Below are 115,343 nucleotides of genomic sequence, written 5' to 3'. Positions count from 1 at the left end.
CGAAGGTGAGGTTGCCCTTCTCGTCCGCGGTTGTTGCGCGGATGATCGCGACATCGGGACGGATCGCCGGGAAATGCAGCCAGTCCTCGCCCTCGAAGGCAACACGCTTGACGAGCGGCGCCGCGCGCGCGCTGGCATTCATCGCGCAGCCGTCCTGATCGGGATCGACGAAGGTTTCCATGCCGACCTTGGTCAGCACGCCGGGGCGCTTGGCCGCGCCTTCGCGCAGCATGTCGAAGACGATGCCGGAGGGCACGTTCCAGGCTGCGAGTTCCTCCTTGAGGATCATCTGCCAGATGAGCGGCGGCTCGGCATTGCTCGGTCCAGATGGGTAGGAGCCGCCGATGATCTTCACCAGCATGCCCGGCTTGGCGATGTGGTCGACACCCCGCGTGCCGAAAAAGTCGCCGGCGGCGATCGGGTGGATGGAGGTCAGGCCACGCGGATGGCCCTCGTTGTCGAAGCGCTCGCCGAGGGCTTTCAGCACCGCATCGGGGCAGCAAAGGCCGGAGGAAGAGTTGACGGCAACGACGGCTCCGTCCCTGACGAGCTGGGCAGCCTCCTGTGCAGTCTTCACCTTCTTCATCGCCGAAATCTCCGTTCCCGATTGCATTAAGTAACTAACTAGTTATACATTAATCACAGCCAGGACAATCCGGCAAGTGAGATTTTCGCGTTGAATGGCAATCGCGATGCCGGCACATCAGCCCGCAAAGGAGGAGGCATGAACATCTATTTCCAGAAGAGTTTTCAGCGGGGTTTCGGCACCTATCCGCTCAAAGCGGACGACCTCAGAAATGCCATCGATGCCGCAATCGACGCCGGATACCGGGCGTTCGACACGGCGCAAATGTATGGCAACGAGGCCGATACGGGTGCGGCACTCGCTGCCTGCGGCGTCGCACGCAAAGACCTCTGCATCACCACGAAAGTCCACCCCGACAACTATTCGGAGGAGAAGTTCCTGCCCTCGGTCGAGGCCAGCCTGAAGGCGCTGCAGGTCGATCGCGTCGATGCACTTCTGCTACACTGGCCGCCCGTCGGTGGCGACGTGGCACCGTCCCTGCGCCTATTGCAGACGGCCAAGGACCGCGGCCTTGCAGACACTATCGGGGTCTCGAACTATACGGCCCGCATGATGCATGTGGCACACACTGTGGTCGATGGGCCACTCGTCACCAACCAGGTGGAGTTTCATCCGCTGGTCGATCAGCAAAAACTTCTCGCCGCCGCATCGGAGACGGGCATTCCGCTTTCGTCCTATGCGTCGATCGCCCGCGGTGAAGTGTTCAAACATGGCCTCTTTGCCGAGACCGGCAAAACCTACGGCAAGTCGCCCGCGCAGGTCGTGTTGCGCTGGATTCTGCAGAAGGGCGTACCGCTGAACACGATGTCCACGAAGCCGGAAAACATCCGGGCAAATTTCGACATCATGGATTTCACGCTGTCGTCGATCGACATGGACAGGATCGGCGCCCTGAACGCTACTGGCTACCGCATCATCAAGCCGGGGCAGTTGCCGTGGGTTCCCGAATGGGATTGACGCAAAAGGGCGGCCGCAAGGCCGCCCTTCTCACTTTCCGGCTGCCGATCGATCAGGCGTTGCCGCGGATCATGTCCGATGCCTTTTCCCCGATCATGATCGTCGCCGCATTGGTGTTGGAGCCGACGAGACTCGGCATCGTGGAGCTGTCGCAGATGCGGATGCCATCGAGGCCATGCACCCGCAGTTGCGGATCGACCACCGACATCTCGTCGCGGCCCATCTTGCAGGTGCAGGTCGGGTGGTAGGAGGTGCGGCCGTACTGGCGCGCATAGGCCACATAGTCCGCTTCCGTCCGCACATTGCGATCGGGGAAATGCAGCGCCTTGATGTATTTTTGCAGCGAGGCTTGCGCAAAAATCTCCTGGCTGATCTTCACACCCTCGACCGAGATTTTTACGTCGTCGGGATCGGCAAGGAAGTTCGGATCGATGACCGGCAGGGCGCGCGGATCGGCCGAGCGCAGGCTCACGGTCCCGCGCGACTTCGGCCGCAGCGTGTAGGAATTCAGCGTGATGCCGGACGAGCCCTTCGGCACGCCGGGAACGCCGGCTTCCGCGCCTGCGCCTGCAAGGAAATGGAATTGCAGGTCCGGCGTCGGCCTTGCCTTGTCGCCGTACCAGAATGCACCACCCTCCACGACGTTTGACGTGATGGGACCGGAGTTGAACAGCGTGTACTGAATACCCGCCCAGATCGACCAGTGCAGCTTGTTGTACTTGTCGAGACTGTCGTGGTTCTTCAACTCCGCGACGATGTCGACGCCAAAGTGGTCCTGCAGGTTCTGCCCGACACCGGCCATATCCTGCACGACATCGATCCCATGGCTTTTCAACGCATCCGCCGGCCCGACGCCCGAAAGCATCATCAGCTTCGGCGTGCCGATGGCGCCGGACGTGAGAAGAACTTCGCTTTCCGCCCGTGCGACCGTGCGATTGCCGCCGACTTGATATTCCACGCCGACAGCCCGGCGTCCTTCAAAGACGACGCGCAGGACAAGCGCACCCGTGACGACGGTCAGGTTCGGACGATTCAGGGCCGGCCGCAGATAGCCGACGGCCGCCGAGCAGCGCCGATTATTGCGTGTCGTCGTCTGGTAGACGCCAGCGCCCTCCTGCACCGGACCGTTGAAGTCCGGATTGTAGGGAATGCCGAACTCCTGGCAGCTCTGCACGAAGGCGCGTGTCATGCGCTGCGGCTCGGGAATGTTCGAAACGCCGAGTGGGCCGTCCGTGCCATGCCAGGCGCCGGAGAGAATCGAATTGCCCTCCGAACGCAGGAAATACTTCTGGATGTCCTTGAAGCCCCAGCCCTCAGCACCCTCTTCCACCCAGCGGTCATAATCGCCAGGTACGCCGCGGGTGAAAACCTCGGCATTGATCGACGAGCCGCCACCAAGCACCTTGGCCTGCGCGTAGAGGATCTCGCGGTTGTTAGCGTGTTTCTGTGGCGCGGTTTTCAGGCCCCAGGTCAACGGCCCCGTCGTCATCTTGGCGAAGCCGACAGGCATGTGGATGAGCGGATTGGTGTCGCGTCCGCCCGCCTCGACGAGGCAGACCCGGGCGGACGGATTTTCCGAAAGCCGCGCCGCCAGCACGCAGCCGGAGGTGCCGCCGCCGACGATCACATAGTCATAGCCGGCGGACATCATGCGATCCAATGGTTGCGCTTGCCGATCTCGACATGAACGGACTTCACCTGCGTATACTCCTCCACCCCATACACGCCGGCCTCGCGGCCCCATCCGGACTGCTTGAACCCGCCGAGCGGCATTTCAGGGCCACCCGCCATGATCGTGTTGACCCAGAAGCGCCCGGCGCGCACCCGGCGGCTCACGGTCAGCGCCTTGTCGATATTCTTCGTCCAGACGCTCGCCGCAAGTCCATAGACGGTATCATTGGCAAGCTGGATGGCTTCTTCCACCGTATCGAAATGCATGGAGCATAGGACGGGGCCAAAAATCTCGTCTCGGGCAATCGCCATGTCGCGGGAAACGCCGGAGAACAGCGTTGGCGCAATGTACTGGCCGCGGCCGAGATCGATCGCTTCGCCACCGGTGAGCAGCTTTGCGCCCGCGGCCTTGCCTTGGGCGATATAGTCAAGGATCGTGGCGTTCTGCGCTTCGGTGGTGATGGCGCCGACCTGTGTGCGCTCATCGAGCGGATCGCCAACGCGGATCTTCTTCATCTTTTCGACGAGCAGCTTTTCGAACTTCTCGGCAACGGAACGCTCGACGATGAGGCGCGAAGAGGAAACACAGCACTGCCCGGTGTTGAAGTTGATGCCGAAGGCCGCGCCATCGGCGGCGTCTTCGAGATCGGAATCGGCGAAGACGATGATCGGGTTCTTGCCGCCAAGCTCCAGACCGAGCTTCTTGAAATTGCTGTCGGCTGCCGCGTGGACGCAGGAGCGGCCGACGGCCGTCGAGCCGGTGAAGGACAGCATGTCAACGTCCGGGTGCTCGGACAGCGCCTGGCCGATCGTACGGCCGGAGCCGGTGACAACGTTATAGACACCCGCCGGCAGGCCCGCTTCGGCCAAAACTTCGGCGAGCAACAGCGTCGTCGCGGCGGTGACTTCGGAGGGTTTCACGACCATCGTGCAACCCGAGGCGAGGATGAAGGGCACGCGCTCGCAGAGGATCAGGAACGGGAAGTTCCAGGGCGTGATGAGGCCGACGACGCCAATCGGCTCGCGCAGCACCATGCCGAAGAGATCGTCGCCAAGCGAATTGAAGCTGTCGCCATGCAGCATGCGGGCCGCACCGGCGCCGACTTCAAAGCAGGCGATGCAGTGATCGATCTCGCCGCGAGCCTGCGAAATCGGCTTGCCGTTTTCCAAGGCTTCCCAATACGCGATCTCGTCACGGCGGCGACGCAGGATTTCGGCGACGCGCAGCAGGACGCTTCCGCGTGCGGCACCAGAAAGGCCGGCCCAGCGGCGATCCTCGAAGGCGCGACGGGCTGCAGCAACGGCGGAATTCAGGTCATCGACCGTGCAGCGAACCGTGCGCGTGACCGGCGTACCATGACCCGGTGAGCTACGCTCGAAGTGCTCCGCGCCGTCCTTCCACTCTCCGTCGACAAAAAAGCCGAAGGTGCGCGCTGCGGTCGGGGCAGAAAGGAACTGGTTCTTCTCGTCCATGGGATACCTCCACTTCATTAGGTCTTACGCCGCAATGGCGATCTGTGTCTTCAGGTCCTGCGGCCGGTCGCCGAGAGTTTCGAAAGCCTCCTGGATATTCCCCAGTGAATAGCTTGCCCTGGTGAAATCATCCGTGCGGAAACGGCCATGCGACAGCAATGTCAGCGCGTCGTGCATATCCTCCCCCATGCCGGCAACGGACCCCTTGAGGCTGCCCTCCTCCAGCACCGTGCGGAGGATATCGACGGGAACCGTTTCGCCCGGCGGGGTGATGCCGAAGAAAGCGACATGTCCGCCGCGACGCGCCAGGTCAAAGGCCTGCTCGTAGAGTTTTCGATTGCCGACGCTTTCGATGATGAAATCCGCACCGCGGCCGCCGGTCATCCGAAGCACGGTTGCCTTCAGCTCCGCCGGATCGGACACCGCAGCATCCGCCCCCGCTTCGAGCGCAATGCGGCAGCGATCGGCCGAAAGATCGGCGACGATGATGGGCGCCGCACCGACGAGCCGCATCATCTGAACATGCAGATTGCCGATCGGCCCGGCGCCGAAGATGACGACGGACTGGCCGAACGCCACCTTCGCCTTGCGCGCAGCGCGAACGACGCAGGCGACCGGCTCGGTGAGGGCCAGGATATCGTCAGGGATATCGGCCTCGACGGGGATAGCAAGGCGCGCGGGCACGGCGACGAACTCGGCAAAGCCGCCATCCCTGCCAATGCCGACCTGGGTGACTTCGGCGCAGTTCAGCACTTCGTTGCGACGGCACCAGAAGCAGGTGCCGCAGCCGATATTGATGTCGACAACGACGCGCGCGCCGACGGCCAGATGCCGGACATTGACGCCGCGCTCTGCGATCGTTCCGCAGAACTCATGACCGGGGATCAGCGGCAGTTTGTCGGCGGCGTAGTGACCGTTGAAGATGTGAATATCCGTGCCGCAGATGCCGGTGCGCGTTACCCGCACCAGGACATCCTCCGGCCCGATGGCCGGAACTGGAACGTCACGGAGTTCGAAGCGCTTTGGCGCGATCAGAACGGCAGCGCGCATGGTGCTCATCGCCATCCCTCACTTCACGGTGCGCAGCTTGGCGCGGTCGATGGTGAGCGCGATGGCGACGATCAGCACGATGCCGAAGACGATCTGCTGGCGTGTCGCGTCGATCTCGAAATAGAGCATCGATGCGCGGATGACGGCGACGATAAGCGTGCCGATCACCGTATTGACCACGCCACCGACCCCACCCGTCAGCGGCGTACCGCCGACAAGAACGGCAACGATGGCCGGTAGCAGGAAGCCATTGGCAATCGTCGGCGCACCACCCGAAAGCTTTACCGCGAAGAGCAGGCCAGCAATGGCGGCGAGCGCACCGGAAATCGCAAAGGCGAGGATCTTGTAGCGCGCGACGTTGAGGCCGGAGGCGGCGGCGGCAAGCTCGCCGGCGCCGACAGCCTTCAAGGCACGGCCGAGCGTCGTCCGTCGTTCGATGAACAGGCAAATCGCGACGAGCACGGCGGCGATCAGCAGCTCATGCGGCACGCCCCAGGTGCGACCGATCATCCAGCCAAAAGTCTCGTTGCGCTGCGTCGCATCCATGTTGAGCGCCCGCTGGCCGGAAAGCCATTGCGCGATCGAGAAGGCGACGCCGCCGACGGCGAGCGTCGAGATGAAGGACGGCACGAAAAGGCGCGTTGTGACATAGCCGGAGAGCATGCCAAGCAGGAAGCCTGCGAGTACGCAGAGCACGGCGACCCACGCCCCCATCGACGCAAGATAGACCGAGGCGACGACCGTCACCATGTTCGCCATGGACTGGGCCGAAAGGTCGATGCCGCCGATATAGATGGCGAAGGTGAGCCCGAGCGCCATGATGAACAGCGGCACGATATCGCCAGCGATGCCGAGCAAGTTCGAAGGGCGCAGGAAGCCCGGATCGTTGATGCCGACGATCGCGACGAGCACGGCGAGCGTGATCCAGGGCAGGTGCGGTTTAAGGCGCTGAATATCCATCTTGTCCCTCAGATCATGTAGTGCAGCAGGTCGAAGGGCGTGGGCTTGGCGCCCGGTTCGCAGGCAAATTCTTTCTGCATGCGCCCGTCCTTGACGACGATGATGGTGTGCGAGAGGCCGATCGCCTCTTCCAGCGTATCGGCGACGAGCACGATGCCGACGCCCGCCGCGCTCATCGCGCGGATCATGTCGTAGACGTCTTCCTTCGCGCCTATGTCGAGGCCGCGTGTCGGGTGGTCGAGAAGCATGATATCGGAGCCGCCAGAACGCCATTTGGCGAGCACGACCTTTTGCTGGTTGCCGCCCGAGAGATTGCCGCAATCGGCAAATTCCGAATGCGCCTTGATCGAGAGTTTCTTGATCCAGTCGCGCGCTAGCGCCCGCTCTTCGGCGACGCGCAGGACACCATTGCTGGAATGGTTCTTCATCTGCGAGAGCGTCATGTTCTCGTAGACATTCATGCCGGCGACGATGCCTTCGATCTTGCGCTCGCGCGGCACATAGCCGACGCCGCTGGCGACCGACTGGCGCGGCGAATAGCCGTTCGCATCCACGCCCTTGATCTTGAGGTGGCCGGTCACCGGCGTCAGCATGCCGTAGATCGTGCGCAGGATCGCCTCGCGGCCGGATCCTTCCGTGCCGACGAGACACAGAACTTCGCCAGCGTGCACCTTGAACGAAATGTCCTCGATGCGGCCTGGCAGGCCGACGCCCGCCATCTCGACCAGCACTTTCGAACGATCGAATGGCGTCTGCAGGTGCTCGCGATAATATTGCTTGTCGACGTTGCGGCCGACCATCTTGTGCTGGATCGCTTCCGCCGTCGCGCTACCGCGCTCGACCACGTCGACCACCTCGCCGTCCTTCATGACGTAGATGCGGTCAGACAGCTCCATCACCTCGTCCATGCGGTGCGAGACGAAGATGAAGGACGCGCGGGTCGTCAGTTCGCGGACGAGCTTGAAGAGCAGTTGCACCTCGTCCTTGGACAGAACGGAGGTCGGCTCGTCGAGCAGGATGACGAGATCGCCCTTCACTCGCTCCTCCAACGTCAGAACCTTGGCGAGTTCGACAAGCTGGCGCTGAACGAAGGACAGTTTCGACGTTACGGTTGCCGGGTCGATATCGAGTTTCACCTTGGCGAGCTGCGCCTTGGCGGCATTGGCCATAGCCTTCCAGTCGACGACGCCGAAGCGCACGAACTGGCGCTCGTAGCCAAGGAAGATGTTTTCCATGACGGTGAGGTTGGGGATCAGGGACTGCTCCTGAAACACCATCCCGATACCCTTTTCCATCGCCTGGCGCGGATTGGAAAAGCGAACGGCTGAGCCGTTGATGAGAACCTGACCGCCATCCGGCTGGTAGGCGCCGTAGATGACCTTCATCAGGGTGGATTTGCCGGCGCCGTTCTCCCCCACAAGCCCGACGATCTCGCCGCGCTTGATGTGGAAATTGATGGATTTCAGCGCGTGGACGCCGGGGAATTTCTTGTCGACGGATTTCAGCTCGTACATGGTGCGCCTCACTTCACGAAGGAAACCATCTTGCGGTCGGTGGACAGCACCACCGCAAGAATGACGAGGAGCCCGAGCACACCATCCTGGAGGAAATCGGGCAGGCCGATAACGACCATGCCGTTGTCGATGACATTGACGATCAGTACGCCGACAAGCGCGTTCCACACACCACCGATGCCGCCCCAGAGTGCCACGCCACCAACGACCACGGACGTGATGGAGACGAACATGAAGTTCGCGCCCGTCACGGACTCCGCCTGCCCGATGCGGGCGACGACGAGGATCGCAGCGATGGCGTAGAAGACGCCGGCAAGTGCAAAGCCGGTGACGCGCACACGGGTGACGTTTAGGCCCGACGCATGGGCTAGATCCTCACCGCCGCCGACAGCGTAGAAATTGCGGCCGAGCGTCGTGTGGGTCTGAATGAACCAGCCGATGAAGAGAAAGAAGGCGGCGATGTAGATCATCAGTGGGAAGCCGAGCCAGCGCACGGTGAGCAGGCCACGGAAGATGGGGTCGCTGACCTTCACGATGTCGCCGCCAGTGAGCAGGATCGCCGCACCCGTGCCGACGAAGCCCATGGCGAGGCTCGCCATGAAGGACGGGATCTTCAGTTTCACATGCACCAGCCCGTTCAAAAGCCCGATCAGGCCACCGAGGACGAGAACCAGCGGGATGGCGACCCAGCCAAAACCTGCGAGCGATCCGCCCAGTTGGGCGAAAATGAAGGCGAACGAGACCGCCGTGAGCGAAACCGTTCCTTCCATGGAAAGGTCGATCGATCCCATGACGATGATGAAGGTGACGCCGACGGCGACCATGAGCGCGGGGGCTGCCGCCATCGCGATACGGGCAAAGTTCCGCAACGAAAAGAAGGTCGGGTTGAGCGCAGTGAAAAAGATCACCAGCGCAATCAGCACCAGAAGAGGCGCCCATTTGATCAAGGTTTCGCGCGATAGGCGACGTGTCACGTCAGACACCCCTCTAATGAGATTTCGCAGGAGATGTGGCGGCAGCGCATGCGGCTGCCGCCGTGCCTATGGTCAGGACCTGTACTGGATCTGGCCGTTCGACGGCCCCCAGAAATCCTTCCAGTCGTAGGTCGGCACGGTATCAAGGTACTTCGCCTTGAATTCCGCCGCGTCCTTGGCGGTGACGAGGACCGTCGGACCGTAGAATTCGCGGTGCTCTTTCGGCTCCTCGGAAGGTTTGAAAGTACCGATGGCAGCATGGTAGGCAAGCGCCGCACTGATACCGCCGCCCCAATGCGGATTGGTGAAGACGGTGGCGAGAAGCTGGCCGTCCATGACCATCTGCACGGCTTCCGGATTGCCGTCATAGGCAACGATCGGCATGTCCTCGATGCCCTCGGCGCGCAGCGCCTCGATCACGCCATAGGCGATGTTGTCGTTGGCGCAATGCACGCCCTTGATCTTGTCGCCATAGCGCGTGAGGAAGGACGACATCAGGGCCGCGCCCTTCTGGGTGTCCCAGTCCGCCGGCTGTGCATCGAGCAGTTCGATCTTCGGGAAATCCTTCAGCGCGTTCTTCAGGCCGGCAAGGCGCTCGACGGCCGGGTTGTTGGCCGCGATACCACCGAGATGGACCACACCGCCTTCGCCACCCATGGCTTCGAAGAGGATGCGGGCAGTCCGTTCCGCCGGCTTCTCGTCCGACCAGGTCATGTGCGAGACGTAGTTGTCGCCGAAATCCCACGGATGCAGGTCGTCGGTCTTGTTCCAGATCGTCGAAATATAGGCGCCGGCGGCCTGAACGGCCTCGACGACCGGACGGGCATTCGGGCTGTCATTGGGATCGCAGGCGATGGCGCAATTGCCGTTGTTCTTGGCAAGGAAGGCCTTGATGTCGGCCAGCGACTTTTCGGTCGAGCCTTCGTTGATGAGGCTGACCAGTGCGCTCTTCGGCTTGCCGAGCGATTCCACGAAGGCCTCGCCTCCCGAAACAACCGAGTTCCAGTAGGCCGATGCACGATCGCGATAGCTCCAGGCAATCGCCGGATCCGTCAATGCTGCTGCAGCAGTGCCACGGCCAAGCAGGCCGGGTGCCGCGACGGCGCCGAGGCCGGCGGCGGTCGCAAACAAAAAGTTGCGACGGCTGAGCGTCTCCCGCTCGATGAAATCCTTGATAAAGGTCGACATTGGTTCCTCCCAAATCCCCGATTGAAACGCTTCCCGCGTTACCGCTGGCCCGGCCGCCGACAAGGGAACCCTGCCTTCGGGTGAGACGCTCCAGCGTGCCTCTCACGCCATTTAACGCACTAACTAGTTACTTCTTTCAATCTACCCAAGTCAAGCGTTTTTCAGTAGGATCACAACAGGCAATCGCACCGCCTGGCTTTGACGGACGGCGATGCGTGCGTGTATGAGTTGCAGGCAAGACATCCCGACCGCGGCAGAGGACAGGTTCAAGACATGACCGGCGAACAGACAGAAAAACCGGGACGCAAGCCCCGCATCCGCGACGCCGAAGCCACCAAGGCGCGCATCCTCGACGCTGCTAAAAAAGAATTTGCGAAGAATGGTTTAGGCGGCGCGCGGGTGGATGATATTGCCGAGAAGGCCAAGGCCAACAAGCGCATGATCTACCACTATTTCGAGAGCAAGGAAGGGCTGTTCCAGACCGTTCTGGAAGACGCCTATCTCGACATCCGCAGCGCCGAGCAGAAGCTGCATCTGGAAGATCTCGACCCGACGGCAGCGCTCGAAAAACTGGTGCGATTCACCTGGGAATATTATCTGAAGAACCCGGAATTCCTGACACTCGTCAACAGCGAGAACCTGCATCGCGCCAAACATCTCAAGAAATCGGAGATCATCAAGGTCTCCAGCCGCAAGCTCGTCAACATGGTTTCGAGCATCCTCGAGCGCGGCGTGAAGGCCGGTGTGTTCCGCAAGGACGTCGATCCAGTGCAGCTCAACATCACGATTGCCGCCGTCGGCTACTACTACCTGACGAACCGTTTTACCGGTACGATCATTTACGAGCGCGACCTGATGGCCAAGGACGCACTGGAGCAGCGCATCCAGTTCAACATCGAAACGATCACGCGGCTCGTCACCGTTTGACATGACCTGCCGACAAAACACGCCATGAAGCGAAAGGGAATCAAGGAAGTCGCCGCGGCTGCCGGTGTATCGGTCGCAACGGCCTCGCATGTGTTGTCGGGAACCGGACGGCCATCCGCGGAGACGCGCAAGCGCGTGCTTGGGATCGCCGACGAACTTGGCTTCATCCGCGACGCTTCGGCGGCGCGCCTGCGTACCGGCAAGTCCAATCTCGTCGGCGTCATACTCAACAACATCGTCAATCCGTTCTTCAGCGAGCTCGTCGCTTCGCTGGAAGCGACGGTCTACGAGGCCGGCGGCCTGACGCTTTTGGCGACCGCCCAGAACGACCTCGTGCGGCAGGAGCAACTTCTGGCGTCCATGGTCGCACAGGGCGTCGGCAGTGTTATTCTCTCCCCCGTTCATGGCAGTACGGCAGACGATCTTGCGCCCGTTCTCGCGCATGGCCTTCCACTTGTCGTCTGCGTCCGCGATGTTGTCGGCAGCCGGGTCGCATTCGTCGGCGTTGACGATGAAAAGTCCGGCTACCTCGCAGCCGAGTGTCTGCTGGCAGCGGGGCACCGCTCGATGGTCTTCATCGGCGGCTACCCGCATACCACCACCTGGGACGGCCGCTGCGCCGGCATCCGCCGGGCGCTCGCAGAAGGTGGCCTGCCGGAGGCGGCGTGCCGGATGATGCCGGGCCTTATGCATCCCGACTTTGCCGAGGAGAAGATGCTCTCCCTGGCATCACAAGGCACGCTGCCGAATGCGGTGATCTGCTTCAATGACGATCAGGCCTCGGGCGCCTATCGGGCGTCCCGCAAGCTCGGCATGACGGTCGGACGCGACATTTCCATCGTCGCCTTCGACAATATTCCGCAGGGTCGGATCCTCTACCCAGAGCTGACCACGGTAGATATCCAGCCGGCCCTCATCGGCCGGACCTCGGCGGAATTCGCCCTCCGCAAGGCTTCGCCGAATGACGGCCCGGCTCCACGCCGCACGCTTGAGCCGGCGCTCGTACGCCGCGCATCGGTCATCTCCACCTGAATTTTATATTCGCCTGCGCTTTCCCCTTGACTACGGGCGGCGTTTGGTTAATCGTTTCAAGTAACGGACTAGTTACATACTAAAGGCGCACGATGGAGACCGATTACATTATCGTCGGTGGCGGTTCGGCCGGTTGCGTGATTGCCGCACGGCTGACGGAAGATGCCGGTGCGTCGGTCCTCCTGCTGGAGGCCGGCGGGCGCGATCGGTCCGTGCTATTCCATTGGCCGGCCGGCTTCGCCAAGATGACCAAGGGCATCGCCAGTTGGGGCTGGTCCACCGTGCCGCAAAGGCACCTGCAAGATCGCGTGCTCTGGTTTACCCAGGCAAAGGTGATCGGCGGCGGATCGAGCATCAACGCGCAGATCTATACCCGCGGCAACCGCCGAGACTATGATGCCTGGGCCGATGAGTGTGATTGCCCCGGCTGGGCCTATCGCGACGTCCTGCCCTACTTCAGGCGCGCCGAAGGAAACGAGCGGTTTTCCGAGCCCTTCCACGGCACGGAGGGACCGCTCGGCGTCTCGATGCCGCGCGCAACGCTGCCGATCTGCGAGGCCTTCGTCCGCGCCGGACAGCAATGGGGCATGCCCTACAATCCCGATTTCAACGGGCGCCAACAGGCCGGCGTTGGCTTCTACCAGCTGACGCAACGGGATGTCCGCCGCTCCTCCGTGGCCGGAACCTATCTTCGTGAAGCCGAGCCACGCGAGAACCTGACGGTCGAGACCGGAGCACAGGTGCGGCGCATTCTCGTTGCCGGAGGCCGGGCAACCGGCGTGGAGATGATGGACGGAACCGTCCGTCATGCCCGCCGCGAGGTCATCCTGACGTCCGGCGCCATCGGCACTCCCCGCCTTCTGATGCTGTCTGGCATCGGGCCTGCCGACCATCTTCGCGCCGTCGGCGTCGAGGTCCTGCATGACCTGCCGGGCGTTGGCGAGAATCTGCAGGACCATATCGATATCTGCGTGCTGGCCGAATGTACCGGTCCGCATTCCTATGACGGTGTGCTACGGCCAGACCGGATGATCGCCGCCGGCCTGCAATATCTCGCCTTGAAATCCGGCCCTGTGGCCTCTTCCCTCTTCGAGACGGGTGGCTTCTGGTATGCCGACCCCGATGCCGCCTGGCCGGATATGCAGTTCCATCTCGGGCAGGGTTCCGGCATCGAAAAAGGCATCGCCACGATCAATGGCTGGGGTATTACCCTCAACTCCGCCCTCATGCGCCCCCGATCGCGCGGCACCGTGCGCCTTGCCTCTTCCGACCCTGTCGCAGCCCCCTTGATCGATCCGAACTACTGGTCCGATCCCTATGATCGTGAGATGTCGCTGCGCGGCGTGGAGATGGCGCGCGAGATTTTGCGCCAGCCGGCACTGCGCCCCTATCTGCGCCACGAAGTGTTGCCGGGCAACAGCGTGACGGACCGCGAAACGCTGTTCGACTATGCCTGCCGCATGGCCAAGACCGATCATCACCCCGTCGGCACCTGCCGCATGGGTACGGACGAATTGGCGGTGGTCGACCCCGAACTGCATGTGCGGGGCATTGCTGGTCTCAGGATCTGCGACGCCTCGATCATGCCGCGCATCAACTCGTCGAACACCAATGCCCCGACGATCATGATCGGGGAAAAGGCGAGCGATCTCATTCGCGGCCTGCCACCCCTGCCCGCAACGGACCTTTCGGAGGAGCGCGACCGCGAGCGGGAACTGGCCTGATTTTTCTGAACAATGGGAGGACTTCATGAAAGTCTATGGAATGCAGCATGTGGGCTTCACGGTGCCCGATCTCGACGAAGCCGTCGCGTTTTTCACGAAGCTGTTCGGCGCGGTCGAATGCCTGTCCACCGGCCTCGTCGATGTCGATGATGCGTATATGCGCCGCCGCCTCGGCGTGCCGGGCAACACGCGCATCGAGGACATCAGGGTGCTTCGCATCGGCAACGGCAGCAATCTCGAAATCTTCAAATATTCCGGTGACGCCGATCCGAACGCACCCCTCAAGCGCAACAGCCAGTCTGGCGGCTATCACCTCGCCTTTCAGGTGGATGACTGCAATGCGGCCGCTGACCGGCTTCGCGCGGAAGGCGTCGCGGTGCTCGACGGACCGACCTATGTCGATGGCGGCCCCATGGAAGGTCTGACCTGGTGCTACCTGAAAGCGCCTTGGGGCCAGTTCCTCGAGATCGTCAGCATGGATGGACCCTTGGCTGCAGAACGGGCGGGCGGTCCCGCACAGTGGTCGCCCCACAATTAATCGATATCGCAGCATGCGGCCCCGTACCGCATGGCGTTTCATCAGATGCTGAAACGTTTCAATCGCGGGATCTCAGAGGAGGAGAAAATGGGAAAAATGCGAATTTTGGCATATGCGACGGCTCTTTGCATGGCGACCGCAGGTTCGGCCATGGCGGAAAAACCGTTCGAAGGTGTCGAGCTGAAAATGCTTGGCATCGGCGACACGTCGGTCACGCGCCTTGCCCCGATCGTGGGGGAATTCGAGGCGCTCACCGGCGCGAAGGTGCAGATCGACATGCTCCCCTATCCAGGGCTCGTCGACAAGATCATCATCGAGGCGAGCTCCGGCTCACCCTCCTATCAGTTGCTCTGGGTCGATAGCCCTTGGGTCGGCATGCTCGGCGAAGCCGGCGCCCTCGTCGATCTTACGGATCTTGCCAAGCGCGACGCAGCGGAAATCAAGCTCGACGATATCATCCCCATCCAGTTGCAGGAAAACACCTGGCAGGGCCAGCTTCTTGCCTTCCCGGCCTCCGGCATGACCTGGCTCAACCAGTATCGTGCCGACCTGTTCGAAAACGCCGAGGAGCAGGCGGCGTTCAAGGCGAAATACGGCTATGATCTCGCGGCCCCGACGACCTGGGACCAATATCACGACATCGCAGAATTCTTCACCCGCAAGAAAGGCACGAACGCGGGCGGCAAGCCGCTCGAAAACGACCTCTACGGCGCCAGCCAGTCCTATAGCCGCGTGCAGGGCGCCATCACACACGACTACTTCCCGTTCATGCGCTCGTTCGGCGGCGACTATTGGGATCCGGCGACCGGCCTTTGCGCCATGACGGGCGAGCCGCATATCAAGGCGGCCGAATACATGAAATCGCTGATCCCCTTCAACCCGCCGGACTATCTCGGCCTGATGTGGGATATCCAGTCCGGCTACATGGAGCGGGGTGAGGCCGCGCAGGCCGCCTACTGGTCGGTGCGGTCGGTGCGCCTCACCAACCCCGCCGAAGCCAAGCTTGCGGAAATCGGCAAGGCCGGCTTTGCTGCAAACCCGACGGACGGCGGCAAGCCGGAACCGACCTATACCGGCGCGCTCTCCTTCGCAATCAACGCCAAGGTCTCGGACAAGGAAAAGGAAGCCGCCTGGGCCTTCATCAAGTGGTCGACGAGTGAAGACCTGATGCGGCGCTTCGCCACTGAAGGCAACGGTGTCAGCCAGTTCCGCAAGGCGATCCTCGCCGATCCGGAACTGCAGCAGAAGTACCCCTATTACAAGGTCCTGCTCGACAGCCAGGTGAACGCCAAGCGCCGCATTTTCCATCCGTTCTACCAGGATGTCGAAGAGACCTTCGGTGTCGAGCTGAACAAGTTCATGGCCGGGGACACTGCGACCGCTGAAGAAGCCCTGACCACGGCCTGCAACGCAGTCAATTCACGCCTGAAGATGTTCCCGCTGGATATGCGCCTGCGCTGGATCGACGACGTGCCTGCAAAGGTCCTTGCGGACTGACGCACACGTTCGCCGCGCCGCCCCTGCCTCCCAGGGGCGGCGCTCCCCAACGCCGGAGCTCCTTCATGGCCTATCAAGCAACGCGCAACACGCGCATCTTCCTTGTTTTCCTGCTGCCCGTCATCGCCGTCCTGTTTCTCACGACGATCTACCCGATGCTCTATGCCGGCTGGTTGTCGTTTCGAAACTACGACCTCGCAAAACCCTTCATCCCGCGTATCTTCGTCGGCTGGGCAAACTATGCCGAGATCCTGTCATCTGGCACCTTCCTGCATGCCTTGATCACGACACTGAAGCTGATGGTGATGACGCTCTCCATACAGCTCGTGCTCGGTGTCGGCATCGCGCTTCTCGTCACGCAGCGCCTGCCCGGCATGGGCGTCGCGCGCACGCTTCTCTTGATACCGATGATGATCTCGCCGGTCATCGTGGGCCTGGTCTGGCTGTTCCTCTATTTTCCGGAACTCGGCTACCTCAACTATTTCCTCAGCCTTGTCGGCATTCCGGCGGTCGGCTGGATCACCACGACCAAATGGGCGCTGTGGGCGATCGCCATCGCCGACATCTGGCAATGGACGCCCTTCATCATGATGGGCACGGCCGCCGCGCTGCATTCGCTATCGCCCGAGCCCTATGAGGCGGCCATGATCGACGGCAACTCACGGTGGGACATATTCTGGCGCGTGACGCTGCCGCAGCTGAAGCCTGTCCTGATCAGCCTGATGTTCCTTCGCGCGATCGATGCCTTCAAGATCTACGACATCATCTTCGTGCTGACGAAGGGAGGCCCTGGCGATTCCACGGAGGTGCTCTCCATGTTCATCTACCGGGAATCCTTCACCTTCTGGCGCATGGGCATGGGGGCAGCCGCCTCCTTCGTCTCGCTCGCCATCATCACGGTTCTCGTCACCTTCTTCTTCAAGTCGCTGAACCGCGACCGCGCAGCGGTGGAGTAGTCCCATGAACAAGCTTTCGACCCGTCAGGCGATCTTCATCTATCTGCTGCTCGCGGTGGTTCTGATCGTCTTCCTGACGCCGATCTATCTCGTTGCGTCCTCCTCGGTGAAACCGGCACCGATCATGTTCCAGAAGCCGCCGGCCTTCCTTTTCACGCCGACATGGGAGCACTATCACGTGCTCTTCACGGAGCGCCCGTTCCTGAAGTTCATCGGCAACAGCCTGATCGTCGCCCTCGGCTCCACGGCGATCAGCCTCGTGTTCGGCTCGCTTGCCGCCTATGCGATCAGCCGCATCCGGCACAGGCGCATGAACGACGTCGCCTTCTGGATCCTGTCGCTGCGCATGTTTCCGCCGATCACGGTGGTCGTGCCCTACTACATCATCTTCAAGACCGCCGGCCTGCTCGATACGCCGCTCGCGCTGATCATCGTCTATTCCACCGCCAACATCCCGTTGGTCGTCTGGCTGATGAAGGGCTTCTTCGATGAAGTGCCCACCGCCCTCGAAGAGGCGGCGATGGTCGATGGCTATGGCATCCTCGAAATCTTCTGGCGGGTGACGTTGCCGCTCGCAGCACCCGGCCTCGCGGTCTCGGCAGTGTTCTGCTTCATCTTCTCGTGGAACGAATTCCTCTTCGCCCTTATGCTGACGGGTTCCAAGGCGCAAACCGCCACCGTCGCCGTCATGTCCTTCTGGTCGTCGGATGCCGTCCAGTGGGGCCGCATCATGGCGGGTTCCTTCATCATCCTCATTCCCGGCGTCGTCTTCGTGCTGACCTGCCAGCGTTGGCTGGTCCGTGGCCTGACGATGGGCTCAGTCAAGTAAGGAGAGACGCATGTCGTCCATTGCACTGGAAAAAGTGGTCAAGCGCTACGGCGCATTCGAAGTGGTCCACGGCATCGACCTCACTATCGAGAAGGGCGAATTCGTCGTGCTCCTCGGCCCGTCGGGCTGCGGCAAGACCACGACGCTCCGCATGGTTGCCGGGCTGGAGGACGTCTCCGGCGGGAAGCTTTCGATCGGCGGGCGGGTGGTCAACGATGTCGCGCCCAAGGATCGCGGCATCGCGATGGTGTTCCAGAACTACGCGCTCTATCCGCACATGACCGTGCGGCAGAACATGGAGTTCGCTCTGCGCCCATTGAAGCTCGCTCCCAGCGAAGTCGATCGCCGCGTCCGCGAGAGCGCCGCCATTCTCGGCCTCGACGCTCTTTTGGCGCGCAAACCATCCGCTTTGTCGGGTGGCCAGCGCCAGCGCGTGGCGATGGGCCGGGCGATGGTGCGCACGCCGGATGTCTTCCTGTTCGACGAGCCTCTGTCGAACCTCGACGCCAAATTGCGCACGCAGGTGCGCTGGGAGATCGGCAAGCTGCACAAGCGGCTCGGCACCACCGTCCTCTATGTCACCCACGACCAGGTGGAGGCCATGACGCTGGCCGACAAGATCGTCATCATGCGCGACGGTCATGTCGAGCAGGTGGGCAGCCCCGAGGATGTCTATACCCGGCCCGCCAACACCTTCGTCGCGACCTTCATCGGCAGCCCCGCTATGAACCTCGTTCCCGCGCGCCTGATGGGCGGAAAGCTGCAAGCCGAGGCCTTCACGCTTCCCTTGCCCGACCGCTTCGCTGGCCGGGCGAGTGAGGGACAGGCCCTGCTGATCGGCATACGGCCGTCGGACGTCACGCTGACGAAGGCGGATGTACCGGGCACGCTGCGTGCGACGGTCGAAGTGACCGAATATCTCGGCGACGACGCGCTCCTCGACCTCCGCGTCGGCCCGCATGAACTGATCGCTCAGGTTCCTGCGGCAAACCGGCCGGCGAATGACGCGTCGGTCCATGTCACCTTCAATACGGCCGCGCTGCATCTCTTCGATGCGGCGAGCGGCGACACGCTCCTCTCCTGAAAGACCCGCTCATGCCTATGGAAATCATCATTCCCGCACGCCAGAGCTTCCAGCTTCAGGCCTACGAAGACCAGCCGCTGCAACGTGGCGAGATCCGCGGCCGAACGCTCTGTACGCTGATCAGCCAGGGCACCGAAATCGGCTGGGCCAACGGCGATACCTTTCCGATACGACCGGGCTATGCCGCCGTTTTCGAGGTCGAAGAGATCGGCGAAGACGTCAAAGACGTGAAGCGTGGCGAACGGCGCTTTGCGATGGGCTACCATCGATCGAGCCAGACGCACGCGGCCGAAAACACCTTGCCGCTACCCGCAGGCATGGCGCCCGAAACAGCCGTCATCGCGCGCCTGATGGGCGTGTCGATGACCACGTTGATGACGACCAAGGCACGCCCGGGCGATCACGTCGTCATATCCGGCGCCGGCCCCGTCGGTTTCCTCGCGGCCCATCTGTTCCGGATCGGTGGTTACCGTGTCACGGTGGTCGACCCCGACGCCCTCAGACGGGACCAGCTCGCTCAAAGCGGCATCACGGATACGCGCGCGGCCATGCCGCTCGATGATCCTGATCTCCAAGGCAAGGTCGCACTGGTGGTCGATTGCTCCGGCCATGAGGGTGCAGTGCTGGATGGCTGCCGCATCGTCCGCCGCATGGGTGAAGTCGTTCTCGTCGGCGTTCCCTGGCGGAGATATACCGATCTGACGGCCCATGACGTGCTCAACACCGTATTTTTCAACCACGTCACGCTCCGCTCGGGCTGGGAATGGGAGCTTCCCATGCACGACCGCAGTTTCCTGTGGGACGAACTGCTGGAAGGCTACAACAACGCGCCGCACTCGATTTTCGGCGGCTTCAACCGCGCCCTCACCTGGCTCGCGGAAGGCCTGATTCCACTCGATGGACTGATGCATCAGGCAACACCAAAAGAACCAGCAGCACTCTACGCAGATATCCTCGCCCGCAGAATCACCGAGCCGTTTATTGTCTTGAAATGGATGTGAAAGCCGGGTGGGCCGTTCTGAAGGGATTTGCACCTACGACCCTGTCGTTACAAAAGCCCGATGTCTGAAAATTCTCGTAGAGGATATCGCGATTAGCTTTGATGCAATTGCATATTTGGGGCCGACAGCAGACCGTCTGCTGCAAGAACACGCAACGCGAAAAGCGGGCATCTTGGTGTTCGGCGCCAAGGTCACGCTTCGGTCCCAATGCGGCCAATTCTCGAATGCCGTGTGCTGCACCACATCCGAGGCCTCTATCAGCAATGTCCTCTCCGAGAAGAACGATGCTGGCTACGCCCGCTTCCCGCGATGTCAAAAATGGACGGTGAAAATCGCTGTCTGGCGCGCTAAGAAATGCATGAATTTCTTAGCGCGCGCTGCGTGAGAAGCGGAATGCCGAGGCCGATCTCGCGTCAGGCGCGCGCGACACGGGCTAACCTATTGTGTTTACCCACATCACGAATGGTCATCTGACCATTCCGGATTTCGTTGCGGGTTACCCTGAGGGCTGGGATGAGCACGACCTTTACCAGACAAGACTTCGACGTGGGCACTCCCACGGTCAATCTTGTTGTGGCCGACCTTAACGGCGATGGCTATCTTGACCTGGTCACGACAAACTTTCTGTCGTCGGCGCCGCTTTCGGTGCTGCTGGGCGACGGCGCGGGGGGCTTTTCGACAGCGATAGACCTGCAGGTCCCGATCGGCGCTTCCACGCTCGGATATCTTGCTTCGGCGGATATGAACGGCGACGGCAAACTCGATGTGGTCTACACCTTTTTCGCCGACCTCAACGTCAGGGTTCTCTTGGGCGATGGGGCGGGCGGATTCCAAATCGAACCACCGGCGGGCATCGGTTGGACTGCTTCGTCGATCGCCGTCGGCGACGTAAACGGTGATGGCCGCGCCGATGTCGTGACCGGCAGCTCGGCTGGCAGGATAACCGTGCAGATCGGGAACGGTCTCGGCGGTTTTTCCGCCACGACCGTCATCACGTCATTCTCGCCCAACAGTCCGGATTATCTCAATCTCGCCGACATGAACGGCGATGGCAGGCTCGACATCGTGTCGGCCAGTTACTCCGACGGCACGGTTTCGGTGCGGCTGGGAAACGGCGACGGGAGCTTCTCGAGCGCGAATGCTTACTCCGCGGGTGGGACAGTTGCGGCCTTGGCCATCGCGGATGTCAACGGAGACGGCCAGCTTGACGTGGTAACGGCCGGTGGCGGCTGGAACGGTATGGTTTCGGTGCTCCTCGGCGACGGCACTAGCTTCACCCAGGGGGCGACCGTCAGTGTCGGCGGCCTTCCTCAGTCCATTGCCCTGGCGGACCTGAACGGCGACGGCAAGCTCGATCTGGCAACCACAAGCGGCGCTAGCAGTACCGTTTCGGTTCGATGGGGAGACGGTAGCGGCAATTTCTCCACCGGCATGGATATCGCCGTCGGCACTGCGCCCAGGGGCCTCAAGGTGGCCGACGTCAACAAGGACGGCAGGATGGACATCATCGTCACCAGTTCCGGCGGCGGTGGCGTCACGGTACTCTATGGTGGCGAAAGGACTGTCGTCACGGAGATCACATCCACAGGCAGTGGCACGCTGAAGATCGGCGACACGATCACCTTCACGCTCTCGACCGACCTGCCGGTTACCGTCACGGGCATGCCGAACCTGGTGCTCAGCAACGGCGGCCATGCCGTTTTTGCCGGGCTCGACGGCAATGGCCAGCCGACATTTATCTATACGGTCGCGCAGGGCGATGGCGACACAGTCGGCCTTTCCGTCACCGGCCTCGACAGCACGGACGGCTCCATCGATGGGCGAGAGGCAGAGTTCAGTTTTGCTGAACTGGGAGAGATCAACTACGCCGCTGGTGTTGATCTGAAACTCGTGGACATGAACGGTGACGGCAAGCTGGATATTGTCTCGGCTTCAATCAGCAATGACAGCGTCCGTGTCTCTTTGGGCAATGGCGACGGTACCTTCTCCAATGGAGGAGTAACCGGTGTCGGCAGAGTCCCGGTTGGCGTGGCCGTTGGAGACCTGAACGGCGACGGCAAGCTTGACGTGGTGACGGGAAACGCCACGGACCGCAATGTCTCCGTGCGGCTGGGCGATGGGGCCGGTGGTTTCTCCACGTCCACGGATATAAGCCTGGGGGCGGAAACACCAAGGTCCGTCACCCTCGCCGACGTGAACGCTGATGGCAAACTCGACCTCCTGGTGGGATTTGGCAACGCTGTCTCCGTGCGATTGGGCGATGGCGCGGGTGGCTTTCTAAGCCCGACCTCGGTCAGTTTGAGTACCGGACCTTATTCCATCACCTTTGCCGACGTAAACGGCGACGGCAAGCTTGACCTGTTGGCAGCAACGTCCGGAAGCGGGAATACACATAGCGTTTCCGTGCGGCTTGGCGATGGCGCCGGAAACTTCTCCGGTTCGACCCAGATCGGCATGAGTTCTGCTTCGTCTTTCACGAAGCTTGCCGACGTGAACGGCGACGGCAAGCTGGATCTTCTGGCCGCGCATTCCGCGAACAACAGCGTCTCGGTGCGACTGGGCGATGGTGCTGGGAATTTCTCCGGTTCGACGGAGGTTGCCGTTGGGAGCGGCCCGCGTTTCATTGCCACCGCAGACATGAACGGTGACGGCAAACTTGACCTGTTGACGGCCAATCGATCCGGCAACGACGGCGGCGTTTCCGTGCGGCTGGGCGATGGCGCGGGCAACTTCTCCGGCTCCACCGAGATCGCGTTGTTTAATGTGCAGTCTGTCGCCGCAGCCGACGTCAACGGCGACGGCAAGCTGGATATCATCGCCGGCAACCATTCCGGGCTGTGGATCGCGCTGAACACGTCCCACACTGCAGCCCCCTTCGACGGCTATACGATTTCCACGGCGGACGGACGGCACACCGGGCGCGGCGTGGATGCGACGCGGCCGGATGCGCCGGACCTGGCGCTCACCCATGACAACGGCAGTTCCTCGACAGATTTCCTCACCAATGACGGCTCCCTAACGATCGGCAAGGAAACCGGTGCAACGCTGAGCTATGTCGTTGACGGCGGCGAAGCATCGGCTGACTACGATCCGACCGCGCTGGAAGACGGAGAACATACCGTCCAGGTCAGGCAGACGGATATCGCCGGCAATGTCTCCGATGTCGGCACCATCACGTTCACGCTCGATCGCACGGCTCCGGATGCGCCGACGGTCACGCTGACCAACGACACTGGTACATCCTCGACCGACTCCCTGACCAATGACAGTTCCCTGACGATCACCGGCGTGGAAGACGGGGCAACACTGAGCTACATCGTCAATGACGGCGAAGCCTCGGCCACATATGATCCGAGCACCTTCGAAGATGGCCATTACACCGTGAAGGTCATCCAGACGGATGCCGCCGGCAATGTTTCTGAAATCGGCAGCGTTTCATACACGTTCGACCTCACGATCGGGCCCCCGGAGCCCTACCTTGCCAACGACACCGGCATCGCCTCGAACGATTTTGTGACCAATGACGGCTCTCTGGCGATCGCGGGCGTGGAGGATGGTGCAACCCTGAGCTATGTCATGGATGGCGGGGAAGCCTCGGCGACTTACGACCCGACCACGCTCAGCGACGGTGAACATACGGTCAAGATCAAACAGACGGATGCGGCCGGCAACACTTCCTACTTTTACGGAAGCATTACGTTCACGCTGGACCGAGCCAGCCCCATCGCCCCGACGGTGACACTGACCTCCGACACCGGCAAATCCGCCACTGACAAGATCACCAGCAACGGCGCTCTCACGATTACAGGCAAGGAAAGCGGCTCCACTCTCAGCTATATCGTCGACGGCGGCAATGCCTCGGCCACCTACAACCCGAACACCCTTTCCAATGGCGCGCATACGGTGAAGGTAATCCAGACGGATGCCGCCGGTAACGTATCCTTGGCCGGCAGTCTCACTTTCACGCTCGACCGGGCCAAACCCGCCACGCCAACGCTCGCGCTGACGTCCGATACCGGCAAATCCACCACGGACAAGATCACCAGCAACGGCGCGCTGACAATTACAGGCCAGGAAAGCGGTTCCACTCTCAGCTATATCGTCGACGGCGGCAATGCCTCGGCCACCTACAACCCGAGCACCCTTGCCAATGGCGCGCATACGGTGAAGGTCCTCCAGACGGATGCCGCCGGCAACGTATCCTTGGCCGGCAGTCTCACTTTCACGCTGGACCGGGCCAAACCCGCCACGCCAACGCTCATACTGACGGCCGACACCGGCAAGTCCACCACAGACAAGATCACCAGCAACGGCGCGCTGACAACTACAGGCCAGGAAAGTGGTACCACACTGTCCTACATTATCGATGGTGGTGCAGCGTCCAGCACCTACAATCCAAGCGCCCTTGCCAATGGCACCCATACGGTGAAGGTCATCCAAACGGATGTAGCCGGCAACACATCTTCAGCCGGCAGCCTGACTTTCACCCTCGACAAGATCGCCCCGAAGGTGACCGCGGTCACCACCTCCGGCCCCGGTATCAGTTCCGGTACGGGCACGCTGACCACCGGCCAGACGGGCAAGTTCAGCCTGGCGCTCAGCGAGGCGGTGGCGATCACCGGCGCGACGAAGATGACGCTGAGCCTGAGCAACGGCAAGACGGCCATCTTTGATGCAGCGGCGTCGACCAGCACGTCGCTCGTCTTCACCTACAAGGTCGGGCTGGAGGACAGGTCGGGCGATCTCTCGGTGACCAGGTTCAACCTCAATGGTGCCACCATCAAGGATACGGCAGGCAACGTCGCCGATCTCTCCGGCGCGGTCGTCAATCCGACCGGCAAACTGGTGATCGACGGCTATACCGGCACGTCGGGCGCCGATGCCTTCAAGGGCACGGCAGGGGTTGATACCTTCAAAGGCCTCGGCGGCAACGACACCTATGTCGTCAACCACGCTAGCGACAAGACAATCGAGGCCGCCAAGCAGGGCACCGACACGGTCTTCGCCTCCGTTTCCCACACGCTTTCCGCCAATGTCGAGAACCTGACACTGACTGGCACCAAGGTGCTTTCCGGCACCGGCAACGGCCTCGCCAATGTCATCACCGGCAACGGGGCGGCCAACATCCTGAAGGGGGCTGACGGCAACGACACGCTGAAGGGCGGCGCCGGCAATGACACGCTCTATGGCGGGCTCGGCAAGGACCTGCTGGTCGGAGGGTCGGGCAACGATACGTTCGTGTTCGACACCAAACTCGGTGCGACAAACATCAACACGATCGACGATTTCTCCGTTCGGGACGACACGATCTTCCTCGACAACGACATCTTCACCAAGGCCGGCAAGGTCGGGGATCTCTCGGCAAAGGCCTTCTACATCGGCACCCAGGCGCATGCGGAGACAGACCGGATCATCTACGATTCGAAGACAGGCAAGCTCTGGTACGACGCGGACGGCTCCGGAAAGGGGATAGCCTTCCAGTTCGCCACCCTCGATGCTGGCTTGAAGATGACCGCGGCGGACTTCGATATCATCGGGTGAATTAGATCAACTTGATCTCGGCCGAACTTGAGCGATCCAGCTGCAGATTAAACTAGGAGACTAGACAGCATTTACGGGCAGGCACTGGAATTCACCCAACTTCACTCATTATGGAGAAATAGTTATGAAGTATACCATCTTTGCCGCCACGATTTTGTTCGCCAGCGCCACGCAGGCTGCCGAATTCAAGTTTCCGGCCGAGGCACCCGTTGCCGTCATCACCATTCCCGATGGTTGGAAAACCACACAGACTGAAACTGGCATCGAGGTTCAGTCTGACGATGACGCCGTCTATTTCTCCATCGACGCGCAGGACGGCAAGGAGACCAGCGAGACGGTTACAGAGGCTGTCGAATATCTCGCGAGCCAAAATGTCTCGGTCGACGATTCGACCAAAAAAGAAGAGGAAGGCAAGCTCAATGGCATGCAGGCCTACAACGTCTATTGGTCCGGCAAGGACAGCGACGGCCCTGTGACGATTGGCCTGACGGCACTGGTGGCCGATGCCGACAAGACTTTGGTTGTCACCTATTGGGGAGGTACCGAAGAGCAGAAGGCACATGGCGAAGCGATCGGTGCGATCTTCAACTCCCTGAAGCCAATCGCCCAGTAACACCGCCCCGCGGCCAGCCTGAAGGTCGAGCGCGGCCTGCATTTCACGGCGAAGCAGACGCTATCTGCCTGCATTGCGTATGGTTTCTCGGCTCGTGTCGGATCGTTGCCTACCAGACAAGGGCGTCATCTCCGGTGACGCCCTCCTCTTCAAGGCCTCCGGCAACTGCCTGAACTCGCAATCCAAAACGGCGGGTGAGTTGTGCGCCGACAAGAAGTCGTCCGGCACCTACGTCCATGGCGATACCAATGGTGACGGGAAGACAGCACCAACGCATCGACGATCGACCTAAATAGCACGGTGTGGTTTTAGGGCTCCTTTCCCTCCATGACCGTAGACCACTCTCCGGTGAACCGTTTGTGCTGCGCCTGGTCCTGGGCGGCGAGCAAGGCCGGCCCGATGCGGATCGGCCGCCCGATGCCGGTATCGACCAACGAAGCCGGACCATCGACGCCATCAGGAAGCGGGCCGTTCGCGCTGAAATAGAAGGAAGCGTCCCGCGCCTTTTTCTGTCCGCGCTCGGAAAGAAGATAGTCGACGAAGGCACCGGCCAGCGCCTTCTGGCCTGATGTCGAGGGGATGAGAGCGCCCCGGGAGAGGATGAGCGTGTAGTCGCGGGGCAGCACGATCCGCAGATGCGGGTCGCGCAGATAAGCGGCATAGGCATAGGAACCCAGCACGTTATAGGCGATGGAGATATTGCCCCGGCGCAATTCGCCGAGCACCTCATTGTTGCAACAGCGCGTCACGGTCTCGGCGCGGCCGAAGCTTTCGAGCAGGCGGCCGTAGGATGTGGGCGCGACGCGGGAATCGTTGAAGGCGAGCAGATAACCTATGCCGGATGCGCGGATATCGTAGGTTCCAACCCGGCCGCGATAGGTCTCGTGTTTCTGGCGCAGCAACTCGGCAAGCTCGTGATGGCTGCGCGGTACGTCTTCCGGCGCGACCTTGCGATCATCATAGACCATCACGGCGGGCTCGAAGCTGAAACCATAGACTTCCTCCCGCCAGTTCGCCCAATCCGGCACCTTTTCCGCCGTGGCATGGGCGACCGCGCAGCCGTCGTTGGCAAGCCGCACCAACTGGTCGACGGAGGAGGAAAGCAGAAGGTCCGCCGCATGCTCCCCGGTGGCACAGGCCGCCGTCGCCTCGCGGAAAAGCGCGTTGGTGAGATAGTCGACATATTCCAGCGTCACGTCCGGCCTGAGGCTGCGGAAATCTTCCAGAAGGGGTCGCATGGCCTCTATATCGGTCGCGCCATGGATGACGAGGCGCGCCTTCTCCGCCTCGGCCTGAAAGACTTGCCGATCGCCCTCCACGGCACCTGCGGCGATGGGCAGGAGAAGCGGGAGCGCCAGCCATGCGAAGTGCAGGAATTTGCCGTTCATGGCCTCGTTTCCTCATAAAGAGGCAGGTCGATCACGATGGTGAAGCCGCGGTCCTCCGCCGGTTCGCGGAATGTCAGCGAGCCGCCGAGAAGGATCGCAACTTCGGAGGCAATGGCGAAGCCGAGACCGGAAACATCACGCTCCGTTCGGGAGGAGGCGAAGCGCCGTGTGATCTCCTGCCATCGCGTAGGTGGGATACCCGGACCATCGTCCTCCACCTCGAAACGAGCCGTTTCCGCACCCGCGATGACGCGCACATCCAGCTTGGCCACCGCACCATGGCGGAGCGCATTGTCGATGACATTGACCATCGCCTCGCGCAGGCTCAACGCATCTCCAAGGACGATCACCGTTTGCTCCGGCGCCTCGAAGGCGACGACGATATCGGGATCGCGGCTCAGCGGCACGGCACGCCTGAAAGCCTTGCGCGCCACGTCCCGCATATCGACAGGCACCAGCTTTTCCGAATCGAAGCGATGGATGACCATGGCATGACCGAGCAGTTGGTTCGTCAGATGCGACAGTTCCTCGACACGCGCCCGCACGCGCCTGAGGTGGTGGCGCCCCTCCTCCGACAGGCCCTTGTCGTCGATCAGGCTGAGCTGGGAAAGCAAGGCCGTCAGCGGCGTGCGGATCTGGTGAGCGCTATCGCCGATGAAGCGTTGTAGAAGGCGCATGCGCTCGTCCAGACGGCGCATGAAGTAGTTGATCGAGGCGACGAAGGGGGAGAGTTCGCGCGGTACCTCCACGGCAAGCGACGTCAAATCCTGTGGCTCACGGTCATGCAGCACCCGCGACAGATCGACGATCGGCCGGAGCGAAAGGCGAAGGGCGAGCGCCGTCGCGAACAATGTCGCGCAGGCCATCAGGGCGACGAGAAGCACGGCCTGGCTCGTCAATTCGGAGGCAAGCGCCGTCCGAGCCTCCGTCGTCTGCGCGAGGATGATGTAGACCCAGCCGCTCAGCATGGGATCGGAGACCGCCCGGGCGCCGATCGCCATGCGCACGTCGGAATTTCCGTAGCGTGTCGAGAGGAAGACCGGCGCCCGCCGGCTTTCTGCGAGATCTATCGATGGTTGCAAATCCTCATAACCTGTCAGGGTCTTTCCGTCCGTCCCGATCACCCGGTAGAAAATCCGGTCGCGGGTCGCAAGGCCGAGCAGCTCGAAGGCGGAAGACGGCATGTTGATCATAAGTTCGCCCTCCTCCACCGACATGTTTTCCGCGATCTGGAAGGCGGCGCCCTGCAACAGGCGGTCGAAAGCCTCATCCGCCGCGGCCTTCGCGTAGAACCAGGCCGCCGTGGCGATGCCTGCGGCGCCGAGGAGCAGCACCAGCGCGACGCGCAGCAGGAGGCGCGAAAAGAGCGAGGTTTCGGTCTTCATGGGGTCGCCACCAGCTTGTAGCCAAAGCCCCGCACGGTGACGATGCTGCTCTCGGCGCCGTCGAGTTTCTTGCGCAGCCTTGCAACGTAGAGTTCTATCGCATTCTGGTCCGGCGCCTCGTCGAAACCGAAGAGATGATCGAGCAGTTCCTGCTTGCTGAAGATGCGCCCGGGACGCGATGCAAGGATTTCGAGAAGGCTCATCTCGCGGCGCTTGAGCTGGATTTCCCGGTTTCCGATGCGCGCGTTCCGGTTGGTGCGATCGAGCAGCACATCGCCGCAGGTGATGATGTTCGTCGGTTCGCCGCCGGAGCGCCGGCGCAGGAGAACCCGTGCGCGCGCCTCCAGTTCCCGGAAATCAAAAGGCTTGACGAGATAGTCGTCTGCCCCGAGGTCGAGCGCGCTCACCCGGTCGTCGATTTCCGAGCGCGCCGTCAGCACCAGCACCGGCACGGAGTTCTTCTGCAGGCGCAACCGGCGCAGGATCTCGAAGCCGTCGAGCCCGGGCAACATCACGTCGAGGATGACAAGGTCGTAGGACGTGAAATCGAGAATCTCGGATGCCGCCAGCCCGTCGACCTGCCAGTCGACGCTGTGCCCGATTGTTTCGAAGCGCCGGGTGATCGCTTCGCCGACATCGTCGGTGTCTTCCACGAGGAGGATACGCATACGCGTGAGCGTGACACACCGCCGGGGCCACGATCAAGCCGGGTGCGTGACAGCGTTGTGACAGGATGGCGATTTAGAAAGGATTGCCAGCCGACGGGAGAGAGTGTGTCGGCTGCCCGGAGGAGTTTTGGCATCGATCGACGACGCGCCGCGAAAGCCGCGAGCGCGAACCCGTTCGCTTGGCCTATCGCCTCCCCGGACAACAAAACGGGAGATACAGACCATGATCCGAAGTGTTTCAAAATTCTTTGCCGGCGCGGCCTTTACCGGCCTTCTTGCCGCAACTGCTCCGGCACTGGCCGAACCGGCAAAGCCGGAATGCCTCGCCGGTGCCAAACCCGGCGGCGGCTTCGACCTCACCTGCCGTCTTGCGGCTAACGCCCTCCTGGAAAGCAAGCAAATCTCCAAGCCGATGACCGTGACCTACATGGAGGGCGGCGTCGGAGCGGTCGCCTACAACCATGTCGTCGGCAAGCGCGGTTCTGACGGCAATCTCATCTCCGCGACCTCGACCGGATCGGCGCTCTTGATCGCCCAGGGCAAGTTCGGCCAGCCGGACGAAACCGCCGTGCGCTGGCTCGGCGCGCTGGGTGCGGATTACGGGGTGATCGTCGTTGCAGCCGATTCCCCCTACACGTCGCTGAAGGAACTGGTTGACGCCTACAAGATCGACCCGACCGGCTTCGCCGTCGCCGGCGGCGGCGCCGTCGGATCGCAGGACTGGATGAAGGGCTCGCTGATCGCCAAGGCGGCCTCGCAGGATCCGAAGACCATGCGCTATGTCGCGCTTGAAGGCGGCGGCGCGGTTCTGACCGCGCTCGAAGGCGGCCACGTGAAGGTTGGTTCGGGTGATGCGGCCGAGATGGTCAAGCACCACGTGGCGGGCAAGGTGCGCATTCTCGCCGTCATGGCGCCGGAGCGCCTTCCGGGTGATCTCGCGGAGGTCCCGACGGCCCGCGAGCAGGGTTTTGATATCGATTGGCCGGTCTGGCGCGGCTACTATGTCGGCAAGGACGTTTCCGACGCCGACTACGACTGGTGGGTGAAAGCTTTCGAGGCGATGGCCAAGACACCGGAGTTCATCAAGGAGCGCGATGCCCGCGGCCTCTTCGAGTTCACCCTGATCGGCCCCGCCTTCGAGGCGCGCGTCAAGGAAGACGTCGAGCGCTTCAAGGTACTCGCCAAGGAAGCCGGCATGTGATGCGGCGCGGCCGCCTCCGTTCGCGGCTTGCGACGGGGGCGGCCTGCCCGATCCGGCACATCCATCGAAACTCGGAGAACGTCATGTCCAATCTGGTCGAAAACCGGCGGGTGAGCCGCGCCGCGGCCCTCGTGCTTCTCGTCATCGCCGTCGCTTACGGCATCGGCGGAGCAACGATCGAATACGCCTTCTCGTCCGACCCTCTCGGGCCGCGCGCGGTTCCCCTCATGCTCGCCATGGTGCTCGGCGGCCTCAGTCTGCTCTATCTCGTCCAGCCCGGCAGCGTGGAGCCCATTCCGACGGGGGCGGCGCTCCTGCGCGTGCTCGCCATTCCGGCCGTCCTTCTCGCCTCGGTGGCGCTGTTCGAACCGCTCGGCTTTGCAGGCTCGATCTTCGTTCTCACCCTCGGAACCGCGCTGGTCTTCGGCGCAACGGTCAAGCGCGCGCTTGTCGGCGCTTTTCTACAGACGCTGTTGTGGTGGGGTGTCTTTGCCTGGCTGCTCCAGGTCTACCTGCCGGCAGGCATTTTCTTCGGCTGATCGACCAGCCATGACGCGAAAGGTCATTCCATGAACCTCGACTATCTCTGGCAGGGCTTCGGCGTCGCGCTGACGTACCAGAATCTGCTGATCGGCTTCATCGGCTGTTTCATCGGCACGCTGGTCGGCGCGCTCCCGGCAATCGGTCCGATCAACGGCATCGCGCTCCTCATGCCCATCGCCTACACGATGGGCCTGCCGGCCGAGAGCACCATGATCCTGCTCGCCGCAGTCTATTCCGGGGCGGAGTATGGCGGGCGCATTTCCTCCATCCTTCTCAACGTACCGGGTGATGCTGGGGCCGTCATGACGGCCATGGACGGCTATCCCATGGCCAAGCAGGGCCGGGCCGGCGAGGCGCTCGCCCTTTCCGGTATCGCCTCCTTCATCGGTGGCGTCATCGGCGTCATAGGCCTTGCCTTCTTTGCGCCGCTGCTGTCCGGCCTCGCCATCGGCTTCGGCCCAGCGGAATACTTCGTGCTGATGATCTTCGCTTTCGCCACCCTCGGCTCGATGGTCGGCAGCCAACCGGTGAAAACACTGATCGGCTGCACGCTCGGCCTGATGCTGGCGACCGTCGGTCTCGACGCCACGTCAGGCGCCTATCGCTTTACCTTCAACGAGCCGGAGCTTGGCGACGGTATCGAATTCGTCGTGCTGGTCATTGGCCTCTTTTCCGTCTCCGAGGCGATGATCATCCTCGAGCAGCAGGGGCAAGGCATCACGATGGTGCGGGACCTCGGCCGCATGACCGCCCGCATGAGCGATGTCGTGAAGAGCATGGGGGCAACGCTGCGCGGATCGATCATCGGTTTCATTGTCGGCGTGCTACCGGGTACCGGTGCGTCTGTCTCCAGCGCCGTCTCCTACACCACGGAAAAGCGCATCTCCGATCGTGAAGGCACCTTCGGCAAGGGTGATGTGCGGGGTCTGGCCTCGCCGGAAGCAGCCAACAACGCGACCGCAGCCGGCGCCTTCGTACCCATGCTGACGCTCGGCGTGCCGGGTTCGGGAACCACCGCCGTCATGCTGGGCGCGCTGATGCTCTACAATATCCAGCCGGGACCGATGCTGCTCGTCGAACGGCCGGAAGTGGTGGGGGGGCTCGTCGCCTCGCTCTTCGTCGGCAACTTCATCCTGCTTGCCCTCAACCTGCCGCTCGTCAACATCTTCGCCCGGGTGCTGACCGTACCGAACTGGCTGTTGGTGCCCGGCATCCTCGTGCTCTCGGTTATCGGCGTCTACTCCACCCATGCCTCGGCCTTCTCGATCTACCTGATGCTTGCCATCGGCTTTGCCGGCTGGCTGCTGCGCAAGGCGGGCTTCGACATGGCGCCGATCATCCTCGGCTTCGTGCTGGGCAACGTGATGGAAGTGAATCTCAGGAACGCGCTGGCGATCAGCGGCGGCGATCCATCGATCCTGTTCGAGAGCACCATTTCCATCACGCTGTGGATCATGGCGCTGGCCGTCGCCCTCCTTCCTTTGCTCCTTTCCCGCCACCAGAAGGCGTTGCTCCTCAAGCCGGCCAAAGGCACCGGCGAAGGCTGAAGCCGGTTGGGGCGCGGGATCCCCTCGCCCCAACCGAAACCATGCGGCCGCCCGTCTATCGGGCGCGAAGCGCACCCGGCCGAAAAAGGGCAAGCGCTGAAGGGCTTGGCTCCTTGAGGAAGAAGACAGTCCGCGCGTCGTTTGCTCCCAACAGCCAGCGCTGGGCGCTCCTGGCGAAACCCGGAATAGGTGCCGAGATGACGCGGCCCGGCAAACACGTTGATGTTCAGCATGCCCGCACTTGGGCTTCAGGTATCCCAGCGGCGAGCGAAAAATGCGCTAACACCATCAGGCGGACGGCATTTGCCTATAGATAAGGTCTGGTGCTACGATCCATTCGTCCTGTCGCAACGACAACACGTTCAGCCGGCCGCTTCGATCCCGGCCGGCAAGTCCGACAAAGCGGTAGCGACGGCCGTGGCCATCGATCACCGCGGCATAGATCGACCGGTCGCGGACATAGCCCGCAATCGGTCCGGCAGTGCGCGTCCCGGCAAGCACGAAATACTCGTAAGGAAGGCTGCGGCTGACGCTCATTTGCGAACCTCATTTACGACGGGCCGGCGCGGCAACGTGGCATCGGGCCGAGCCTTGACGGCAGAGGCACCCTCCCCAACCGTTGCCGGCCTTCTACGGCGGCGGCCTTTCTTGAATTCGACAACAAATGGTTTTGTCTGCGGGCGCATCTCGATTTCCTTGGATATGGTCAGTGAAAGCTGCATTCGACGCCGCCGAGTGGGCCGAAATCCGCGACCATCGTCTGTCCGGGCAGAACCTGAAGGATGGTGGTGCAGGATCCGGTTGCGACGATGTCACCGATCTCGAGCTTGTGTCCTCGCGCCGAAAGTTTCCGCGCCAGCCATGCGACGGCATTGAGGGGATGGTCCATGACGCAATCTGAACGCCCGGTCAGCACCTGCCGTCCGTCGAGCGACACGCCGACCTCGATTGCGGCGAGGCCGGCCGGATCGAGGGTCGTCACGACCCCGCCGCAGATCGTGGCGGCATGGAGGGCGAAGTCAGCGATCGCCGCCTCGGTTCCGATGGCGGCGCTACGGGTTCTGCGACCAAGAATGCCGATGGCCGGCATGCAGCCGAACACGGCATCGGCCGCACTTTCGAGCGTGACCGCCTCGCCCGCGTCCGGAAACGGCCGCAGCATGGAGAAGACAAGTTCGCATTGGGCGCCGATGACGCCCGCCGGAAGTTTGAATCCCCTCTGGCCTCGCAGTAGAGCCAAGGCCGGAATTTCGGAAAAGATCGGGGTTGCAAGGCCAAGCGTCCTGCGGGCGGCTTCGCCCGAACCGACGACGGCATAGCCGTCGCGCTCAAAACTATAGGCGTCTTCTGCGGCCGCAAGGATGTCGTAGGCTTCAGCCTGCGATGCGATCCGGTCGAGTGGAAGGTCGCACAGCACGTTCAGCCGCCGGCTCTCTGCCAGCACTGTCGCGGTATCCCCCCTGAACTCCAAGGACATCTTCGTGCTCCAGTCCTTCGCTCCGACGATCACCGCCGTTTCGATAGACTGATGCTTTCCGCATATAGATTCCATTCAGGCGAAGGGGGAAAGAAATCAAGATTCCATAGCGGCCAACGGATGCATCGAGTGGCAGTCCCACACAGTTGCGGGGGCGGTGGTGAGACATCGAGGCTAGCCCCTTGCCCATCGCTCAGGACGGATATGCGTCTGCCTCAAGTATCATCCAAACTTTCGGGGAATCGCCTTCATGACGCTCGTTACCTCCTACGTCTATCCTGATGGCAAGCGACGCGTCATCACGTCGGTGTTCGAGGCGAGCAACCTGCTCGAACAGCAGCGCCAGGGCACGATCACTCGTCAGCTTGCGGCCTGGCGGTCACCCTCGCGGTCCTGACGGCGATCACCGGCATTTGCGGCATGAGCTTCGAGCACATGCCGGAACTTGCCCCCCCAAAGGCTACTTCGTCGTGCTTGGCGTCATCGCCACCCTCTGTGCCGCTCTGATCGAGGGCATTCACATTGAATGGCGATGCTGCACTGCACATATGTAGGGCGGCCCAGCGGCCCGAAGGACAGGATGGCATGAACCAAAAGACAGCGCTGCTACTCGTCAACCCCAACGCACGGCGCGGCAGGGAAAACCTGCCGCAGGTTCGCCAACTGCTTGCCGGCGCGAGAATTGCGTTCACCGAATTGCCTGACGGAAAGGATGCCACGGCGCTCGGTTTCCTGCACGAGCATGTCACGCGCATCGACCGCGTGATCGTGGGCGGCGGAGATGGAAGCCTGAACGGCGCGGCTCAAGCCCTTCTAGAGACGGGGCTGCCGCTCGGCGTCCTGCCGCTCGGCACGGCGAACGACTTTGCCCGCACGGTCGGCATCCCCCTCGACCTGCCCTCCGCCATCGGCGTGATCGCCAGGGGCAACACCGTGGCGGTCGACCTCGGCCAGGCGAACGGCCACCCGTTCTTCAACGTCGCCAGCATCGGCTTCAGCGCCGATCTCGCCATGTCCTTGACGGAAGAGGCCAAGAAACGCTGGGGCAAGCTCGGATACGCCCTGGTGGCGGCGCGACTTCTTGCCGGCTCGCGCCTGTTCACCGCAACGCTCGACCATGACGGCCGGAGCGAGGAGTTGCGTACCCTTCAGGTCTCCGTCGGCAACGGGCGTTTCTACGGCGGCGGGATGACTGTGCACGCCGATGCCACCGCAACGGACGGCATGCTCGACTTCTACAGCCTGGAGGTCGACCATTGGTGGCGGCTTCTGCGGCTGCTTCCCAGTCTGCGCAGGGGCACACAAGGCGAATGGGACGACGTCAGGGCCTTCTCGACCAAGTCGTTGACCATCCGCACCAGCCGCCCCCGCCCGGTCAATCTCGACGGCGAACTCAAGACCACGACACCGGTGGATTTCAGGATTCTGGAGAAAGCAATATCCGTTTTTGTGCCATGAGGTGGGACCGCCAACCTTTTGCTATGCGGGCATTGTAGTCCGGAGGGCTTCGAAAGCCTTACAGATAAAGGGCCTCCACCTCGCCGAACCGGGCGTGGATAAAGGCCGCATTACCTGCGCGATGAATTCATCCGGATCGATCGTGCGGGTGCGCTCGAGCCAAGAATGCAGTTCAGCATAGGTGATCTCCACTGTCAGCGAGCGGCTCTATCCCTTTGCTCTCCTTCGATAACGAATACTGCTATCGCCAATGCGTGCTAGGCATCGGGCAAAACGGCGGCTTGAAGCTTGCAAGAGGAGCCATGTGAGCAGCGAATGTGATTCCGTTTGCGGTTCTCCGCAAGGCTTTGAAGGGATATGAGCCAACGACCGGCGGTGACGTATCATACCGCCATCCGCCCAAACCGTTAGTGCTTGAGAACCCTTGCGAGGAAGGAGCGAGCCCGCTCGTTCTGCGGATTGTCGAAGAACTCTTCCGGCTTTCCGACTTCCAGGATCGTGCCCTGATCGATGTAGACGATCCGGTCGGCCACTTCCCGGGCGAAGCCCATTTCGTGGGTCACGATCATCATCGTCATGCCGTCAGCGGCCAACTCGCGCATAACATCCAGAACTTCGCCGATCATTTCCGGGTCGAGGGCTGACGTCGGCTCGTCGAACAGCATCAGGTGTGGCTCCATCGCCAGCGAACGGGCAATCGCCACACGCTGCTGCTGGCCGCCTGAAAGCTGACCGGGATATTTATGAGCATGCGCGTTGAGGCCGACGCGGTCGAGCAGCTTGAGCGCGGTCGCCTCGGCCTCCGCCGCTGATTTCCTGTGCACGCGCATGGGCGCGATGGTGATGTTCTCCACCACCGTCTTGTGCGGGAAGAGGTTGAACTGTTGGAACACCATGCCGACGCCCTTTCGGATGGCGGCAAGTTCGCGTTCGCCGCCAAGGCGGCGGTCCTCTTCGACGGGAACCTGGTAGCCGTCCACGACGAGGCTGCCATCCTGGTACATCTCCAGCCCGTTGACGCAGCGAATGAGCGTGGATTTCCCCGAACCGCTGGCGCCGATGACCACCACCACCTCGCCGCGCGCGACTGAGAGGTCAATACCCCTGAGAACGTGGTGACTTCCATAGAACTTGTTGAGGTTCTTCATTTCGACGATGGTGCTCATGGAGCTGCCTCCGGCATTGTTCATTTCGGTCATCGGGCACCTCGCGCAAGGTGCTTTTCGAGCTTCCGAGCGACGAAAGTGATCAAGGACCCGACGAGGAAATAGGTCAGGAACAGGAACGAATAGACTTCATAGGTGCGGTCGCCATATTGCGGATTGGCGAGGATCATCTGGCCGGCGCGCAGGAAATCGGTGAGGCCGATGATGAAGACGAGCGGCGCCGTGTTGAAGATGTCGAGCACGTTGCCGACGAGCGGCGGCACCACCACGCGAAGGGCCTGCGGCAGGACGATCGAACGGTTGATGTCGAACTCGCTCATGCCGAGCGATCGGGCGGCTTCCGTTTGCCCGCGCGGCACGGCCTGCAGGCCGCTGCGCACGTATTCGGCGACATAGGCGGAGTAGAACAGCGTGAAGCCGATCATGCCGCGCACCACATCGGCAAGATTAAGCTGCGGCGTCAGGACGGGCATAAGGATCCAGATCCAGTAGACCACCATGATGAGCGGTACGGAGCGCATCACTTCGATATACGCGGTGCAGATCCACCGCACGCTCGGGAAGCGACTGCGGCGGCCGAAAGCGAGCAGAATCCCGATCGGCAGGGTCACGACCGCAGTGACGAGCGTCAAGAGGATGCTGAGCAGCAGGCCGCCCCAAAGGCCGGCGCCAGGCGGCGCCATCACGGCGAAGATCGCAATGAAGCCGGTGAAGCTTGCGGGCAAAAGGGCGTGTCTTGCCAGCGGGACGTGGGAAAGCAGCATCCAGAAGACGGCAAAGACGCCGACCGTGGCCGCAATCAAGGCCAAACTGGCCGGGTCACCCGCTCCGACGAGGGCGATGAAAGCCACGACAAGAAAAACAAGAGCAGCAGCGTGATATTTCCTGAATGCGAACACGCATCCGAGCCCCGCACCAACCATGGCAGTGACAATCATGATCGCGACCCAAGCGCGCCATGCCTGATCGGCTGGGAAGATACCGATCATGAGGACGCGCTGGCTTTGCGGGATGATATCCCATTGCGCCACCGTCAATGCCCAGCGAGCGATCTGCCAGATGAGCCAGAGAACGCCGGGGATGACCGTAAGAGACAGAAGGGCGTCGAACGGTTTGCCGAACAGGTTATACCGTGACCATTTCAGGGATTTTGCGATCATCGCGAGGCTCCACGTTGGGTCATGCGGCGGTCGGCCCAGCCGACGACGGCGCTTATGGCCCAGCTGAGGATCAGGTAGGACATCATCACGATCACGATGCCTTCGAGGCTGTGGCCGGTCTGGTTGGCAATGGTGCCGTAGATGTTGAAGAGTTCGGGGTAGCCGATGGCGATGCCCAGCGCCGTGTTCTTCGCCAGGCTGATATACTGGTTGCCGAAGGATGGCAGCACGACGCGGAAAACCTGCGGCAGGATGATATCGTTGACCGTGTCCCGGCGTGTCAGGCTGAGCGAGGCCGCGGCCTCCCATTGCCCCTTCGGCAACGCGTCGATCGCGCCGCGCACGATTTCGGCGATGTAGGAGGCGCTGTTGACGACGATGGCAAGGAGCAGCGCCGCCATTTCAGGGCTCATGCTCGTGCCACCGCGCGCCTGGAATTTCGAGGCGACGGGAACATCGAGGCCCACGACGCCGGTCGCGAACATCACGGCGGCGAGCACCACAACCGCGCCAGCGCAGATCCAGCGAACAGTCTTATGGCGGTCGAAAATCAGGCCAAGGAGCGCAACCCAGAATGCGGTCGCGGTCCCGATGGCGAGCGTCGAGTCCCCTCCCTGCCAGGTGGGTACCGGGAAATAGAGGCCCTGCTGGCTGATCACGACACCATAGAACTTGGCGGCGGCGGCGATCGGCGGGAAATGCAGGACGACTGCGAAGTACCAGAAAACGAGCTGGATCAGGAGCGGCGTGTTGCGCACGAACTCAACACACCAGAAGGAGATATTGCGCACCACCCAGTTCGTCGAGAGCCGGCCGACGCCGAGCATCGTGCCGAGCACAGTGCTCAGGACGATGGCGAGGATGGCGACCTTGATCGTGTTGAAGATGCCTGCAACGAAGGCCTGTGCGATCAGGCGATCCGACGTGAAGTCCGTGAAGACCGGCCAGAAGCCACCATCGAAGGCGAAGGTCTTACCCTCGCTGATGTCGAAGCCGGCAGCGTCCCAAAGGAACGAAAAGCTGAACTTGATCCCGTGACGGGAAAGCCCTTCTTTCACCGCATACGCAAAGAGAACCACCAGGACGACAGCGGCCGCGATGACGGCGAACTGGGTGGCATCATACCGTATCCGGTTGCGACGGCGGCGAGCCAGAAGGTCGCCGTCAGCCGCATTTCTGGGCGCGTTCACTTGGTGCACAGTCATGTCGAGATACCAGAACCGAGGGAGGGACCGGGGCGGCATGCCACCCCGATCCGGTCATGAGGAGGATCAGTTCCAGAGCGGGGAGTAGATCGAGCCACCCTGCGACCACTGGGCATTCGGCGTGCCCTTGCGGTCGAGGAACATCTTGGTGTTCGGACCGAGATTGCGGTCGTAGATCTCACCGTAGTTGCCGACAGCCTTGATCGCCTGGGCGACGAAGTCACCCGAAAGGCCGAAGTCCTTGCCATAGCCGCCGCCGACGCCGAGGAACTTCTGGACGAAGGGATCTTCGCTCTTCAGCTTCTCTTCGAGATTGGCTTGGGTGATTTCGGATTCTTCAGCCTGGAAGAGGCCGTACGTGATCCAGCGCAGAGCGTTGCGCCACTTGGAGTCGTTCGCCGCGACGAAACCGCCAAAGGGCGACTTGTCGAGCGTGTCCGGGAGGATCAGGTAGTCGGCGGGCTTCGGCGAGTTGCCGGCCCAGGCGGCGAGCGCGGACTTGTCGGTGCTCATCGCGTTGCAGCGGCCGGAGTTGAGTGCGGCAAAGAGCTTTTCGAGGTTTTCGTAGGTGAGAACCTTGGAACCTTCCCAGCCCCGCGCCTTGAAGGCACTGGTGAGAACCGTTTCGGTGACGGAACCCTGTGTCGTACAGAAGGTCGCGCCGTCGAGATCGGCGAACGCCTTCACGCCGGAATCCGTCTTCACCATGATGCCCGTGCCGTCGTAGAAATTGATCGGCAGGAAGTCGATGGCGATCGAGGATTCGCGCGCTGGTTTGATGGTGGTGTGCGCGAAGACGACGTCGACCTGGTTGGTGAGAACCGCATCGAAGCGGCTCTTGTCCGTCACGGTGACGAACTTGACCTTCGAGGCGTCGCCGAGAACGGCCGCTGCGATGGCGCGGCAGAAGTCGACGTCGAGACCTTCCATCTGGCCCGTCGTCGTATTGAGGTAACCGAAGCCGGGCGCGGTGTTGTCCGTGCCACAATTCAGCGTGCCGCGCTGCTTCACTGTGTCGAGGACGGAGGCAGATGCATGACCTGCGGTAAGGGCGAGCCCGGCCAATACGCCGGTCGTGAGAAGCTTGATCAGTTTCATTGCATTCCCCTGTGAATATCGCGAGCGCCCCGCATGCTGATGCAGGGCCTGGTTCTCATGCCGAGAGCTGATTTGGGCGATAGGGCAACAGCGGCTCTTGCCGTTCTGTAGCGATTGTTCCCGCCATTGGCCTAAGTTCGCCGTTTGGTAGCCAAGCTGCGAACCCATATCAATCGACAGGGGGACGATACGAACAGGATTTGTGCAGGTCTACTTAATTTTGCTTTACGTACTCTTTAGCAAAAGTGTTTGATTTTAGCCGTCCACGCAGCCAATCACGGCGGCACTAGGGTTCGATCGGGCGCTCGCTCTTGCCCGTCGGCAACCGGCGGTGAGAGCCGATCCGCGCATTCACCTCCGCGATGAAGGCCTGGACGGCCGGGCTCCGCTTCTCCCCCTTCCGGAAGGCCAGGGAAATCCTGCGACGGATCTCGGGCTCGACCTTGCAGACCCAGACGTCCTCAAGGTCGTAGCTGGCGCGAAGACCCGGCAGAATCGAGATTCCGTAGCCTTCCCGAATGAGCGCTATCGTCACCTCGAAGCCCTTGCAGCGGGCGACGATGTTGGGCGTGAAGCCGGCCTCCTGGCAGGCGTCGGTGATCATGCGGTTATAAGCCGAGGAGGCCGTATCGAGTGCCCAGCGCTCATTGCGCAACTGGTGCAGCATGACAGTCGGGTGTTCGGCCAGCGGATGGGTCTGGGAAACCATCACGTTGAAGACGTCCTCCATCAGCGGGATCGTCTCGATGTTCGGGTCGATGGCGCCGGACGGCACATTGAGGTCGTCGATGATTGCGATGTCCGTCTGCCAGCTACGAAGGGCAGCAAGGCTCTCGGCCGGCTCCATCTCGTCGAACTGCACCGTCAGGTGTGGATGAAGACAGTGCAGTCCCTGGATCGCGCTTGCCACCACCGCCGCCGCGACAGACGGAAAGGCCGCCACGCGCAGTTCGCCGGCAATGACCTTCTTCAATTCCGCAATATCGGCACGCGCCGATTCCAGTTCGATGAGGATTCGCTCTGCACGCTCGACGAGTTGCTTTCCGGCAGGCGTCAGCTCGACGCCGCGCCCGCGCCGCTCGATGAGATCGATACCCACTTCCTGTTCAAGCAGCGCGATCTGCTGCGAGACGGCGGACGGCGACACGTAAAGCGCCTCGGCAACTGCCGCCATGGTCTTGCGGATCGATAGTTCGCGCAGGGCGCGCAAGCGGGCAAGGTCCATTCTTTCCTCCTGGTGTTGGATATGAATGATTAGCAAATCAGAACGCATGTGCAAATATTATTAACTTTTTCTGGATCGAAGCCCTCGCTAGCCTTTCTCCAAGCACCATTCCGCGGAGACAGGCCATGACCGAACAAACAAATGCCCACTTCAACACGTCCGTGCACGAGCGCGATCCGATCGTCGCCCAGGCGCTCGACAATGAACGCGCCCGCCAACAGAACCAGATCGAGCTGATCGCTTCGGAAAACATCGTCAGCCGCGCGGTTCTCGACGCGCTCGGCCACGAGATGACCAACAAGACGCTTGAGGGGTATCCGGGCAACCGCTTCCACGGCGGCGGCCAGTTCGTCGACGTCGTCGAGCAGGCGGCGATCGACCGCGCCAAGGAACTCTTCGGCTGCGCCTATGCCAATGTCCAGCCGCATTCGGGCACCCAGGCGAACCTCGCCGTCTTCTTCCTCTTGATGAAGCCGGGCGAAAAGGTACTGTCGCTCGATCTCGCCGCCGGCGGCCACCTCTCGCACGGCATGAAGGGCAACCTTTCCGGCCGCTGGTTCGAGGCGCACAACTACAATGTAAATTCGCAGAACGAAGTCATCGACTACGACGAGATGGAGCGCATCGCGGAAGAGGTCCGTCCGAAGCTCCTGATCACCGGCGGTTCGGCCTATCCGCGCGAGCTCGACTTCGAACGCATGGCGAAGATCGCGAAGAAAGTCGGCGCCTATTTCATGGTCGACATGGCGCATATTGCCGGGCTCGTCGCCGGCGGGGCCCACCCCTCGCCCTTCCCGCACGCGGATATCGTCACCTGCACGACCACGAAGACGCTTCGCGGCCCTCGCGGCGGCCTCATCCTCACCAACAACGAGGAATGGTTCAAGAAGCTGCAGGCGGCCGTCTTCCCCGGCGTACAGGGCTCGCTGCACAGCAACGTACTTGCAGCCAAGGCGATCTGCCTGGGTGAAGCGCTGCACGACGATTTCAAGACCTATGCGCATCAGGTGAAGGCGAACGCGAGGGTGCTTGCCGAAACGCTGGCAGATCGCGGCGTCCGCATCGTTTCCGGCGGCACCGACACGCATATCGTGCTGCTCGACCTCTCCAGCAAGGGTCTGAACGGCAAGCAGGTCGAAGACGTCCTCGCACGTGCCAACATCACCTCGAACAAGAACCCGATCCCGGGCGACAGCCCGCGTCCCCCAGAATGGGTCGGCATGCGTCTCGGCACCTCGGCTGCGACGACGCGCGGACTGAAGGAAGAGGAATTCAAGGCGCTGGGCAACGCCATCGCCGACCTCATCGAGGCGGAAGCTGCCGGCAAGGCGAATGACGTCGTCGAGGGTGCGAAGGCGACGGTGGCGAGGCTCACGGCAGCCTTCCCGGTCTATGTCCACTAGGTAAGTCCTCTCACGAAGCGAAGGTGCGCCGCCTCCTGCTCGGCGCGCCTTCCGGCCCCTGGCGGGCATCGAATGACGCGAAAGGGGATACCATGGGAATGGACAGGATCACGGATAGCGCGATCATCGACGGCAAGACGTTCGCCGCCAGCTTGCTTGAAAATGTTGCCGAGAAAGTTGCCCGTCTGAAAGACACGAACGACGCCGTGCCTGGCCTGGCCGTGGTCCTCGTCGGCAGCGACCCCGCCAGTGCGGTCTATGTGGGCTCGAAACACCGCCAGACGATTGCGGCCGGCATGAATTCCTTCAAATACGAGCTCGCGGCCGACACGCCGCAGAACGAGCTGATGGCACTGATCGACCGACTGAACGTCGATCCTGCCGTGCACGGCATCCTCGTGCAACTGCCGCTGCCCGCCCATCTCGATGCCAATGCTATCATTCAAGGCATCAACCCCGACAAGGACGTCGACGGTTTCCACATTTCCAATGCCGGCCGCCTTTCCACCGGCCAACCAGCGCTGGTGCCCTGCACGCCGCTTGGCTGCCTCATGCTGCTGAAGGACCGGCTCGGCGGCAACCTTGCCGGCCTCCACGCGGTGGTGATCGGTAAGTCCAACATCGTCGGCAAGCCGATGGCGCAGCTTCTGCTTTCCGAAAATTGCACCGTGACCATCGCCCATTCGCGCACGCGGAACACGCCGGAACTTTGTCGCGCCGCCGATATCCTCGTCGTCGCGGTCGGCCGTCCGGGCCTCGTGCGTGGCGACTGGATCAAGCCGGGGGCCGTGGTCATCGATGTCGGCATCAACCGCGTGGAGATCGACGGCAAGTCGCGCATCGTCGGCGACGTCGCCTTCGACGAAGCCCGCCATGCCGGCGCGATCACACCCGTCCCGGGTGGTGTCGGCCCCATGACGATCGCGTGCCTGCTTTCCAATACGCTGACAGCCTTTTGCCGCCAGCATTCCGTCATTATCGACTGATCGACCCGAAAGGATCGCCTATGTCCGCTTTTTCCAAGCGCTATGCCCTGCGCGTCGCCTGCCCCTCCATCCGGGGCGTGACCGCTGCTATCGCGACCTACCTTTCGGCCAACGGCTGCAACATCTCCGACAGCGCCCAGTTCGACGACAAGAGCACCGGCCGCTACTTCATGCGTATCAGTTTCCAATCCGAGGAAGGCCATACGCTGGACGAATTGCGCGACGGCTTTGCCGAGATCGCCGCGACCTATGCAGCAGAGGCCGAGTTCTTCGACGAAACGGCAAAGCGCAGGGTCGTCCTCATGGTCTCGCGCTTCGGCCACTGCCTCAACGACCTCCTCTATCGCTGGCGCATCGGCGCGCTTCCGATCGATATCGTCGGCGTTATCTCCAATCATTTCGACTATCAGAAGGTCGTCGTGAATCACGATATCCCCTTCCATCACATCAAGGTGACGAAGGAGAACAAGTCGGAAGCCGAAACCGAGCAGATGCGCATTGTCGAGGAGACCGGCGCCGAGCTCATCGTGCTCGCCCGCTACATGCAGGTCCTCTCCGACGAGATGTGTAAGAAGATGTCCGGCCGGATCATCAACATCCACCACTCCTTCCTGCCGTCCTTCAAGGGCGCCAATCCCTACAAGCAGGCGTTCGAGCGCGGCGTGAAGCTGATCGGCGCGACCTCGCATTACGTGACCACCGACCTCGACGAAGGCCCGATCATCGAACAGGATATCGTGCGTGTGACCCACGCACAGTCAGCAGATGATTACGTCAGCCTCGGCCGCGACGTCGAAAGCCAGGTGCTCGCCCGTGCCATCCACGCCCATATTCATGGCCGCGTGTTCATCAATGGCAACAAGACCATCGTCTTCCCGCCATCGCCGGGATCATTCGTATCGGAACGCATGGGCTAAGCCCGTTTTTAGATAAACTCCCGCTACACGTTCGAGTGCTCCATGAAAGTCATTGTTCTCGGCGCCGGCATTGTCGGTGTCACGTCGGCCTACCAGCTTGCCAAGGCGGGGCACGAGGTCACGGTCATCGACCGCCAGCCCGGCCCGGCTCTGGAAACCAGCTTCGCCAATGCCGGCGAGGTCTCCTTCGGCTATTGCTCGCCCTGGGCGGCGCCCGGCATTCCCATGAAGGCGATGAAGTGGCTGTTCATGCAGCATGCGCCGCTGATCCTGCGCCCCAGGGTCGACATGGCCATGCTCTCGTGGATGACGCAGATGCTGCGCAACTGCACTTCCGCCCGCTATGCGCTCAACAAGAGCCGCATGCTGCGCCTTGCCGACTACAGCCGCACCTCGCTTGCGGCGCTACGCGAGGAGACCGGTGTTTCCTACGACGAGCGCATGCAGGGCACGCTGCAGCTCTTTCGCACCGAAGCCCAACTCGACGCCTCCGCCAAGGACGTAAAGGCGCTCGCCGCCGATGGCATTCCCTATGAGGTGCTGGATCCCAAAGGCTGCATCCGCGTCGAGCCGGCACTGAAGCATGTGCGCGAAAAGATCGTCGGCGGCCTGCTGACGCCGAAGGACGAGACCGGCGACTGTTTCAAGTTCTCCAATGCGCTGGCGGCCAAGGCGGAGGCGCTGGGCGTGCGCTTCAACTATGGCAGCATCATCCGCGGCCTTGACGTCGAAGGCGGCCGTGTGACCGGCGTCATCACCGCGCATGGCAAGCTGGAGGCCGATGCCGTGGTTGTGGCACTCGGCAGCTTCTCGCCGCTGCTCGTGCGGCCGCACGGCATTCGTCTGCCAGTCTATCCGGTCAAGGGCTACTCGCTAACAATTCCGATCACCGACGCCTCCCGCGCGCCCGAATCGACCGTGATGGACGAGACCTACAAGATCGCAATCACGCGGCTCGGCGACCGCATCCGCGTCGGAGGCATGGCGGAGATCTCCGGCTACACCAACGACCTCGGTGAGCCGCGCCGTCTCACCCTCCAGCACTCCGTCACCGACCTCTTCCCTGGCGGAGATGTGTCGAAGGCGAGCTTCTGGTCCGGCCTTCGCCCGATGACACCGGATGGCACGCCCGTCATCGGCCCGACCAAGGTCGCCGGCCTCTATCTCAATACCGGCCACGGTACACTCGGCTGGACGATGAGTTCCGGCTCCGCCCGCGTCATCGCCGATCTTGTGTCCGACAAAAAGCCCGAGATCGACGCCACCGACCTCGCCGTCGCACGATACGCCTGAGCGGCCCAACAGGAGACATGTACATGCTCGAAAACATCGACACGACCAACGCCCCCGGCGCCGTAGGCCCGTTCTCCCAAGCGATCAAAGTCGGTAACCTGCTGTTCGTCTCGGGCCAGTTGCCGATCGATCCGGCAACGGGCGAGTTCAACTCGGACGACGCGATCGCGCAGGCCGACCAGTGCCTCAAGAACATCGCCGCCATCGCAGCCGCCGCGGGCACTGGCCTTGCCAACACCGTCAAGACGACCGTTCTCCTGACCGACCTCGGCAAGTTCACCGAGATCAACAAGGTCTATGCCGGCTTCTTCGCCCAGCCGTTTCCTGCCCGAGCCTGCTACGAGGTAAGAGCCCTGCCGAAAGGGGCCAAGGTCGAGATCGAGGCTGTCATCGCCATTCCCTAGAGATTTGCAAACCGTCGCAAATGGTGCATGCCACGCCTCCTCCCAAGACAGGAACACAACATGGTCATCCAACTTCCCGACAGTCCAGCCCGTGCCGATTTGCTCGCGGCTCGCCCGACGCTCTGGACCAATCCCAACTATAAGGACAATGCGATCGGGAACACCTCTCTTCCCGTGCGGCCATCGGATGTTGACGAGGCCCATGCAAACTGGCGGAGACTGGCCCCCCTGCTCGAGACCTGTTTTCCTGAATTGAAGGCCACCAAAGGCGAGATCCGCTCCGATCTCGTGTTGTTGGACAAAATGCGCTCCGCACTCGGCTACGCCAGCGCCGATTTCGGCACCATCTTTGTCAAGGCAGACAACGCCCTTCCGGTCGCCGGTTCGATCAAAGCGCGTGGTGGCGTCTACGAAGTCTTTCTCTTCGCCGAGCAACTGGCGATACGGGAGGGCCTTCTGAAGGAAGGAGAGGATATTTGCCGCCTTGCCGCACCTGACGCGAGAGCCTTCTTTTCCGGCTACACCATCGCCGTCGGCAGCACCGGAAATCTCGGGCTCAGTGTCGGCATTGCATCCCGCGCGCTCGGGTTCAACGCGACGGTTCACATGTCTTCGGACGCCAAGCCTTGGAAGGTCGAGAGGCTGACCAAGCTCGGTGTCCTGGTCGTCAAGCACTCCGCGGACTATACGACCGCGGTAGAAAATGCCCGCATCGCGGCTGAAAGCGACCCGATGGTGTATTTCGTCGACGATGAGCAATCGAGGCACCTTTTCCTGGGCTACAGCGTCGCGGCGCGTGAACTCGCAGACCAGCTTGTGGCACACGGTATCGTCGTGGACACCGAACATCCCCTGTTCCTTTACCTTCCATGTGGTATCGGCGGCGCACCGGGCGGCGTGGCCTATGGCGCAAAAAAGGTCTTCGGGGACAATGTCCACTGCTTCTTCGTGGAGCCGGTTCAATCACCCTGTGCACTCGTTCATCTCATGAGCGGTTCCGAAGACCTTGTCTCCGTATATGACGTCGGCCTCACGAACCGGACGGAGGCAGACGGTATGGCGGTAGCCCGGATGTCCGCTTTTGTTGCCACGGTCATGCGTGAGATGTTGGCGGGCGTGTTTACCGTCGATGACGCCTCACTGTTCGGGTGGCTTCTGAAAGCGCACGAGAGCCAGAACCTGCGCCTCGAACCTTCGGCCGCCGCGGGCTTTGCCGGTCCGGACTTCATTGTACGACATCCTCAGGGTGAAGAATTCTGCGAGCGCCAGCAGATCAGCGATCACCTTGCCCAAGCAACGCACATCGTTTGGACGACCGGCGGATCCTTTGTGCCGGAGGATCAGTTTCGGGCATTTCTTCACACCGCGAAAGACCTGGAAAACGCGGTCGGTTAGCGGGATATGAGTGCTGGGGGGAACCGAGCGAGGCCGGCCCGACATCCACCCCGCGACACTTTGGAGGTCGGTCGAGCGCTGCCGCCAGTTTCGGCGTAACCTTGATTCATACCCCGACGCTTGATGGGGATCGAACCAATGATCCCACAACTTGTTGCGATGTTCGCCGTTGTCGCTCCAATCTGAGCCGGCATGCGGCCTTGTTCGGACGGAGCGGCGGTTTTAGCCGCGCCCAGACTGGAGGCATTGACCGCAGAGACGATGACAGTTCGGCGCCGATGGAGCAACATCGCCGGCCCTAGACCTCCACTCTGTCGCCCGTCGCGCGGTCGAAGAGGTGCAGCTTGTCGGTCGCGAGATAAACGCTGACAGTCTCCCCGACGAGATGATCGGCGTTGTCCGACGTGCGGGCGACGATCCGTCCCTCCGCGGTCGCGAGGAACCAGAGCTTTTCGTGCCCGAGATTTTCGACGCCCTCAACAGTGCCGGCGATGGACGGCCCGTCGCCCGCACCGAGGCGGACATGCTCCGGGCGGATGCCGACGGTCAGCGCTGTTGGAAGATGACGAGCGCCCGGCAGGCTCAATCCGCCGATACGGATGCTGTCGCCCTCTGCCCGGCCATCGAAAAAATTCATCGGCGGCGAGCCGATAAACTTGGCGACGAAGAGATTGGCCGGGCGGTGATAGACCTCTTCCGGCGTGCCGAACTGCATGAGGTTCGAACGGCCCGCCTGCTTCAGGGGGGCCAGCACCGCGATACGGTCGCCCATCGTCATCGCCTCGACCTGGTCGTGCGTGACATAGATCATGGTTGAGCCGAGTTCGCGGTGCAGCTTGCTCAGCTCGTAGCGCATGGCGGCGCGGAATTCAGCGTCGAGATTGGAGAGCGGCTCGTCAAACAGGAAGACGGCGGGCTTTCGCACGATGGCGCGGGCGAGCGCCACACGCTGGCGCTGGCCGCCGGAAAGCGCGCCCGGCCGCTTGTGCAGATGGTCCTGCAGGCCGACCATACGTGCCACATCCGCAACGCTCGCCGCGATCGTCACCTTCGCCTCGCCGCGCAGCCGCATGCCGAAGGAGATGTTGTCGGCGACCGACATATGCGGAAACAGCGCGTAGTTCTGGAACACCATGGCGACGTCGCGCCTGGCCGGATCGACCTCGTTGACGATACGGTCGCCGATGGAGACGCGGCCGGAGCGGCCCTCCTCCAGCCCAGCGATCAGGCGCAGGGTCGTCGACTTGCCGCAGCCGGACGGCCCGACGAAGACGACAAACTCGCCGGACTTGATATCGAGATCGAGATTGCGGACGACATCGACCGAGCCGTAGGAGATATCGATGCCCTGGAGGGAGACAGCGGACATGGTTTTCGTTTCCTTGATTGACCGGTGGGTGTTGCGGCTTACTTGACCGCGCCGAGGCTGAGCCCCTGGACGATGCGGCGCTGGGCGAGGATGGCGAACAGCGCCATCGGCAGGATGATGATGATGGACGCGGCCGACATCGCGCCCCAGTCGATGGAGGCGTAGCCACGGAAACCGGCAACGGCGAGCGTCACGGTCTGCGCCTTCTCGAAGGTGAGCGCGAGCGCAATGGTCAGTTCGTTCCACATCTTGATGCTGTTGAGGATGACCGTGGCGGCGATGCCGGGTGCAGCGATCGGCACGTAGATCGTCCAGATGATGCGCCACGTCCCCGCCCCTTCGAGGCGGGCGGCTTCGGCCAGCGCTTCCGGAATATCCGCAAAGAAGGCGCGCAGCAGCCAGATCGTGAAGGGCAGCGTGAAGACCTGGTAGATCAGCGCCAGCCCGATCACCGTGTCGTAGAGACCGATACTCTGGAAGAGCACGTACATCGGCACGATGAACAGGAACTCCGGCAACATGTAGGAAATCAAAAGCCAGATCAGGATCGTCTTTCGCCCCGGCACATGCCGCTTGTTGAGATAGTAGGCTGCAGGAATGCCCGCGGCGAGCGCCAGCACATTGCCGATGGCACAGACGATCAGGCTGTTGAAGAACGCGCCGGAAAAACCTGTTGCGGACCAAGCGCGGCCGAAATTCTCCCAGACCGGCGAGAAAAACCAGACCGGCGGCATGGCGAAGGCATCGACGCGCGTCTTGAGTGCGATCGTCAGAATCCAGAAGATAGGGAAGACCGATACGGCAACGGCCGCAACGGCAACCGCATAGGGCCAGAACCCGCGGCGCAAAGACCTCGAAGCACTCATGCCTTTTCTCCGTCGTCGGTATCGATCACCAGATAGATGATGCAAAGGGTGAGGATGATGAGCGAGAAGACCACCGCGATCGCCGCCGACTCCCCGAACTTGTAGGATTTGAAGGCCGTCTGGTAGGCGAGCGTCTGCACGCTTTCCGTCGCCCGGAGCGGGCCGCCGCCGGTCGTGCCGAAGATGATGTCGAAGACCTTCAGCGTATCGATGGTGCGGAAGATGATGACGGTGATCAGCACCGGCTTCAGCATCGGCAGCGTAACGTGGCGAAAGGTCTGAAAGGGTGTCGCGCCCTCGAGCCGGGCCGCCTCGAACGGTTCGGCAGGCAGGCTTTTCAGCGCCGAGGACAGGATGATGAAGGTGAAGGCCGTCTGCCACCAAGTATCGATCATGATGATCGAGGGCATGGCGGTCGGCACCGTGCCAAGCCAGGCCGGACCAGTAATGCCGACGAGCGACAGCAGGTAATTGACGATACCGAGCGTCGGATCGAGCATGACCTTCCAGATCAGCGAGACCGCAATGCCCGACACCATCAGCGGCAGGATCATCAGCGTGCGGATGAGGCCGGCGCCGATGCGCACTCGGTTGATGGCGAGCGCCAGGCCGAGGCCGAGCAGCGTTTCGATCACCACGGCGAAGATCGCGAAATAGAAGGTGTTGAACAGCGCCTTCGGGAAGCCGCTGCCGGACAGGATACGCTGGAAATTCCTGAGCCCGACGAACTTCGCCTCGGAACCCCAGTTCCACTGCTGTAGCGAGAGATAGCCGGAATAGACGATCGGATAGAGCGTTCCCGCGGCAAGCAGCAGCAAGGCCGGCGCAATCAGCCAACGGATATGTTTGTCTCGGCGCATGGTCGATACGATCCTGCTTTTGGAAGAGATGGGGCCGGACATGCCGGCCCCGCGGGAAACGGCCTATTCGAGCGTGTCCTGAACATTCGTCTGGAGTTCCGCCACCGCATCCTCAGGCGCAGTGCCCTGGTAGATCTGGTGGATGGCGTCGACGATCAGCAGAACGACGTCGTTCCAGCCCTGGCGAAAGACGGATGTGGGACGCGTGTGCTGCATCTGGGCCTTCACCGCCGCGACATAGCCGGCATCGAGCGCCTTGACGTAGTCGGCATCAGCCCAGGACGAGTCACGCGGCGCGCCACCGGTCGCGACACCGAGGGCCGCGGTCATCTTCTTGTTCGTCGCCCACTGCACGAAGAGCCAGGCCGCATCCTTCTTGCCGGAATTCTTGGCAATCGAGATGCCCCAGGACCAATGGCCGCTATAGCCGATGTCCCCGGTGGAGGCGGGCAGCGGCGCATAACCGACCTTGCCGGCGATCGCCGAGTTCTTCGCATCCTCGAAACCCGGGCCGAAGACCGAAGCATCGACGAAGAAGGCGGCGTTGCCCTGCGAGAAGAAGCGGCTTGCATCTTCCCAGCCATAGGAAAGCGCACTTGGCGGGCCTGCCTTCAGGAGGCCGGCATAGTAGGAAAGCCCCTTGGCGATGCGCGGATCATTGAAGCGCGGCTTCGACCAGTCGCCGTCGAACCAGATGTTGTAGGGAAGGTTCGCCGGTTCGTTGCCCCATGCGTCGAGCACGATACCGGTCATGGTATCGACCAGCTCGGCCGAACGCTTGCCACGCATCGAAGCGCCGAAGACTTTGCCTTCGCCCTTGGCACTGATTTCGCCCGCGGCCGTGATCAGCTCGTCCATCGTCGCCGGCACCTTGCCGCCGAGGTACTTTTCGACCAGTTCCTTGTTGTAGAACAGCGTATAGGCCTCGAAGGAGATCGGGATCGCATAGAGCTGTGGATTGGCTTCACCGACCGGGAAGGATGCACCGGCGCGGAACCCTTCCGGATAATCGCCAAGGTTATAGTCCGCATCCGTCTTGGCGGCGTCCTCGAGATAGGGTGTCAGCGGCTCCACCACGCCGGCTTCCCATTGCGTATAGAGTGCCGAGTCCATCTGGATCATATAGACGTCAGCGACCGATTCCGCCGAGCGAACGGCGAGGTTCATGCGATCCGAATAGAGATCTTCGGCAAAGGCATCGATCTTGGCCTTGATACCGGTCTCCGCCTCGAACTCTCCGACATGCTTGCGCAGCTCGGCCGTCCACGGATGCTCGCTCAGAAGCACCGTGATTTCCTGGCCGGACTGCTGCTTCCAGTCCACCGCGAATGCGCTGGTGGACAGGGCGAAAGCCGTGAACGCGGCTGACAGCGTGATGAATCCCCTTCGTTTCATAAGTCTGCTCCCAGTTGGTTTTGGTGACACGCAGTAAGTTGTTCACTTGACAACTTGTTACTACATGTTAAAGACCAGCTAACACAGGCTTGAGACGCTGTCTAGTGCCCGGACGAAAGCGACGAACGGCAGGAAAGCCGGAACCGGATAGTTTCGCCGGATCGAAGGACAGGCCAGACTATCGGCGCAGAACCGCCACGAAGAGGACGAGATGAGCAAGATCACGCGGGAATTCGACTATGTCATCGTCGGCGCCGGTTCGGCGGGCTGCGTGCTGGCCAGCCGCCTGACGGAAGATCCGGCCGTTTCGGTCTGCCTGCTCGAAGCAGGCCCGAGCGACCGCAGCATTTTCATCCAGATGCCGGCGGCGTTGACCTTCCCCATCGAAAGCGACCGCTACAACTGGAAATTCGAGAGCGAGCCGGAAACGGAACTGCATGGCCGCAGCATCGGCCAAGCGCGCGGCCGCGGGCTCGGCGGTAGCTCCTCCATCAACGGCATGGTCTATGTCCGGGGCGCGCGGCAGGACTACGACGGCTGGCGTGACCTCGGCGTCGAAGGCTGGGATTTCGACGATTGCCTGCCCTTTTTCAAGAAGATGGAGAGCTTCGAGGGCGGACTTGACCCCATGCGCGGCGGCTCCGGCCCGATCAGCGTGGTGCGCAGCAAGGCCGATCACCCGCTCTACCGTGCCTTTCTTTCAGCCGGTCAGGAATTCGGCCTGCGCGATGCAGGTGACTACAACAGCGGCAACCAGGACGGTGTCCACATCACCCAGGCAACCATTCGCGATGGCGTGCGCTGCAGCACCAGCCTCGCTTATCTTGCCCCGGCGCGCCACCGCCCGAACCTGATCGTGATGACCGGCTGCCTGGTGGAAAAGATCCTCCTCGACGGCCGAACCGCCAGCGGCGTCACGATCTCCCGCCGCGGCGAAAAGACCACGATCCGCGCCGCACGCGAAACCATCTTGTCCGCCGGCACGGTCGGCTCGCCCCATCTCCTGATGCTCTCCGGCATCGGTGACCGCGCGGCGCTGAAGGAACACGGCATCGCCAGCACCGCCGATCTGCCGGGCGTGGGCGCGGACCTGCAGGACCACGTCGTGGCACCCCTGCGCTTCACGTCGCCCGGCGGCGTCTCGATCCGCCGGCAGCTGAATATGGTCGGCCGCCTCAAGCTCGGCGTCGAGTGGCTGCTGTTCAAGCGCGGCCTCGGCGCGACCAATTTCTTCGAGGTCGGCGCTTTCTTCAAGAGCAGCGAAACGGTCCCCTATTTCAACATGCAGCACGAATTCCTGCCGTTCCTCGCCGATTTCCAGTCCGGCAAGGTGACGATTTCGGACGGCTTCCAGTATTTCGTCAGCCAGATGCGGCCCTACAGCCGCGGCCGGATCGCGCTCAAGTCCGCCGATCCTGCCGCGAAGCCGTCCATCCGCTTCAACTATCTCACCGATCGGCGCGATACGGTTGAGATGGTCGATGGCATCCGCAAGACGCTGGACATGGCAAACCAGTCCGCTTGGTCACGCTATAAAGGCAACGCCGTCGATACGCCGGAGCGCACCGCCTCCGATGCCGAAATCGAGGCCTGGCTGCGCACCGTCGCCAACACCGAGCACCACCCGACCAGCACCTGCCGCATGGGCGTGGACGACCTTGCCGTCACCGATTCCGCCGGCCGGGTACATGGGCTGGAGAAACTGCGTATCGTCGACGGCTCCATCCTGCCGCGCGTTCCCTCGGCCAACATCAATGCTCCGATCATCATGGCTGCGGAAAAGATCGCCGCGACCATGACGCGCGGCTGACCCAGAAAGGCGGGCTCCACAGGCGGCATCCTTGCTCACTTGTCTCGACATGTTAGAGACTATGCGTTCGATGCCCTTGAAGAGGAGAAAAAACCGATGACCGAAACCTGGTTGAAGAAGAAACCGATCCGCAAGAGCGGCGCCGTGCCCATGTATGTGCAGGTCGCCGAAATCCTCGATACCGAGGTGAAATCGCGCAACGGCGCGCATTTCGCGCTGCCCTCGGAAGGCGAGCTGTCACGCGAGTTCGGCGTTTCCCGCGTCACCATCCGCCAGGCCCTGAAGCAACTGGAAACGCGCGGCGTCATCTACAGCGAACATGGCCGTGGTTATTTCAGCACCTCATCCCGCATGCGAGGCGTCTCGGGCTTCCACAGCTTCACGACGGAAGTACGCAAGTTCGGCGGCGAGCCGGGATCGGCGATCGTCGCTTATGAGGAGAAGCAGCCGCTGTCACCCGCCTTCCGCAAGCACCTTCAGACGGAAGGCGAGAGCAAGCCGGACTTCATCTTCCTGCGTCGTGTACGCTCGATCGATGGTGATCCAGTTGCCCTGGAAGATGCCTACCTGCCGATGGCGCTCTATCCCTCGGCAACCCGGGCGATGTTCGAAGGCGCCTCCCTCTATGCAGAAATGACGGCGACCTGGGGCATCGTTCCCACCTGGACCGATGCGCTGTTCGAACCGGCAGCCGCAACAGCCGAGGAAGCTGCCCATCTTCGTATCGAACTCGGCGCACCCATCCTGATCGTCTGGCGCGTGACCGTCACCGACACCGACCAGGCCGTCGAATATGTGAAGTCTGTCTATAAGGGCGATGGCTTCATGCTCAACGTCAACCGCTATCGCCTCTAGGAGCAGGTCCGTGTCGCAACAGGATTTCGCAATCGGCGTGGATATCGGCGGCGGTAGCACCAAGATCGGTCTTGTCTCGGCTGCGGGCGGGATCATCGAGCGCCGCCGCGTCGTCATCGACGATGCCGACAGCGCTGATGCCATCGTCGAGCACTATGCGAAAACGATCCGCGACATCCTGGCCGCACGTCCGCAGGTTAAGCCGCTGGGCATCGGCATCGGCTTTCCGGGGCGCATCCATCCGGACAATCTGTCCGGCGATCTCGGCAACATCCCCGCCCTCGACGATTTTCCATTAGCCGAGCGTATCGGCGAACTGTTCTCCCTCCCCGCCCGGATGGAAAACGACGGGACCGCGGCCGGCCTGGCAGAAGCGATGTTCGGCAAGGACAAGCACGCCCGACGCCTCCTGTTGATCGCGGCCGGCACCGGCATCGGCGTGGCACTCACCATCGATGGAAGGCCCTTCATCACCTCGGGCGGAGGCCTCGGCAACGCCGGGCAGCTCATCATCCATGGCAGCGAAGGCCGGCCCTGCCGGCAAGGCTGCGTCGGCTGCCTGGAATCGCTAGCCTCTGGTGATGCCTTGAACGGTATCGCACGGCTCTACTGCGCCGAGGCCCCGGACAGCCCCCTCGCCAAAAGGGCGCGCGATCTCGGCCGGGAGGCCGATGCGTCGGATGTCGTGGTTCTGGCGCTCGAAGGCGATACGGCTGCGAAAGCGATGCTCGCCGATGTCGGACGCTGGCTCGGCCGTGGCGCGGCGACCTGGGCGCAGATTTTCGCACCGGATGTCATCCTGCTTGGCGGCGGACTGAGTGCTGCCGGCGATCTGCTGCTGGCGCCGCTCGAACAGGAAGCCCGGCTCTGCGGTCTCGACATGTATCTCGCACCAGTGCGCTTCTCCCTCGCTTCGCTCGGCAACGATGCCGGCATTGTCGGCGCGGCCGCGCAAATCTTTCTCACCCCCCAGCCATGATGGAGTTTCCGTGTCCCAGTCCTATCTCGACGAAATCGCCGAACAGCCGGCAGCCATCCGCAAGCTCGGCCAGCTCATCACGCCGGGCCTGATTGCCGAGGTCCAGGCGATCCGCACCGCGATCGACAAGGGAGACGTGCGGCATGTCATTCTCACCGGCATGGGTGGCTCCCTGTTCAGCGCCTACGGCACCTGGCTGAGGCTCAGCCAGTCGCTACCGGTCCCGGTCTCGCTTTGGGATACGTCGGAGCTGATCCAACAAGCACCGGCGCTCTTGCGTTCGGGCACCGCAATCGTTGCCATCTCGCAATCGGGCGAAAGCGTCGAACTGTGCCGTATGACGGAACTGGATACAGGCGCCGATATCCGGGTCGCGATCACCAACACCCGCGACAACACCCTGGCACGTTGGGCCTCGCTGGCGCTGGCGACGGAGGTCGGCCCCGAGCAGACCGTTTCGACCAAGACCTATACCGCCGGGCTTGCCGCCCTCTACATCCTTGAGCGGCTGCTGACCGGTGATGGCGATACGCTCGGCGAAGAAATCGCCGCGCTCGCCGACGCCGTCGATACGCTTCTTACCACCCTGCCCGCGAAACTGGACGACATGCTGGCCTTCCTCGGCCACGATATGCCCCTGACCTTCATCGGCCGCGGTGGAAGCTATGCCAGTGCCATGATGGCTGCGCTGGTGACGGCGGAGGCAGCGAAAGCACCGACGCAGGCCCTTTCCGGCGGTCAATTTCGTCACGGTCCGCTGGAGCTGGTGCGCGAAGGCTTCCGCAGCATGCTCTTCCTCGGCGGTCCCGGCGCAACGCTCGACCTCAACCTGAAGACCGCCTCCGACATCGCCCGCTTCGGCGGCCGCTGCCTTGTCGTCGCCCCCGAGAGCACGGCGACGGTCTATGCCGGGAGCGGACCGGCCCTGTCTCTGCCCACGGTGGCCGAGGGGCTCCTGCCCGTGCTGGAAATCCTGCCAATCCAGCTTTTGATGGTCCCGATGGCCCTTGCGCGCGGCTTCGAGCCCGCAAAATTCCTCAACGGCTCGAAGATTACCGTCATCGAATAATGGTGGCCCACGTCGGCCCAGCTGAGTTGGGTCGACGGCTCCTGTGTTGCAGGCCTTGGCAGGAATCGAGCGCCGTTCAACTCATTCGCTCGGGGGCTGTCGGCGACCCTTCGGTTCGTGGACGGCTGCTTTCGTGTGCGCCAGCTCATCGACGGTGACGATTTCGTCGGGAATGTCCGTTTCGGCAAGCAGACCCGTGATCGAAACTTCCGATTCGGCAATTTTCAGCACCCAAAATCCCGTAACCGGGAAATTTTTGGCAATACAAGCCCTATCTGGCTGAACTATTCTTGACATAATTCCGTTTCGGAAATTTACTGGCCCTAATGAAGCCGATAGGGAACCGGTAATGACGCAGCGCTACCTGCTTGACGAACTGGATCGCGAGATCATCGGTTATCTTACCGAAGACGGGCGCCTTTCGGCCGCCGAAATCGCTGGCCGGATCGGCAGCGTATCGGAACGCACGATCCGCAACCGCATTGCCGGGCTTTTGCAGGCCAAGATGATTGTCATCGGCGCCATTCCTGATCCGGTGGCGCTCGGCCGCGATGTTCAGGTCGAACTGCTGATCGAGGTCGAGCAGGGCAAGCTGGAGGAAGTGGCCATCCTGCTCGCCGAATATGACGAGATCGGTTATCTCGCCGCAACCAGCGGCACGGCGAATCTCAGCGCCTCGCTCTTCGTGTCCGATCATGCAGCACTTCTCGACTTCATCGACCAGGAACTGGGCAAGCTGCCCGGCGTCAAGCGCGTGACGAGCTCGGTCGTCCTGCGGCTCTACAAGGTATTCGGCACGAGGACGACGGCGATCAGCCGCGGTACGGACCTCGGCGGTAAGAAGAAAGGGTAACCCATGCTGCGCATTGGGGTGGATGTAGGCGGAACCAATACGGATGCGGCGCTGCTGCGCGGCACCGAGGTTCTGGCAACGGTGAAATCCTCGACCACGGCGGACGTGACCTCGGGCGTCAGTGCGGCAATCCGCACGGTGCTTTCGCAGGCGGACGTCGCCGCGACCTCCGTCAACGGGGTGATGATCGGCACGACGCATTTCCTCAACGCCGTCGTGGAAGGTCGGCATTTGGAAAAGGTCGGCATCCTTCGGCTCTGTGGGGCCGCGACACGCTCGCTTCCGCCGATGATCGATTGGCCCGACACCCTGCGCCCGATCGTCGATGGCGGCGCGGCCATGGTGGGCGGCGGCGTGAACTATGACGGTTCCGAAATCGCGCCGCTCGATATCGACGCCGTTCGTGCAGCCTGCCGCGACTGGCGCGCCCGTGGCATCTCGGCGATTGCGATCTGCTCCGTCTTCGCGCTGGTCGATCCGCGCATGGAAAACGAAGCGGCGGAAATCGTCGCCGAAGAAATCCCAGGCGCGGCGATCAGCCTGTCGCACCGCGTGGGCCGCACCGGTCTCCTGCCGCGTGAGAGTGCGACGATCCTCAATGCGAGCCTCCACACGCTCGGCCGGGAAACCGTCGGCGCCTTCCGTTCGGCCTTCGCCGCGCTCGGCCTCGCCTGCCCGCTCTACCTGACGCAGAACGACGGAACGCTGATGGCGGCGGACTTTGCCGAGCGTTATCCCGTCTTCACCATTGCCTCCGGCCCGACCAACTCGATGCGCGGCGCCGCGTTCCTAACCGGTCTCAGCGATGCCGCCGTCATCGATATCGGCGGCACCACCACCGATATCGGCATGCTCGTCGCCGGCTTCCCGCGCACCCGCAGCGAAGGTGCGATGATCGGCGGCGTGCCGACCAATTTCCGCGTGCCGGATGTCTACTCCTTCGGCCTAGGCGGCGGCAGCATCGTGCGCCCCGGCGCAGACGCGACCATCGGACCGGATTCGGTCGGCTTCCGCCTGCCGGAAAAGGCTCTCTGCTTCGGCGGCGATACGCTGACGGCGACCGACATCGCGGTTGCCGCGGGCCTCGTCGACCTTGGAGATCGCAGCCGTCTCAGGCACATCACGCCGGAATTCGCCCGGCAGATGCTGGCGCAGATGAAGGCCAGCATCGAGACGGTGCTGGACCGGATGAAGCCGAGCGCCGACCCGATCCCCGCCATCCTCGTCGGCGGCGGGTCCGTGCTGGTCGAGGGGCTGCTGAACGGCACGTCCGTCTCGCTGAAGCCCGATCATTTCGGTTCGGCCAATGCGATCGGCGCGGCCATCGCGCAGGTCTCTGGCGAGGTGGACAGCGTGGTTTCGCTGGAAGGCACCACGCGCGAGATCGCGCTTGAATCCATCATCGCCGAAGCGCGCGCCCGTGCCGTCGAGGCCGGCGCCGATGCCGAAACGACGACGCTTGCCGAAATCGAGGAAACGCCGCTGGCCTATCTGCCCGGCAATGCCGTTCGCGTCGCTGCGAAAGTGATTGGAGACCTCAGGGCATGAAGTACTGGACGCTCACCGAAGCGGATATCGACCGCATCGCCATCGGCTGCGGCATTCTGGGCACTGGCGGCGGCGGCAGCACGTATCATGCGTCGCTGCGCGCCAAGGCGCTGTTGCGTGAGGGCAAGCGCATCCGCATGGTGCGCCCGGCCGACATGGATCCCGATGCGCAGATCATCGGCATCGGCGGCATCGGCGCGCCGACCGTCGGGATCGAGAAGATTGCCGAGGGTGCCGAAGGCGTGCGGCTTCTCCACGCGCTCGAGCACCATATGGGCCGCAAGGTCGATGCGTTGCTCGGCGACGAAGTAGGCGGCGGCAACGGGCTTTCGCCCATGCTGACGGCCGCAATGGTCGACCTGCCGGTGGTGGATGCCGACGGCATGGGCCGCGCCTTCCCGGAAGTGCAGATGACAACCTTCTTCATCCACGGCCAGCCGGTGCAACCGGCAGCGCTGGCCGACGCGGACGGCAATGTTCTGATCGTCACCGAGGCCACCACGCCGAAGATGCTTGAAAAGCTGCTGCGCGCCAGCACCATCGCCATGGGATGTACAGCGCTGATGACGACCGCGCCGATGTCGGGCGAATTCGTGCGCCGCTTCGGCGTGCCGCACACCACCAGCCAAGCGTGGAACCTCGGTGATGCGGTGCTGAATGCCCGTGCCGCCAAGGCGGATCCGGTGGACGCGATCCTGAAGCAATCGGGCGGCGTGCGCCTGATGCGCGGCAAGGTCACCGATATCAGCCGGCGCATCGCCGCCGGCTTCAATCGCGGAACGCTCACCGTTGCCGGGCTCGACCAAGACAATGGGCGTACGATCGCCATCGAGATCCAGAACGAATACCTGATCGCCCGCGAAGGCGAGAACATCATCACCATGGTACCGGACCTGATCTGCATCGTGGATTCGGAGACCGGCCGCGCCATCGGCACCGAGGAGCTACGCTACGGCCTGCGCATCGACGTGCTCTCCATGCCCGCGCCGGTTCTGCTGCGCAGCGAGATCGCGCTCGCCTCCGTCGGCCCGCGCGCCTTCGGCTATGATTTCGACTTTGTCCCGATGGGCGTATCCGCCGATGCGCCTGCCGTGCCGCACTATGAAGAAGAAGACGCCTGATCGTCCGCCCTCACGACCAATCCACTGGGAGCCCGACATGAACCGCCGTAATTTTCTGAAAACCGCCGCGCTTGCGGCCCTTGCCACCGCCGCCACCTCGCGCTGGAATTTTGCGATGGCACAAGGCACCGGCAGCATCTTCACGCTCGCCTACCCGACGAGCTTCCCCGACCTCGACCCCGCGACCTCGTTCTCGAACGATGGCGCGGTGCTCGCCAATGTCTATGAAGGCCTGACACGCTACATCCCGGCGACCGACGCCGGCGAGGCGAAGATCGAACCGCTGCTCGCCACCGCCTGGGAGGTCAGCGCCGATGGCAAGACCTGGACCTTCATCCTGCGCGACGGCGTGAAATTCCACGACGGCACGCCGCTCACCGCGCAGGCCGTGAAGGGCTCCATCGAACGCACGAAGAAGATCGGCGGCGGCGCCTCCTTCATCTGGGGACCCGTCACGTCCATCGAAACGCCCGAGCCGCTGAAGGTGGTCTTCGTGCTCTCCGAGCCGCAACCGCTCGACCTCATCGCCTCGGCCGGCTTCGCCGCCTGGATCTATGCGCCTGCCTCGCACGACAAGGACGCCGCCTGGTTCAACGCCGGCAACGATGCCGGAACCGGCGCGTTCAAGATTTCGCGCTACGAGCCCGGCCAGCGCGCCGTTCTCGACCGCGCGGAAGGCTATTGGGGCAAGGTGCCGGACGGCGCCTTCCAGACAGTCTCCTTCGAAATCACCGAGGACACGACACTTGCCCAGAACATGATCGAAAGCGGCCAGGCCGACTGGACCTACAGCCTTCCCTATGAAAACCTCGAAGCGCTGAAGTCCAATCCCGACCTCAACGTGGTGGTCAACCCGTCCTTCGAAACACTGTTCGGCCTCTACAACGTCAAGCGCGCACCGCTCGACAAGATCAAGGTGCGCCAGGCCCTGTCGCTCGCCTTCCCCTATGACGATGTAATTTCCGCCGGCACGAGCGGTTTCGCCACGCGCGCCAAGGGCGTGGTGCCCGCCGGTATCTGGGGCCATGACGCCAACGCGCCGATCCCGAAGACCGATCTCGAAGCGGCCAAGGCGCTTCTCGCCGAGGAAGGCATCGAACCGGGTCTCGAACTGGTGATGACCTATTCGACGTCCCAGGCGATCGAGGCCGTCGCCGGCGAACTCTGGAAGGCCAATCTGGAAACGCTCGGCATCAATCTGACGCTTCAGCCAATGGCCTGGGAAGCCCAGTGGCAGCTCGGCAAGTCGAACCCGGAAGCCGCCCAGGATATTTTCGTCATGTTCTGGTGGCCGACCTTCGTCACCCCCTACGACTATCTTTTCAACCTGTTCCACACCGAAGAGAAGCCGAACTTCAACCTCGGCTACTACTCCAACCCGGACGTGGACGCCAAGATCGACGAAGCGGCGAAGCTTTCGGGCACCGACCGCCCGCGCGCCGAAGCCCTGTTCATCGAGGCGCAGCGCAAGGTGATCGAGGATGCGGCGGCCGTCTTCATGCTGGACCAGCCCAACGTTCACATCATCCGCTCCGACATCAAGGGCTACGCCGACAATCCCGCCTACGGACACGTCGCCCTCATCAACGAACTGAGCCGGTAAGAGGCGCGTGGCGGTCTGATGGAACTCCTCCGCTACATCCTGCGCCGCGTGACGCTCTCCGCCTTCGTGGTGGTGGGTGTGACCTTTCTGGTCTTCGTGGTGGCGCAGGTCGTTCCGTCGGACCCCGCGGCACTCTATGCCGGCCCGCGGCCCACCGCCGAGCAGATCGAAAAGGCGCGTCAGGAGCTCAATCTCGACGCGCCGCTGCCCGCCCGCTTCGCCACATTCGCGACGGCCATGGCGACGGGCGATTTCGGCATTTCCTACAAATCGCGCCGGCTGATCGCCGAGGACCTTCGGGCCTATCTTCCCGCCACGCTGGAGCTCGCGGTCTTCTCCACGGGCCTGGCGCTGATCATTGGGATACCGCTCGGCGTGCTCGCCGCCGCGCGGCAGGGCCGATGGCCGGATAAAGTCGGCAGTTTCGGCTCCATTGCGGCCGTTGCCATGCCGACCTTCTTCCTCGCCATGATCCTGCAACTCGTCTTTTCGCAATGGTTAGGCATCCTGCCGCTCTCCGGGCGTCTGTCGCGTGAAATCTCCATCTCCGCGCCGCTGCCGATGGTGACCGGGTTCAACATGATCGATGCGCTTCTCGCAGGCCGCCTCGATGCCTTCGGCAATGCGCTGACCCATCTGATCCTGCCGGCGCTGACGCTCGCCTCCTATCCGGCCGGCGTCGCCATGCGGCTGACGCGCTCGGCGATGATCGAAATCCTGGAACGCCGTCATGTCGTCGCCGCACGCGCCCTTGGCCTTTCCGAACCGCGCATCCTGTTCGGCCACGCATTGCCCAATGCCATGGGGCCGGCCTTGACGGTGATCGGGCTTTCCTTCGCCTATGCGCTGACCGGCGCGGTTCTGGTCGAGATCATCTTCGCCTGGCCCGGTCTCGGCCGCTATGTCTCGGAAGCCATCCTCGCCAAGGATTTCCCGGTCATCGCCGCCGTCACCATGGTCGTGACGATCTGTTACGTGGTGATGAACCTCCTGATCGACATCGCCCAGGCGCTGGTCGACCCGCGGGTGGCGCTGTCATGAAGAAGCTCGTTCACCGTCTCGGCTGGCCCGGCACCATCGCCCTTGCGATCATCCTTCTCTTCGTGCTCGTCGCGGTCTTTGCACCTTGGAGCGCGCCCTATCCGGCGCAGGGCGCCGGTGCGCCGAACGTGGTGGCCAAGCTCTCCCCGCCCTCGGCCGATTACTGGCTCGGCACCGATCATCTCGGCCGCGATATCCTGAGCCGCATCATCTACGGCGCGCGCGTGTCGCTGACGAACGGAATGCTGATCGTCGCCTTCTCTCTGCTCATCGGCCTTCCGGTCGGCCTTGCTGCTGGCTATTTCGGCGGCTGGGTGGACGAGGCGCTGATGCGCATCACCGACGTCTTCCTCGCCTTTCCCGCCCTGCTGCTCGCCGTGCTGATGGCCGCCGCACTCGGGCCAGGCTTCCTCAACAGCATTATCGCCGTCGCCGTGACCTGGTGGCCTTGGTATGCACGGCTTGCCCGCGCCGAAGTGCTGGTGCTGCGCGGCCAGCCCTATGTCGAGGCCGCGCGTCTTGCCGGCGTATCGCATCCGCGCATCATCATCCGCCATATCCTGCCGGCGACCGCTCGCCCTTTGACGGTGCAGGCCGCGCTCGACGTCGGCCCGGCGCTGCTCACCGCCGCCGCCCTCTCCTTCCTCGGCCTCGGCGTGTTGCCGCCGACCGCCGACTGGGGCCAGATGGTCGATGCGGGCCGAAAATTCTTCCCCGCGCGCTGGTGGTACTCCGCCATGCCCGGCATGACGATCTTCATCATCGCGCTCGCCTTCAGCGTGCTCGGCGATGCACTGCGCGAGCGCAAGGGAGGGCCGGCCCGTGACCCTGCTTGACGTCAGCAACCTCGCCGTCAGCATTCCGACACCGGAAGGCGACGTGCATGCCGTGCGCTCGGTCGACCTTCAAATCGCACGCGGCGAAATTCATGGCGTGATCGGCGAATCCGGCTGCGGCAAGACCATGACAGGCATGGCGATGCTGGACCTGGTACCGCAGGGCGCCCGCATCACCGCTGACCGCTTCCATTTCGATGGTGAAGACCTGCGCGAGAACGCGGCACGGCTGCGCGGCCGGCGGATCGGCCTGATCTCGCAGGACCCCGCCGCCGCGCTCAACCCCGTTCTCAGCATCGCCCGCCAGATGGACGACGTGTTGCGCGCGCACCGCGACCTGCCGCGGCAGGCCCGCCACGCGGAAGCCGCAGCCCTGCTCGCCGCGACCGGCCTTCCCGATCCGCAGAAGGTGCTGAAAAGCTACCCGCACCTGCTCTCCGGCGGCATGCAGCAGCGCGTGGTCATCGCCCAGGCGCTCGCGACCGGCGCCGACTTCCTCATCGCTGACGAGCCGACCACCGCGCTCGACGTCTCCGTCGGCGCACAGGTTCTGGCCTTGCTGCGACGGCTGGTGACCGAGCGCGGGCTGACCGTGCTGATGATCACCCACGACATGGACGTAATCGCCGAGGCCTGCGACCGCGCCACGGTGCTGTATGCTGGCCGTTCCGTTGAGACCGGCCCGGTCGGGGACGTGCTGCAGCGCCCCGGCCATCCCTATACGCGCGCGTTGCTCGCTGCCCTGCCGGATGCCGGGCCACACGGCGCACGCCTTGCCGCCATCGACGGTTCCATCCCGCCGCCGCGCTCCCGCATTGCCGGCTGTGCCTTCGCCCCACGCTGTCCGCAGGCCATGCCCGTCTGCGCGACCACATCACCGCCCGAGCGCAGCCGTACCACCCATCGCTGGCTTTGCCACCTGCCGGAGGATGCGGCATGACGGCTGCCCCGATGCTCGATATCGACAATCTCGTCATCCGCTACCGCGCCGGCCTGTTCGCCCCGCGCCCGAAACCCGCCGTCAATGGTGCAAGTTTTCGGCTCACCAGGGGGGAAACGCTCGGCATTGTCGGCGAGAGCGGCTCAGGCAAGACGAGCCTGCTGCGCGCCATCCTCCGGCTGCTACCGGTGGAAAGCGGCGCCGTGCGCCTCGACGGGCAGGACTGGCTCGCACTCAAAGGCGACGCGCTTCGCCAGGCCCGCCAGAAGATCGGCGTCGTCTCGCAAAACCCCTTCCTGTCGCTGAGCCCACGGCTGACCATCGCCGAGATCCTTGCCGAACCCATGCTGGCCGCCGGGCAGCGCAAGTCCCCCGCCATGCGCGAGAAAATAGCCGCCGTGCTCTCCGATTGCGGCCTTCCCGTCGATTTCCTCGACCGCCGCGCCCGCGAACTCTCCGGCGGCCAGGCGCAGCGCGTCGCGATCGCGCGGGCACTGGCGCTCGAACCGAGCCTCCTCATCCTCGATGAACCGACCTCCGCGCTCGACGTCTCCGTGCAGGCACAGATTCTCAATCTGCTCTCCGACCTCAAGGCAAGCCGCGGCCTCTCGATGCTCTTCGTCACGCATAACCTGAAGGTCGTCGCGCATATTTCCAATACCCTCCTCGTCATGCGCCGAGGCGATGTCATCGAGTTCGGCAGAACCGAAGCGGTCATCCGCGCACCCACCCATTCTTATACCCGCGAGCTCCTCTCCTTCGGCCGCGACACAACTGCTGGCTGATCGGATGGTTCGGATGGTCCGAAGTAATCGGCAATCTGGGAGAACGGCGCGATCGGCGGCGGCGATGCCGCCCTGTCCATAGGGTCGCCATTCCGGCCCCATGATGTCTGTAGTGAGTGGCGAGAGGATGGGAAGGTGCCCTCTGCTCCCGGGTCCGCCTGGATTTGGCCCCTGATCACCGTCCCTACCGTCCACATGAATTTCATTCAAGCGGAGGTTAAATCTCATCATTTGCGGTCAACTTTCATTGCTTCGATAGTCCCCCGGCACTCAAACACCAGGGGAAATCAGATGCGAATTGACAGACTTTTCTACAGCGTCGTGGGCGCTTGCCTGCTCTTATCCAGTACAGCCATGGCCGATGTCGCTTTGAACGGCCGGGACGCCACGCCCGAATTGATTGTACGCGTGGCCAATGGCGAAACGGTCACGGTCGACAATGACAGCCTCGACAGGGTAGCCCGCGCCTATGCCGTGCTTCTGCAAGGCGCAAAGGAAGGACAGGAGATCTACGGCCTGACCGTCGGCGTCGGCTGGAACAAGGACCGCAAGATGGTCGATGCCACGGGTGAGCTCACGCCGGAGCTTATGGAGGCCTCGCGCGAATTCAATGAGGGTCTGCTGCGCGCCCACTCCGTTGGCGTCGGTCCCGATACGGCGCTGCCCGTCGTGCGCGCCGCCATGGCCGTACGCCTCAACAATATCCTGACGGGCGGCCCCGGCGTTCAACCCCACGTCGCCGAAATGCTGATCGCCTTCCTGAACAAGCGCATCACGCCGATCATGCCGTCGCGTGGCTCGGTCGGCCAGGCCGACATGACGCTGCTCAGTCATATCGGTCTCGCCATGCTTGGCGAGGGCGACGTCGACTACCAGGGTCGTCGCATGCCGGCCGCCGATGGCCTGAAGGCGGCCGGTATCGAACCGCTGAAGCCATTCGGCAAGGATGGCCTCGCCATCCTCAGCTCGAACGCCTATGCCGCTGGCCTCGCTGCCATTGCCATTCACGACGCCGAACAGCTGCTCTCGGCATCCCGCCTCGTCTATGCCCTCAGCCTCGAAGGGCTGAACGGCAATGTCTCTCCCCTTCTTGAAGATGTCGCCAAGCTCCGGCCCTTCCCCAGCCATCTGAGTTCGACCGCCGAGTTGCGCACCATGCTCGACGGCAGCTACCTCTGGCAGGCGGACGACAAACGTATCCTCCAGGATCCCCTGAGCTTCCGTACAGCGCCCTATCTGCTCGGTAGCTTCGCCGACAGCCTGTCGCGCACCAAGGCGCTCGTGGAAATCCAGATCAACTCTTCCGACGACAATCCGGGCATCGCGGTCGGGGCCGAGCCGAAATCGGACCTTCCGCAGGCACGGAGCGGCTATGTGGAAGGCGGCGCGGTGCTGCCAACGGCGAATTTCGAGCCGCTGCCCTGGGTCATCACCTTCGAAGAACTCGGCATCGTGCTGGCGCATCACACGACGGCGTCGTCCGAACGCGTCCTGAAGCTTAACAATCCGACCCATACGAAACTGCCGCGTTATCTCGGCACGGAAAACACGCATCATGCGTTTCTTGTGGTCGAAGCGCCCCTAATGGCTCTGGCGACGGAGAACCGGGCGCTGGCGCAGCCGACCTCGTTTGACTCCCGCCCCATTGCCGGCGGCGTCGAGGATGTCGGGACGAATGCGCCCTTCGTCATGGAGCGTGTACGGGCTCAGATCGACAACAGCTTCACCATCCTTTCCATGGAGCTGTTACATGCTGCGCAAGCGGCGGACCTGCGCCTGAAGGAACATCCGGAGCGGAAGCTGGCGACGGCAACCAAAGCCTTTCACGATGCCTTCCGTCAGAAGGTACCATTCCTGGATCTCGACCGGTCGATGACGCCAGACATCGCCGCAGGATCGGCTTTCCTGAAGGAATATACGCTGGCGAACTGAGGTCCTCCGACAGATCCCTGCGCCCACGGCTCGCAACCTGACCGTTGCGGGCCGTTTCTGTTTCGCGGCGATCAGGCCTGGCCCTGGATCCATTGCAGGAATTTGCGCATCGCCTTTTCGTTGCCGCGCCGCTCCTGGTGGACGAGATACCATCCGCCGGGCTGCATGACATCTGAGCCAAGCGGTGCCACGAGCGTGCCGGCGGCGAGATCGGCCTCGACCAGAAACTGCGGAACGACCACCATCCCCTGTCCGCTGATCGCCGCCTCGATGGCGAGCAGGTTGCTGTCGAAGAGCGGCGCGGATTTCTGCGAAACACCGGTGGCGCCGACGCTGGCCGCCCATGTCGTAGCGTCCTCGGTGGTGCCGCTGACGGCCAGGAAAGAGAAATGCTGCAGATCGTCCGGCCCCTTGATGGCCCGGGCGATCGCTGGCGAACAAACGCCGACGAGCCGCTCCCGGCGCAGCAGCGTATAGGTCAGGTTGGGCCGGTTTGGCGTCCGCGTGTAGATGAAGCCAATATCGGCGCGATCCGGGTTGAATTCCCAGTCGAGAAGGCTCGCATCGAGGTTCACAGCGACCTCGGGAAACGCCTCCTTGAAGGTCTGGAGCCTTGGTATCAGCCAGCGCACGGCGACCGTGACATAGACCTGCACCGTCAGCGAGGCTGGCGTGTTCGTCTGGCGGATGAGATCCGTGGTCAGCGCTATGCGGTCGAGCGCGTCCTGCACGACTGGAAAGTACACCGCCCCCTCCTCGCTCAACTCCACCCGCCCAGGCAGCCGCAGGAACAGCGGCGTGCCGAGATTGCGTTCCAACGAGGCGACCTGATGGCTGATGGCGGATTGCGTGACGCGAAGCTCTTCGGCCGCCGCCTTGAAGCTCAAGAGCCGCGCCGCCGCCTCGAAGGCCCGCAACGTCGTCAGGGGAGGCAAAGTGCGGCGGACCATGCTTATGAACCCACATGAATTTTACTCATGTAGACGTGATTTCTAATCGTTTGCAAGGCGCCGGTCCCGTTTTCATACTCCGGACATAATCCAAAATGGGGAACTGACATGAAACGAGATCTTCTGAAGACCACGGCGCTTGCCGTGGCCCTGGCCGGCTGTTCACTTTCCGCAACCGCCGCCTTTGCGCAGCAGGCTTGCGTGCGCGTGCTTGGCTACGAGTCCGACGGTGAAAAGCAGACCATGGACCCGGCAGCGCTCATCGGCACGGACAGCGTCTACCACATCCGCGCGGTCTACGAGCCGCTCGTCGACCGCAGCAACACCATGCAGCCGGTGCCGGCGCTTGCCGAATCCTGGGAAGCCAATGCCGATGCGACGGAATGGACGTTTCACCTCCGCAAGGGCGTGAAATTCCACGACGGCTCGGATTTCGGCGCCAAGGATGTCGTCTATTCCTATCGCCGCCTGCTGGATCCGGCGGTCTCGCCGGGCGGTTTCTCCACCCTCGCCTTCCTTGATGCAGACGGCATCACCGCCGTCGACGACCATACGGTGCGCTTCCAGGTGAAGCAGCCCGTCGTCGAACTGCCGATGCTGATCGCCACGAAATACGCGCTGATGGTTCCGGATGGCGCCAAGGCGGAGGATCTCCGCATCAAGGGCAACGGCACCGGACCGTTCCTGCAGGAAACCTTCACCATCAACGGTGCCGTGCGTGTGATGCGGCGCAATCCGACCTATTGGCGCACCGGCCTGCCCAAGGCGGAATGCCTTGAGATCACCACCAGCCTGGAGCCGACATCCCGCCTTTCCGCGCTGCTGTCGGGCACGGTCGACTTGTCGCTGACGGTCGATCCGGCGAGCCTCATTACGCTGAAAGACAATCCCGCCGTCGAACTGGCCGCGACGCCCGGCGCGACGTCGCTCTACCTCGCGGTCTGGACGGACACGCCGCCCTTCGACAACGTCAAGGTCCGCGAGGCGATGAAGCTGGTGATGGACCGCCAGAAGATCGTCGATACCGTGCTGCTCGGCTATGGCGAAGTGGGAGGGGATACGCCAATCCCGCTGTCCTCGCCGCTCGGCCTCGGCACGCCGGCAAAGACGGCGGATACCGAGAAGGCCAAAACCCTGCTGGCCGAAGCCGGCCATACGGATGGCATCGATTTCGATCTCTATACCTCGGATTCCTACCCCGGCATGATGCTGCTCGCCCAGGTCTATGCCCAGATGGCCGCGCCCGCCGGCATCCGTGTCAACGTCATCACCTCGCCAGCAGAAGGCTACTGGGACACGATCTGGCTGAAGAAACCGGCCGTGATCTCCTACACCAGCGCCCGCCCACCGGCTGAGGCCCTGACGCTGTCGCTCAACAGCAAGTCCGAGTGGAATGAAACGCACTGGAAACGCGACGATTTCGACGCGCTGGTCGTCAAGGCCGGGCAGACGGCGGATGAAAAGCAGCGCAACGATCTCTACCGTGATGCCCAGCGCATGGTTGCCGACGAGGGCGGCATGATCCTGCCGGTGTTCACCTCCGTCGTCGCCGGCCTGCGCAAGGGCTGCATCGGCTACCAGCCGAATGTCGACGTCAACCGCATCGACTACGCGAACCTGAGCTGCGGCGAGTAAACGCCCTCTCCTTACGCCCAAAAAACCCGACCCAAGACAACCGCATCCACGGGGCCTCCGCCCCGTGGAAGAGGATAGCTGCATGACCTCCTCCACCCTGACGACATTCCTCACCTGCTTCGCCGATGCGCTGGAGCGTGACACGCGATCCGTATCGCGCACGCATGCCGCGCACCTTCGCCGCCTTGCGGAACGCCTGCCGCCCGTCAAGGACGCAGTGCCGGGCCGCGTGCCGATCCAGGCCGCCTGCGAGGCGGAGCTTGCGGCAGCGCAGTCGCCGCTCGCCCAGGCGCTCGCGGCTCTCCTTCCGGCAATCCACGTCACCCGCAGCAAGAGCTACCTTGCCAAGCCACCGAGCAGCGATTTCGGCGAGAATTACGGCTATGGCGTCATCTGCGGCCCGGATGGCGGACCGCCGACGCTGATACGCGACACCGACATTGCTTTCGGCCTGATGTTCCTGGGGCCGAAGACCCACTATCCGCTGCATCACCACCCGGCTGACGAGCTCTACTACACCGTCACTGGCCCGTCCTTTTGGCGCGCCGGAGAAGCGGACTGGACCCGGCGCGGCATCGATGAAATCATCCATCACCCACCGTGGCTGCCCCATGCGACGCTTTCGGCGGAGCGGCCGCTGGTGCTTCTCTACATCTGGGAGGGCGACCTTGAAACCGATGCCGCCTTCATTCCCGATACAGTGACGGCGGATGCCGCCCTCGTTTCCGTAGGATTGGATGTGACATGAGCGTTTTTCGTCTGCTTGCCAGCCGGATCCTGTTTTCAGCGCTGACGCTGCTTCTCGTCTCGATCCTGATCTTCCTGATCCTCGAGGCGCTTCCGGGCGACGTCGCCACCCGCATTCTCGGCCGCGATGCCACCGCCAAGGCGCTGGAGATACTGCGCAGCCAGCTTCATCTCGATCAGCCCGCCCTCGTGCGCTATTTCCAGTGGCTCGGCGACTTCCTGCGCGGTGATCTCGGCGTGTCGATCGCCACCGGCCGGCCGATCGCCGACGTTCTTGGCCCCCGCATCGTCAATACGCTGCTCCTGTCGCTCTTCGCCTTCGCGATCTATCTCGTGCTGGCGCTCGTTCCGGCGATCATCCAGGCCACGAACCGTGGCAAGACCATCGACAACGTCATCTCCGTCATCACCCTGGTCCTGCTTTCACTGCCGGACTTCCTGCTCGCGACGATGCTGCTCTTCCTGTTTGCCGTCGCCGTGCCGATCCTTCCGGCGCTGGCAACGATCTCGGAGACCAGCACCTGGCAGGAGACGCTGCGCGCCATGGTTCTGCCAGCCGTGACGCTCGCCATCATGATGGCCGTCTATGCCATCCGCGTGTTGCGCGACAGCCTGATCGAGGTGCTGCGCTCGGACTATGTGCGCCTTGCCGAACTCAAGGGCCTGCGCCCGCGCGCCGTGCTGTTTCGCCATGCCCTGCCGAACGCCATCGTGCCTGCGCTCAACGTGACGGCGCTCAATCTCGGCTTCCTGATCGGCGGCGTCGTCATCGTCGAGCGGGTGTTCTCCTATCCGGGCTTCGGCACATTGCTAATCGATGCGCTGCAGCTGCGCGATATCCCGCTGATCAAGGCAACCGTGATGATCAGCGCCGCGGTCTATGTCGCCGCCAACCTCGTGGCCGACGTTCTTGCCGTCCTGCTCCAACCACGCCTGAGGACAAGCCGATGACCATGATCACGTCCACTCCTTCCCGGCGCTTGCCCCGGTTCAATGCCGTGTACTGGCGCGCCACGCCCGGTCCTTTCAAGGCCGGCGCCATCATCCTCGTCGTCCATGCGCTTTTCGCCCTCATCGGCACTTTCTGGACGCCCTATGGCTTTGCCGAAATGGGTGCCGGCCTGCCGCTGTCCGGGGCTTCGTGGCAACATCCGATGGGCCTCGACCAGATCGGCCGCGACGTCTTCAGCCGCTTCATGCACGGTGCGCACATCGTGCTCCTGCTCGCCTTTGCCGGCACGGTGCTGGGCATGGTCGCCGGCACCACGATCGGCCTGCTGTCAGGCTATATCGGCGGCTGGTTCGATGAGGTTACCCAGCGCATCGTCGAAGCGATGATCAGCATTCCCTTCCTGGCGCTTGCCCTGGTGATGATCATCGCGGCAGGCCCGGCGCTCGCCGGCGAACCCGTGCTCATCGTCTTCGTCGTCGGTCTCGTCTATGCGCCACGCATCGCCCGCATCGCACGCGCCGCAGCCATGGAGATCGCCACACGCGAATATGTTGCCGTGGCGGAACTGCGCGGCGAAGGCACCTGGTCCATCGTCTTCCGCGAGATCCTTCCCAATGCCGCCAACGTGTTGCTCGTCGAGTTCTCGCTGCGTCTCAGCTATGCGCCGATCCTCATCGGTGCACTCGGCTTCCTTGGCTTCGGCATTCGCCCGCCGACGCCGGAATGGGGCCTGATGATCAGCGAGAACCGCAACCTGCTGATCGCCTCGCCGGTGACGGTGTTCGGTCCCGGCCTCGGCCTCGCCTCCCTCGTCATCGGCTTCAACCTGTTCACCGACGGCCTGTCGCGCATGCTCGGCCAGCGGCCTGTCGCGGGAGCGTGAAAATGAAAAACCTTATCGAAGTACGCAATCTCAACATCGCCTATGGCGGAAAATCCAACTGGACCAACGTCGTCCAGGACGTTTCCTTCGACATCGCCAGGGGCGAGGCCTTCGGGCTGGTCGGGGAATCGGGCTGCGGCAAATCCACCGTCGCCTACCGCCTGCTCGGCTACGGCACGATCAACAGCCTCGTCCAAACCGGCGAGGTGCTGTTCGACGGCACCGATTTGCTGAAACTCGACGCCAGCTCGCTCACGAAGCTGCGCGGCAGCCGAATCGCCCTCGTGCCGCAGAATCCGACGACATCGCTCAGCCCCGGCATGCGCGTCGGATCGCAGATCCGCGAGATGATCGCGACGCACAAGGCGTTGCCACAGGGCATGAGCATGCAAAGCCGCATCATCGAGTTGTTCGCGCTGGTCGGCCTGCCGGATGTCGGCCACCGTTACCCACACGAACTGTCCGGCGGCCAACAACAGCGTGTGGCGATCGCCATGGCGGTTGCCTGCAATCCCGACCTGCTCGTGCTGGACGAACCGACGACCGGCCTCGACGTCACGACGCAACGCCAGATCATCCAGCTTCTCGGCGATCTTCGCACCCGCATCGGCATGGCGATGCTTTATGTCACGCATGATCTCGCATTGCTCGCCCAGATCGCCGACCGGGTGGGCGTCATGTATGCCGGCCAGCTCGTCGAGGTCGCGCCCTGCGATCAATTGCTGAAAAGCCCTGCCCATCCCTATTCGCGCGGGCTCATCGCTTCGATCCCCACCGTGGATGGGATGAACAGCCAGGCCCGCGGCCTGCGCGGCGTGCTGCGCCGCGACCAGATGTCATCAGGCTGCAAGTTCGAGCCACGCTGTGACTTCGCGACGACCGCCTGCCGCACCACGCCGCAAGTGCTCGAACCGATCGCCGGCACGCGCTTCGTCGCCTGCATGAAATGGCGGGAGACAAATGTACCGCAAACGCCAACCGGCGCGCCAGCATGCCAGGCCAAGGCCCAGGTTAAACCGGAACGCCTGCTTTCGATTGTCGACCTCGACCTCTCCTATCGAAAGCCGGGTCTTTTCGACAAACTTCTTGGCAAAACGAGCCCCTCCGTCGTGCGCGACATCGAACTTGAGCTTCGTTCTGGCGAGGTGGTTGCGCTCGTCGGCGAGTCCGGCAGCGGCAAGTCGACGATCGCCCGGGCGATCAGCGGCCGTTTGCCGCCCCGCAGCGGTCTGATCAGCCTTGCGGGTGGCGTGCTCGCCCCGACGCTGAAAAGCCGCTCGGTCGAGCAGTTGCGGCAGATCCAGTACATCTTCCAGAATCCGGACGCCTCGCTGAACCCTCGCCGCCGCATCCGGACAATTCTTGAACGCCCGCTCGACCATTTCGAAATCGAAACGGACGAAAAGGCCCTCGAAAGCGTGCTTGAGAAAGTCGGCCTCCACGCAGGTTATCTCGACCGGTTCCCGGAACAGCTTTCCGGCGGCGAGCGCCAGCGCATTGCCATCGCCCGCGCCTTGCTGGTCAATCCCAAGCTCTTGATCTGCGATGAAATCCTGTCGGCGCTCGACGTCTCGGTGCAGGCAAGGATCGTCGAACTGCTACGCTCCCTGAAGGAAAAACACGCCGTCGCCATGCTGTTCATCTCGCACGACCTCGCCGTCGTACAACAGCTCGCCGACCGGGTGGCGGTGCTCTACCGCGGGGAATTGATGCAACTCGCAGAGACCGACACGCTGCTGATCACCCCTCTCCATCCCTATACCGAAATGCTGCTGGAAGCCGCACCCGGTCTCAGCAAAGACCACTATGTTTCACGCGCGCCGGCTATGCCGGGTTCGACAGCGGTGCCAGGTATTGGTTGCCCACTCGCCGGCCGCTGTCCTCGCCAGGTCGGCAGTCTCTGCGCGGAGATGCGGCCACCGGTTCAGATGACGAGCAACGGGTTCATCCGCTGCCACGTACCTGCCGAAGGGCTGGCAACCGCCGTCCGCCTGCCCGAAGCGACAGTGAGCATTCCGCACAAATGCAATCAATCCGGGGCTGAAACACGAGCGGTGCAAAATTGAAGGTCGCCGTTATCAATCAAAGCCGGGATCGATCGGTGTCAGCGCGTCGGCATCGGCTGATGCCCAGCATGATCACACATCACTCCGCCACGGCGCATTCTGCATCATGACCTGCTTGGATCCCTGCGCAACGAAGCCGTAGGGGAGATCGCGGCACGCAGACCAGGATTGATCGCAACGGCCGCGACGACTGCTACGACACCTATCGCGCCTGACGCCTGATCCGCGTCCTGCCAGCCGAGGGCTTTCTGGGGATTGGCGCAGCCATCGGTAACCACCTGAGTGCCTTGGCGTCGGCGGATGTTTTCCGGCTCGGTGGAACGATTGTTGGCACGCAAGCCTTTCAGAACTCGGCGTCCGCTTCGCGTTCGACCAGACGGCCCAAACCCGCGACATCGGCATCGCAAGCTTCGAGTGTCTCTCGATCACCCTTGAAGACACCGTGCGGACGCCCTCTGATAATGCAGTTTACGGATTTTTCGAATTTATCGGCATCGTCCGCCGTCCCCCATCCGTCGGCATCCTTAAGCGAAATCATTTCAGGCAGACCATGAAATTTCCCACGATCAAGCTTCCCGCCCGCCCCCTTTCCTTGAAGCGCGGGGTTATCTCGACGCCGCTAGCCTACTACTTCTCCACGCCGATCCTGTTGGTGATTGCCGTCTTCATGGTGGTAACGGAGGGTCCGGGCATTCTGCGCGACTACACCATCAATCAAAATCCACTCGTCATCGAAAACGGCACCATCAACGGCAATTGCACGACGCGGAAAGCCATCTTCACCACTTGCGAGGTCGATCTCTCCTACGAGCATGGCGGCCAGCGGTATGATAAGAACGTCGAGGTCATGTTCGTCGACTTTCACACCGGAGACTACGAGACCGGCCTTGTGATTTCGACGGACCGGCCGGATCTCGCGACGATCACGCTCGGGCTCGATATGCTGTGGAACAGGATCATCACGCTGGCCGCATTTGCCCTTCTGCTTGGCGGCGGGGCCTTGGCCATGATGTTCCTGGCTTTGCGCATCCTGCGCGTACGCAGCCAATTGCGGCATCCCGCGCCCCTCACCGTCATTCCGGTCGAGATCACCGGAAGCGACAGGAAGCGCAATCGTCTGGCCGTTACCTATGCCGACAGGCTAAGCGAGCGGAAGACAAAACGGCTCGCCTTCACCCGTTTTGCGGCTGGAGAGGAGCCGATCATCATCGGGGACGCCGGAAGCAACGCAGTCGCGTTGGCCGTCTGGCACGGCAACACCGCCCTGCCCGTCCTACTCGATGACCGGCTGGAGCGGATCGAGATGTCCGAGCAGGAGCGTGCGGACGCACTCGCGCCGCTTTATGCAGCGAGCACGCCGGCCGGTGGACAGGCGGCGCCATCCCGTGCCCCGGCGAAGAAGGGGCTGTCATTGGTCCGACGGCTGAGCCTGTTCCTCGTTGTCGTGCTGCTCATCGTCGGGGGCATTTTCGGCTATTGGCTCTGGTACGTGACCAGCGCGTCTTCCCAGTTCAATTCACCGGGAATGGACATCAACAACATGCTGCCCGAGGCGCTCAACCGATGGGGCTGCGGTCAACTGCAAAAGCGCTTCGCCGATGGCCCGGCACCCTTTGGATGCACGGCCGCTGATTATCGCAGCTGGAAAGAATGAAGCGATAGCTGACCGGACCGGCCTTGTGGTCAATGGCGCTCGCTCCAAGCTGGCTCAATCCTCGGCAGGCATCGCCTTCATGAAATCGATGACAGTGCGAAGCGGCGCACGCACCAGCCGGCATCTGGAACAATAGAGGAATGGACCGGAGAAGCGTCGCCAACAAGGTCCACAGCACGGGAACCAGCGCGCCGCTCCGGAAATAGGGTTCAGCCAGCCCTCGAAGAGCGACACGATGCCGGCTCTGTCGATGGCGGCAAGGACGCTGAGGTTCGAGCCGCCGCCGGCATGCACGACGAACGAGCCCGGAGGTTTGGCCCGCAACACCTCGCCATCGCGTTCAAATTTCCAGGGCGCGATGAACCGGCCAGCATAGCGGGTTCGGATGCAGGCAAGCGACAGCAGGTCCCGGGTGCTCAGGCCGGCCGCGCAGTCTTCGGGCGTGATCGAGTGCCGGGGCAACAAGATCGTCCCTACCCACGAGACGGAGGCGCTCTCGATTGACGTGCAGCCTTCGCGACGGATTTAGGTCACATCGATCTCACCGGCACAAACCGTGGAGGTTCATGCGCAGAACTCTCGCGGGCTGACCCCGATAGTATGTCGAAACATGTAACTAAACGCGCTTGAGGACTCGTATCCCATGTCGAACGCTACTGACGTGACCTTCTCACCTGCGGCCAATCGTGAAACAGCATGAAGGATACGAGCATGTCGTAACCACCGAGAAGGGGTCATTCCAGTTTCGGTGACGAACAGTCGCTCAAGCGTCTTCCGGCTGGCAGCGGCATCCGCAAGCCACGCACCGACCGACGTTATTGATCCTGGATTTGCCAAGGCTGCCTCAGCGAAACCGTGAATTCGCTTGTCTTGCGGTAGTGCGATTGAAAGCGGCACGTCTCTGGCGGCACCAATCTCATGACGAAGAAGATCGTGAAGAGCATCCGTGTGGCGCTTCGTTCGGCTGGATGAGGTTTCGGGCAAGGTCGCCGACATCAGGGTGTTCAGAAGTGGCGCCATACGCATTATGCGGGGACTCATTCCCAGATAGCCTGCCTCTTCGCGATTCACATCGACGTAGAGCATCTCGTTGCTCGATGCATAGCGAAGCCAATGGTCCGAATCCGGTGGAATCCAGACCGCCATCGCCGGGCTCAACAAAAGGACGCGGTTCGGTGTGCCAACATACATAGAACCATAAGACGCCGAGATGAGTTGCCCGAATTCGTGGGTATGCCAGCCATTATTCTCGCTGGCTAGCTGAGCAATCCTCTCCCCGAGATACCGGGGCCGCGTCGTCGCTCGCACCTCTGGCGCGGCGCGCTCTGTCCTGATCATGGATTGACGAATTCTCGACATAACTTATCCAACCATCGACAGACAGACATAGCGACATCCACTAGAGGATTCAAGAAACCCGGACAGACAACACAAATAGCCAGGCAACGTCATGATGATCGCGAGAACGCCAGAGGCCGAAGCTCCAGATTGGGCCGCCATCGTCATTGTTATTCTCAGCGTAACCGCCTTTGCGATAGCCCAGGGTCTCACCTTCCCGCTTATCTCGCTCATGCTGCAAAACAGGGGCGCCACCGGAAGCCTGATCGGTCTCAATGCGGCGGGTTACGCCGTGGGTGCCGCAACAGCCGTGCTGATGATCGACAAGCTTACCGCCCGCTTTCGCGGTGATCACGTGATTATCGCAGCCCTGTTTGGCTGTTCTCTATCCTTGGCGGCGTTTGTCCTGACCAATTATCTCCCTGTCTGGTTCATCGCGCGCTTCGTGATCGGGTTCTGTGCCAGCCTGATCTCCATTCTGACTGGCGCATGGCTCAACACAGCAAGCCCTGACCGCATCCGTGGGCGCATCTCCGGGTTTTACGGAGCGGGAATGTGCGCGGGCTTCGCAGCGGGACCGCTGGCTATTCCATTTCTGGGCACCGAGAACGGCTTCGCTTTTGCCCTCGTCGCCCTTTATGTCGCGCTGATCGGCGTCGCCAGCATGGCCGTCAGCGACAGAACGCGCACACTGCCGCAAAGCGCACCCTCGGGCGCATTGGTCTGCTTCGTACGGGCGGCACCAGTGCTGGTTTTAATGGAATTTGCCTTCGGCTTTGCCGACATTGCCGCGATCTCAGGCATGACCGTCTACTTTGTCAGGGTCGGCCATTCTGAAGCGTTTGCCGCCTACGCGATCATCGTCTTGTCGTTGCCAACGGCTCTAGCGCAACCGTTGGTCGGGTGGCTGCTCGATAAAACCTCACGCACAGGGGTCGTCGTCGGCTGTGGCCTTATGGGTGCGGCCGCGTTCTTGTCGATTCCATTCCTGCATTCCGAAGTTGCCATACTGATCACATTCGCGATGATCGGCGTCGCGACTTTCGCCTTAAGCACCTGCGCCCTGACAATCCTGGGCGAGCGTTTCGAGGGCGGCATGCTGGTTGCCGGTACTGCAAGCTTTTCCCTCGCTTACTCCGCAGGGAGCTTTATGGGCTCTACGGCTACTGGCATTGCCATGGACGTCATATCGCCCGCTGCGGTGCCTGTAAGTGTTGGCCTATTCCTTCTGATCTTCGCGGGGATTGTCGTTCTCAGGCGACCGTAAGCGCATGAACTTGTCGTGTGCGCTTTCATCGCAAAAAGCTGTTCCCCCAGTCTTCGGTGCCATTGCAGCCAATGGCTGCTTGGGGATCTGGGATCGAAACCTGCGAACAACCGTTTTGTCGAGATTCTTGCGACTTTGTCGCCGACAAGATCACAGAGGCGCTCCATGTCTTCGTCGAGCCGCACGGCACATCTCCGCCCACCCCTCCTTCATCCCCGAATAAAAGCTGTCGAGCGTGTACCGGTGGATGTTGCGCATGACATGGACCGTCAGCATTTCGGTCCAGTCCTCGAGAGTTTCACCCTCGGGGATCATCTCCATCATCGTGCCGATGTCGTTGTTGATATGAAACACTATCTTGTAGCCGTGTGGGGTTTTGGAAAGCATGTTCGCACGTTGCGGTCCGGCCGGCCGCAATCGCTCCGTTTCATGCCTTCGAATCCGAAAGAACCGCAAATGACAGTCGGCATGCCGTTTCCAATTTAAAGATAAGAACCGGAGTTTGGCGCCCTGAGCGCTCGAATACCTCTCCCTCCAGGTCATCGAACGGTTTCGGTGGTCGCTCGATTTTGAGAAGAGAGGACTTTTCCATGAGCAAAGAAGAAGACAACAAGGCCGTCGTCGTTCGCTGGTTCACCGAATTCTGGGGCAAGGATGTCAATCTTGCCGTTGTGGATGAGATCGCAGCGCCCGACATGCTCCTGCAGTACTCCCTGCACGAACCGCGCCGTGGCCGCGAGGACATCAAGGCCTTCATGTCCGATTTCCGCGCCGCGTTCCCCGACCTCAACTTCTGGGTCACCGCTGACCTGATCGCCGAGGGCGACTATGTCGTCGGTCAGTGGGAAGGCGGCGGCACCCATACTGGCACGGGCTGGAACGATCTCCTGCCCGGCTACAAAGCCCTTCCCGCCGCGACCGGACGCAAGATGCACTTCACCGGCAAGACGGTGCTGAAGGTGTTCGACGGCATGATCGTCGAGGAACATGGCCTCGACGACGGCCTGACGGCGATGATGCAGCTTGGGCTAATCCAGAGGACCTGATCCCGTGGGCTCGCCTGACTTGGCACCTCTCTCTACCAGGAGGTGCGAGGCTCGCACAGTTCCGTGCGAGCCTCATCTATCTTTGCCTCAAACCGAAGCGGGCCCTTTTGCAGCTTGCGCAAGAACCGGGTGGTTTTTGTTTGATTGGAGAGCAAGGATCGGAGTGTGGCCAAAAGAGACCGGAAGCACGATCGCGCCAGAACACATTCGAGTGAAAGACAATGGCAATGAACATCCAGCTTGCATCAATGCGACGTGCCGCGCTCCCTCCCGTGACGGACGACCCCCGTTGGGGGCGCATCGTCACCCGCGACAAGTCTGCGGACGGTCGGCTTTGGTATTCTGTCTCGACGACCGGCGTCTATTGCCGGCCCTCGTGCCCGTCACGCACGGCGAACCCGAAGAACGTCGCCTTGCACGACACGATTGAAAGCGCACGGGCAACCGGCTTCCGCCCCTGCCGGCGTTGCAACCCCGACGGTCCGTCGCTCGAATGCGAGAATGCCGCGCTGGTCGCCAAGGCTTGCCGCTACATCGAGGAGAGTGAGGAGGAACCGTCGCTGGAAGATTTGGCGGCGACCGTCGATCGTAGCACGAGCTATTTCCATCGCATGTTCAAAGCGTCGACGGGGCTCACTCCGAAGGCCTATGCCGCCGGTCACCGCGCGAAAAAGGTGCGCGAGGGCCTCGAAACCGGCACGAGCATCACCGAAGCGATGTACGACGCCGGCTTCAATTCAAGTGGCCGCTTCTATGAGAAATCAAATGGCATGCTCGGCATGACGCCGACGCAATATCGTGAGGGCGGCGCCAATGAGGACATCAAGTTCGCGGTCGGCCAGTCCAATCTCGGTGCGATCCTCGTGGCATCCAGCACGAGGGGCGTCGCCTCGATCCTTCTCGGCGACGATCCGGATGCGCTGGTTCGTGACCTCCAGGATCATTTTCCGAAGGCGCGCCTGATCGGCATGGATCGCGATTACGAGGCGCTGATCGCTCGGGTCTGCGGTTTCGTCGAAAATCCCGGCGTCGGCCTCGATCTGCCGCTCGACGTGCGCGGCACGGCGTTCCAGCGCCGCGTGTGGCAGGCCCTGCAGGAAATTCCCCCCGGAGGGCGTGTATCCTATTCAGAAATCGCCCACCGCATCGGAGCGCCGAGCGCTACGCGGGCCGTCGCTGGTGCATGCGCCGCAAACAATATCGCGGTTGCTATCCCTTGCCATCGTGTGGTGCGCAACGATGGGGTACTTTCCGGTTACGCCTGGGGCGTCGACCGCAAGCGCGCGCTCCTCGACCGCGAAGCGCTCCAGAGCGCATGAAGCCGTCGCCTGAAAGAAAATATGGATCCCTTTACACGCTATGACGAGCCCGTTGCCTTCCTCTCTGGCCATGACGACGACTGGGCGAGATTGATCGAAACGGTCGGCCCTTGCCGGCACGATCCCAAGGCAGCACGCGAACCCTACGAGGCGCTCGTTCGAGCGATCGCCTATCAGCAACTGACAGCCAAGGCTGGCGACGCCATCACCGGTCGCCTCAAGGGGCTGTTCGAGGGGCGCGATTTCCCTACACCGGAGGATCTCGTCGCGGCCGATTTCGACCCGCTGCGGACCTGCGGCTTCTCGGCAAGCAAGATCGCCACCATCAAGGCGATTGCAAGCGGGACGTTGGCTGGCCTGATCCCCACCCGCGACATCGCGGCCACCATGGACGACGAAGCGCTGATCGAGCGCATGGTCACCATCAAGGGCATTGGCCGTTGGACCGTCGAGATGCTGCTGATGTACTCGCTGGAGCGGATGGACATCCTGCCCGTCGACGATTTCGGCGTTCGCGAAGGCTATCGCGTATTGAAATCGCTACCCGAGCAGCCGAAGCCAAGGCAATTGCGCGAGATCTCAAAGGTCTGGTCACCCCATCGCACAGTGGCGGCCTGGTACTTGTGGCGCGTTCCCCGCGAGCGCGGAAACGTGTTGAAGTAGGACGGCGACATGTTGCTTCAAAACTGCGTCACGCCATCGGCGAAATCATGGCGATCATCCACGATCCTGCAACGAAGGCATTGTTGGGCAGGCGCTGGGCGACGCGGACTTGGCTCGTCTGCCACACAAGGGGCGGCGGCGACAACTGATGGTGGGGCCGTCGCGCAAGAAAAGGCGCTCCCCTCCGCCGCACATATGGACCGCGTGCTCCACGCCGAGCGCCTCAATCACGGTCCCAAGCATCTGCATCCCCTCGCTCTCCTCCTTGAGGTCCTGCCGGAGGGTGCGGTCGTCGCGCCTGTGGCGGGCCTTACACCTTGAGTGGCGATCTCGCACATCGCTGGACCACGGAGGGCTATGCGAGGCCCGAAATTCTCCATGACGCGGATTGGCGCTGACGGTTGTGGCGCTCATTGCGGGCTACCGGCCTGTGCTCCACCCTTCGATCAACACGACAATCGATAGGCGAAATGATGCCCGATCTGTTTGACGCACTCGGGCCGGTCGAACCGGCAACCGAAATCATGGCAGACGGCGCGATGCTGCTGCGCGGCGCGGCACTGTCCTATGAAACGGACCTGCTCGTAGCGCTCGGCGACATCACCGCGCAATCCCCTTTCCGGCATATGGTGACGCCTAGCGGGTTCACCATGTCAGTGGCGATGACGAATTGCGGTGCCGCCGGCTGGGTCACGGATCGCAGCGGCTATCGCTACGATCGCAACGATCCGGAGACAGGCTGTCCCTGGCCAGCAATGCCGGAATGCTTCCTAAAGCTGGCGGTTGAGGCGGCGACGCGAACAGGCTATCCGGATTTCCGTCCCGACTCCTGTCTGATCAACCGCTACTAACCCGGCACGTGACTTCGCCAATCCAATCGTCTCCGTCTCGCTCGGCCTGCCGGCGACCTTCCAGTTCGACGGCCTGAAGCGGAACGATCCCGTGAAGAAACATGCGTTGCGGCATGGGGACGTGGCAGTCTGGGGCGGCCTATCGCGGCTTTTCTATCATGGGTGCCGGAATTGAAGGACGGCCTCCATGACACCGCCGGACGAATGCGGATCAATCTCACCTTCCGGGGCGCTCTATAGCGCCCCGATCTCCTTTCAGTTTGATGACAACAATCGGAGTGCCGCTCGAACCGCCTTGTGGCCAAGTATTGCCCATCGGAAAGGAAACCCACACTCATGTTTTCGCGGGGCGGATACGATGCCAAGACGCTCCGGCGCAAACGGCGCGGGCGCGCAGCCATCGACATGCTTGTAGGCCGCGCCGACGGCAATTCCGGAAAGGCGCTCGTGATGACGCATATCGGTCAACTTGTAACCGCCGGCTATACCGAACTCGTCATGCGCGGCAATGGAGAGGTCGAAGTCCGCTTCATCTCAGGCGAGATTTATCTTCTCGCGGAAACCAACATCCTCAGGCTCGCCTGATCCGCCGGTCGGTGGAAGTACCGCGTCTACTCGATCCACATTGGAGATTTTCGCCAGAGAGCCGGACGCACAAACGCCCGGCTCTCCGCATTTCCCATCGGCTCCGAGAACAAACTTCAATTTGAAAACAAGGATCGGAGTTCGGCGGCACGGCGAAGGACATAGGGTCGATCATGAAGATGGAACAAGGAGATACGACGATGAACCGCATGATCAAAACCGGTATGCTGCAGCCGAATTCGCTGGCAAACGTCACGCCGACAACTGCCGATGTTCTTTCCTACGCGATCGCCGACTGCGAACTCGGCAAGGTGCTAGTTGCGCGCAGCGCAAAGGGTGTCTGCTCGATCCTGCTCGGTGACGATGCCAAGGCGCTGGCGGCGGACCTTGCCGGCCGCTTCCCGCAGTCAATGCTCGTTCCAAGCGAAGCCATGGTGAAGGGCGATGTCGCAATGGTCCTGCGCTATATCGCGAAGCCCTCCGGCGGCCTCCAACTGACACTCGACATGCGCGGTACACCGTTCCAGCGCCGTGTCTGGGAGAAGCTGAGGGCCATCGCTGCCGGCCGCACGGCGACCTATACGGAACTCGCCCACTGGGTGAGCCCGCTTTCTCACCCGCGCCCCGTTGCCACCGCCTGCGCCGCCAATCCAATCGCCCTGGCCATTCCGTGCCACCGTGTCGTGCGCAGCAACGGCGACCTGGTCGGCTATCGTTGGGGCCTCCAGCGCAAGCGCGCCCTCATCGAGAAGGAAGCCACGGCATGAACAAGACGGCGATCAGCATGGCCCCGACCTCCGCGGAGGCCCGGATTGCCGCCTATGACTGGAAGGCACTAGCTGGCGAACTCGACGGCTTCGGCTGCGCCGTCCTTCCCGGCCTTCTCACACCCGAGGAATGCAGCAACATCGCGTCGCTCTACCCCGACCAAAGCCATTTCCGCAGCCATATCATCATGGCACGGCACGGGTTCGGGAAGGGCGAATATCGCTACTTCAGATATCTGCTGCCCGATCTCATCGCCGGCATTCGTACGGCGCTCTATCCGCGTCTTGCCAGTGTTGCCAATGTCTGGAGCGAGCGCATGGGGCTGGAGCAACGGTTCCCCGGCGAGCACGCCCTCTTCCTGCAGCAATGCCATGCCGCCGGCCAGACCCGGCCTACGCCACTCCTGCTGCAATACGTCCCCGGCGACTTCAACTGTCTTCACCAGGATCTCTACGGTGACCTAGCATTCCCGATCCAGGTGGCGATCCTGCTGTCCGAACCGGATCGGGATTTCACCGGCGGCGAATTCGCGCTGACCGAACAGCGCCCGCGTATGCAAAGCCGCGTCGAGGTCGTGCCGCTTCGCCAGGGCGACGCCGTCGCCTTCGCCGTCCATAACCGCCCCGTTCAGGGAACGAAGGGGAATTACCGTGTGAACCTGCGCCACGGCGTCAGCCGTGTCCGCTCCGGCCTCCGCCATACCGTCGGAATCATTTTCCACGACGCGCGGTGACCATGCACTGCCGGCGCCAAGATCAATGTGGCGCCGAACACCAGAATTCCGCCAACTGCTGCGATCCACGATTTCGAGGGCCGTCGCAACTACCAGCCGGGATAGAGTGCGTAGAGCCAGGCCCAATCCTCGAACGCGCCGTCATCGCGCATGCAATCAATCGCGTCGGCGGCGTGCCAGGTGCAAGGCACGCGCCGCAGCCAGACATTGTCTTTCCCTGCCCGATAGAGCCAAACGATGGAAGCTGCCATTATCTGCCTGACATCAGACATCGCGCGATAGTCGGCCCGCCATCGCTCCATACCGGACGGGTCCACCGCATCCCGATGATAGTCGTAGCCCGTAGGCCGGATCGCATGATGATAGGGCGCATGCCCATCATCGCAGAGCAAAGCCCCCACGTCATAAAGGTCGACCACATGGCGCAAATGGCGGTCGAACCGCGATGTGCCCTGACCTGACCGCAGAAGATCAACCCCCAGCATGTCCGAAAGCCAGCCGATATCGTCCTCATCCAGCTCAAGCCGCGCCTCGACCAACCACATCAACCTATAGTTTGGGAATTGATCGCTGGCCGCATCCACGGAATCGATCGACAGCCTGATGGCCTGAAGCGGCTCAGCCATGGGAACATCCGGCATCTCATCTCTCCTTGGCGCGCTGTTCGCGCGCCAGAACCACCCGCTTGCGGCGAACGCCCCATCGATAGCGGGAAATCGAGCCATCCTTCTTGATGACGCGATGGCACGGCACGATTACGGCGATTGGATTGTTGGCGATCGCAGCCGTCACGTCCCGCGGATCGCGCGAGCCGAGCTTAGCCGTAAGCGCCCCGTAGTTCGTGGTCAGGCCGGCGGGAATTTCGCGCAACATGTGCCAGACCTGAACCTCGTACGGCGTCCCACGCAGATCGAGCGGCAGATCGCAAACCTTCACGGGATCCTCAAGCGCGCCCACCACGACGTCGATCACTCTGGCAAGTTCCTCATGGTCGGGCTCGAATGCGGCTTCAGAAAAACGAGTGCGCAGCGCGTCTTCCATCGCGATATGCATCGCGCTGAACTCGAGCGCCACGACCCCCTTGGCCGACACGGCAACGATGAAGTCGCCAAGAAAGCTGTTGCCCCACGCAAATCGAATAGTTTCACACATCGTCCTGACCTTCCTCGTTCGTTGTAATGCGAGCTTAGAAGCTGATGCGCTGCGCGGCCCTCCGGTCCTTGCTTCCAAATCGAATACTGATCCTCGGCGTCTCTTTCGGTGCAAACACCTGTTTTCGATTTGAAAGCAGTATTCGGAGCGCATGCGCCCGAGCAGCGGCCGTATCGTCGGTGGCAAAGGCCCGACGGAGTGCAAATGGACATCCCTGATATCTACGATCCGCAGGAGCTTGCTCGCCGGCAGCAGATGGCGGTTGCACGCCGCTAGCGCGAGCGCGCGCGCCTGACACTGCTTGCGCAACTCATTGACGCACAACGGCGCGCGGACGAGTTGGAGCGCTGGATCAACGCCTATACCCGTCCAGCGGGCGATAATTCGCATCCCGACTTGAGGCGGATGGTCGAATGGGCAATCACTCAGCTCGATGACCTCGAACGCGTCCTCGATGCGAAACAGATCTCCGAGACATTGCAGGCGTGGGACCTCTTCCCGGTCGCCGACCCACTCGATGATCGGAAGGGCAAGGTCCCACGTCATCGTATCTGGAGCCGCTCCATGGCGCAGAGGCACATCAATGCGGTTTGAAAAGACAACCGTCAAATCGGAAGGGAGCCACATGTCGTGATGACATTGTTACATGGTTTGCAAGCCATCGCCGCTCAGCGCGGTGATGGCTTGCGCTCGGAGCAAATAGCTACACCGTCGCCTATCTGGGCGAACGTCAAGGAGAACATGCGTGCTACGCCTGCGCAGGGCGACATCCAATGGGATAAGCAGTGCACGCCACCCACAGCAGCGATCGTTCCGCTTCGAACACAAGAACGCTGACACCTACTCGACAATGGGTGGCCTTTACTGAGAGTTACGCAATTGGGATCATGCTACGCACGGAAGCCCTGCAGCGAGTCCAACGGAACAACGCCCCGCTGCAGCACTGTCTCGCTCAGATGATTCACATAGGTTTGGTCTCAGGCGGATACGAACCGTCGCCCTCATTATTTCGTTTCAAAAACGTATGACGAAACGCCCACGTGCTTTTCCGCTTTCAAGCGTTTGAAGGGCTTCAGTCGCTCGCGCGAGGTCTATTTCCTCGATCGGATTGAGGAGCGGCTGCCGCGCGTGAAGCGCCACGACTTCCCGCATTTCTTGGCGGGTGCCGACGCTGGTGCCGGTGATGGTGACACCGGTCGCCGTCAGCCATTCCTGAACCAGTGGCACAGGATCAGAGACCAGCGCCGCGGCGACGATGCGTCCGCGCGGTCGGATCGCCGCGAGGATCCCAGACCAGGTGGCGGGTGTCGGCGCAAAATTGATCGCCGCATGGTAGCCGGGGCTGGCCGACAGGCTTTGCTCAAGTCCCTCGCCTGCGGTCGCGACCTCTGCGGCGCCATAGCGTCTGGCATGATCGAGTTTTGCCGGGTCGCGGTCCACGGCCAGAACGTGGACGCCCATGCGGGCGGCGATCTGAACCGCATAGAGGCCGAGGCCGCCGCAACCGAATACCGCCAGCCGCTCGCCGACCGTCACAGCCGCCCTGCGGATGGCGCCGTAGGCGGTAACACCCGCGCACATGACCGGCGCCGTCGTCAGTGGGTCCACGTCAACCGGCAGCCGCACGGCGAATGCCGCATCAACAGCGACATATTCGGCGAACCCCCCGGGCACGTTCAATCCATGCGCCCGCTGATGCTGGCAGAAGGCCTCGTGGCCGTCTGTGCATTCGTCGCATCGCAGGCAGGTATCGTGCAGCCAGGGCACACCGACCGTTTCGCCAATTGCCCAGCCCGGCACACCTTCGCCGACCGCCTCGACGACACCCACGCCCTCGTGGCCGAGGATAAAAGGCTCCGGCACGTGTGGGGGGCGCACGTCACCTTTCCAGATATGGACATCCGAATGGCAGATGCCGCATGCCTGCAGCCGGACGAGCAGCTGGCCGCGCCCGGCGATAGGCCTGGGCACGTCCTTGACCTGCAGCGGCTCTCCATATCCCGCCAGAATGGCGGCTCGCATCGAAGGTGTCGCAATCGATATCACTGGATGCCGAGCTCCGCCTTGACGGCCGCAAACCCCGGCTTGCCATCGAAGGTCTGAACATCCTTCAGCCAGGCATCAAGCTTTTCCGGGTGTGCTTTCAGCATTTTTATGGCAGCGACGCGCGCCTCCAGTCCATCAGTCATGATCATGTTCATGCCGGTGTTCTCGTAGTCGATGTCGAAGACGAGGTTGCTGAAGAACTGCGTCACGTTCGGGCACTGTTCGGGATACCCCTTGCGGACGATGGTGCGGACCGTCGCGCCGCCGAAATCCGGCCCGAATTCTGCGTCGCCACCCGCTAGATAGGCCATATCCATGTTCACGTTCATCGGATGCGGCTGCCAGCCGAGGAAGGCGATCCACTCCTTGGTTTCGGCAGCACGCTGAACCTGGGTCAGCATCGCGGCTTCGCTGGATTCCACGACCTCCCAATCGCCGTCCAATCCGTGGGCCTTCTTCTCAACCATATCGAGCAGCGGCTTGTTGGTTCCGGGCTCGATGCCGTAGATCTTGTGATCGAGCTTATCCGCGAACCGCTGCAAGTCATCGAACGATGTCAGCCCCGCATCAAAGACATAGCGGGGAACCGCCAACGTATATTTGGCGCCCGTCAGGTTGGTCGCGACGGGGATGACGGAGCCGTCGCCGAAATAGGCCTTGTAGTCGAGATCCTGCACCGGACGCCAGTTTCCGAGGAAGACATCGATATCTCCATTCCGGAGAGAATCGAACGTGATGTTAAGCGCGAGCAGCGTCTGGCTCGGCTCGTAACCCAGCGCACCCAGAATGAGCTCGGCCGTGGTGTTGGTCAGGGCGATATCCGTCCAGCCGAGATCGGAAAGACGCACCGCCTTGCACGCTTCGGCATCGGCAGCAAAAGCGGCATGGGCGGGCATGAGACATACCGAGCCGGCAGCGACGATCATCGCAAAAACTGTCCTGTTCATAAGCGTTCCCCTTTTGGTTTTTCAAGAGGATAGGAGCAGGAATTTTTATGGCAAGCAAAATTTTGTTAAAGCGTACAAAAAATTGATCTGCTACAAAAAATCATGCAGCAGAAGCCGAAGAAACCACGAACCCGTATCGAGGATATCAGGCGCGTCGAGTTGATCGACGCGGCCCACCGCATCTTCCTGAAGGAGGGGCTGCGAGGCTTGACGAGCACGAGGATCTGCGCCGAGGCTGGTCTTTCCCAGGGCATCCTCACCTACTACTTCAAGGACAAGGAAGAGGTTCTCTTCGAAATGGTGCGGATGAACAACCGTATCCTGGCCAACGAGATCGTCGGCAACCTGCGCCGCGCCCGCTCGGGCTGGGAGCGACTTATCGCGCTCATCGACGGGAATTTCCCGGCACAGCGTTTCGACAAGCAGGCGGCGAGCGCCTGGATATCCCTTTACGCCGAGGCCTCGCACAATGAACGTTACGCACGCCTGCTGCGTCCCTACTATCGCCGCCTCAGATCCAACGTATCCAGCATCCTGAAGCCTTATCTCGATCGGAGCGAGATCGATCATTTCGTCCTCGGGTTCGCGGCGATGATCGATGGCTTGTGGCTGCGCCGGGGGCATGCGGATATCGACCTGTCTCTGGCCGAAGCTAAGACGATCCTCGTCGAATATGTCGAAAAGGCGCTCGGGCCGGACGTCATGCGACCGCTGGCCGAGCCCAACTGAGACGTGCACAAGCGCACGGACGCGAGAAGAAAGTGACAGTGGCAACGCGCCACGCCCACAGTTATGCCGCTGCGGCCACTGTTCGGCTCGCTTCTTCAAGGGTTCGTTCAGCCGTCAGGCTCTGAACGTCGATGTAGCGAAGGCGTGTTTTACGCCATTGCTTCGCGCCGGAGGATTTCGCCCGGGCAATATCCCATACCGGAACCGCCGCATTTTTGCGGTGGTTCTTTTCGAAGTGTGCTGAGCGCTCGATGCTCAGAACTGTTTGCCTGCTCGCACCGTTGCGCCCACGGATTTCTGTCCGGCGCCTTCGATGTTGAGCAGGAGGCTCGCCTCTAGCATCCAGAAGTCGGCGGTCTGCATTGTTACACCAGCAGAGAGCGAGCCGTAGAGGCCCGAGCCGTCGAGACCGGCGTAACCGGCGGTCACACCCAGTTTTGGCGTCATCGTCGCACCACTTTCCAACGTGAAGGACCGCGCGATCTCCGCACCGAGGCTCACCCGGAACTGTTCCGCGTCGAAGCCATCGATGGTGAGTTCCTCGCCATCGTCATTGTGCACAGTATAGTCGTCGACCTTTTCGTTGAAATAGATCGCCCGGAGCTTCGGCGTCAGTACCGTTGCCTCGCCGATCTGCCACTCGCCCTTGATCGCCGTATCGATCATCCAACGCTGCGTATCGAACGAGCCGTCCCAGAAGGCGGTGCCGATATCGTTGGCCGAACCGCCATAGAGCAGGCTCGTGTCCCAGAACACGCCCTTGCCGATCTCGAGCGAGGCATAGGGGCCGACGAGCCAACCGTTGCCGGTCAGTTCCGCATCCGCATCGCTCGGATCGGTCATCCGGTCGAGATGGAAGGACAGGCCGACCAGCGCCTTCTCCGAGATCAGATAGTCGGCGCCAAAATTAAGCAACGCAAAGCTACCCCATTTACCACCGTTCTGGTCACGCTTGTGGGCCAGAAAGGTACCGTCGACCCAGACGTTGAGGGCGGAGGACGATGCATCTTCGACGCCGTCGGCCCGGTCGCGGGCCGCGTCCATCTGCGCAAGGCTGGTGGAGAAACTTGTCGTCATGCCGTCTTCAGAAGGCGTCATGCGGGCGGTCACCGTATCCGTCGCCTGCTCCATCTGCCGCCGTTCCTGAAGACCCGGCACATAGATGCCGTTGGCGATCAGGTCCTGACGCGTCTCCACGAAGCCCCGCACCAGCGCGTCGATATCCTCGGCGACCTGCTGCGCGTCGTGATGGAGATTGTAGGTGATCGTTCCGACATTGGAGGTGCCGAGTGCGCTTTCCAGCCGGTAACCAACCTTCGCCGCGCCGGAGAAGGCGGGGTTCGGGCTGAACTGCAGGTACCAGCCGATCGGCTCGCCCACCGGCCCCACCTGGGCGACCTGCCCGCGGATGATCTTCGCCGTGCCGGCATTGGCCGGCTCCACGAAGGTCGCCTCGGCCTCCGTGAACGGTCCCCCCGTTGCACCCGCGTTGAGATAGATGTCGGCGGGCGAGCTGCCGGCCGGCACGTCCACCACGCGATCGGGCGCCGTGACCTGACGCGGGCTCACCTTGAGCGAATAGCTCGCCGAGCCCGTTGCGCCGTTGTTGTCCCTGACCGCGATCTTGAAGCTATAGTTGCCTTCGCTTGCCGCATCGAGCGGACCGGTCAGTTCGCCCGTCGAGACATTCAGCACCGTGCCCTTCGGCAGCTTGCCGGAGGCAAGGCTGTAGAGCAGCGGCGCCGCGCCGCCGGCCGCCTTGATCTGCTGGCTGTAGGCTTCGCCCGCCATCGTCTCGCCAAGGCTGCCTGCGGGCGGCGTGAAGGCAAAGACCACGACCGGCGCCTTGACGAGGATCCTATAGGTGGCCGATCCCGTCGCGCCATAGGCGTCGGTGGCGGTGACGGTGAAGTCGAAGCTGCCAGCCACCGTCGGCGTCCCGCCGATCGTGCCTGCCGCGCCATCCAGCGTGAGGCCTGTCGGCAGCGTTCCCGCCGTGACGGCATAGCTGTAGGGCACCGTGCCCTTCGAAGCGGTCAGCACGCGGCTATAGGCCTTGCCGACCGTGCCGCCGGGCAGCGTACCCGCTACCGGCGACAGAACGATCTTCGGAGGCGTCACGGTCACGGTCACGGTTGCCGGCGATGACGTACCTGCCGCATTGGTGGCCGTGTAGGTGAACGTGTCCATGCCGGAATAGCCGGCGACGGGCTTGTAGGTGATCGTCTTCTTGGAGACCGTTGCCGCGCCATGCGAGGCGGCCGTCGCAACAGCAACGGATGTCGCTGCACCGCCGGTGATGTTCAGCGCCACCACCTTGGCCGACGCATTGGCCGCGACCGTCAGCGTTACCGCATTGGCAATCGGGGCCTGTCCACCGATGATGAGGTTATAGCTTGCCGTTCCCTTGGCACCATAGGCGTCCGTTGCGGTCACGGCAAAGTCGAAGCCGCCTGCCGCAGTCGGCTTGCCGCCGAGCTTGCCCGTCGGGCCGTCCAGCGTGAGGCCGGCCGGTAGCGCTCCCGCCGTGATCGCATAGCTATAGGGCGCGGTACCGTTGCTTGCCGTGAAGGTCTGATCGTAGGCCGTGCCGATCATGCCAGCCGGCAGAGCCCCCGCGGCTGGCGAGAGCGCAAGCGTCGGCGCCGTCACCGTCACGGTGACGGTTGCCGGCGACGACGTGCCGGACGCATTGGTGGCCGTATAGGTGAAGCTGTCCGTGCCCGAATAACCGGCAGCCGGCTTGTAGGTGATCTTCTTGCCGGATGCTGTCGCCGTACCGTGCGAAGCGGCCGTCGCAACAGCAACGGATGTCGCCGCTCCGCCGGTGATGTTCAGCGTCACTGCCTTGGCCGACGCATTCGCTGCGACACTCAGCGTCACCGCATTGGCGATCGGTGCCTGAACACCGACGGCCAGGCTATAGCTTGCCGTTCCGGTCGCGCTATAGGTATCGGTCGCCGTCACATCGAAGCTGTAGGCCCCCTCTGTATCGGGTGTTCCCCAGACCTCCCCGGCAGCACTCAACGTCAGGCCGCTCGGCAGCGCGCCACCGGTGACGGCATAACTGTAGGGCGCCGTGCCGTTCGAGGCGCTGAAGGTCTGGCTGTAGGCCGTACCGACCGTGCCGGTAGGCAGTGCCCCCGCGGCGGGCGAGAGCGCAAGCGTCGGCGCTGTCACCGTCACGGTCACGGTTGCCGGCGACGACGTGCCGGTCACATTTGTGGCCGTGTAGGTGAAGCTGTCGGTGCCAGAGAAGCCTGTCGTTGGTGTATAGGTGATTGTCGTTCCGGATGCTGTCGCTGTGCCGTGCGAAGCCGCCGTCGCCACTGCGACCGTGCTTGCTACACCCCCGGTGATGTTCAGCGTCACCGCCTGGGCCGACGCATTGGCCGCCACCGTCAGCGTCACCGCATTGGCGATCGGTGCCTGAATACCGACGGCCAGGCTATAGCTTGCCGTCCCGGTCGCACCATGGGTATCGGTCGCCGTGACATCAAAACTGTAGGCCCCGTCGGTATCGGGCGTTCCCGAGACCTCGCCGGTAGCGCTCAGCGTCAGCCCGCTCGGCAGCGCGCCACTGGTGACGGCATAGCTGTAAGGTGCCGTGCCGTTCGAGGCGGTGAAGGTCTGGCTGTAGGCCGTACCGGCCGTGCCGGCAGGCAGTGCCCCCGCGGCAGGCGAGAGCGCAAGCGTCGGCGCTGTCACCGTCACGGTCACGGTTGCCGGCGACGACGTGCCGGCCGCATTGGTGGCCGTGTAGGTAAAGCTGTCCGCGCCGGAGAAGCCTGCCGTTGGTGTATAGGTTATCGTCGTTCCGGACGCCGTCGCCGTGCCGTGCGAAGCCGCCGTCACCACCGCGACCGTGCTTGCCGCACCCCCGGTGATGTTCAGCGTCACCGTCTGGGCCGACGCATTGGCCGCCACCGTCAGCGTCACCGCATTGGCGATCGGCGCCTGAACGCCGACGGCCAGGCTGTAGCTCGCCGTGACTGTGGCGCCATACGTATCGGTCGCCGTGACATCGAAGTTGGAGGTTCCGTCGGCACCGGGCGTCCCGGAGACGACACCGCCAGCACTCAGCGTCAGGCCGCTCGGCAGCGCGCCACTGGTGACAGCATAGCTATAAGGCGCCGTGCCGTTCGACGTTGTGAATGTCTGGCTGTAGGCCGTACCGGTCGTGCCGGTGGGCAGCGCACCCGCGGCGGGCGAGAGTGCGAGCGTCGGCATGCCGATCGTCACGGAATAGGCGTTTGAACTCGAATAGGGACCCTGCCCGGTCGAACTGTCCGTTCCCGTTACCGTGAAATTGAATGTGCCGCTGGCCGTCGGCGTGCCCGACAGGACGCCGCTGCTGGGCGAAAGCGCAAGGCCGCTCGGCAGAGAACCGGCCGTGACGGCGAAACTATGGGATGCCGTTCCACCGGAAGCCGAAACCGTCTCGCTGTAGGCAATGCCCGTCGTTCCGCCCGGCAGAGCACCTGCCGCAGGCGACAGCACAATCGTAGCCGCATCGACGGTCAGTGCATAGGCCTGGGCGCCCGTATAGGGACCCGATGCAGTCGCGCTGTCGGTTGCCGTAACAGTGAAGTTGTAGGTTCCGCCCCCCGTCGACGTGCCCGATATGGTGCCGCCGGGATCGAGCACCAGACCGGGTGGCAGCGAGCCTGCCGTGACCGCGAAGGTCACCGGAGCCAGGCCCCCGGTATGGCTCAGTGCCGTACCGTACGGCACGCCAACGCTGGCGTTCGACAGCGTCGCGGGATCGATCGTGATTGTCGGTACGGCAATGGCGATGCTGGCCGAGGCCGTGCTGGTAAAGCTGCCAAGTCCACCCGAACTGTCGGTTGCGGTGATCACGACCGTGGCATTGCCAGCCGTCGTCGGTGTGCCGGAGATAACGCCCGCGCTGCTGATCGACAGGCCGTCAGGCAGGCCGCTGGCCGAGAAGTTGGAATAGGGAGCGTTACCACCGCTGATGCTGACGAAGGCGGCGGCGCTGTTATAGGCCTCGCCGACCGTGCCGGCAGAGGCCGGCAGCGTGACCGAGAAGACGGGATCGTTCACCGGCACAAAGACCTGGGCAACATTGGAGGTGCCGCCCTGGTTGGTCGCGACGTAGTTGAAGGTGTCGGTGCCGCGGAAACCGACCGGCGGCGTATAGCTGACGAGACCGGCGCTATCGATGCTGACCGTCGCGCCATAAGACGAGGCCCCCACCTGATAGCCGGTCGGTTCGTTGGTGGCCTGCGCGGCAAGACTGAAGGTTGTGGCCGAGGCCGAGCCCGCGTTGTAGGCGATTGCCGACGTCGTCAAGGACGTGACCACAGGCGCCGGCGGCAGTGAGACCGTCAGCGTCGCCGTCGCATTGGTATGGTAGGGCCCTGCCCCGAGCGAGTTGTCGCTGATGTTGACGATCACCGTGAAGGTGCCGTTGACCGTCGGCATTCCGCTGATGACGCCGCCGCCGCTGTCGGTCAGGCCTGATGGCAGGCCGCTGATGCTGTTGATCGTGTAGGATGGCCGACCGCCTGAGACCATCACCGCCGCGCCGCCGCTGTTGTAGACCCTGCCGACGGTGGCCGTGGCCGAGGCCAGCGACACCGTAATCGTCGGATTGCCGACAGTCACCGTGACCGTGGCCGGGCTCGACGTCCCGCCGATATTGGTGCCTGTGAAGGTAAAACTGTCATTGGCATTGCGGTAGCCGACCGGCGGGGTATAGGTCGCCACGCCGCTGCTGTTGATGGTAATAGAGCCGCCCTGGGCCGTTGTCGCCGAGCCGACCGCATAGCTGGCCGGATTGTTGGTGACATAGCCGCTCACGTCGATCAACGCGTTGGTGTTCGCGCCGTCATTGTACGGGGCAATCGATCCATAGGTGAAGCTGCTGCCCACCGGCGGCGCGACATAGGTGTATTGGTCGCCCGCATTCGTCGCGCTCGTCCCGCCCACGGTCGTGACGGTGATGTCGTAGGTGCCTGCCGAGCTGACCGGCGCGGTCGCCGTGATCTGCGTGTTGCTGTTGATCGTATAGGTCGCCGTCGTCGCACCGAACTTCACCGCCCCCGTGCCACTCGCCGCTGCGAAGCCGGTGCCTGTGATGGTAACCGTCGTGCCGCCCGCCGTCGGACCGGCAGTCGGAGACACCGACGTCACCGTCGGTTGGGAAACATAGGTATACTGGTCGGCCGCGCTGGTGGCGCTCGTGCCGCCGATGGTGATGACGCGGATGTCCACCGTGCCCGCCGAACCGGCCGGCGCCGTCGCCGTAATCTGCGTGTTGCTGTTGACGGTAAACCCGGTCGCCGCCGTACCGCCGAAAACCACCGCCATGGTACTCGCAAAGCCGGTGCCCGTGATGGTGACCGTCGTGCCACCCGCCGTCGGGCCCGCCGTCGAAGACACCGATGTCACCGTCGGTTGGGAAACATAGGTATACTGGTCGGCCGCGCTGGTGGCGCTCGTGCCGCCGACGGTGGTGACGGTGATGTCATACGTGCCCGCCGAATTGGCCGGCGCTATCGCCGTGATCTGCGTGTTGCTGTTGATCGTATAGGTCGCCGTCGTCGCACCGAACTTCACAGCCCCGGTGCCACTCGCAGCCGCGAAGCCGGTGCCCGTGATAATCACCGTCGTCCCACCGCTCGTCGGGCCAGCTGTCGGATATACCGACGTCACCGTCGGCGCCGAAACATAGGTGTACTGATCCGCTGCAGTCGTTGCGCTCGTGCCGCCCGCCGTCGTGACGCGGATGTCAACGGTTCCCGAACCGGCCGGCGCCGTCGCCGTGATCTGCGTGCTGCTGTTGATCGTATACGCGCTCGCCGCAACCCCGCCGAACGTCACTGCCGTCGCACCCGAGAACCCGCTGCCCGTGATCAAAACCGACGTGCCACCTCCCGTCGGCCCCGCTGTCGGTGTGACCGACGTTACCGTCGGGGCGGCGATATAAGTGAACTGATTGCCTGTGCCGATGGCGGTCCTGCCAGCAGGAGCGGTCGCCAGCACACTGACAGCACCGGCGGTTCCCGCCGGCGCCGTCGCCGTGATCTGCGTGGCACTGTCGATCGTATACGCGCTCGCCGCAACCCCGTCGAACGTCACACCGGTCGCCTCGGACAGGTTTGCCCCGGTGATGGTGACAACCGTGCCACCCGACGTCGGCCCTGTAACCGGTGAAATTCCCGTGACGTTGAGCGGAACATCCAGGTTGACCGAAATGGCGACGGACTTTGTCGCGGCGCAAGTATTGCCGCCGCCGTAAGACGGGCAAGTATAGAGCGTAATGGTGTCGGTCGCGCCGGCATTGGCGTTCACCGACATCAGCGTCACCGTGAAGGTATCGGTGGCTGAGGCATCGGATTGCGCACTGTTGGATCTGAACTTATAAGTAGCGCTAGATGTGGTTACAGTCGAATCTGCCGATAGGTACGGATAGATTTGTGAATAGCCGACGCCAGGATAATCAATGGCGTTTTCGCCAGCTACTTCATGCAAACCGCCCCAGAAGGAATCGCCGGCATAGGTGATGAAGGTATCGCAGCTCGACCCATTGAGCGTCTGCGTATCGTTCACCGCCGAAAAGGACAGTGTGGACAGGTTGCAGTCCGCGGCTCTGCTTTCTGTCGCCCCACCAAGGCTGGAGCCGAGAAGGACAGCCGCGAAAAGCAGCACAGCCGACGCAAACTGCCCGAGGTGGGACGCAGATGCCGAGAACAGCTTTGCGACAACACGCTGAAATGCTGGAGCAGGACTACAAGTGGGAAGCGTTCCCGCCGAGGCAAAAAGGCCGCGAAGAGGTTTGAAGAGACGCGCCAAAATCGCCGAAAGCACCAGAAGCCAAGCGCAAAAGAGGCATTCATAGCCACGCTTAGAGATAGCGCCAAGGCCTCCCCAGGCCCCAGTTCCCCATGCCCACATCGAAATCGTCCCCCAGCGGCGGCATCACGCCATCAACAAATCAATAAATCACACTAATCGACACGAACACGTCCCGGATCCCGGGATGATATCCAACCATAGTTGTCATCTTCACGCCCAGCACGCATTGACCCGCACCCTGTGTCCGAAAAGCATCCCATTCACGGACGTCGAATGTTTTGCTCCGGCGCATCTGAGGAACGGAGACCTCTGCTGAGCACAGAGCGCTACCGGAATCCCCAAAGAGAGTCTGCGTCCATTTTTGACACGCCTCGAGATTGGATAAAAAAGCGATCACCGTGATACGGCAGCCCGGGGCCTCCATCGATATCCACGCTCCGTTATCGTGAACGAATACGTCGAGTTCGACAGACGCTGCGCTGTCGCCTTGCATGCGACGCAGCAAATGTAGTGAAATATCGCATTCTCATTCATTTTGTTCCTTGCCGCAGAAACGCCCCCTATCGTCGAGCAGGACAGCGAAAATCACGGTCCAGAGCCTTCTGCGCCGTCTTTCTGCACGGCTGTTTCTTGCGATAGGGTTTCGCAACGGCCGGAGGCGGCAACCTCCGCCAACACCCGCAGGGCCTACGCGTCAGGTTGGAAGCACTTCTCCGCATGGTGCTGGCAGCAGAACCTTTTTCCCTTCCCCCGGTTCCTTGGTGGGAGGACTCTAAATCACGGCATGCGTCTCAAGCGCGCCGAGGCGTTGCGGCAAACCGGACTGCGTTGCGACGATCTAGCATCGGCTGGCATTATAAAAACTCGATCGCAAGGACCGCGCCATTGTCACCGTGCTGGCCGGTGTCCGCAACAAGCACGCGGCCCGCCCCGGCAGAAGGAGGCAATCCTACCGGTAGAGTTGATCGCCATGCGGGCCGGACCGCTTGGACGACCAGGAGATAGCACGCTCGAGAAGAAGACGGTGCTCGCGACCGGCGTGCGCGGTGATCTCTCGGAGGGCGAGCATCGCCAAATGTTTGGAGGCCACTCGCTACGAGCCTGCCTTGCTCCTCGGCCGAGATCGACGAGCGCCACGTGCAAAAGCAGCTCAGCCATGCCTCCGCGGAAACGACCCGCCGCTACCAGCGTCGGGTCGTTTCCGCATCAACCTCACCAAGGCCGCGGGGCTTTGCGGTTCCTCCCCTGACTTATCGACGGCGTGGAGCGGGCACTCTCGCTTTTTCACCGACGAACCAATGGGTGAATGAAGAATCCACGATGCCAGAAATATGAAGGGTGCCGCTTCAACGAAGGTAGGCGTCAGAGACACGATGTCTCGTCGCCAATGTTAAGCGACACATCAGGGAATACCGATCATGGAAATGCTCTCGATGAACCCGATCTGGCCTCGCTCGGGAGATGTCCGAATGCATCGCATTCAGGGGCGGGCTTCCAGAACGATATTGAACGGCGTCTCGGCGGCGCGCCGGAAGCGGGTAAATCCGCTGCCGGTGACGACTTGGCGAAGCCGCGTTTCACCGGCTTGTGCGCCAAGACCGAGACCGACTTCCTGCGAAAGAGACGCGGGAGTGCACAGGAACGTCGACGCCGCATAGTAGACGCGTCCGACAGGATTGAGGTTTTCGGATAGACGATCATGCGCAAAAGGTTCCACGATCATCCATGTGCCTTCCGAGCTCAGAGAACGACGCACATGCGCCGCCGCGCCCGCAGGATCGCCCATGTCGTGCAGGCAATCGAAGAACGCCACGAAATCGTAGGCGCCGGGATAGGACTTCGCGCTCGCGACTTCAAACCGGGTGTTTCCAAGAACACCTGCCTCTTCGGCGGCCTTGCGCGCGCGCTCGACGGAAGGGGCGTGGTAATCGAAGCCAACGAAGTTAGACCGGGGATACGCGCGCGCCATAAGCACCGTCGAGGCGCCGTGACCGCATCCGACGTCGGCGACCTCGATGCCACGGTCGAGCTTCTCGACGACGCCATCGAGCGCCGGAAGCCACGAGTCGATCAGATTGGCGTTGTAACCTGGGCGGAAGAAGCGCTCGGTGCCTCGAAACAGACAGGCGCAGTGCTCATGCCAGCCGAGGCCTTTTCCAGTGCGGAAGGCCTGGCTCACCTTCTCCTCATCGATCCACAGGCTGGCCAAGACTTCAAACGCACCGGCCATGAAGGCCGGACTGTCTTCGTCGGCAAAGACCAGTTCCTGCTCGGGGCTTAAATAGAAGCGATCAGTCACCTCTTCATATTCGATGTAACCGGCGGCAGCCTGCGCGGAAAGCCATTCCCGAACAAGGCGCTGCTGGGTGCCGGTGCGCGTGGCGAGCTCGGCAGGCGTCATCTTGCCACCATTCCGCATGGCCCTGAACAGGCCGAGCCTATCTCCCAGCAACACAGCCGCGCCTGTTGCGATCGCGCCAAGGTCTCCGACCATCTTTCCCAGAAATGCGTCGAGCTTCTCCTGGTTTGGCTCCGACATATGTCCCTCCCGATGTGCGTACCGGGCAAGTGTCAACCGGGTACGGTGTCGTCTTTGCCGTCGTGTGCTTCAGCTGAGTTTACCGAAAGCCGAAAATGCTCGATAATGCTGAATTCTCATCGCGCCGATGCAGCCGAGACATCGGGAGGGAGCGCGCCGTGGAGATGCATGAAATCCGCTATTTTCTGGCCGCCTGCCAGACCCTCAACTTCCATCGCGCGGCAGAACTCGTTCACGTCGGCCAACCTGCGTTGACACGGGCAATACAGAAGCTGGAGGCTGAACTCGGGGGCTACCTTTTCCATCGTGAAAAGGGCCATGTTCAACTCACCGACTTCGGTGGCCTGATGCGGACGCGGCTGGAAGACGTGTTCCGGAGCTCGGAAACTGCGAAAAGGGCAGCGCAGAGTTTTCTCTCTCTCGAGGCCGCGACACTAACGCTTGGCGTCATGTCTACCATCGGGCCGCTGCGCCTCATCGGCTTCCTGAATGCTTTCCGCGAGCGTCATCCAGGCATAGAGGTTACCCTGACCGAAGGTACGGCGAACCAGCTTATCGAACTTCTGATGGAAGGCGATCTGGATATAGCCGTTCTGGCCGGGCCGGACCCGCTCGACCAAAGGCTAAAGGCGGTGCCGATTTACCGGGAGCGTTTCGGGCTCGCCTTCCCCGCCGGGCACCGCTTCGAGAGATACAAGACGCTTCACCTCACTGATATCCAAGGCGAAGCGTATCTTGAACACATCAATTGTGAATATGCCGACTACATCGACAGGCTTTGCATGAATCTCGGCATAGAGATTCGAAGCGCTTTTCGTAGCGAGCGAGAGGATTGGATTCTAGCAATGGTCGCCGCCGGCACCGGCATCTGCTTCATGGCGGAATTCTCTGTCAGCCAGCCAGGAGTCTGCCACCGGCCTATTGCCGATCCTGAAATCACGCGCGAGGTGTCGGTCGTTTCAGTGGCCGGCCGATCGGCTTCGCCGGCCACCACAGCGTTCATTAAAGTCGCGCGGGAATATGGATGGATGTGAAAGCGAACCGCAATGGGTACGTTGGCGGCAAACGGACAACTCGAAGTGCCGCGACCCTACTCGACTCTCCCACGCCGAGATCGTGGTAGGGGAATATCCAAACGTGCGTCAACATTTTCTCCGCCATCGCGGCACACCTTTCGAGCCCAAATAAAACTACGGAATTCCAGGACTTAAAGCGGCTAGTCAGAAATAACGCCCGATGATTTTCATTTGGCAGCGCCAAAAACCACATTCGGGACGGTCCGCCAATACAGCGGGTTGAAATGCCGAGACAGGTTGTGCCCGCGCGTCTCCGGCCGCGCGCCCTCGATACTAGGGTCCTGTTTGGCAACTTGGCGCTGCTAACTGCTATATTCGCCTCGAAAAGAAGGCTGGAATCAGCGCGCCATCAGAAAACTATATTATTTCAGCTATTTAGCTAGGCCGACCGCAACTAATGCCGCTTTATCCACCTGCAACGCCCTCTCACCATTGCCGTGGAGCAACTCCATGATCACCGGACCGAGAGAAAACTTGCCCCGCTCGGTTCGCCGCGTCAGGCCTCGAAGATACACATCTGCTGAGCGGATTAGATGTACGCGGTACAATAGCAGGTCTGTATGAGGGTCGAAATACCGACCACACAAAAGACCGCTCATAGAGTGATCATAGGATCGCCCACATAGGTCCTAAAACCCGAGGCTGCCGAAAATTGTCGCTGCTTCAAGTTGGCCGCAGAGTTGCAAAACGAGGAGATCGGCCCCTGGCTTTCCGCTGATTTGCACGCCGATCGACAAGCCTGATGCGTTCTTGAACCATGGGCAGGACGCCGACGGCTGTCCCGAAATGTTCGAGGGCGTCGAGAACGGCGCAAAGCCGTACCCTGCGTCGTTCCAGGCATCCACATTATCGAAGCTGGCGAATGACAGAGTGCCCACCACCGGCGGGTTTTCTGCCAGGGTTGGCGTCAACAGCACATCGATGTCTTTCATGGAGCCAAGGTAGCGGGCGTTGTAATCAACGCGCGCCGCCTGCGCGGCTTGATAGGCCGACGCGCCGCCGGCCCTTGCCTTCTCGAGGAGGTGCCACGTCAACGGCTCAAGCTCCGCGTGCTCCGGATTGCGCCCGATTTCCCGCGCCCGTTCGTCGACCAGCTTCACGATGTCAAAGATCCAGAGGTGGTCGAACCAGGATGCGGACAGGTCCTTGGGGTATGTGTATGCGACAAGCTCATGCCCAAGCGCCTCAAGGAGCCGTGTGGTCGCGCTCAACGCCAGTTGTTGGTCGAGACCGGCGGCACGGCCGGCGAGATCAGTGTTGCTGACGCCGATCCTGATACGCCCAGTCGGGTAGGCGAGGGACTTGAGATAGGAGCCGCTTTCGGGTTTCCGGTCCGCCGTGATGTCGAGCGACGCCGCGCTGTCGCGAACCGAACGCGTGATGACATGATCGGAATTGAGGCCTCCCGCGATTTCCGTGAAGTACGGGCCGACGGGATTGAGCCCGGCCGTCGGCTTGAAGCCGAAGACACCGGAGCACGCTGCCGGTATGCGGATTGAGCCGCCGAGATCGGTGGCATGGGCGGCGGGCACCATCCCGGCAGCCACGGCCGCGGCCGCACCTCCGCTGCTTCCGCCGACCGTCAGGCCAGGTGCGTGCGGATTGTTCGTCGTTCCATAGGCGCGCGGCTCCGTTACGAATTCGGCCGCGAATTCAGGCGTATTGGTCTTGCCCAGGATCGAAAGTCCTGCCTTGCGCCAACGGTCGACCATGATGCTGTCGGGCCGCGCGGGCGCGTCGCGGAAGAAGGCCGAACCGAAGGTCGTGGGCATGTCGGAAGAGTAGAGGTTGGCATCCTTCAGCAGGAACGGCACGCCGTCAAGCCCGCTCGATGCCTCGGCCGGGGCGTCCGATACGACGGCATCGAAATTGGTCCTGATCACGGCATTGAGCTCAGGATTCCGACACTCGATCATGCGAATGGCCGCCTCCGCAGCCTCCTTGCGGGAGATTTCTCGGCGCGCGATCAGGTCCGCAAGCGCAACGCCATCGAGTGAAACATATTCCGCCTCCTTCATCCGGCCGTCTCCTGTCGAGAAAGCTCCGCGACCAACCGGACGGCGTAGCCCTCGAAGATCGGGAGGGCATTTTCCGTGGTGATCCGGCTCGTTGGCTGGGCCGCCTTGACCCAGAGACCGTCGATCATCGCGAGGAGGCAGTTCACGCCGAATTCGACCTGATCGGCGGGAACGAGGGAGCGAAGGCAGTGGGCGATGTTGCTGGCCAGCCGCCTCTCGTAGATCGACTGGAAGCGCATCATCTCGCCATTTCCAGCAAGGCTCGCCCACAGGGCGAACCAGGTGGCCGCAACGGCCGGCTGGAACTGCTCGGGATCGAACTGGGCGGATGCGATGGCGAGCAGCCTTTCCATCGGGGTCTTGGCGCTCTGGAGCCGTTCAACGGTTGCGCGCGAAAGCTCGCGGTTCAGATGGCGCAGCACGACGGTATAGAGTGCGTCGCGGCTTCCGAAATAGTGGGTGATCAGGCTCGGCGAGATTCCGGCCTTCATGCCGATCTGCCGGATGGAACTTTGTTCAATCCCAAATTCGTGAATGGTTTCAATGACAGCAGCAATGATCTGCTTCTGCCTTATGGGTTGCATCCCGACTTTTGGCATCTTGTGTTCCTCTTGCGCGTTGGAGGAACATTACATTTTTTATTGCACACGCCAACAAAAAAGATATCATTGTTGACTTGTGCAATAAAAATGAGGGAACTATGAAAGCTCGAACACTCATTGCAGGCGCATCGCTCCTGCTTCTCGGCTCGACATCTTGCGTGTGGGCGGAAGCAGAGAGCTGCCGAAAGGTCCGCCTCTCCGACCTCGGCTGGACGGACCTTTCGCTCACCAACGCAACGGCGTCCCTCATCCTCAACGCGCTGGGCTACGAGACGGAGCAGACACTGCTCGGCCTCAATGTCACTTACGAAATGCTGAAGACCAATCAGGTCGACGTCTTTCTGGGCAATTGGCTCCCGGTGCAGGAAGAACAGTTCAAGTCATACTTCGACGATGGCGACACCGAGGTGATCGCAACCAACCTGACGGGCGCCAAATTCACCCTCGCGGTCCCGAGCTACGTTGCCAAGGCTGGCGTGAAATCTTACGACGACCTCGCAAAACACGCCGATAAATTCGACTCCACCATCTACGGCATCGAGGCAGGCTCTAATCAACCGCTGCTTGACATGATCGCGGCGGGCAGGCACGGCCTGAAGGACTGGCAGGTAATCGAATCCAGCGAAACCGCGATGCTCACGCAAGTCGCGCAGATGACTGCGAGCGACGAGTGGATCGTGTTCCTCGCCTGGGAACCACATCCCATGAACATCAACTACAAGCTCACCTATCTGAGCGGCGGCGACGCCGAGTACGGACCAAATTTTGGCGGCGCAACTGTGCGCACGATAGGGCGCAGGGGATATGCCATGGAATGCCCGAACGTAGCGAAGCTGCTGGAGAACCTAAAATTCGACCTCGCCTACGAGAATACCGGCATGAACGCCATCATGACGGACGGCGCCGATCCGGCCGAAACGGCCAAGGGGCTGATCGCAGAACGGCCGGAGCTTCTTGAGCACTGGCTGGCGGGCGTGACGACCCGCGATGGCGGCAACGGTCTTGAAGCAGCCCGCGGCGCGGTGCTGGCGAACTGACGGCATGAAGCCGGGCATCAGGCTCAGCGCTCCCTTTTAGAACAGCGACGGTATGGACCTCCGTCGGGGTCACCATCGGCATCGATATGGCGCTCGCCACGGTCGCGCTCGATCTGTCGGGTGATGCTACCGACGCGGTCGCCAACCGGCTTGTGCTCTATGCGCGCCGCCCCGGCTATCAGTCGCAGGTCAGCCCGCTGCTCCAGGCCCTTCGCGGAACTGATCGCCCGGACACTGGAAAACCTCAGTGCACCGCTGGATGTTCTCACGCTTGCCGGTCGCGCCCTGCCTTAGCGAGCGCGCGTTTCATCGCAAATTCGTCGCTGCCACCGGGGAGAAGCCAGCTCGCTTAGTCGAGACACTGATAAAAAAGGTCGAAGCAGGGCCGAGACTGTTCAAAAAGCTGGATAATTTGACACATTTCCCGACTATTAATCGGCCATTCACGACAATCGACAGCTAGCGGGATGTTGAACGAACTCGGACTAACAACCTATCCATAAGGAGGAACGGTCCGGCTTGCCGGATCTAAACAGCGCCGGCGTTCAACCCGCGCTTTTCTTCAGGAAGTCGAGCAAAGTGTCTGCCACGCGCGCGGGCGCCTCCCAATGCGGGTTGTGGCTGTGGCCGGCAAGGATTTCCGTTGCGGCGTCCGGAAAGGCCGCCCGCAAGGTTGCCCGGTGCGGCGCATCGAACAGCGTGTCCTCGTCACCCGCCAAAAGCAGGACCGGTGCCTGAACGTCACCAGCGACGCAGCGCAGGTCGATGGCTTCGAGCATGGCATAAAGCGACTGCCAGACGGCGGTGGGCATGGCGGCGGCCTCCCGCGCGATCCAGCGGATGAAATCCACATCCACCGGCAACGCGCAATGGTGCCATTCACGCAGGAACCGGCTTTCCGGGTCGATGGGGTCGGCAAGCGCCCGGATTTCCGCGCCGAGCGTCGTGCGGGCCAGAAGCCCTGGCTGCAGGCTGCCGGAGATGCTGGCAAGGGCCGAAACGCGCGCCCCATGCGCCGCGGCGAGCGCCAGCGCCGTGATCGCCCCCATCGAGTGGCCGGCGATGGCGAAGCGCCCGATGCCGAGGGCATCCGCGAGCCGGACGATGTTGTCGGCGAAGGCCTCCACGGACGGCGCGGACATGGCCGTCGAAAGGCCATGTCCCGGCAGATCCGGCATCACCACCCGGAACCCGGCAAGATGCGGCTCGATCAGCGACCAGCTTCGGCTGCTATCGGTATAGCCGTGCAGGAGGAACAGGGGCACCTCGCCCTCGCCGCTCTCGATATAGGCAAGACGGCGGCCCTCGCCCGTCAGGAGGACTCGCTTGCGGCCGTTCCAGCCCGACTGATCGACCGTTTCGGTCACAGGCCGAGCGCCTTGCGGACGGCTGCAAGACCCGGTTCGCCATCGACCGTCGTCACGCCGGCCAGCCAGACGTCCAACCGCTTCGGGTCCTCGCCGATCGCCTTACGACCGGCATCCTCCGGCGCGAGGCCACCGTTCATAAGATAGCCCATGCCGCGGTTCTCGAAATCGATGTCGAAGGTGAGGTTCTTCAGGAGCTGGCCCACATTCGGGCATTCTTCGACATAACCCTTGCGAACCTGCGTGGAGACTGTCGCGGCGCCGAAATCCGGCCCGTAGAATTTGTCTCCGCCGGTCAGATAGCGAATGTCGAAAGCGGTGTTCATCGGATGTGGCGCCCAGCCCTGAAAAATGAAAAAGGTTTTCATGTCGATATGGCGGGCCAGCTCGGCCAGCATGCCCTGCTCGCTGGACTCGACGACCTCCCAGCCATCGAGGCCGAGTGCGGGATCGGTGATGGCATCCAGCATGAGCTGGTTCGAGCCGGGCTCGATGCCGTACATCTTCTTTTCGAATTTTTCGGCATGAGTCTTGAGGTCGGCAAAGTCCTTGACCCCCGCCTCCCAGACATAGACGGGAACGGCGAAGGTGTATTTCGCCCCAGTCAGGTTCTGCTTCACCGTCTCGACCGAACCGTCCTTCTCGTAAGGCGCGAAATAGGTCTTCATCGCCGGGTCCCAATAGCCGAGGAAGACGTCGAGATCCTTGTTCTTAAGGCTCAGATAGATAACGTCGATGCCGAGCAGGTCACTCTGCGTCTCGTAGCCGAGCGCATGCAGCAGCGCTTGCGCCACGCCTGTCGTGAAGGCGAGGTCGTTCCAGCCCGGCTCGGCGAGTCGCACCTTCCGGCAGCTCTCCTGTTCTGCCGCGTCGGCGGCCCCGATCATCAACAGACATGCGGCAGCGCAGGCAATGGCGCGTTTCATCGGCGTTCTCCCTCCCCCCAATATTGACCAAATGATTTGTAAACTGACCAATGGGACAATTCTTGAACTTGACGGAAAAAATGTCAATCTCCCCTCGACGGAAAGCGGGAATCACATGGCGGGAAAGCTCACGAAACTGGTCGACATCAGGCGTAAGGAATTGCGGCAGGCGGCCTTTGAGGTGCTGCAACGCGAGGGCATGGCGGGCGCGACGCTGGAAAAGGTCGCCACCCATGCCGGCGCCTCCAAGGGCATCGTGCTGCATTACTTCCGCAACAAGCAAGAGCTCTTCGAACAGGCGATGCGTGAGGCCAACGCCAACCTGCGCGATGCCGTGGCTGAACGCCTGCACCAGGCGAAAACGCCGCGCCAGCGGCTGGCCGCCATCATCGAAGGGAACTTCGACGATCGCTTCTACCAGCCGTCGATTGCCCATGCATGGCTGTCGCTCTGCGGAGAAGTGCCCCGCGAGCCGCAGCTTGCCCGCATCCAGGCGGTCATCCACGCCCGCATGCATTCCAACCTCTTGTCGGCGCTGAAGCCGATGCTGCCTGACGATGAGGCGCGACGGACAGCGCATCTCATCAGCGCGCTGATCGACGGGCTATGGCTACGTCTCGGGCTGCATTCCGGCGGCATCCTGAGGGACGAGGCCCTCGCCCTCATGCATGACTTCATCGAACGCCGGCTGCCCACCGAAACGCATGACTGACATCAAAGCGGGGCTGGTGGCGCGCATGTGCGCCACCGAGTTGCTGACCAAGCTCCCTTCGATCCCTCATACAAACCTGCATATGGCGTATGAACATCCTTCGCTCCAAAGAGGCGCTAAGGCATTGGCGTTGAATGGTGTCGCACCACAGAGTGTGAATCGGCGGGAGGCTTCGATACCGATAAGCATATTAAGTCTTTGAAATAATGATAATTTATGAGGCCTGCGAGGACGCAGATTTACACACTAGCTCAGCGTGACCTATAGCGAGCTATATCCACGCCACCATTTTCTCAGAGTTAACCTCCCACAACGCCGTCGGCCTCGTTGAGCGCCTCCTCCCGCGAAAGGACTGCGTATTCCTTGGCAAGAAAGTCCAGGAGCGCGCGCACGGAGGGCAACAGGCCGCGGCGGGAGGGAAAGGCGGCGTGAATGATGCCGCTTCGGGGTGTCCAGTCGGGCAGGATATCGATCAGCCTGCCGGCCCTGAGGTCTTCCCGGATCACCATCGCCGGGAACTGGCATATGCCGATCCCATTGAGCGCCGCCAGCCGCAATGCCACCATGTCCTCGGTTATCAGCAACGGCTGATAGGGAATGGCGGCAGTGGTTCCGCCAGGGCCTTGCAGCGTCCATTCATGCGTTCCGTCGGCCACGCTCCAAGCCAGACCCGGCATATGGGTGAGATCGGCGGGGGTGTGGAGGTGCCTTCCAGCTAGAAGCCCGGGGCTCGCCACGAGACGCTGGGAGCTTTCGGCCAGCTTGCGGATTACCAGGCCACTGTCTTCCAGCGGCGGAAAGCGCACGCGGATCGCCAGGTCGAACCCCTCCCGGATGACATCGACCCGCCGGTTGGTGCTCTCCAGATGCACCTTCACCTTGGGGCAATGGGCCATGAAGCGGGCGATCATCTCGCCGACCTGGAAGTAGATCACCGACGACGGGCAACTGACATGCACGGTGCCCTGCGGCTCGGCACGCATCCGTGCGACAACCTCCAGAGCCGCCTCGGCCTCCACCACCATCGCGACGCAGTGGCGATAGAACTCCTGGCCGATTTCTGTCACGCTGAAATGCCGGGTGGTACGGTGGACGAGCCGCACGCCCAGACCTTCCTCCAGCAGGCCTATCCTGCGGCTGACACGCGAGCGCGGCATTGCGCGTTTTCTGGCCGCGCCGGAAAAACCATTCTCCTCCACAACGTCGGCAAACAGGCGAAGGTCATTGAGGTCTACCACGCGCGGCTCCCAGTGTCTTAATTATGGGACAGTGTAGCGTATTTTTCGACCTACTGCATGATTTGTCCCAGCGTTATCTTGATCTCAGAAAGACACCAACCGGCCGGCGGTACGCCGAGACCGAAAGGAGATCAAAATGCGCAAGGTTCTGGGGGTCTATGGCGGCGGATCGATCCACTGGGTAGGCGATGGCTTTCCGGTTCGCTCCATGCTGTCGCAGGCCATGCTCGGCGATCATGTTAGCCCATTCCTACATCTCGACTATGCCGGGCCGGAGCACTTTGCGCCAACGGCCGCGCGACGCGGCGTGGGCAGCCATCCTCACCGCGGTTTCGAGACCGTCACCATCGTCTATCAGGGCGAAGTGGAACACCGGGACTCCACCGGCAGCGGCGGCTTGATCGGCCCCGGCGACGTGCAGTGGATGACGGCAGCGGCCGGCATCCTGCATGAGGAGCGCCATTCGCCCGCGTTTGCCGAGCGCGGCGGCCCGCTGGAAATGGTACAGCTCTGGGTGAACCTTCCCGCCAGGCACAAATCTGCCTCGCCCGCCTACCAGACGCTTGCCGATCAGGAGATTCCGGCTCTTGCCCTGCCGGATGGTGCCGGCACCGTGCGCATCATTGCCGGCGATTGTGCCGGGCAGCGCGGACCGGCGCGGACCTTCACGCCGATCAACGTCTGGGATCTGCGTCTGAAGCAGAGCAAGATTGCGACATTCACCCTGCCTGAAGGGCATATGACCGGCCTCGCCGTGTTGCGAGGCACGATCGCCGTCAACAGTTCGGTATCCGCGCGCGAGGCGCAGTTCGTCCTGCTCGACCATACAGGCGGCGGGCTCGACGTCACGGCGGAGGGCGATGCGACGGTGCTGCTTCTCAGTGGCGAACCGATCGCCGAGCCGGTCGTCATGCATGGTCCCTTCGTGATGAACACCGTCGAGGAGCTGGAGCAGGCGTTTGCGGATTTCCGATCCGGAAAATTCGGTGCCATCCCGGCCTGAAGCAATCCCGTGGCGTTCACGCAGGGCGCTACGGAGCATCGAGCCAGAAAGGATTTTCCGGCTCCCATTCACACCAGACTACATTCAAACTCAACCAAGGAGACTTGCCATGAGCACCCCTGCAAACTTCAACGGCCAGCGCCCCGTCATCGATCCCAATGACGCCGTCATGCTGCTGATCGATCATCAGAGCGGCCTCTTCCAGACTGTCGGCGACATGCCGATGCCGGTTCTGCGCAACCATGCCGCAGCCCTCGCCAGGATGGCGACGCTGACAAAGATGCCGGTCATCACCACGGCCTCCGTGCCGCAAGGCCCCAACGGTCCGCTGATCCCGGAAATCCATGAAAATGCGCCGCACGCGCAGTATGTCGCCCGCCGGGGTGAGATCAATGCCTGGGACAATCCCGACTTCGTCGCCGCCGTCAAGGCGACCGGCCGCAAGACGCTGATCATCGCCGGCACCATCACCAGTGTCTGCATGACCTTCCCGTCTATCGCCGCCGTTCAGGACGGCTACAAGGTCTTTGCGGTCATCGATGCCTCCGGCACCTATTCCAAGATGGCGCAGGAGATCACGCTCGCCCGCGTCGTGCAGGCCGGCGTCGTGCCGATGGATACAGCGGCCGTGGCCTCCGAACTGCAAAAGACCTGGAACCGCGACGACGCGCAGGAATGGGCGACCATTTACACCAGAATATTCCCGGCCTACCAATTGCTGATCGAAAGCTACCTGAAGGCCCAGGCGGTCGAAAAGAACCACGAACAGCTCGACTCGCAACGCGGCTGATCACCAAAGAGAGGGCGGCGGCGAGTTTTCCCGCCGCCTTGTCGAGGTTCGGCCGCTTGAACAGCCGCGCCAGAATTTACCTCGTTCTGGTTTTCTCCCACGAGCTTGGCTGACAGCAACCGAGCAGCCCGGCGCTGTCCTCGAATTGGTCCTTCCCCTCGCGGTGGCCATAGTGCTGCTGGCGCCGATATCCATGTGTTCGCTCTCGGTCACGACTACCTGCCCTTTCGGTCGCAGATGAGGTTTGATGGCCACCAAATTCAAGGGCCCTTCCTGTTAGTTCTCCTTTGCCGCCGTAACGCACTTCCTCGGTTGATTTTTCAACAGGGAGTGGCGGCGCCGGGCAGGACGGTCCCGACCGCCCCGAAAAGAGGAGATGATCGTAAATGTCTTGCACAATAGAATGTGGAGACCGTCATGAACGACTTTTCGCGCAGGCCGTTGAATACCACCCCAGCGGTGGCTTCGTTGATGTCATTGCAGCTGGTACCTGCCACGGCAAGCAAGCCGAACATCCTCATGATCTTCGGCAACGACATCGACCAGTCGAATATCGACCGCCCTGCTAAAGAGGGTATGAAGTTCAACGACTACTATGCCGAGAACCCCTGCACTGCGGGACGTTCGTCATTCACTACGAGCCCGACGTCGAAACGAACGGGCCTAACAAAAGTGGAAGTGCCAGGAGCGACAGTCGGTTTGCAGTACCCGGCATTACAATCGCATAAGCGCTAAAGCCGCTGGACTATGCCGCTGGCCAATTCGGCAAGAACCACCTTGGCGATCTCGCGATCAGTACGTCCGTGTCATCGGCTGGTCGATGCAGAGCCGACAAACGACGGATGTCGTGCTGCAGGCGTTGCTAATGGCGGTCTGGAGGCGAAAGGAAAAGATTCTGGCGATTCCAAATCAGGGATAGCAATTCACCAGCATGGATTGAGCATCGTTCCTGAAGTACCACAATCTGATTCACTCGATAAGCCGACCCGGTAGCTGCCATGATAATGCCGTTGCCGAAAGCTTCTTCAATCTGTTGAAGCGCGAGAGGATACGGCGAAAAGTCTATCGTTCGAGAGACGAGGCCAGGCAAGACGTGTTCGATTACATTGAAATGTTCTACAACCCGAAGCGCAAACACGCCAGAAACCGAATGCTGTCGCCTGTCGAGTTCAAAAAGCAGCAGAAAACGTAACCCGAGGGGCTGCAAAACTCGGGGCTATTCAGTACCTTTGCGGCGCTGTGGCATGAATCTAGGTATGTTGCTCTTGAAGTGATCAGAACCAACGGGCTTGCCACAGTAAAATCCCTCTGTAAGAAATAATTTAGCCGACCCAATATCCTCGTTTGGCTGGAATGGCTCATATCGGGCAGTTTTCAGGCGGTCGGCTTTTGGAAACCATTAGGCCAAAGCTGCTACAAAGCGAGCTTTGAGATAGTCGTCTCTGCGCCGCCGAAATGGAAGTGAAAGCACTGGATTCGAAGCTCTGGCGGCGCAACTGCGTCGCGATGCGCTCACCAGACGCCGTGTAGCGGGTCGATACCGCAGCATAGTAATGCGCCGAAGTGGCGTCTGGCTGAGCCGTCGGACTGTCTGTCGCCATCGGGCCGCCTGCCCAGGACACTCAGCTCGACCGTTCGCGGCGTGGCAATCGGATAACGTGCTCCGGGTGTCGTCGCCGCGCGATCGGCCCAGTGAGCCACGGCCTCATTGTCCTTCTGCTGGATAAGCAGCTGCGCGCGAACGCCGTAGAGTAGTGGGTCGAGCGGATTGAGATCTGGACGTGCTACAGCTACCGATGGATCGGCAGGACGCCTTCGACCAGGCGTCGCGTCGCCTCGTTGCGCCCGGCTCTGCCAAGTTCATTCGACGCAAAACTGTCCACCAAACGCCCCTCGTTCATGACCAGAATGCGCTCGCAGAAGGACTGGATGACACCGAGATTGTGGCCAATGAACAGGTAGGTCAGGCCGAACTCGCGCTTGAGTTCACGCAGCAGATCGAGGATCTGCGCCTGGATCGACACGTCGAGCGCCGATGTCGGCTCGTCGAGAATGACGAAGCGGGCCTTCACGCCGAGCGTCCGGGCGATATTGATGCGCTGTCTCTGCCCGCCTGAAAATGCATGCGGAAAACGCCTGGCATCCTCCCCACGAAGCCCCACGCGTTCAAGGAGGCGCAAGGTTTCCCGCTCCGCGTCTTTCCGGGACGAAACGATCCCGAGACTGAGCATCGGTTCGGCGATCTGGACGCCAATCCGGCGGCGCGGGTTCAGCGATGCGGACGTATCCTGCGGCACAAGCTGGATATGGCGGCGATAGGCAAGCCGGCCCCTATCCGCGAGCCCCGAGAGATCGACGCCGTCGAACATGATGCTTCCGGAATCCACACGCTCCAGTCCGGTCAGTATGCGGGCAATCGTGGACTTGCCGGAACCGGAGCCACCGATAAGGCCAACGGTTTCGCCATCACCAATCGAAAAGGCAACATCGTCGACAGCCGCCACGCTCCGGCGCACGCGTCGAAACAGGCCCCGCCCGATTTCGAACGTCCGGCGGAGGTCGCGCACATCGATCAAGGGGACTTCAACGGCCATTCTGTCAGGATCCTCGCGGTTTTCAGGAGGTGAGATCGAGCTGCGGGACAGCGGCAATGAGACTGCGGCTATAGGCTTCCTTCGGTGCCTCGAGCACGCGGCGTGTCGGCCCCTCCTCGACGAGGCGTCCCCTATGCATGACCGCGACGCGCTTGCTGAGATACGACACCACGCCGAAGTCATGCGTGATGACGATGAGGGCCGTGCCGAATTCTGTGTTGATGTCGCGGAGCAGGTTCAACACCTGCAACTGCATTATCGTATCGAGCGCCGTCGTCGGCTCGTCGGCAATGAGCAAGCGCGGCCGGCTGCTGATCGCCATGGCGATGACGACGCGCTGGCGCATCCCGCCGCTGAGATTGTGCGGATAGGATGAGAGCACGCGCTCGACGTCAGCGATGCCCACCTTGACCAGCCATTCGCCAGCGTCGACCAGCGCCTGCCGCCGGCCCACGCCATTGCGGAAGGCGATCATGTCCGAAAGTTGGTTGCCGATCGTGTAGACGGGGTTGAGCGAGGTCAGCGAGTTCTGTGTGATAAACGCGATATCCTTTCGCAGGATACGGCGCCTTGTTTCACGCGAATGCAGAAGATCCTCGGCATCGAAACGAATGCTTCCGGCCGATACGCGCATGATGTTGGCAGGCAGGAGGCCGAGCACGGCGGATACCGTCACGCTCTTGCCGCTGCCGGATTCACCGACAATGGCCAGGATATCGGCGGGCTGAACGCTGAGATCGATGGTGTCCAGAATGCGGCTGCTGCCGGAGCGGCCCGACAGTTCGACGCTCAGTCCCGCAATATCGAGCAACGGCTTGGCGGTGAGATCTGTGCTCATGCGGTCAGCCCTGCTGCGGATCGAGGATGTCGCGCAGTCCGCTGCCAAGCCAGTTGAAGGCAAGGGACGTCACGATGATAGCGATGCCGGCCGCGAGCACGACATGGGGCGCACCCTGCGCAAACACTTCGACGCCCTCGACCGTCATCCGCCCCCAGTCGGCATTGGGCGGCTGGATGCCGAGGCCGAGAAAACTCAATCCCGAGGAAAAACCGATCATCGGGCCGATTAGGGTCGTGGCGTAAACGATCGAAGGCGAGACGACATTGGGCAAAAGTTCCTTGAAGAGAACCTGGCTGCGGCTTGCTCCGAGCAACCGCGCCGTCTCCAGATAGCCCTTGCCGATTTCCCCAACGACGGCGCCGTAGACGATGCGCGTCATGTAGGGCACGAGAGAAATTGTGATCGTCACGATGATTGTCGTGAGACCCGGCCCGAGGAGCGAGACTGTGGCGATTGCAAAGAGGATCATCGGAAAGGCAAACAGCGCGTCGATCACCCGCATGATCAGTCCGCCCAGAAAAGACGACGTGTAGCCAGCGAGAAGGCCAA

95 protein-coding genes and 6 pseudogenes (2 of these 101 cut by a window edge) are annotated in these 115,343 nt (G+C 62.2%); 60 read left to right on the top strand and 41 right to left on the bottom strand.

The window, feature by feature from the left end; genetic code table 11:
- A protein-coding gene (locus AC1RT2_RS25575; RefSeq protein WP_493106490.1) for an acyl CoA:acetate/3-ketoacid CoA transferase crosses the window boundary here: on the bottom strand, nt 1-586 show its 5' portion. 986 nt of this gene lie to the left of the window's left edge; only the first 586 of its 1,572 coding nucleotides appear in the window; its start codon is at nt 584-586; its stop codon lies beyond the left edge, outside the window.
- Nucleotides 587-724: 138 nt separating this feature from the next.
- On the opposite strand from AC1RT2_RS25575, the gene AC1RT2_RS25570 reads away from it, so the two are divergent.
- Nucleotides 725-1,543: an aldo/keto reductase gene (locus AC1RT2_RS25570; RefSeq protein WP_493106489.1), complete on the top strand. Its 819-nt coding sequence runs from the start codon at nt 725-727 to the stop codon at nt 1,541-1,543.
- A gap of 52 nt (nt 1,544-1,595) precedes the next feature.
- On the opposite strand, the gene AC1RT2_RS25565 is transcribed toward AC1RT2_RS25570, so the two are convergent.
- The 7 genes from AC1RT2_RS25565 to AC1RT2_RS25535 form a co-directional block, all read right to left on the bottom strand.
- Complete coding sequence (locus AC1RT2_RS25565) at nt 1,596-3,191, bottom strand: GMC family oxidoreductase (RefSeq protein ID WP_493106487.1); 1,596 nt, start codon at nt 3,189-3,191, stop codon at nt 1,596-1,598.
- Complete coding sequence (locus AC1RT2_RS25560; protein ID WP_493106485.1) at nt 3,191-4,687, bottom strand: aldehyde dehydrogenase family protein; 1,497 nt, start codon at nt 4,685-4,687, stop codon at nt 3,191-3,193. The genes AC1RT2_RS25565 and AC1RT2_RS25560 overlap by 1 nt, the downstream gene beginning before the upstream one ends.
- 24 nt (nt 4,688-4,711) lie before the next feature.
- Complete coding sequence (locus AC1RT2_RS25555; RefSeq protein ID WP_493106484.1) at nt 4,712-5,746, bottom strand: zinc-dependent alcohol dehydrogenase; 1,035 nt, start codon at nt 5,744-5,746, stop codon at nt 4,712-4,714.
- 9 nt (nt 5,747-5,755) lie between these two features.
- The gene (locus AC1RT2_RS25550; protein ID WP_438754236.1) at nt 5,756-6,697 is read right to left on the bottom strand and encodes an ABC transporter permease; all 942 of its coding nucleotides are present in this window, start codon (nt 6,695-6,697) and stop codon (nt 5,756-5,758) included.
- An 8-nt stretch (nt 6,698-6,705) separates the two neighbouring features.
- On the bottom strand, nt 6,706-8,211 hold the full coding sequence (locus AC1RT2_RS25545) for a sugar ABC transporter ATP-binding protein (protein WP_493106481.1): 1,506 nt from the start codon (nt 8,209-8,211) through the stop codon (nt 6,706-6,708).
- 8 nt (nt 8,212-8,219) lie between these two features.
- On the bottom strand, nt 8,220-9,185 hold the full coding sequence (locus AC1RT2_RS25540) for an ABC transporter permease (RefSeq protein WP_493106479.1): 966 nt from the start codon (nt 9,183-9,185) through the stop codon (nt 8,220-8,222).
- A gap of 72 nt (nt 9,186-9,257) precedes the next feature.
- Nucleotides 9,258-10,373, bottom strand: a complete 1,116-nt coding sequence (locus AC1RT2_RS25535) for a sugar ABC transporter substrate-binding protein (protein ID WP_493106477.1) — start codon at nt 10,371-10,373, stop codon at nt 9,258-9,260.
- A gap of 273 nt (nt 10,374-10,646) precedes the next feature.
- Here AC1RT2_RS25535 and AC1RT2_RS25530 point away from each other — a divergent pair, with 273 nt between their 5' ends.
- The 12 genes from AC1RT2_RS25530 to AC1RT2_RS25475 all read left to right on the top strand — a co-directional run bounded on the left by AC1RT2_RS25530 (nt 10,647) and on the right by AC1RT2_RS25475 (nt 26,115).
- Entirely contained in the window at nt 10,647-11,300 is a 654-nt protein-coding gene (locus AC1RT2_RS25530) for a TetR/AcrR family transcriptional regulator (protein ID WP_493106475.1), read from the top strand.
- A gap of 24 nt (nt 11,301-11,324) precedes the next feature.
- On the top strand, nt 11,325-12,332 hold the full coding sequence (locus AC1RT2_RS25525) for a LacI family DNA-binding transcriptional regulator (protein WP_493106473.1): 1,008 nt from the start codon (nt 11,325-11,327) through the stop codon (nt 12,330-12,332).
- Nucleotides 12,333-12,424: 92 nt separating this feature from the next.
- Nucleotides 12,425-14,056 (top strand): GMC family oxidoreductase, encoded by a 1,632-nt coding sequence (locus AC1RT2_RS25520; protein WP_493106471.1) that lies wholly within the window; start codon nt 12,425-12,427, stop codon nt 14,054-14,056.
- A gap of 25 nt (nt 14,057-14,081) precedes the next feature.
- Entirely contained in the window at nt 14,082-14,594 is a 513-nt protein-coding gene (locus AC1RT2_RS25515) for a VOC family protein (RefSeq protein WP_493106469.1), read from the top strand.
- Between the two features lie 96 nt (nt 14,595-14,690).
- Nucleotides 14,691-16,091 (top strand): ABC transporter substrate-binding protein, encoded by a 1,401-nt coding sequence (locus tag AC1RT2_RS25510; RefSeq protein ID WP_493106467.1) that lies wholly within the window; start codon nt 14,691-14,693, stop codon nt 16,089-16,091.
- Between the two features lie 65 nt (nt 16,092-16,156).
- On the top strand, nt 16,157-17,047 hold the full coding sequence (locus AC1RT2_RS25505) for a carbohydrate ABC transporter permease (RefSeq protein WP_493106465.1): 891 nt from the start codon (nt 16,157-16,159) through the stop codon (nt 17,045-17,047).
- 4 nt (nt 17,048-17,051) lie between these two features.
- Nucleotides 17,052-17,876: a carbohydrate ABC transporter permease gene (locus AC1RT2_RS25500; protein ID WP_493106463.1), complete on the top strand. Its 825-nt coding sequence runs from the start codon at nt 17,052-17,054 to the stop codon at nt 17,874-17,876.
- A gap of 10 nt (nt 17,877-17,886) precedes the next feature.
- Nucleotides 17,887-18,960, top strand: a complete 1,074-nt coding sequence (locus tag AC1RT2_RS25495) for an ABC transporter ATP-binding protein (protein ID WP_493106461.1) — start codon at nt 17,887-17,889, stop codon at nt 18,958-18,960.
- Nucleotides 18,961-18,971: 11 nt separating this feature from the next.
- On the top strand, nt 18,972-19,961 hold the full coding sequence (locus tag AC1RT2_RS25490; protein ID WP_493106459.1) for a zinc-binding dehydrogenase: 990 nt from the start codon (nt 18,972-18,974) through the stop codon (nt 19,959-19,961).
- A gap of 7 nt (nt 19,962-19,968) precedes the next feature.
- A complete protein-coding gene (locus tag AC1RT2_RS25485; RefSeq protein WP_493106457.1) occupies nt 19,969-20,346 on the top strand; it encodes a hypothetical protein in 378 nt (125 codons plus the stop codon).
- A 128-nt stretch (nt 20,347-20,474) separates the two neighbouring features.
- Nucleotides 20,475-25,502, top strand: coding sequence for a beta strand repeat-containing protein (locus tag AC1RT2_RS25480; protein ID WP_493106455.1), 5,028 nt, complete (start codon nt 20,475-20,477; stop codon nt 25,500-25,502).
- 124 nt (nt 25,503-25,626) lie between these two features.
- Nucleotides 25,627-26,115: a histidine kinase gene (locus AC1RT2_RS25475; protein ID WP_493106453.1), complete on the top strand. Its 489-nt coding sequence runs from the start codon at nt 25,627-25,629 to the stop codon at nt 26,113-26,115.
- A gap of 308 nt (nt 26,116-26,423) precedes the next feature.
- Here AC1RT2_RS25475 and AC1RT2_RS25470 read toward each other — a convergent pair whose 3' ends face one another.
- From AC1RT2_RS25470 to AC1RT2_RS25460, 3 genes are read right to left on the bottom strand one after another with little or no spacing between them, the layout of a single operon-like run.
- Nucleotides 26,424-27,503, bottom strand: coding sequence for an ABC transporter substrate-binding protein (locus tag AC1RT2_RS25470; RefSeq protein ID WP_493106451.1), 1,080 nt, complete (start codon nt 27,501-27,503; stop codon nt 26,424-26,426).
- Nucleotides 27,500-28,888, bottom strand: coding sequence for a sensor histidine kinase (locus AC1RT2_RS25465; RefSeq protein ID WP_493106449.1), 1,389 nt, complete (start codon nt 28,886-28,888; stop codon nt 27,500-27,502). Before AC1RT2_RS25465 ends, AC1RT2_RS25470 begins: the two co-directional genes overlap by 4 nt.
- Complete coding sequence (locus tag AC1RT2_RS25460; protein WP_493106447.1) at nt 28,885-29,556, bottom strand: response regulator transcription factor; 672 nt, start codon at nt 29,554-29,556, stop codon at nt 28,885-28,887. Before AC1RT2_RS25460 ends, AC1RT2_RS25465 begins: the two co-directional genes overlap by 4 nt.
- A gap of 223 nt (nt 29,557-29,779) precedes the next feature.
- On the opposite strand from AC1RT2_RS25460, the gene AC1RT2_RS25455 reads away from it, so the two are divergent.
- The 3 genes from AC1RT2_RS25455 (at nt 29,780) to AC1RT2_RS25445 (ending at nt 32,847) form a co-directional block, all read left to right on the top strand.
- Nucleotides 29,780-30,757, top strand: a complete 978-nt coding sequence (locus tag AC1RT2_RS25455) for a Bug family tripartite tricarboxylate transporter substrate binding protein (RefSeq protein ID WP_493106445.1) — start codon at nt 29,780-29,782, stop codon at nt 30,755-30,757.
- Nucleotides 30,758-30,840: 83 nt separating this feature from the next.
- Nucleotides 30,841-31,296: a tripartite tricarboxylate transporter TctB family protein gene (locus tag AC1RT2_RS25450; RefSeq protein WP_493106443.1), complete on the top strand. Its 456-nt coding sequence runs from the start codon at nt 30,841-30,843 to the stop codon at nt 31,294-31,296.
- Between the two features lie 30 nt (nt 31,297-31,326).
- A complete protein-coding gene (locus tag AC1RT2_RS25445) occupies nt 31,327-32,847 on the top strand; it encodes a tripartite tricarboxylate transporter permease (RefSeq protein WP_493106441.1) in 1,521 nt (506 codons plus the stop codon).
- A gap of 288 nt (nt 32,848-33,135) precedes the next feature.
- Here AC1RT2_RS25445 and AC1RT2_RS25440 read toward each other — a convergent pair whose 3' ends face one another.
- On the bottom strand, nt 33,136-33,384 hold the full coding sequence (locus AC1RT2_RS25440; RefSeq protein ID WP_493106439.1) for a hypothetical protein: 249 nt from the start codon (nt 33,382-33,384) through the stop codon (nt 33,136-33,138).
- A gap of 169 nt (nt 33,385-33,553) precedes the next feature.
- Complete coding sequence (locus tag AC1RT2_RS25435) at nt 33,554-34,324, bottom strand: 2-keto-4-pentenoate hydratase (RefSeq protein ID WP_493106437.1); 771 nt, start codon at nt 34,322-34,324, stop codon at nt 33,554-33,556.
- A 280-nt stretch (nt 34,325-34,604) separates the two neighbouring features.
- On the opposite strand from AC1RT2_RS25435, the pseudogene AC1RT2_RS25430 reads away from it, so the two are divergent.
- A pseudogene (locus AC1RT2_RS25430) lies at nt 34,605-34,878 on the top strand (CorA family divalent cation transporter); the annotation flags it as partial.
- 31 nt (nt 34,879-34,909) lie between these two features.
- A complete protein-coding gene (locus AC1RT2_RS25425; protein WP_493106435.1) occupies nt 34,910-35,782 on the top strand; it encodes a lipid kinase in 873 nt (290 codons plus the stop codon).
- A 407-nt stretch (nt 35,783-36,189) separates the two neighbouring features.
- Here AC1RT2_RS25425 and AC1RT2_RS25420 read toward each other — a convergent pair whose 3' ends face one another.
- The 5 genes from AC1RT2_RS25420 to AC1RT2_RS25400 all read right to left on the bottom strand — a co-directional run bounded on the left by AC1RT2_RS25420 (nt 36,190) and on the right by AC1RT2_RS25400 (nt 41,636).
- Entirely contained in the window at nt 36,190-36,948 is a 759-nt protein-coding gene (locus AC1RT2_RS25420) for an amino acid ABC transporter ATP-binding protein (protein WP_493106433.1), read from the bottom strand.
- 29 nt (nt 36,949-36,977) lie between these two features.
- Entirely contained in the window at nt 36,978-38,108 is a 1,131-nt protein-coding gene (locus AC1RT2_RS25415; RefSeq protein WP_493106431.1) for an amino acid ABC transporter permease, read from the bottom strand.
- Nucleotides 38,105-39,313 (bottom strand): ABC transporter permease subunit, encoded by a 1,209-nt coding sequence (locus AC1RT2_RS25410; protein ID WP_493106429.1) that lies wholly within the window; start codon nt 39,311-39,313, stop codon nt 38,105-38,107. Before AC1RT2_RS25410 ends, AC1RT2_RS25415 begins: the two co-directional genes overlap by 4 nt.
- A 66-nt stretch (nt 39,314-39,379) precedes the next feature.
- Complete coding sequence (locus tag AC1RT2_RS25405; RefSeq protein ID WP_493106427.1) at nt 39,380-40,411, bottom strand: transporter substrate-binding domain-containing protein; 1,032 nt, start codon at nt 40,409-40,411, stop codon at nt 39,380-39,382.
- A 286-nt stretch (nt 40,412-40,697) separates the two neighbouring features.
- Nucleotides 40,698-41,636 (bottom strand): LysR family transcriptional regulator, encoded by a 939-nt coding sequence (locus AC1RT2_RS25400; protein ID WP_493106425.1) that lies wholly within the window; start codon nt 41,634-41,636, stop codon nt 40,698-40,700.
- A gap of 125 nt (nt 41,637-41,761) precedes the next feature.
- Here AC1RT2_RS25400 and AC1RT2_RS25395 point away from each other — a divergent pair, with 125 nt between their 5' ends.
- The 6 genes from AC1RT2_RS25395 (at nt 41,762) to dsdA (ending at nt 48,034) form a co-directional block, all read left to right on the top strand.
- Entirely contained in the window at nt 41,762-43,039 is a 1,278-nt protein-coding gene (locus AC1RT2_RS25395; RefSeq protein WP_493106423.1) for a 2-methylserine hydroxymethyltransferase, read from the top strand.
- 92 nt (nt 43,040-43,131) lie between these two features.
- Entirely contained in the window at nt 43,132-44,025 is an 894-nt protein-coding gene (gene folD / locus AC1RT2_RS25390; protein ID WP_493106421.1) for a bifunctional methylenetetrahydrofolate dehydrogenase/methenyltetrahydrofolate cyclohydrolase FolD, read from the top strand.
- Between the two features lie 20 nt (nt 44,026-44,045).
- Nucleotides 44,046-44,942 (top strand): formyltetrahydrofolate deformylase, encoded by an 897-nt coding sequence (purU, locus tag AC1RT2_RS25385; RefSeq protein WP_493106419.1) that lies wholly within the window; start codon nt 44,046-44,048, stop codon nt 44,940-44,942.
- A 42-nt stretch (nt 44,943-44,984) separates the two neighbouring features.
- Nucleotides 44,985-46,235 (top strand): D-amino acid dehydrogenase, encoded by a 1,251-nt coding sequence (locus AC1RT2_RS25380; RefSeq protein ID WP_493106417.1) that lies wholly within the window; start codon nt 44,985-44,987, stop codon nt 46,233-46,235.
- 23 nt (nt 46,236-46,258) lie between these two features.
- Nucleotides 46,259-46,639: a Rid family detoxifying hydrolase gene (locus tag AC1RT2_RS25375; protein ID WP_493106514.1), complete on the top strand. Its 381-nt coding sequence runs from the start codon at nt 46,259-46,261 to the stop codon at nt 46,637-46,639.
- A 60-nt stretch (nt 46,640-46,699) separates the two neighbouring features.
- Nucleotides 46,700-48,034: a D-serine ammonia-lyase gene (gene dsdA / locus AC1RT2_RS25370; protein WP_493106415.1), complete on the top strand. Its 1,335-nt coding sequence runs from the start codon at nt 46,700-46,702 to the stop codon at nt 48,032-48,034.
- Between the two features lie 298 nt (nt 48,035-48,332).
- Here dsdA and AC1RT2_RS25365 read toward each other — a convergent pair whose 3' ends face one another.
- From AC1RT2_RS25365 to AC1RT2_RS25350, 4 genes are all read right to left on the bottom strand, one after another.
- Entirely contained in the window at nt 48,333-49,403 is a 1,071-nt protein-coding gene (locus tag AC1RT2_RS25365; protein WP_493106413.1) for an ABC transporter ATP-binding protein, read from the bottom strand.
- Between the two features lie 38 nt (nt 49,404-49,441).
- Nucleotides 49,442-50,269, bottom strand: coding sequence for a carbohydrate ABC transporter permease (locus AC1RT2_RS25360; RefSeq protein ID WP_493106411.1), 828 nt, complete (start codon nt 50,267-50,269; stop codon nt 49,442-49,444).
- Nucleotides 50,266-51,129: a carbohydrate ABC transporter permease gene (locus AC1RT2_RS25355; RefSeq protein ID WP_493106409.1), complete on the bottom strand. Its 864-nt coding sequence runs from the start codon at nt 51,127-51,129 to the stop codon at nt 50,266-50,268. The genes AC1RT2_RS25360 and AC1RT2_RS25355 overlap by 4 nt, the downstream gene beginning before the upstream one ends.
- Before the next feature lie 63 nt (nt 51,130-51,192).
- Nucleotides 51,193-52,524: an ABC transporter substrate-binding protein gene (locus AC1RT2_RS25350; RefSeq protein WP_493106407.1), complete on the bottom strand. Its 1,332-nt coding sequence runs from the start codon at nt 52,522-52,524 to the stop codon at nt 51,193-51,195.
- A gap of 211 nt (nt 52,525-52,735) precedes the next feature.
- Here AC1RT2_RS25350 and AC1RT2_RS25345 point away from each other — a divergent pair, with 211 nt between their 5' ends.
- From AC1RT2_RS25345 to AC1RT2_RS25330, 4 genes are all read left to right on the top strand, one after another.
- Nucleotides 52,736-54,334 carry a choline dehydrogenase gene (locus tag AC1RT2_RS25345; RefSeq protein ID WP_493106405.1) on the top strand — a complete coding sequence of 533 codons (1,599 nt, stop codon included), beginning with the start codon at nt 52,736-52,738 and terminating at the stop codon, nt 54,332-54,334.
- 96 nt (nt 54,335-54,430) lie between these two features.
- A complete protein-coding gene (locus tag AC1RT2_RS25340) occupies nt 54,431-55,189 on the top strand; it encodes a GntR family transcriptional regulator (RefSeq protein ID WP_493106403.1) in 759 nt (252 codons plus the stop codon).
- Nucleotides 55,190-55,199: 10 nt separating this feature from the next.
- A complete protein-coding gene (locus tag AC1RT2_RS25335; protein ID WP_493106401.1) occupies nt 55,200-56,168 on the top strand; it encodes an ROK family protein in 969 nt (322 codons plus the stop codon).
- A 10-nt stretch (nt 56,169-56,178) separates the two neighbouring features.
- Complete coding sequence (locus tag AC1RT2_RS25330) at nt 56,179-57,237, top strand: SIS domain-containing protein (RefSeq protein ID WP_493106399.1); 1,059 nt, start codon at nt 56,179-56,181, stop codon at nt 57,235-57,237.
- Nucleotides 57,238-57,318: 81 nt separating this feature from the next.
- Here the strand turns inward: AC1RT2_RS25330 and AC1RT2_RS25325 are convergent, their stop codons facing one another.
- Nucleotides 57,319-57,468: a hypothetical protein gene (locus AC1RT2_RS25325; protein WP_493106397.1), complete on the bottom strand. Its 150-nt coding sequence runs from the start codon at nt 57,466-57,468 to the stop codon at nt 57,319-57,321.
- A gap of 118 nt (nt 57,469-57,586) precedes the next feature.
- Between AC1RT2_RS25325 and AC1RT2_RS25320 the strand changes: the two genes are divergently transcribed.
- From AC1RT2_RS25320 to AC1RT2_RS25280, 9 genes are all read left to right on the top strand, one after another.
- Nucleotides 57,587-58,090: an Lrp/AsnC family transcriptional regulator gene (locus tag AC1RT2_RS25320; protein ID WP_444801517.1), complete on the top strand. Its 504-nt coding sequence runs from the start codon at nt 57,587-57,589 to the stop codon at nt 58,088-58,090.
- Nucleotides 58,091-58,093: 3 nt separating this feature from the next.
- Complete coding sequence (locus tag AC1RT2_RS25315) at nt 58,094-59,638, top strand: hydantoinase/oxoprolinase N-terminal domain-containing protein (protein ID WP_493106395.1); 1,545 nt, start codon at nt 58,094-58,096, stop codon at nt 59,636-59,638.
- Complete coding sequence (locus AC1RT2_RS25310; protein WP_493106393.1) at nt 59,635-60,759, top strand: DUF917 domain-containing protein; 1,125 nt, start codon at nt 59,635-59,637, stop codon at nt 60,757-60,759. The genes AC1RT2_RS25315 and AC1RT2_RS25310 overlap by 4 nt, the downstream gene beginning before the upstream one ends.
- 37 nt (nt 60,760-60,796) lie before the next feature.
- On the top strand, nt 60,797-62,362 hold the full coding sequence (locus tag AC1RT2_RS25305) for an ABC transporter substrate-binding protein (RefSeq protein WP_493106391.1): 1,566 nt from the start codon (nt 60,797-60,799) through the stop codon (nt 62,360-62,362).
- An 18-nt stretch (nt 62,363-62,380) separates the two neighbouring features.
- A complete protein-coding gene (locus AC1RT2_RS25300) occupies nt 62,381-63,403 on the top strand; it encodes an ABC transporter permease (RefSeq protein WP_444801521.1) in 1,023 nt (340 codons plus the stop codon).
- Complete coding sequence (locus tag AC1RT2_RS25295; RefSeq protein WP_493106389.1) at nt 63,400-64,239, top strand: ABC transporter permease; 840 nt, start codon at nt 63,400-63,402, stop codon at nt 64,237-64,239. Before AC1RT2_RS25300 ends, AC1RT2_RS25295 begins: the two co-directional genes overlap by 4 nt.
- Nucleotides 64,226-65,179 (top strand): ABC transporter ATP-binding protein, encoded by a 954-nt coding sequence (locus AC1RT2_RS25290; RefSeq protein ID WP_493106387.1) that lies wholly within the window; start codon nt 64,226-64,228, stop codon nt 65,177-65,179. Before AC1RT2_RS25295 ends, AC1RT2_RS25290 begins: the two co-directional genes overlap by 14 nt.
- Nucleotides 65,176-65,964, top strand: coding sequence for an ABC transporter ATP-binding protein (locus AC1RT2_RS25285; RefSeq protein ID WP_493106385.1), 789 nt, complete (start codon nt 65,176-65,178; stop codon nt 65,962-65,964). Before AC1RT2_RS25290 ends, AC1RT2_RS25285 begins: the two co-directional genes overlap by 4 nt.
- Before the next feature lie 291 nt (nt 65,965-66,255).
- A complete protein-coding gene (locus AC1RT2_RS25280) occupies nt 66,256-67,896 on the top strand; it encodes an HAL/PAL/TAL family ammonia-lyase (RefSeq protein WP_493106383.1) in 1,641 nt (546 codons plus the stop codon).
- Between the two features lie 71 nt (nt 67,897-67,967).
- Here AC1RT2_RS25280 and AC1RT2_RS25275 read toward each other — a convergent pair whose 3' ends face one another.
- On the bottom strand, nt 67,968-68,846 hold the full coding sequence (locus tag AC1RT2_RS25275) for a LysR substrate-binding domain-containing protein (RefSeq protein ID WP_493106381.1): 879 nt from the start codon (nt 68,844-68,846) through the stop codon (nt 67,968-67,970).
- Nucleotides 68,847-68,954: 108 nt separating this feature from the next.
- Here AC1RT2_RS25275 and AC1RT2_RS25270 point away from each other — a divergent pair.
- From AC1RT2_RS25270 to AC1RT2_RS25245, 6 genes and pseudogenes are all read left to right on the top strand, one after another.
- Nucleotides 68,955-70,184 (top strand): annotated as a pseudogene (locus tag AC1RT2_RS25270) (ABC transporter substrate-binding protein); the annotation flags it as partial.
- A 379-nt stretch (nt 70,185-70,563) separates the two neighbouring features.
- Nucleotides 70,564-71,229, top strand: a complete 666-nt coding sequence (locus AC1RT2_RS25265) for a dimethylsulfonioproprionate lyase family protein (protein WP_493106379.1) — start codon at nt 70,564-70,566, stop codon at nt 71,227-71,229.
- Entirely contained in the window at nt 71,226-72,179 is a 954-nt protein-coding gene (locus AC1RT2_RS25260) for an ABC transporter permease (RefSeq protein WP_493106377.1), read from the top strand. Before AC1RT2_RS25265 ends, AC1RT2_RS25260 begins: the two co-directional genes overlap by 4 nt.
- Complete coding sequence (locus tag AC1RT2_RS25255) at nt 72,176-73,063, top strand: ABC transporter permease (RefSeq protein WP_493106375.1); 888 nt, start codon at nt 72,176-72,178, stop codon at nt 73,061-73,063. Before AC1RT2_RS25260 ends, AC1RT2_RS25255 begins: the two co-directional genes overlap by 4 nt.
- Before the next feature lie 2 nt (nt 73,064-73,065).
- Nucleotides 73,066-75,129, top strand: a complete 2,064-nt coding sequence (locus tag AC1RT2_RS25250; protein WP_493106373.1) for an ABC transporter ATP-binding protein — start codon at nt 73,066-73,068, stop codon at nt 75,127-75,129.
- A gap of 550 nt (nt 75,130-75,679) precedes the next feature.
- Nucleotides 75,680-76,783, top strand: a complete 1,104-nt coding sequence (locus AC1RT2_RS25245; protein ID WP_493106371.1) for a hypothetical protein — start codon at nt 75,680-75,682, stop codon at nt 76,781-76,783.
- Between the two features lie 54 nt (nt 76,784-76,837).
- Here the strand turns inward: AC1RT2_RS25245 and AC1RT2_RS25240 are convergent, their stop codons facing one another.
- Both AC1RT2_RS25240 and AC1RT2_RS25235 read right to left on the bottom strand, forming a co-directional pair.
- Complete coding sequence (locus AC1RT2_RS25240; protein WP_493106369.1) at nt 76,838-77,248, bottom strand: type 2 periplasmic-binding domain-containing protein; 411 nt, start codon at nt 77,246-77,248, stop codon at nt 76,838-76,840.
- Between the two features lie 99 nt (nt 77,249-77,347).
- A complete protein-coding gene (locus AC1RT2_RS25235; protein ID WP_493106367.1) occupies nt 77,348-78,142 on the bottom strand; it encodes an AraC family transcriptional regulator in 795 nt (264 codons plus the stop codon).
- Nucleotides 78,143-78,233: 91 nt separating this feature from the next.
- Between AC1RT2_RS25235 and AC1RT2_RS25230 the strand changes: the two genes are divergently transcribed.
- Entirely contained in the window at nt 78,234-79,388 is a 1,155-nt protein-coding gene (locus AC1RT2_RS25230; protein WP_493106365.1) for an MFS transporter, read from the top strand.
- A 150-nt stretch (nt 79,389-79,538) separates the two neighbouring features.
- Here the strand turns inward: AC1RT2_RS25230 and AC1RT2_RS25225 are convergent, their stop codons facing one another.
- Nucleotides 79,539-79,775: a hypothetical protein gene (locus AC1RT2_RS25225; protein WP_493106363.1), complete on the bottom strand. Its 237-nt coding sequence runs from the start codon at nt 79,773-79,775 to the stop codon at nt 79,539-79,541.
- 203 nt (nt 79,776-79,978) lie between these two features.
- Between AC1RT2_RS25225 and AC1RT2_RS25220 the strand changes: the two genes are divergently transcribed.
- The 7 genes and pseudogenes from AC1RT2_RS25220 to AC1RT2_RS25190 all read left to right on the top strand — a co-directional run bounded on the left by AC1RT2_RS25220 (nt 79,979) and on the right by AC1RT2_RS25190 (nt 85,353).
- Nucleotides 79,979-80,434: an ester cyclase gene (locus AC1RT2_RS25220; protein ID WP_493106361.1), complete on the top strand. Its 456-nt coding sequence runs from the start codon at nt 79,979-79,981 to the stop codon at nt 80,432-80,434.
- Nucleotides 80,435-80,661: 227 nt separating this feature from the next.
- Complete coding sequence (gene ada / locus AC1RT2_RS25215) at nt 80,662-81,753, top strand: bifunctional DNA-binding transcriptional regulator/O6-methylguanine-DNA methyltransferase Ada (RefSeq protein ID WP_493106359.1); 1,092 nt, start codon at nt 80,662-80,664, stop codon at nt 81,751-81,753.
- Between the two features lie 21 nt (nt 81,754-81,774).
- Entirely contained in the window at nt 81,775-82,416 is a 642-nt protein-coding gene (locus AC1RT2_RS25210; protein WP_493106357.1) for a DNA-3-methyladenine glycosylase family protein, read from the top strand.
- A 473-nt stretch (nt 82,417-82,889) separates the two neighbouring features.
- Nucleotides 82,890-83,507 (top strand): annotated as a pseudogene (gene alkB, locus AC1RT2_RS25205) (DNA oxidative demethylase AlkB).
- Nucleotides 83,508-83,603: 96 nt separating this feature from the next.
- The gene (locus tag AC1RT2_RS25200) at nt 83,604-83,852 is read left to right on the top strand and encodes a hypothetical protein (protein ID WP_493106355.1); all 249 of its coding nucleotides are present in this window, start codon (nt 83,604-83,606) and stop codon (nt 83,850-83,852) included.
- A 200-nt stretch (nt 83,853-84,052) separates the two neighbouring features.
- Nucleotides 84,053-84,619, top strand: a complete 567-nt coding sequence (locus AC1RT2_RS25195) for a methylated-DNA--[protein]-cysteine S-methyltransferase (RefSeq protein WP_493106353.1) — start codon at nt 84,053-84,055, stop codon at nt 84,617-84,619.
- On the top strand, nt 84,616-85,353 hold the full coding sequence (locus tag AC1RT2_RS25190) for a 2OG-Fe(II) oxygenase (protein WP_493106351.1): 738 nt from the start codon (nt 84,616-84,618) through the stop codon (nt 85,351-85,353). The genes AC1RT2_RS25195 and AC1RT2_RS25190 overlap by 4 nt, the downstream gene beginning before the upstream one ends.
- Before the next feature lie 89 nt (nt 85,354-85,442).
- On the opposite strand, the gene AC1RT2_RS25185 is transcribed toward AC1RT2_RS25190, so the two are convergent.
- The 4 genes from AC1RT2_RS25185 to choX (AC1RT2_RS25170) all read right to left on the bottom strand — a co-directional run bounded on the left by AC1RT2_RS25185 (nt 85,443) and on the right by choX (AC1RT2_RS25170) (nt 89,498).
- Nucleotides 85,443-85,994 carry a hypothetical protein gene (locus AC1RT2_RS25185; protein WP_493106349.1) on the bottom strand — a complete coding sequence of 184 codons (552 nt, stop codon included), beginning with the start codon at nt 85,992-85,994 and terminating at the stop codon, nt 85,443-85,445.
- 1 nt (nt 85,995) lies between these two features.
- Nucleotides 85,996-87,051 (bottom strand): methylated-DNA--[protein]-cysteine S-methyltransferase, encoded by a 1,056-nt coding sequence (locus tag AC1RT2_RS25180; protein WP_493106347.1) that lies wholly within the window; start codon nt 87,049-87,051, stop codon nt 85,996-85,998.
- Between the two features lie 468 nt (nt 87,052-87,519).
- Complete coding sequence (locus AC1RT2_RS25175) at nt 87,520-88,527, bottom strand: alcohol dehydrogenase catalytic domain-containing protein (protein ID WP_493106345.1); 1,008 nt, start codon at nt 88,525-88,527, stop codon at nt 87,520-87,522.
- Nucleotides 88,528-88,547: 20 nt separating this feature from the next.
- Nucleotides 88,548-89,498, bottom strand: a complete 951-nt coding sequence (gene choX / locus AC1RT2_RS25170) for a choline ABC transporter substrate-binding protein (protein ID WP_493106343.1) — start codon at nt 89,496-89,498, stop codon at nt 88,548-88,550.
- A 102-nt stretch (nt 89,499-89,600) separates the two neighbouring features.
- Between choX (AC1RT2_RS25170) and betI (AC1RT2_RS25165) the strand changes: the two genes are divergently transcribed.
- Complete coding sequence (betI, locus tag AC1RT2_RS25165) at nt 89,601-90,227, top strand: transcriptional regulator BetI (protein ID WP_493106341.1); 627 nt, start codon at nt 89,601-89,603, stop codon at nt 90,225-90,227.
- Nucleotides 90,228-90,482: 255 nt separating this feature from the next.
- Here betI (AC1RT2_RS25165) and AC1RT2_RS25160 read toward each other — a convergent pair whose 3' ends face one another.
- Nucleotides 90,483-97,553: a putative Ig domain-containing protein gene (locus AC1RT2_RS25160; RefSeq protein WP_493106339.1), complete on the bottom strand. Its 7,071-nt coding sequence runs from the start codon at nt 97,551-97,553 to the stop codon at nt 90,483-90,485.
- 1,472 nt (nt 97,554-99,025) lie between these two features.
- On the opposite strand from AC1RT2_RS25160, the pseudogene AC1RT2_RS25155 reads away from it, so the two are divergent.
- A pseudogene (locus AC1RT2_RS25155) lies at nt 99,026-99,283 on the top strand (integrase); the annotation flags it as partial.
- Between the two features lie 248 nt (nt 99,284-99,531).
- Here the strand turns inward: AC1RT2_RS25155 and AC1RT2_RS25150 are convergent.
- Nucleotides 99,532-100,590 (bottom strand): class I SAM-dependent methyltransferase, encoded by a 1,059-nt coding sequence (locus tag AC1RT2_RS25150; RefSeq protein WP_493106337.1) that lies wholly within the window; start codon nt 100,588-100,590, stop codon nt 99,532-99,534.
- Nucleotides 100,591-100,754: 164 nt separating this feature from the next.
- Here AC1RT2_RS25150 and AC1RT2_RS25145 point away from each other — a divergent pair, with 164 nt between their 5' ends.
- Nucleotides 100,755-101,624, top strand: coding sequence for a LysR family transcriptional regulator (locus AC1RT2_RS25145; protein WP_493106512.1), 870 nt, complete (start codon nt 100,755-100,757; stop codon nt 101,622-101,624).
- Between the two features lie 671 nt (nt 101,625-102,295).
- Here AC1RT2_RS25145 and AC1RT2_RS25140 read toward each other — a convergent pair.
- Nucleotides 102,296-103,684: an amidase gene (locus tag AC1RT2_RS25140; protein ID WP_493106335.1), complete on the bottom strand. Its 1,389-nt coding sequence runs from the start codon at nt 103,682-103,684 to the stop codon at nt 102,296-102,298.
- Nucleotides 103,681-104,283 carry a transcriptional regulator BetI gene (gene betI / locus AC1RT2_RS25135; RefSeq protein ID WP_493106333.1) on the bottom strand — a complete coding sequence of 201 codons (603 nt, stop codon included), beginning with the start codon at nt 104,281-104,283 and terminating at the stop codon, nt 103,681-103,683. The genes AC1RT2_RS25140 and betI (AC1RT2_RS25135) overlap by 4 nt, the downstream gene beginning before the upstream one ends.
- Before the next feature lie 101 nt (nt 104,284-104,384).
- Between betI (AC1RT2_RS25135) and choX (AC1RT2_RS25130) the strand changes: the two genes are divergently transcribed.
- The gene (gene choX, locus AC1RT2_RS25130; protein WP_493106331.1) at nt 104,385-105,323 is read left to right on the top strand and encodes a choline ABC transporter substrate-binding protein; all 939 of its coding nucleotides are present in this window, start codon (nt 104,385-104,387) and stop codon (nt 105,321-105,323) included.
- Between the two features lie 545 nt (nt 105,324-105,868).
- Here the strand turns inward: choX (AC1RT2_RS25130) and AC1RT2_RS25125 are convergent.
- Together AC1RT2_RS25125 and choX (AC1RT2_RS25120) are read right to left on the bottom strand one after the other, a co-directional pair.
- The gene (locus AC1RT2_RS25125) at nt 105,869-106,690 is read right to left on the bottom strand and encodes an alpha/beta fold hydrolase (protein WP_493106329.1); all 822 of its coding nucleotides are present in this window, start codon (nt 106,688-106,690) and stop codon (nt 105,869-105,871) included.
- Nucleotides 106,687-107,616, bottom strand: a complete 930-nt coding sequence (gene choX / locus AC1RT2_RS25120) for a choline ABC transporter substrate-binding protein (RefSeq protein ID WP_493106327.1) — start codon at nt 107,614-107,616, stop codon at nt 106,687-106,689. Before choX (AC1RT2_RS25120) ends, AC1RT2_RS25125 begins: the two co-directional genes overlap by 4 nt.
- A 115-nt stretch (nt 107,617-107,731) precedes the next feature.
- On the opposite strand from choX (AC1RT2_RS25120), the gene betI (AC1RT2_RS25115) reads away from it, so the two are divergent.
- Complete coding sequence (betI, locus tag AC1RT2_RS25115) at nt 107,732-108,328, top strand: choline-binding transcriptional repressor BetI (protein ID WP_493106510.1); 597 nt, start codon at nt 107,732-107,734, stop codon at nt 108,326-108,328.
- A gap of 299 nt (nt 108,329-108,627) precedes the next feature.
- Here the strand turns inward: betI (AC1RT2_RS25115) and AC1RT2_RS25110 are convergent, their stop codons facing one another.
- Nucleotides 108,628-109,566 (bottom strand): LysR substrate-binding domain-containing protein, encoded by a 939-nt coding sequence (locus tag AC1RT2_RS25110; RefSeq protein ID WP_493106325.1) that lies wholly within the window; start codon nt 109,564-109,566, stop codon nt 108,628-108,630.
- Between the two features lie 136 nt (nt 109,567-109,702).
- Between AC1RT2_RS25110 and AC1RT2_RS25105 the strand changes: the two genes are divergently transcribed.
- The 4 genes and pseudogenes from AC1RT2_RS25105 to AC1RT2_RS25090 form a co-directional block, all read left to right on the top strand.
- Complete coding sequence (locus tag AC1RT2_RS25105) at nt 109,703-110,569, top strand: pirin family protein (protein ID WP_493106323.1); 867 nt, start codon at nt 109,703-109,705, stop codon at nt 110,567-110,569.
- A gap of 109 nt (nt 110,570-110,678) precedes the next feature.
- On the top strand, nt 110,679-111,359 hold the full coding sequence (locus tag AC1RT2_RS25100; protein WP_493106321.1) for a hydrolase: 681 nt from the start codon (nt 110,679-110,681) through the stop codon (nt 111,357-111,359).
- A gap of 471 nt (nt 111,360-111,830) precedes the next feature.
- Nucleotides 111,831-112,084: pseudogene (locus AC1RT2_RS25095) on the top strand (arylsulfatase); the annotation flags it as partial.
- Between the two features lie 77 nt (nt 112,085-112,161).
- Nucleotides 112,162-112,551 (top strand): annotated as a pseudogene (locus AC1RT2_RS25090) (IS3 family transposase); the annotation flags it as partial.
- Nucleotides 112,552-113,149: 598 nt separating this feature from the next.
- On the opposite strand, the gene AC1RT2_RS25085 reads toward AC1RT2_RS25090, so the two are convergent.
- The 3 genes in view from AC1RT2_RS25085 to AC1RT2_RS25075 are tightly spaced (at most 22 nt apart) and all read right to left on the bottom strand, a layout consistent with a single transcriptional unit that may run on beyond the window.
- Entirely contained in the window at nt 113,150-113,953 is an 804-nt protein-coding gene (locus AC1RT2_RS25085; RefSeq protein ID WP_493106319.1) for an ATP-binding cassette domain-containing protein, read from the bottom strand.
- Nucleotides 113,954-113,975: 22 nt separating this feature from the next.
- Nucleotides 113,976-114,791: an ABC transporter ATP-binding protein gene (locus tag AC1RT2_RS25080; protein WP_493106318.1), complete on the bottom strand. Its 816-nt coding sequence runs from the start codon at nt 114,789-114,791 to the stop codon at nt 113,976-113,978.
- Between the two features lie 4 nt (nt 114,792-114,795).
- Nucleotides 114,796-115,343, bottom strand: the 3' portion of a protein-coding gene (locus tag AC1RT2_RS25075; RefSeq protein WP_493106508.1) for an ABC transporter permease. 316 nt of this gene lie beyond the right edge of the window; only the last 548 of its 864 coding nucleotides appear in the window; the start codon falls outside the window, past its right edge; it ends in the stop codon at nt 114,796-114,798.

The sequence above is a fragment of the Shinella sp. GW821-FHT11G07 genome (genome assembly GCF_058808115.1).
Note: the sequence above shows the minus strand (reverse complement) of the source record. Positions and strands in the feature narration are given on the sequence as shown.

Bases quoted from the DNA above. Each gene is read 5' to 3' on its own strand.
- AC1RT2_RS25570 (WP_493106489.1), top strand. From the start codon at position 725: ATGAACATCTATTTCCAGAAGAGTTTTCAGCGGGGTTTCGGCACCTAT.
- AC1RT2_RS25565 (WP_493106487.1), bottom strand. From the start codon at position 3,191: ATGTCCGCCGGCTATGACTATGTGATCGTCGGCGGCGGCACCTCCGGC.
- AC1RT2_RS25560 (WP_493106485.1), bottom strand. From the start codon at position 4,687: ATGGACGAGAAGAACCAGTTCCTTTCTGCCCCGACCGCAGCGCGCACC.
- AC1RT2_RS25555 (WP_493106484.1), bottom strand. From the start codon at position 5,746: ATGAGCACCATGCGCGCTGCCGTTCTGATCGCGCCAAAGCGCTTCGAA.
- AC1RT2_RS25550 (WP_438754236.1), bottom strand. From the start codon at position 6,697: ATGGATATTCAGCGCCTTAAACCGCACCTGCCCTGGATCACGCTCGCC.
- AC1RT2_RS25545 (WP_493106481.1), bottom strand. From the start codon at position 8,211: ATGTACGAGCTGAAATCCGTCGACAAGAAATTCCCCGGCGTCCACGCG.
- AC1RT2_RS25535 (WP_493106477.1), bottom strand. From the start codon at position 10,373: ATGTCGACCTTTATCAAGGATTTCATCGAGCGGGAGACGCTCAGCCGT.
- AC1RT2_RS25530 (WP_493106475.1), top strand. From the start codon at position 10,647: ATGACCGGCGAACAGACAGAAAAACCGGGACGCAAGCCCCGCATCCGC.
- AC1RT2_RS25525 (WP_493106473.1), top strand. From the start codon at position 11,325: ATGAAGCGAAAGGGAATCAAGGAAGTCGCCGCGGCTGCCGGTGTATCG.
- AC1RT2_RS25520 (WP_493106471.1), top strand. From the start codon at position 12,425: ATGGAGACCGATTACATTATCGTCGGTGGCGGTTCGGCCGGTTGCGTG.
- AC1RT2_RS25515 (WP_493106469.1), top strand. From the start codon at position 14,082: ATGAAAGTCTATGGAATGCAGCATGTGGGCTTCACGGTGCCCGATCTC.
- AC1RT2_RS25510 (WP_493106467.1), top strand. From the start codon at position 14,691: ATGCGAATTTTGGCATATGCGACGGCTCTTTGCATGGCGACCGCAGGT.
- AC1RT2_RS25505 (WP_493106465.1), top strand. From the start codon at position 16,157: ATGGCCTATCAAGCAACGCGCAACACGCGCATCTTCCTTGTTTTCCTG.
- AC1RT2_RS25500 (WP_493106463.1), top strand. From the start codon at position 17,052: ATGAACAAGCTTTCGACCCGTCAGGCGATCTTCATCTATCTGCTGCTC.
- AC1RT2_RS25495 (WP_493106461.1), top strand. From the start codon at position 17,887: ATGTCGTCCATTGCACTGGAAAAAGTGGTCAAGCGCTACGGCGCATTC.
- AC1RT2_RS25490 (WP_493106459.1), top strand. From the start codon at position 18,972: ATGCCTATGGAAATCATCATTCCCGCACGCCAGAGCTTCCAGCTTCAG.
- AC1RT2_RS25480 (WP_493106455.1), top strand. From the start codon at position 20,475: ATGAGCACGACCTTTACCAGACAAGACTTCGACGTGGGCACTCCCACG.
- AC1RT2_RS25475 (WP_493106453.1), top strand. From the start codon at position 25,627: ATGAAGTATACCATCTTTGCCGCCACGATTTTGTTCGCCAGCGCCACG.
- AC1RT2_RS25470 (WP_493106451.1), bottom strand. From the start codon at position 27,503: ATGAACGGCAAATTCCTGCACTTCGCATGGCTGGCGCTCCCGCTTCTC.
- AC1RT2_RS25465 (WP_493106449.1), bottom strand. From the start codon at position 28,888: ATGAAGACCGAAACCTCGCTCTTTTCGCGCCTCCTGCTGCGCGTCGCG.
- AC1RT2_RS25460 (WP_493106447.1), bottom strand. From the start codon at position 29,556: ATGCGTATCCTCCTCGTGGAAGACACCGACGATGTCGGCGAAGCGATC.
- AC1RT2_RS25455 (WP_493106445.1), top strand. From the start codon at position 29,780: ATGATCCGAAGTGTTTCAAAATTCTTTGCCGGCGCGGCCTTTACCGGC.
- AC1RT2_RS25450 (WP_493106443.1), top strand. From the start codon at position 30,841: ATGTCCAATCTGGTCGAAAACCGGCGGGTGAGCCGCGCCGCGGCCCTC.
- AC1RT2_RS25445 (WP_493106441.1), top strand. From the start codon at position 31,327: ATGAACCTCGACTATCTCTGGCAGGGCTTCGGCGTCGCGCTGACGTAC.
- AC1RT2_RS25440 (WP_493106439.1), bottom strand. From the start codon at position 33,384: ATGAGCGTCAGCCGCAGCCTTCCTTACGAGTATTTCGTGCTTGCCGGG.
- AC1RT2_RS25435 (WP_493106437.1), bottom strand. From the start codon at position 34,324: ATGTCCTTGGAGTTCAGGGGGGATACCGCGACAGTGCTGGCAGAGAGC.
- AC1RT2_RS25425 (WP_493106435.1), top strand. From the start codon at position 34,910: ATGAACCAAAAGACAGCGCTGCTACTCGTCAACCCCAACGCACGGCGC.
- AC1RT2_RS25420 (WP_493106433.1), bottom strand. From the start codon at position 36,948: ATGAGCACCATCGTCGAAATGAAGAACCTCAACAAGTTCTATGGAAGT.
- AC1RT2_RS25415 (WP_493106431.1), bottom strand. From the start codon at position 38,108: ATGATCGCAAAATCCCTGAAATGGTCACGGTATAACCTGTTCGGCAAA.
- AC1RT2_RS25410 (WP_493106429.1), bottom strand. From the start codon at position 39,313: ATGACTGTGCACCAAGTGAACGCGCCCAGAAATGCGGCTGACGGCGAC.
- AC1RT2_RS25405 (WP_493106427.1), bottom strand. From the start codon at position 40,411: ATGAAACTGATCAAGCTTCTCACGACCGGCGTATTGGCCGGGCTCGCC.
- AC1RT2_RS25400 (WP_493106425.1), bottom strand. From the start codon at position 41,636: ATGGACCTTGCCCGCTTGCGCGCCCTGCGCGAACTATCGATCCGCAAG.
- AC1RT2_RS25395 (WP_493106423.1), top strand. From the start codon at position 41,762: ATGACCGAACAAACAAATGCCCACTTCAACACGTCCGTGCACGAGCGC.
- folD (WP_493106421.1), top strand. From the start codon at position 43,132: ATGGGAATGGACAGGATCACGGATAGCGCGATCATCGACGGCAAGACG.
- purU (WP_493106419.1), top strand. From the start codon at position 44,046: ATGTCCGCTTTTTCCAAGCGCTATGCCCTGCGCGTCGCCTGCCCCTCC.
- AC1RT2_RS25380 (WP_493106417.1), top strand. From the start codon at position 44,985: ATGAAAGTCATTGTTCTCGGCGCCGGCATTGTCGGTGTCACGTCGGCC.
- AC1RT2_RS25375 (WP_493106514.1), top strand. From the start codon at position 46,259: ATGCTCGAAAACATCGACACGACCAACGCCCCCGGCGCCGTAGGCCCG.
- dsdA (WP_493106415.1), top strand. From the start codon at position 46,700: ATGGTCATCCAACTTCCCGACAGTCCAGCCCGTGCCGATTTGCTCGCG.
- AC1RT2_RS25365 (WP_493106413.1), bottom strand. From the start codon at position 49,403: ATGTCCGCTGTCTCCCTCCAGGGCATCGATATCTCCTACGGCTCGGTC.
- AC1RT2_RS25360 (WP_493106411.1), bottom strand. From the start codon at position 50,269: ATGAGTGCTTCGAGGTCTTTGCGCCGCGGGTTCTGGCCCTATGCGGTT.
- AC1RT2_RS25355 (WP_493106409.1), bottom strand. From the start codon at position 51,129: ATGCGCCGAGACAAACATATCCGTTGGCTGATTGCGCCGGCCTTGCTG.
- AC1RT2_RS25350 (WP_493106407.1), bottom strand. From the start codon at position 52,524: ATGAAACGAAGGGGATTCATCACGCTGTCAGCCGCGTTCACGGCTTTC.
- AC1RT2_RS25345 (WP_493106405.1), top strand. From the start codon at position 52,736: ATGAGCAAGATCACGCGGGAATTCGACTATGTCATCGTCGGCGCCGGT.
- AC1RT2_RS25340 (WP_493106403.1), top strand. From the start codon at position 54,431: ATGACCGAAACCTGGTTGAAGAAGAAACCGATCCGCAAGAGCGGCGCC.
- AC1RT2_RS25320 (WP_444801517.1), top strand. From the start codon at position 57,587: ATGACGCAGCGCTACCTGCTTGACGAACTGGATCGCGAGATCATCGGT.
- AC1RT2_RS25315 (WP_493106395.1), top strand. From the start codon at position 58,094: ATGCTGCGCATTGGGGTGGATGTAGGCGGAACCAATACGGATGCGGCG.
- AC1RT2_RS25310 (WP_493106393.1), top strand. From the start codon at position 59,635: ATGAAGTACTGGACGCTCACCGAAGCGGATATCGACCGCATCGCCATC.
- AC1RT2_RS25305 (WP_493106391.1), top strand. From the start codon at position 60,797: ATGAACCGCCGTAATTTTCTGAAAACCGCCGCGCTTGCGGCCCTTGCC.
- AC1RT2_RS25300 (WP_444801521.1), top strand. From the start codon at position 62,381: ATGGAACTCCTCCGCTACATCCTGCGCCGCGTGACGCTCTCCGCCTTC.
- AC1RT2_RS25295 (WP_493106389.1), top strand. From the start codon at position 63,400: ATGAAGAAGCTCGTTCACCGTCTCGGCTGGCCCGGCACCATCGCCCTT.
- AC1RT2_RS25285 (WP_493106385.1), top strand. From the start codon at position 65,176: ATGACGGCTGCCCCGATGCTCGATATCGACAATCTCGTCATCCGCTAC.
- AC1RT2_RS25280 (WP_493106383.1), top strand. From the start codon at position 66,256: ATGCGAATTGACAGACTTTTCTACAGCGTCGTGGGCGCTTGCCTGCTC.
- AC1RT2_RS25275 (WP_493106381.1), bottom strand. From the start codon at position 68,846: ATGGTCCGCCGCACTTTGCCTCCCCTGACGACGTTGCGGGCCTTCGAG.
- AC1RT2_RS25265 (WP_493106379.1), top strand. From the start codon at position 70,564: ATGACCTCCTCCACCCTGACGACATTCCTCACCTGCTTCGCCGATGCG.
- AC1RT2_RS25260 (WP_493106377.1), top strand. From the start codon at position 71,226: ATGAGCGTTTTTCGTCTGCTTGCCAGCCGGATCCTGTTTTCAGCGCTG.
- AC1RT2_RS25255 (WP_493106375.1), top strand. From the start codon at position 72,176: ATGACCATGATCACGTCCACTCCTTCCCGGCGCTTGCCCCGGTTCAAT.
- AC1RT2_RS25250 (WP_493106373.1), top strand. From the start codon at position 73,066: ATGAAAAACCTTATCGAAGTACGCAATCTCAACATCGCCTATGGCGGA.
- AC1RT2_RS25245 (WP_493106371.1), top strand. From the start codon at position 75,680: ATGAAATTTCCCACGATCAAGCTTCCCGCCCGCCCCCTTTCCTTGAAG.
- AC1RT2_RS25235 (WP_493106367.1), bottom strand. From the start codon at position 78,142: ATGTCGAGAATTCGTCAATCCATGATCAGGACAGAGCGCGCCGCGCCA.
- AC1RT2_RS25230 (WP_493106365.1), top strand. From the start codon at position 78,234: ATGATGATCGCGAGAACGCCAGAGGCCGAAGCTCCAGATTGGGCCGCC.
- AC1RT2_RS25225 (WP_493106363.1), bottom strand. From the start codon at position 79,775: ATGCTTTCCAAAACCCCACACGGCTACAAGATAGTGTTTCATATCAAC.
- AC1RT2_RS25220 (WP_493106361.1), top strand. From the start codon at position 79,979: ATGAGCAAAGAAGAAGACAACAAGGCCGTCGTCGTTCGCTGGTTCACC.
- ada (WP_493106359.1), top strand. From the start codon at position 80,662: ATGAACATCCAGCTTGCATCAATGCGACGTGCCGCGCTCCCTCCCGTG.
- AC1RT2_RS25210 (WP_493106357.1), top strand. From the start codon at position 81,775: ATGGATCCCTTTACACGCTATGACGAGCCCGTTGCCTTCCTCTCTGGC.
- AC1RT2_RS25200 (WP_493106355.1), top strand. From the start codon at position 83,604: ATGTTTTCGCGGGGCGGATACGATGCCAAGACGCTCCGGCGCAAACGG.
- AC1RT2_RS25195 (WP_493106353.1), top strand. From the start codon at position 84,053: ATGAACCGCATGATCAAAACCGGTATGCTGCAGCCGAATTCGCTGGCA.
- AC1RT2_RS25190 (WP_493106351.1), top strand. From the start codon at position 84,616: ATGAACAAGACGGCGATCAGCATGGCCCCGACCTCCGCGGAGGCCCGG.
- AC1RT2_RS25185 (WP_493106349.1), bottom strand. From the start codon at position 85,994: ATGCCGGATGTTCCCATGGCTGAGCCGCTTCAGGCCATCAGGCTGTCG.
- AC1RT2_RS25180 (WP_493106347.1), bottom strand. From the start codon at position 87,051: ATGACGTGGGACCTTGCCCTTCCGATCATCGAGTGGGTCGGCGACCGG.
- AC1RT2_RS25175 (WP_493106345.1), bottom strand. From the start codon at position 88,527: ATGCGAGCCGCCATTCTGGCGGGATATGGAGAGCCGCTGCAGGTCAAG.
- choX (WP_493106343.1), bottom strand. From the start codon at position 89,498: ATGAACAGGACAGTTTTTGCGATGATCGTCGCTGCCGGCTCGGTATGT.
- betI (WP_493106341.1), top strand. From the start codon at position 89,601: ATGCAGCAGAAGCCGAAGAAACCACGAACCCGTATCGAGGATATCAGG.
- AC1RT2_RS25160 (WP_493106339.1), bottom strand. From the start codon at position 97,553: ATGTCGGTGAACGCCAATGCCGGCGCGACCGACACCATTACGCTCTAT.
- AC1RT2_RS25150 (WP_493106337.1), bottom strand. From the start codon at position 100,590: ATGTCGGAGCCAAACCAGGAGAAGCTCGACGCATTTCTGGGAAAGATG.
- AC1RT2_RS25145 (WP_493106512.1), top strand. From the start codon at position 100,755: ATGCATGAAATCCGCTATTTTCTGGCCGCCTGCCAGACCCTCAACTTC.
- AC1RT2_RS25140 (WP_493106335.1), bottom strand. From the start codon at position 103,684: ATGAAGGAGGCGGAATATGTTTCACTCGATGGCGTTGCGCTTGCGGAC.
- betI (WP_493106333.1), bottom strand. From the start codon at position 104,283: ATGCCAAAAGTCGGGATGCAACCCATAAGGCAGAAGCAGATCATTGCT.
- choX (WP_493106331.1), top strand. From the start codon at position 104,385: ATGAAAGCTCGAACACTCATTGCAGGCGCATCGCTCCTGCTTCTCGGC.
- choX (WP_493106327.1), bottom strand. From the start codon at position 107,616: ATGAAACGCGCCATTGCCTGCGCTGCCGCATGTCTGTTGATGATCGGG.
- betI (WP_493106510.1), top strand. From the start codon at position 107,732: ATGGCGGGAAAGCTCACGAAACTGGTCGACATCAGGCGTAAGGAATTG.
- AC1RT2_RS25105 (WP_493106323.1), top strand. From the start codon at position 109,703: ATGCGCAAGGTTCTGGGGGTCTATGGCGGCGGATCGATCCACTGGGTA.
- AC1RT2_RS25100 (WP_493106321.1), top strand. From the start codon at position 110,679: ATGAGCACCCCTGCAAACTTCAACGGCCAGCGCCCCGTCATCGATCCC.
- AC1RT2_RS25085 (WP_493106319.1), bottom strand. From the start codon at position 113,953: ATGGCCGTTGAAGTCCCCTTGATCGATGTGCGCGACCTCCGCCGGACG.
- AC1RT2_RS25080 (WP_493106318.1), bottom strand. From the start codon at position 114,791: ATGAGCACAGATCTCACCGCCAAGCCGTTGCTCGATATTGCGGGACTG.